Raw genomic sequence first — 115343 nt, forward strand, 5'->3', positions numbered from 1 at the left:
GGTGTAATCCTCTGGAGTTAATGGTGTATTCGTAACTGGGGTTTCGATACCTTTAACTGGTGTTACATTAACCGGAATATCAACAGTAATTGTTTTGCCATTTGGTAATTCTACCGTTACTTTAACAGGATCTTTCTTACCTGGGGTTGTTAAGTCTGGAATGTTCTCAACATTCGTAACTTTTCCACCTTCTGGAATGGTAATTCCCTTAGTGTAATCATCTGGGATTAGTGGAGTCTTCGTAACTGGTGTTTCAATGCCTTTAACTGGAGTTACATTAACTGGAACCTCTACTGTCGTTGTTTTACCATTTGGTAAGGTAACAGTTACTTTAACAGGAGTTTTCTTACCTGGGGTTATTAAGTCTGGAACGTTTTCTACATTCGTAACTTTTCCACCTTCTGGGACTTTGACATATTTAGCAATATCATCCTTTGTTAAAGGTGTATTTGTCACTGGTGTTTCAATTGGTGTTGGTTTAGCTTCTACCACCTTAATCGTTGCCGGAACTTCTACTAATACATTTCCATTTTTATCTTTTACAACAACCGTTACTGGTTTATCTCCAACAGTTGTTGCATCAAATGGTTCTGTTTGTCCTTCTGGAACTTTGTATTCAAATGTTGAACCTTCTGGATAATCACTTGGAGTAATACTATCTCTGGCTTGTGGTTTTTCAGTTGGATTTACAGGAATTAATTGTTCTTTACCTTCCACTACTTTAACCTTAGCTGGAACTTCTACAAGTTTATCTTCTCCGTCTTTTGCTTCTACAATAACATCTTTTTCGCCTGGTGTTGTTGTATCTACTGGAGTCTTATATTTGAATGTTACTCCATCTGGATATTGTTCAGGGTCAATACTCTTAGATGCATCTGGTTGTTTATTATCTTTATCGACTGGCACATATTGTGTCTTAGGTTCTACAACCATTACTTTTGCAGGGACTTTTGCAATGACCTTATCTCCAATTTTTGCTACTACAATAACGTCTTTTTCTCCTGGTGTTGTTGTATCTACTGGGCTTTCATAAGTAAACTCTGTATCTTTAGGGAATGCTTTAGGGTCAATACTTCCTTCAACACTTGGTTGTTTTTTCTCCTTAGCGACTGGCACAAATTGTGGGTAGCTTTCTACAACACGTACAGTTGCAGGTACTTCTGAAATCGGATTTCCCTCTTTATCTTTTACAATGACATTGACAGTGTAATCACCAGGAGTTGTAGTATCTACAGGAGATTTTGGATCATATTCAAAAGTTGAACCTTCTGGATATTCTGTTTTATCAATACTGTTTTCTGGATTTGGTTGTTTATTATTTTCATCCACTGGAACAATTTGTGGAACTCCCTCTACTACAGTTACAGGCACTTTAACAACCGTTGTTTTTTCTTTCCCATCAACAGTGTACTTCACAGTTACATTCACATCTGTATCATCTGATAAATCTGGACTTGCCACATTTTCATCAATACTTACATTTGTAACATTTTCTGGAAGTTTTCCTTTAAATGTGCCATCCGCAATAGCTTCTTTGGCTTTAGCAAGAGCTTTTTCTTTTGCTTTTTCCTTATCGCTATCTTTTGCAACGAAAATTCCTTTTGGTGTTGGTTTTGGTAAAACTGTTACTTTAACTTTTACTGATTCTGTTAAAGTTTCTCCATTTTGATTTGTATAAGTCACCGGCACAGTAACTTCTTTCACACCTGGCTTAGCAGTAATATCTTTTGCTAAATCTTTAGGTTCACCTTTCATTCCATTTTTCCCTGGAGTAACCGCATCAGTGATATCCTTAGCAGTCAATTCATCTCCTTCAAAGACAACTTTAGAGGTTGGGGTTGAACCAACTACATTTACCGGAACGTCCACATTCACAGAAATATCATCAATGACTTTTCCAGTAGCGTTATCTCTATATTTAACTGTAACAGTAACTGGAGTTTGTTGACCATTTTGATCCGTTTTTGGAGTAACAATCGCATCATCTGTTACAAAAGGAGTTACACCTTCAGGAACATTTGTTAATCCATCAATTGCTTTTTTAACATTTGCTCGAATAGCATCGATTAATTGCTCGTTTGGTGTACCGTTTAAGACTGTAACACCTTTTGCTGTTGGTTTTGGAAGAACTTTAACAGTCACTTCAACCGGTTCATCACGTTTAAATTTATCTGCTCCATAAGTTACAGTTACTGGAACTTTAATCTCTTGACCTGCTTTTCCATCAGTAGAAATATTGCTTACATCAGGATTTGTAACTTTACCGTCTTTACCAGGTGTAACAGCTCCTCCAACTTTTTCTGCAGATGGCTTATCCCCTTCCACTACATATACAGTTTTTGCAGTTGATACACGTGGTTGAACTTTAATGGTAAATTCTTGAGTGATAGTTTCATTTGTATCTTTCTTCGTATCAAATACTGGGTCTTTATCAAATGGATTATCAACAATATCATATCCCATTGATTTCAACACATCGATATGAGCCTGTACATTGCTTTCAGGAATTATTTCGCCTGATTTACCAGTTAGCGTCAACGCATGGTCAGTTAACTCTGTTTCTGTTTGAGTTTTTGGATCTACTGAAACAAATTTAACTTTTGCTTTTTGATCATCTTTTTCATAAGTAATTTTAATATTAGCTTTTGGATCTGTGATTTTTGGCGGATGATATCCTTTATCTAAATGTTCTGGATCGATTGGTGTTAATGAATTTCCACTTCCATCTTTTGGAGTATAGCCATCTTTATGAGGAATAATTTCTGTAATTTCCCCAGTTTTTGTTGGGTCTGTTGGATCATTAGGGAATGGAATTGGAGTTTCTTCTAATCCTGTTGTCGGATTAATTGGAGTCCAACTTCCAATCTTCGTATAAGTAACCTTATCCGTTTCATCAGGGATTACTTTTGTATCTTTTTCAGGGGTTACTGCTTCTTTGGCTGGAATTTCTTTTTTATCAGCAATATATCCTACTAATGTTTTAACTTCTACTTTTTCCCATGTTTGATTTGATGATTCCCAATCTGTATATTCGACAGTTTTATCAACTAGATTTACTTTTGCTTTTCTTGTGAATGACACAGTTTGAACAGTATCATCTAAAGCTTTTTCTTCAGCTGCTGTATTAGAATCTTTCTTCACATAAGAAATCACACGTTTAGCAGTCGTATTCAAATCAGACTCTTTTAATCCATCAGGCCATTTCAAATCTGGATTTTCTCCATTAGGATCTACTGGACTGTCTTTTTCATGTGGCGTTGACGAAGGAACTTCAACAATTCTTGGTTTTAAAGTAATTTCAAATGTTTGAGATGGTTTTGAAACACCAGCTTCTATATCTTCTTGCTCATCAAAATTAGGATGAACACCATTCATATTGTAAGTATCACTTTCAACTTCGTAGCCTTTACCTTTTAATTCTTTAACTTTATTAATAATTTCCTCACTATTTGGTAATGCTGTTCCAGCTTCACCTTCTAACTCTACTGTTGTAGAATGTTTATCATCAGTCGTTTTAATAACAACATTTGCTTTTTGATTTTTAGCTACGTATTTATAAACAACTTCTATAGGATTCTCTGATAATACTCCAGTAGCATTATTTGGTAAATCAGTTTGGACAAGTTTATAAACAACTCCATTTTCAGTAATCTCCTCATCTGGAGTAACTGAATAATTATTACCAACAATATTTTCTAATTTTGCTGTACCATCTTTTAAGACTGTTTCTCTAATCACAGAAGAGGTATTATTAGATTTCACATATTTTACGGTAACTTTTCCATATTTAGCTTCTTCATATGCAGCTACAATATTTGATACAGCATCATAAACTATTCCGCTAGTTGACGTTCTATTATAAGGACTATTTTTAGTCACATATTCTTTGAAAATATAATACTTATTATCTGTTCCTTTAATGATATACGGAGCTGTAGCAGTCGTTGTTTTGATATTTCCATTTTGAACTTCTTCTTTTTTTGTTGTGTTATTTGTTTCTGTGGCAACATTGGTTTCTGTAAAATCCTTTGTTGGAATTACTGTGGAAAATTTATCTACTTCTGCTTTACCATCTTTTACGATAGATTTCGCCTTTAATATCGGATGATTATTGGCTGCGTTAATATAACGAATTGCAACATTTCCTAATTCTAAATATTCTGTTAGCCACGTTCCAGATGTATCAAATTCATTTTTCTTAGGATATTTCCAGTCAAACGTCATTGTTGGTGTAAATTGTTCATTTAAATTTCCTTCTTTACCATCTTTAGTAACCGTCAATTTTTCTTCAGTAGGGCCAAATGTTTTATTATTCTTATTGTATAATTTTAAAGTATCTTTTACAGGTTCACGAGAAACTCCCAATGCTCCCCAATCCACTCTATATAAAATACCTTTACTGGCTGTTCCTTTTACAATCTTTAATGTTACTTCATCCTCAGATAGCTTAGTAACTTGAAAATAAACATCCCCTCTAGGTTCCTTTAAAATAACACCATTTTCATTTATCTTTGAATTTGCCGTTGTGATATCATTTTGTAAATTTGCTTTAACAACATTAAAATTACCAATTTTTGCAAATTTATTTAAGGTTTTATTATTTAACTTAATTTTTATTGTAGTTCCTGCTTCGTACTCATACTTGTTCGTTCTAAATTGTAATTCTTCATTATGAGATGATAATTCTCCATTTTCACTAATATCCATAGTACCTGTAGTAGAAATTCTTGAAGGAGCAGTTTGATTATCATCTTGTTTAATATCTGTTTTATTCATTATATATTTCTTTTCTACAATCGGTTGATCATCGACAAGAATCTTACTCGTTACTTCTTTCTCTTTACTAATTTGCGGATAACGTAAACTATAATTATTAATCGAACCTTTAAATGAAACATCCGTCAAGCTTTCAATTGCCGAAGTAAACTCATAAGTAAAGCGTGTTTTTGTACCTCTATTTTTAATATGTGCATCTTCTTTTTCTTTTAGTGATACACTATCATCCCTTTGTGCCCAGTAAGGAGTTTTATTTCGTGATCCATTAGCTCCATAAGTTTCAGAATATAATTCTTCTGTTTTTATCAAGTTAGCAAAAATTTTTCCATCTTTACTTAATGTTTTTGGTAAACTATCACCATTTCCTAACTCTTCAAATGTAATGCTAAATTGATCTCCTTTTTTATATGCATTATCTTTAAATTTCAAATGATAACTAATATTATTTACACCCGAAAAACTTCCCATCCTTGGTTCAGTAGAAATTGAACCATTTGCAGTGATTTTTCCACCATCAATTGATACATCATTATTTGCTTTTGTTTCAGGAGCTCTTAAACTACTTTCCCCTCTACCAGGAATCTCTTTTCCATTTCGTGGATCTTGATTTTTGTTTTCTTTTTCTAATTTCTTTTCAATTGATGCTTTTGGTATACTTTTAAGAATAAAATCTATATTATTAAGAGAACTTAATTCTTTGTCGATATCTCCCTGTATTACTTTATCATTAGATAATAAGTCTTTCGCTTTAGCTAATTCTTCATTCGCACTTTTGATTACTTCTTCTGTTTTTTCATTCACTTCAGTTTTTTCAAGTAATGCTTGAACACGAGCAACAGCTAATTCTAATTTACTTGTATCAGCTTTAATAAACTGTTTTTCCTCTTGTCTACTCTCATTATTAAAAGATTCAGTTGAAGAAATAACATCTTTAGATCCTGTATTTTCAGAAGTTGCTTCTGATACCTTAAGATTAGAAGTATTAACTCTATCCTCATTATCTGTTTTCTTATCATATTCCTTTGGTTGATGATTTGAAGATACTGAGGCAGCACTACTATCATTACTTTGAATAGCATCTGCCTGAACAGTACCTCCACCAATAAACATCATAAAAGCAGCAATCACGACTGAAGCTGCTCCAAAACTTACTTTGCGAATAGAAAAACGTAATTGTTTTTCACGATCATGTTTACCTTTATAAAACATCTGATTCCCTCCGTTATAAATATCTTATTATATTCTATGATACTCTTTTTATCTAATAAATCAATAGAGTTTTTCTCAAAGTTTTATATCACAAAACGAGCAATATCCGTATATATATATATATATATATACGGATATTGCTCGTTATTCTTTATAAATATTACATTCTACGGAACGTGATGTTTATTGTCTGAAAAATTACGTTTTTATAACATTTTAAATTACATAAATATTTAGCCTATTTATTTTCCAATCAACTACTAGTTTCTAGCGCTAATTATTTATCATCAAGTAGTACAACCAGTTTCGAATCAGGTTGATAAATGGCTTCCATTTACTTCCTTCTTTCCTAGTTAATCTATTTACACTTCAATCCTACCAAATATTCCTTGAAAGAAGTATCACAATCATTACAAAACATATCTACAATAAATAAGTAAAACATTTATATTAGTTAAAAACTTTATAAAAAGTAAGTACTAATAAATCTTCCCATAAAAAAACGCATAGTATCAGACTTTTTTAAGTTACTGATACTATACGTTCCTGTGATCCTGATATTTTTTCAGCATCAACAATCTTTATATTATTATCCAAATAATATTTCGTAAAGTTTTTATATAGGTCTGGATTTAATATTACACAAGATAAATAATCGACAAATCTTTAGTCTTCTTTTTTCTTACGAGCTACAAGTCCGAATGCACTCAACATTCCAAGAAGTCCAAGACTAGCTAGACCAGCCTTATCTTCTGTACCAGTATTTGGTAATTCCTTCTTGTCATTGGCTACGGTTGTTTCAACGGCTACTTGTTTAGAATCTGTAGAACTTGTCTGAACTGGAGTAGCTACTGGTTTTTCTGGACTTGTAGGAGTCTCTTGATTGATTGGTTTTTTCACTTTCTTATAGTGATGTAGGGTATTTCCTTTAGTATCCGTTGTTGAATGACTAAATTCATATCCTTCCAACTCTATTGGATTGTGTTTTCCTTCTTTATCTGAAGTAATTCGGTTACCATTTTCATCAAGATATTCCGTTACAATCTGAACAGTTGAATCGCCATTTTGAGAAATCACTCCTCCACCATTTTGTGATTTAGGTGTTACTGTTACAGGAACTTCCACTGTAATAATACGACCATCAGGTAATTTAACTTTTACCTTAACAACTGGTTTTGCTCCAGGTGTTTCAGTTGTTGGAATTTCTCCGACTTCAACAATTTCCCATCCTTCTGGTAAACCTACTTTCTTAATAACATCCTCTTTCGTAATTGGTGTTCCAACTTCCACTACAATAGGAGTTACTTTCGGTGTTACGATGATTGGTACTTCTACTTCAACAATTTCTCCAGTTGGAACTTTAATCTTCACTTTAACGCTTGGTTTCACTCCAGCAGGAATTGTTGTTGGGATTTCTCCTACTTCGACAATTTCCCATCCTGGTTCTTTTGGAAGATCGATATGTCCTTTCACATCGTCTGGTGTGATTGGTGTTCCTTGTGGTACAACAATTTGTCTTACGGTTGGCGTAACGATGACTGGTACATCGACAGTAATTTTACGTCCATCTGGTAATTCGATTTCCACTTTAACAACTGGTTTTGTTCCTGGTGTTGATGTTGTTGGGATTTCTCCTACTTTTGTTACCTTCCATCCATTTGGTAATTCAATATGTTTCTTAACATCTTCTGGCGTAACTGGTGTTCCAACTTTAACTACCACAGGCGTAACTTTTGGTGTTACGATAACTGGTACATTTACAGTTACTCGAATTCCATTTGGTAACTCAATCACAACTGGAATACTTGGTCTTTCCCCTGGAACATCTGTTGTAGGTTTGTCACCAATTGAGATAACTTTTGCTCCTTTTGGAATGTGTTTTTCAACATCCTCAGTAGTAATTGGATCACCTTGTTTTTTAACAATATCTTCAATAGGTGTTACAGTTACTGGAATTTCTACAGTCACAACTTTACCATTTGGTAATGTGATTGTTACTTTAACTGGATCTTTCTTACCTGGTGTTGTTAAGTCTGGAAGATCTCCTACCTGAACTGTTGCCCCGTCTGGTACTTTGATTTGTTTTAAGATATCCTCTGGAGTCAATTTGTCTTTTGTGACTGGGGTTTCAATTGGTGTAATTGGCGTTACATTCACTGGTACTTCTACCGTAACTACTTTGCCATTTGGTAATGTGATTGTTACTTTAACTGGATCCTTCTTACCTGGCGTTGTCAAGTCTGGAATGTTTTCAACATTTGTGACCATGCCACCTTCTGGAATCTTGATGACTTTAGTGTAATCCTCTGGAGTTAATTTATCTTTTGTGACTGGGGTTTCGATTTCCTTAACTGGCGTTACAGTTACAGGAACGTCCACTGTAATCACTTTACCATTTGGCAATTCAATTGTTACCTTAACTGGATCTTTCTTACCTGGAGTTGTCAAGTCTGGAATATTTTCAACCTTAGTAACCTTACCACCCTCTGGAATCGTAATTCCTTTAGTATAATCGTCCGGTGTTAATGGTGTGGTTGTGACTGGAGTCTCGATCTCCTTAACTGGCGTTACAGTTACTGGAACGTCTACTGTAACTACTTTGCCATTTGGTAATGTTACAGTAACCTTAACCGGATCTTTCTTACCTGGTGTTGTTAAGTCTGGAATATTTTCAACCTTAGTAGTTGCTCCTTCTGGTACTTTAATTTGTTTTAAAATATCTTCTGGAGTCAATTTACCTGTTGTAACTGGGGTTTCAATTTCCTTAACTGGCGTTACAGTTACAGGAACGTCCACTGTGATAACTTTACCATTTGGCAATTCAATCGTTACCTTAACTGGATCTTTCTTACCTGGTGTTGTCAAATCTGGAATATTTTCTACATTAGTAATCTTACCACCTTCTGGAATCGTAATTCCTTTAGTGTAATCATCCGGTGTTAATGGTGTGGTTGTTACTGGGGTTTCGATTTCCTTAACTGGCGTTACGTTTACCGGAACGTCCACTGTAACTACTTTGCCATTTGGTAATGTTACCGTTACTTTAACTGGATCTTTCTTACCTGGTGTTGTTAAGTCTGGAATATTTTCAACCTTAGTAGTTGCTCCTTCTGGTACTTTAATTTGTTTTAAGATATCTTCTGGAGTCAATTTACCTGTTGTAACTGGGGTTTCAATTTCCTTAACTGGTGTCACTGTTACCGGAACATCCACAGTATAAGATTTACCGTTTGGCAATGTGATTGTTACTTTTACAGGAGTTTTTTCACCTGGTGTTGTTAAATCTGGAAGATCGCCGACCTTAACAGTTGCTCCTTCTGGAATCTTCATTCCTTTTGTATAATCGTCTTTAGTTAAAGGAGTGTTTGTTACTGGTGTTTCAATCGGTGTTGGTTTTGTTTCAACTACTTTAATAGTAGCTGGAACTTCTACTAACACTTTTCCATCTTTATCTTTTACAACTACTGTAACTGGTTTATCCCCTGGTGTTGTTCCATCATATGGAGTTGTTTGTCCTTCTGGAACTTTGTATTCGAATGTTGAACCTTCTGGATAATCACCTGGTGTGATACTATCTTCAGCTTTTGGTTTATCCTTATCTTCAGCATTCACTGGAGTTAATTGTTCTTTTCCTTGAACAACTTTGATTTTCGCAGGTACTTCTACAATTGGATCACCATCTGAATCTTTCACAACTACAGTTACATCTTTTTCTCCCGGTGTTGAACCATCATATGGAGTTGTTTGTCCTTCTGGCGTCTTGTACTCAAATGTTGAACCTTCTGGATAATCATCTGGTGTAATGCTATCTTGTGGTTTTGGTTTCTTATCACCTTCAGCATTCACTGGAACATACTGTGTCTTAGGTTCTACAACAACAATCTTAGCTGGAATTTCTGTAATTGGTTGTCCATTTAACTTCGCTACAACTGTTACATCTTTTTCTCCCGGAGTTGTTGTATCTACTGGTGTATTGTCTTTGTATTCAAATGTTGTTCCAGTTGGGAAGTCATTCGGATTAATGTTATCTTTCGGATCTGGTTGTTTCTTAGCTGGATCTACTGGTACATATTTAGGATAACTTTCCACTACACGTACTGTAGACGGTACTTCAACTAATACCTTATCCCCTTGTTTCACAACCACAGTAACTTTCTTATCTCCTGGTTTAGATGTATCTACTTCTTCTTTATACTCAAATGTTGCATCATCTGGGTAATCATTCGGATCAATACTATCTTCAGGAGATGGTTGTTTCTTACCTTCATCCACTGGAACGATTTGTGGATTTCCTTGAACAACCTTCACTTTTGTTGGTACTTCAACAAGTTTATCTTCTCCATTTTTGGCAACAACAACCACATCTTTTTCACCTGGAGTAGTTGTGTCTACTGGAGTCTTGTACTCAAATGTTGTTCCATCTGGATATTGTTCTGGATCAATGCTCTTAGATGCATCTGGTTGTGGTTTGCTTGGATCTGCTACTACGTATTGTGTCTTAGGATCTACAACTACTACTTTTGCAGGAACTTCTGCAATTGGTTGACCATTTAGCTTAGCTACAACTGTCACATCTTTTTCACCTGCAGTTGTTGTATCTACTGGTGTTTTGTACTCAAACGTTGTACCGTCTGGATATTCTCCTGGTGTAACACTGTCTTTCGCTTCTGGTTGTTTCTTAGCTGGATCAGCTACTACAAATTGTGGTGTGCTACCTACAACACGTACAGTTGCTGGAACTTCAACAATTGTGTTTCCTTGTGGATCAAGTACTTCAACAACCACATTCTTATCTCCAGTTGTTGTTACATCGATTGGAGATGTTTGTCCATCTGGAGTCTTATATCTAAATGTAGATCCTTCTGGATAATCTGTTTTATCGATGCTCTTCTCTGGATCTGGTTGTTTGTTGTTTTCATCCACTGGGACAATTTGTGGTACACCTTCAACTACTGTAACTGGTACTTTAACAGTTGTTGTTTTCACTTCACCATCTACAGTGTATTTAACAGTCACATCCACTTCAGTATCATCTGTTAAGTCAGGAACTGTTACTGTAGCTGTTTTATCAATCTCAACTTTAGCACCTTGTGGTAGTTTACCTGTAAATGTTCCATCAGCAATCGCTTTTTCAGCTTGAGCAAGTACTTTTTCTTTTGCTTTTTCTTTGTCGCCATTTTTAGGAACAAGAATTTCATCTGCTTCTGGTTTTGGTAAAACTGTTACTGGAACTTTCACTGTTTCAGTTAACTTACCATTATCATATGTTACTGGCACATCAACTTTTACATCTTTTGCTCCTGCTTTACCTGTTGTTTCTGGCAACGTTGTTGGTTCACCTTTTGTTCCGTCTGTACCTTCAGTTACAGCACCTTTCACATCGTCTTTTGTTACTGTATCACCTTCAAATACAACTAATTTCTTAGCTGTTGAACCTACTACTGTTACTGGGACTCTTACTTCTCTAGATGCAACTACTTTACCATCTTTTACATACTCTACAACTGCTGTTGCTGGAGTTTGTACTCCAGTTGCTGTTGTTGCCGGTACTGTTCCTGCTTTAACTTCTTTAACTCTTACAGTTACGCCATCTGGTAATTTGTTAGTTGGAACTGCGTTAGCTGCTTCAACCGCTTTAGCTTTAACAGCTTCATCTAAACCAGTACTGTCTTTAAGAACTGTTACTCCTTTCGGTTCTACTTTTGGTAAAACAACTACATCTACTTTAGTTTCTACAGGGATTGTTTCAGTTCCTTTTGTATAAGTTACTGTTGCTGGCACTTCTAATGTTTGACCTGCTTTTTTAGCTGTTGTTGGAATATCTGCAATATCATTTTTAGTTGCAGTGAATCCATCTACTTCAGTAGGAACAACTTTTTCTTTTAACTGATTATTTGTTACTGTATCACCTTCAACTGTATACAATTTATTCGCTTCTTGATCTTTTACAGTAATTGTATAAGTTGTTGAATTCACAGCAGTTTCAGCACCTTTATTTGTTCCAGTATCCGTTTCAGTATCCGCAATAACGATATTTCCATTACTATCTTTTACTTCAACTTTAACTGTATAAGTACCTACTTCTGATAATTTAACAGTTGCTGCTTCTGCTGCACTACTATATTCTGTTACTGTTCCTGAAGGAGATGTTAATGTTACTTTTGTAACTGTTGTTTCCTTTTTATTTGGAGCAGTTGTCGCATCATCTTCTATATCTGTAATTGTTACTGCAGCTGATTTTTGTTTTACTAAATCTACTGTAGCACCTTTTACAGTAGTATAAGAAGTGGAGCTAATAGATGGAGCATCATTTAAAACAGATGCTTTATCTGAAGAACTTGCTGTTTCCACTGCATCGATGGTTCCACTAAACCCTGATGTCGTAGAAATCGTCCATTTATCTCCAGTTTTTGTTGCTGTTACAGTAGAGTTATCATCAGCAGTCCATTTGTTTAGTCCTTTATCGTATCTAACCGTTACAACCATTCCTTTATTAGTATCAGTTGCTGAATCTGCTGAACTATTCGCTGCATTTTCTTTATTATAAGTTGTTAGTGTACGAGATACATTATTAACTGCTGTAACTTTTCCTGCTGCATTTAATGTACGAGTATATTCGTAAACATTAAAAATCGTTTCGCCATCTTTATTCACATCAACATATAGGTCACGTTTTAACCAAGTTGTTGTTCCATCGCTGTTAAGAGTTTTCTTCTCAGCAGTCTCACCAGATAATTCCCATCGTCCAGTAACTTTATTGAATGTTGCTGCTACATTCTCTCCAAGTCTAGTTTTTAAGGCTACTTCTGCTCTTGTAAATGTTGCTGTTATATTTTCACTATTTGCAGTTACGTTAATCGTATCTGTTGCGGCATTTGCTGTTGCTGTTGGAAGAACTTTTAAATTGAAAGTTTCACCAACTGTACCGATTTCATCATTGACATTTACAGCAGTATTAGTCGTTTCCGATACAACCCACTTACCATCTTTAGCAACAACTTTTGTATTTGTTCCATCTGGTAATGTAATCGTCGCTTCTGAAGCCCCTCTAGAAATCGTAATAGGAACTTCTGTATCATAAGCATGTACATTTTTTACAGATACTTCAGGTGCAATTTTAAATGTTGCATGTGCATATGCTTCATTGGCATTTGTCTCTTTATAATCTCTTGCATAGATTGAAACTCTGTAAATCCCAGCTTCTGTTGGTGTTCCTTTAAATCCATTTGGATTATTCTCAGTCATATCAGCTGATGCAATTGTAAATCCTACTCCTGGAATTTTTGTCTCATTTCCTGTCAATTCTGTAGGAGTATCAGCACCGGTACCTGTCGTTCCTGTAATCTTCGCTCCAGAAACCCCAAGAATTGCACGTCCTACAGTTTCTGTAATTGTAGTTGTACGTCCGATTGGGTCTCCATTTTCATTCGTTAAAGTATAAGAAACTCTTCTATCATTTGGTACTCCAGCATGTGAAGCTCCAGCATCTCTATATTCTACTGGAACAGTTAGTGCTTCTCCTACTTTACCTTCTTTAACAGCATTATTGATTTCTAGGGTAGGTGGTGTTCCATCTTTCCATGCTGTTCCACCAAATCTATGATCATCTAATGGAATTGTAACACTTTTACCAGTAATAGTATTTTTAAATGTTACTCGAGCTTTTACTTGTTGATAGTTAAACGGGCTTCTATGTGTTACAACCCCTTGCACGCTGTCAGTTGCTTTATCATAGAATAATCCATTTGGAAAATTGAAGACATTGAAATCTGAAACAGTCCAACCAGCCTTTTTAGCAGCTTCTGTTACTTCAATACGTTTACTTACATCTTTAATGTATACTTTATCAATCCCTTGTTCATATCCAAGTTTATAAATACTAGAAAGTAAATATTCATAAGGCCCATTTCCATAGTAGGTCGCTGGGACTTGGCTTGAAATCGTTGTACCATTATATCTTTGTTTTCCGCGCCATAGAGGAGCTTCTTCGATAATCTTCTGAACTTCCTCAGCTGGTAACTTTAACCCATAGTCAATACGAGCCTTTACATCACTCTCTTTACCATCATAAGTATAGTTAGATGGTCCAGGACTAGGTCTTGTACCAGCTCTTTGATCAGAGAACACTCTAAACTCTAAGTCAGCAGCATCTGCTTTTTTCTCAGGCGTATTCACACCTAAATCACCTTGACCTGGATGGTAACTTCCGAACGGCATTGTATAGGTATCCCAACCAGTAAAGTTTTCTCGTGATACTGTACTTGTACTTCCGATAATATCTTTCGCAGTTGGTTGCGCTGGATTTGTTGGTGTGATTGTATCACTTGTTCCTGTGGTTGTTGTAGCAGTAGTTGCAGCGTCGTTAGTTCTAAACCCACTTTCTCCTTTACCTGGGATAGCTTGTCCATTTCTTGGATCTTGGTTTTTATTTACTTTTTCTTCTTCTGTTGCATCAGATTTGATACTGTTTAGAACGCTAAGGCTACTTGAAAGTTGTTTAGCAAGTGCATCAACTTTTGCCTGTGTTTTTGTATCATCATTTAAAAGCTCTTTTGCTTTATTAACCAAAATTTTAGTATCATCGATGAATGATTTTGTTCTCTTACTTTCAGTTAATTGACTCAATCGACTTTCAGCTTTAGCAACTAAATCTTCTAACGATGCTGTATTAATAGCAACTTTTTCCGTCACTACATTTGGAGTTTCAACTGCACTTGCTTGTGTGTCAGTAACAGAGTCTTTAACAGAATTAGTTTTTTGTCCATCGGTTGCTTTATCGGTAGCAGATGCTTGTCCAGTAACTTCCTTAGAGGGCTCCGAGGACTTATCATTTAGATTTTGAATTTCTGTAGATTCTGGATTAATTACTGGTTCGGCCGCTTGGACGCTTCCTCCACCAAGGAAAAACAATCCAGTAGCTACAGCCACACTAGCCGCACCAAAACTAACCTTACGAATACTGTAACGAGTGAATTTCTCCACTTGCGATTGGCGAACATGACGCCCTTTAGGTTTAAACATTTACTTACTCCTTTTCTGATAATTATCAGTTAATATATTTAAGAAAGCTAACCAAAAAGCCCCCCCCCCCTAAAATATCTTTGTATATTTTAAGGGGGTTACACATCATTATACTATTTTTTTTATTATAATTCAAGCATTTTGAGGTTTAATCGCCAAAGTAATTTCACAAACTCCATCTTCTAGTAAGCCCTTACAAAAATATAATTTATATTAATTCACATGTTTTCTATATTATTTGATTACTCATATGATTTGATTACAAAAACGAATTTTCTGATATTTTTATCACGCATTCATTAAGTTTTAGCAATAGATAAGGGATTACAGAATTAAGCTAGATGCACAAGATCTGTCCAAAATGGCTGAAATATCTAGAAGTTGCTCCAGCTTTATAAAATAAAGTCTATAAAAAACAAAGCCCAGTTTTAAAGACAAAACTAGGCTTCTTATCTATTTTCCTTCTCTCACTTCTTTTGTTGCCACATCTTCTCCAAACCATTTATGGCTAATCTCTTGGAACTTCCCTTCTTGGTAAAGTTGAACAAAAGCTTGGTTTAAAGCTTGTAGTAATCTTTTATCAGCTGGTCTAACTCCGACCGCAAAGGATTCACTTTCAAATCCTGCTGAAAAGACATTATAGTCATTTAATATTCCTTCAGACTGGAGGTAGTAATTAGCATACACTCGGTCAATCAACAAGGCATCGATTCGATCATTTTTCAAATCAATCAAGGCCTCATTAAAACTCTGGTATTGATTGGCCTTCTGGTCCTTAACACGATTTTTTAGTAAGTCTGGCTGGGCTTCAAAGTCTAGATAACCAGAGGACCCGGCTTGGGCTCCCAAGGTCTTATCCTTCATATCCTCTACTGAACGAATTTGCTGGCTTTTCTTAGCAACCAGAACCTGCTGATTTTCCATATATGGAATGCTAAAAGCAACCTTTTCTCGGCGTTCATCAGTCGCAGAATAGCCATTCCAAATGGCATCTATGGTTCCATTTTGCAGTTCCGTCTCCTTCATATCCCAGTCGATTGGCTGAAATTGAACTTTAAAGCCTAATTTTTCAGAGACAGCTTGTGCCAAATCAATATCAAAGCCTGTATATTGACCATTCTTTTCTTCAAAACCCATGGGAACAAAGGTATTGTCAAAACCAATAGTAATGGTTCCCTGCTCTTGATACTTATCCCAGTTATCCTGCTTTGGATCACTAGCCTTCTGAGTACAGGCTGTTAAAAAGAGAGTCAGGAGCGCAACCAATACCAAAGCAATTTTCTTATTAGTCATCGGCACCTCCTACTTGGGCTCAACCTTGAGAATCTGATCTGCAATATTTTCAGCGAATTGTAAATCGTGGGTAACCACAATCTGCGTCATCCCTAATTCCCTATTTTGCAAGATCAGTTTTTCCACTTCCAAGCGCAATTCTGGATCCAGAGCAGAAGTTGGTTCATCGTAGCCAATGATTTCTGGGTCAATCATCATAGCACGCGCCAAGGCCACCCGTTGCTTTTGCCCACCAGATAGTGAGAAAGGATAGGCTTCTGCATGGCCAGCCAGTCCTAACTGTTCCAGGAGCCCACGCGCTTTCTTCTCAGCCTCTTCCTGCTTCATTCCCATGGTTTTTACGGGCGATAAGGTCAAATTATCTAGAACTGATAAATGAGGGAACAGTTGAAAATCTTGGAATACAAATCCCAGTAGATTCCTCTTCTCCAGTTCATCCAGTTCTAAAGGTTCTTCATTATAAAAGATTTGCCCTGAATCAATGGTTTCAAGACCTGCAAGCATACGTAAGAGGGTTGTCTTACCTCCACCAGAAGGCCCAACGATTGCCAGGATTTGCTTTTCAGGAATTTTTAGACTGAAATTAGATAAAATTTGCTTTTCACCAAAGCCCTTATTGATATTTCGTAATTCTAACATGGCAGCCTCCTATCTATAGTAACTGTACTTCTTCTCAACTTTTTTGGCAAGGATGGTCACAATCCCAATCAAAATCAAGTAAATGGCTCCTGCCAAGAACATAGGAACTAGGCTAGCATCACGGTTGGCAGCTGTTCGACTAGCCAAGATAAGATCTGAAATTCCAAGTGCATAGACCAAAGAAGTATCCTTGACCAAACTCATAACTTCGTTAAATACACTAGGAAGAACAATCTTGGTCACTTGTGGCAAGATAATATAGCGAACTGTGTCAAAAGGACTGAACTTCAAAACCTTAGCAGCTTCATATTGACCTTTAGGAATGGTATCAATCCCCCCACGGAAGATTTCAGCAAAGTAAGCCGCATAATTTAACACAAAGGCAATGATAGCCGCAGGAAGACGGTCCAAACGAATCCCAATACTTGGCAGCACATAATAGATAAAAATCAATTGCAAGAGCAAGGGTGTGCCCCGCATAATCCAGATATAAATATTAATCAGATGATGGAGGAGCTTCCAATGGACTTGCAAGGCAAAGGCAATCAAAACGCCCAAGGGAATAGAAAAAATCAAGACCAGTGCAAAAACCTGCAAAGTCATGCTTGCACCGCTCAATAAACTCGGTAATATCTCAAACAAATAAGACATACTGCACCTCCTAAAAATAATTGTTCCTATTATAGCATAAATAAACAAAATAACCAAGAAATTTTGTAAAAAAATTCTCTTTAAAAAAGAAAAACTATATCTATCAAAAATGATTAGATACAGTTTTTAAAAATATATTCTTACAATCTCTCAATCAGTTCTTGCATTTGCACATCATCTGGAACCAGTTTTAAGTAAGCTTGAGCATTGACTTTTGCTTCCTCAAAGTAGCCCAATTCACGCAAGAGATAGATATAGTGTTCCAGAAATTCGGGATTGTCCTTCAAATCTCCTGCCAACTCTTGGTAAAGGTCGTAGGCAGTATCCAAATCGTCCATTTCTTGATAAGAACGAGCAATTATCCACTTGGTCAAAAGATTTTCTGGCTCCTCACTTTGTAAATCTAGAATGTCTTCATAACGCTCCTGCTCTAGATAGATAGTGGCTAGACGGAGTAAGATTTCTTCCGTATCCTCAGCGTCATCTTTTGCAGTAAGGAGATAATTTTCTGCACCACTAGCATCATGCAATTCATAAGAAAATTGTGAAGCTGCTAACAAGAGTCTTGTTTCAAAAGGATTTTTCTCCAAGCCTTGCTTAGCGATACGCAGGGCTTCTTGAACTTGATGTTCCTTATGCAAGGCCTGACTATAGCCATACTCATAGCCTTCAAAGTCAGGAGAAATGGTATCAAGCTGCTTAAAGTAGAGGACGGCCTTTTGGTATTCTTCTCGGTCAAAGTAAAGACTAGCCAATTCAAAAGCTGTTAGGTCATCGTATTCTAACTCCAGGGCTTTTTCTAAAAACTCTGTAGCTGTTTCAAATTTCCCTAACTGGGCATAGGCAAAGCCAATCCGTTGATAGGTAGAAATACCCGTTTGCTCATAAATAGTACGATTATCTAACTGAGCATAGCCTTGAATAGCCTCTTGGTAATTTTCCAACTCACTATCCAACTCTGCCAAGCCCAATATCAAGAGAGGATCCTCTGAATAACTCAATGCCTCCAGCAATTTTTCACGCGCTACATCTGTCAAACCTTCCATCTGGTAAAGGTCTGCCTTAAGAGCCAAAGCTGAAACATACCAGTCACTGTCAGTTTGTATTTCCTCTAGATAGGCAAAGGCTTCTTCGATTTGACCATCTTCGCTAGCAATAGCTGCCAGATTAAGATTTACCTCTGGAAAGTCCTCTACGATTTTCAGGTAAATGTCCTTAGCCTGAGGATAAAAACCAATCCCTTCAAGATAAGTAGCTAACTCATACAGAAGGTCACTTGGATCATTTTCTAAAGCTTTAGCGAAATAATGCTCAGCCTTGGTTAAATCTTGCTCTTCCAAAGCCTGTAACATCTGTTGACTATTGTTCACTCTTTACTTCCTCTCCTTCTAGTTCATATAAACCACTAACTACCTTATACCATTCGAAAATAGCTGAAATGACAACCTTAGCAGAAGCATAAACAGGAATACCGAGCAAGACTCCCCAGATACCAAACATGGATCCTGAAGTTAACAAAACAAAGAGAACATTAATCGGATGGATGTTTAATTGACTTCCCAAAATCAATGGAGAGACAAAACGGCCTTCAATAGTTTGTTCTACGATAAAGACAATCACTACTTTCAAAAGCATGACTGGCCCAGCAATCAAGCCCAATACTAGGGCAGGAAGCATGGCTAGGAAACTACCAAGATAAGGAACCAGATTTAAGATACCAGCAGTAACACCCAGCGTAACCGCATAGCGTAAACCGATAATCTTGAAGAAGATGATAAACATTACTGCTACAATAATAGCTACTGTTACTTGCCCTCGAACATAGTTGGACAACTGCTGATTCACATCTGATAAAACTTGTCCTACAGGTTCCTTCAATTTCGTTGGCATAAATTGAGTCAAATAGTTACGCAATCCTTTTCCATCACGTAAGAGATAAAAGAGCATGAAAGGAACGATAATCAAGGCAACAATCACTTGAGAAGCACCGCTAATAAAGGCACTTACCCAGTTAACTGCCTGAGAAGAAACTTTACTTGCCCAAACTGTAGCCTGACTTGAAAAGTTTGTCAAAACTTGCTCTAACTGAGGTCTAAAATCATCTGGCAAACGCTTGGTGACCAAATCATCAATAACACGATCAGCATCTTCAAGGTAGATTGGTACATTTCTTGCAAATGTTAAAACTTGACGTTGTAGATTTGGAATAGCTACTGCCAAGCCCCAAATGATAAAAAGAGCGATGATGACAAAGACAATACTGATGGCTATGACCCGATTAATCTTATGCTTCTCCATCCAATCAACTATAGGATTTAATAAATAGTATAGTAAACCAGATAGAATGACTGGCAACATCACAACTGCCAAAAAGTCTAAAACAGGTGAAAATAGAAAACTAATCTTGCTTAAAATAAAAAGATTTAAGCCAAGTAACAAGGTTACCAAAAATACCGTAATGGCCTTGTTATCCAAAAACCACTTAAAAAACCAAGACAGGCTAAAATGTTTCTCTTTTTGCTCCATAAATACTTCCTTTCTGTTATTCTCTCATTATACCATTTTTAAATCAAAATAACTCTTTTTTAAAGTGCTTACATAGAGACAGCGACATAAAAAATCCCCTCAAAAGAGGAGATTCGATTAGTCTTGGATATGACGGTCTAAGTTCTTCTGATAATCAGCATTGGATTTGGCTTTTTCATCAGCAAATTTCTTGCGGAACTCATCCATTTCTTTAGTAGTGACAATCTTATCTTGGATTTTCAGATACTTGTAGCTATTTTCACTAGTCTTGTCACCTACCCAGCCACCGGCACCACTTCCAGGAACCATTTTCGTAACTAGCATTTGAGCACCATCAGAGTATACTGGAGTAACAAGTGCACTATCTGACAACCAAGCTTGGGCCTTAGCATATTTGGAATAACGTTTTTGAAGGTCTGTTTTCTCACTACTTGCATCATCAATCAGTTCTTTGTATTTATCCAATCCAACTGTTTTAATAACTGGATTGTCTGTTCCTGGTGCCACACCAAGAGCACTTAGGAGACTTGGACCTGAAGTTGGATCAAATACATCTAGATAAGTCGATGGATCTGCAAAGTCTGGAGTCCAACCACTGACTGCATTAATATCCCAGTCAGTATTTGCATTGGAAGTAGCTAGAGTAGTCATACTTCCCAATTCGTCATCAGAAACTTGTTGAATATCAACAACTACATTTTCAGAGCCTAAGGCTTCCTCAATGGATTGTTTATAAGACTGAACCTGACGAATAAAATCTGGATTTGATGAAGAAATTGGCAAATCTAAATGAATTGGGAACTGTACTCCATCAGCTTGAAGAGTTTTCTTAGCAGATTCAAACTTAGCCTTAGCCTTGTCTACATTATGAAGTGAATCTTGGGCATCATCAAGACTAACATCTTTCCAGACGTTATCCAATTTATCCAATTCTGTCTTAGTAACTTGACCAAATGTTTGATCTCCTACTTGAACAAATGTTGGAGGAGTGAAACTTGTCCGTAACTTACGAGGTCCTACTTCGTCCCCAAATACTTGAGAGATTCCTGCTTTACGATCTACCGCAAAAGCCAAGGCTTGACGGAAATCTTTGTTTAACAAGGCTTTCTTAGTAGATGATTTTTCTGCATCACTTGTTTTAGCAGTATGATTATATGACACACGATCAATATTAGTAGACATATAGAATACGCCACCTCTTTGTTGACCATATACAATATTATCCTTGTATTTTTCTTTTAGACGTTCATAGTTGGCAGAATTTTTAAAGAGTGGAGCAGCTGGATAATGTCCCTCATCAAAACCGCGTCCTAGAGAATCTGCATCTTGACCATCAAAGAATGATAACTTGATATCATCAATAAAGACATTTTGCTTATCCCAATAATTTTGATTTTTGGTCATTTCGATAGAAGACTTAGATGTAAGACCCTTGAGGAGATAAGGACCGTTGTAGAGAATGCTCGTAACATCAGTGGCCTTACCAAAATCATCTCCTTTAGAAGCTAAAAAGTCTTCGCTAATAGGAGCAAGAACTCCCATTGTTGTCTTCGAATTCCAGAAAGATTCTGGATGATTCAAGGTATAAACAAGAGTATAATCATCCGTTGCTTTGACACCAACAGTAGAAAAATCTGTTGTTTTCCCATTTACATAGTCATCCAATCCTTTGATAGAATCCTGTACCAAATAGAGGGCCTGTGATTTCTTATCAGCTGCATGCTTCAGACCTGCTACAAAGTCCTGAGCCTTAACTTCACCATACTCCTCTCCCTCATTGGTATACCACTTGACACCCTGACGGATTTTATAGGTATAGGTCAAGCCATCTTTAGAAACAGTCCAATCTTCTGCAACCGATGGAACTAAATTTCCATATTGATCATTTTCTAGTAATCCATCAATAACATTACCTGTAATCTGTTTAGTGCTGACATTACCAGAAACTGTATAATCCAAAGTAACAGGATCTGATGTAAACACATAAGCATAATTCACTGGTCTAGTAGCATCTTTATTATCATTACCAGATGAACACGCTGCTAGAACAGCTACTGATAAAACAGTAAATCCTGTTGCTAAGAAAACACGTTTTTTCATAGTTAAACTCCTTTAATAGTTTTCTAAGATTATTATAGCACTTTTAAAAAGTAAATCAACTAAATTTACTAGGTTATCATGTTTTGTTTTATCTATACCAAGTACTGCTTCAACTCCTTTTTTGTGATATAATAGTCATATCTTTATTATAGAGGTAAAGTTATGAAAGAAACTGTTTATTTTGGAACTTATACACGTCGGACTTCCCAAGGGATTTACAAGGCAGACTTTGATACAGAAACTGGTCAGCTTTCAAATCTAGAACTTTTTGCTACTGAGCCAAGTCCAACCTACCTTGCCTTTGACCAGCATCAACATTTATACACTGTTGGTAGTCAAGACGATAAGGGTGGAATTGCAGCCTATCAAACTAATGGTACCTTATTAAATCACGTCGTTGAAGAGGGAGCCCCCCACTGTTATGTTGCCGTTGATGAAGAGCGTGATTTGGTTTACGCGGCAAACTACCACAAGGGACAGGTCCTTGTTTATAAACGTCAGGAAGATGGTTGTCTTCTACTTAGTGATGTTGATCAACACAGTGGCCAAGGTCCACATGAAAATCAAGCTTCTCCACATGTTCACTATACAGATTTAACACCTGACCACTATCTAGTGACCTGCGACTTGGGTACTGACCAAGTAATTACTTACGATCTTGATTCAGAAGGAAAATTATCTAAGCTCTATACCTATCATAGCCAGCCAGGAGCAGGCTCACGCCATATTATTTTCCATAACCATTATAAAATCGCTTATCTCATTTGTGAACTCAATAGCACTATCGAAGTTCTAATCTACGATGGTGTTGGCGAATTTGAACGCATGCAAGTCATTTCAACTCTACCAGACGGTTATGAAGGCTTTAATGGTACTGCTGCTATTCGTCTCTCTAAAGATGGTAAATACCTCTACGCCTCTAACCGTGGTCATGATTCTATCGCAGTATATACAATTCTTGCGGACGGTAGCTTAGAGTTGTTAGAAATCGTTCCGACACATGGTCAGACTCCACGTGATTTTGATTTGACACCGGATCAAGAATTTGTCATTGCTGTCCATCAGGACTCTGACAATGCAACTGTCTTTAAACGCAATTCTGAAACTGGACGTCTAGCAGAACTTTCTAATGACTTCCATGTCCCAGAAGCAGTCTGCATCAGTTTTGCCCCTTAAGAAAACATAAAAAATGAACTTGGTAACTCAAGTTCATTTTTTTCTTATAGTCTATTTCCGACATTAATACGGTTAATGGCACGTTGCAGTGCAATCTTCGCACGACGTTCTTGGTCAATCAAGTGTTTGTCTTGTGCTTCTTCAATTTCACGCTCTGCTCGAAGTTTGGCACGTTCTGCACGACTAACGTCGATATCACGAGCCCGTTCTGCAGAGTCAGCAACGATTGTGATAACACCATTGGCAACTTCGATAACACCTCCGTTCACTGCAATCCAGTTCACGTGATTTTCATCATCTACACGTTTAACCTTAACCTCATCAACTGCTAAAACTGCAATCATATTTTCATGTCGTGGCAAGATTCCCATCTCACCATCCAGAGTTCGAACTGATACAAAGCTGGCATGGTGATCATAGACGAGACCATCTGGTGTCACGATCTGGACAGTTAACTGAGCCATAGATCACCTCTTAAAATCCCATTTTTTCAGCTTTTGCAATCACATCTTCGATAGAACCTACACCACGGAAGGCATCTTCTGGCAAGTGGTCGTGTTTACCATCAAGGATTTCCTTAAAGCCACGAACAGTTTCAGCAACTGGAACATAAGAACCTGGCTGACCAGTGAATTGTTCCGCAACGTTGAAGTTTTGTGACAAGAAGAACTGGATACGACGGGCACGAGCAACCAAGGTCTTTTCTTCATCAGAAAGCTCATCCATACCAAGGATAGCAATGATATCTTGCAATTCATGGTAACGTTGAAGAACGCGTTTTACTTCAGCAGCAACTGCATAGTGCTCTTCTCCAACGATTTCAGGTGCCAAGGCACGTGAGCTTGAAGCAAGTGGGTCAACGGCTGGGTAGATACCCAATTGTACCAACTTACGTTCCAAGTTAGTTGTTGAGTCCAAATGAGCGAAGGCTGTTGCTGGCGCTGGGTCAGTATAGTCATCCGCTGGCACATAGATAGCCTGGATAGAGGTTACAGAACCCTTCTTGGTTGATGTGATACGCTCTTGCAATTGACCCATTTCCGTAGCAAGTGTTGGTTGGTAACCAACGGCTGATGGCATACGACCCAAAAGGGCAGATACTTCAGAACCAGCCTGAGTGAAACGGAAGATATTATCGATAAAGAGAAGCACGTCTTGTCCTTCTACATCACGGAAGTATTCGGCGATTGTCAAACCAGTTAGGGCAACACGCATACGTGCTCCTGGCGGCTCATTCATCTGACCAAATACCATGGCTGTTTTCTCGATAACACCTGATTCTTTCATTTCCCAGTAAAGGTCATTACCCTCACGAGTACGTTCCCCAACACCGGTAAATACTGAAATACCACCGTGTTCTTGGGCAATGTTGTGAATCAATTCTTGGATTAAGACGGTTTTACCAACTCCGGCACCACCGAAAAGTCCAACCTTTCCACCTTTAAGGTAAGGGGCAAGAAGGTCGATAACCTTAATCCCTGTTTCAAGGATTTCAGAAGAGGTAGACAATTCATCAAAAGTTGGAGCTTTTTTATGAATTGGCTGACGCTCTGCATCTTCTGTAAAAGGAACTTCCAAGTCAATGGTATCTCCCAAAACATTGAAGACACGTCCCAAAGTTTCTTTACCTACTGGTACAGAGATTGGACGACCTGTGTCCAATACTTCCATTCCACGAGTCAAACCATCTGTTGATTCCATGGCGATAGTACGGACCATACCATCTCCCAACTCCAAGGCTACTTCAAGGACGATTTTTGTTTTTCTTTCGTCATTTTTGTAGACGACAAGTGCATTGTTAATCTCAGGAAGTTTTTCCCCTGCTGCAAACAAGACGTCTACAACGGGACCGATAACCTGAGCAATTTTACCTGAACTCATCTCCTTCTCCTATTCTATATAAGATACTGTCGGTCCTAGCTTAACTAGGTCCTAAGTTCATTTTCATACGAGCTGGACTAGTGCCTATTCTAAGGCACTAGCTCCTGCTACGATTTCTGTAATTTCTTGTGTAATCGCCGCCTGTCTGGCACGGTTATACTGAATTGTCAAATCATTAATGACTTTCTTAGCATTATCTGTCGCTGTTTGCATGGCTGTCATACCAGCAGCATTTTCAGCTGTCTTAGCATCGATAATAGCACCATAAATCATACTTTCTGCAAATTGAGGCAACAACTGCTCCAAAATTTCTTCTCGACTAGTTTCCAACTCAAAGGTCAAACTGTAACTGTCATCCGCTTCATTTGGATCCAAGTCAACAATCGGAAGCATTTGCTCCACACGCATTTGACTGGTTAGCGTATTGACATGGTGGTTATAGCAGACATAGAGTTCATCAAAAAGTTCATTTTGGTACATTTCAACAGTTTTTGAAATAATCTTACGAACTTCATCAAAGCTTGGTTGATCTGCCAAGCCACGTAGTTCATAAAGTGGTTGAATACCACGAGCTTTAAAGAAATCAGCTCCCATTCCACCAATACAGATCATTTCAAAACCTTTACCGTCTGGATGGTATTCTTCTTTCAGCTCCATAACGGCTTTCAAAATAGAAGAATTATAACCTCCAACCAAACCTCGGTCTGATGTAATGACGATATAGCCTGTCTTCTTAACTGGACGGCTAATCAACATCGGATTGGTTGAACTACCAGCTCCATTCCCATGAAGAATATCCGTCAAAAGTTTACGAACTTTCTGAGCATAAACTTGGAAGTTGCGAGCAGCTTCTTCAGAACGACCTAGCTTAGCAGCTGATACCATCTGCATGGCATTTGTGATTTGACTAGTATTTTTTGTTGAGGCGATTTTTGTTTTAATATCATTTAGAGATACTGCCATCTGACACCTCTATTCTTATTGGAAGCTGGTTTGATTGAGAAACTCTGTAATCGCAGCATCCAAGACTGCTTCTTCTGGCAAGTCTTTTGTATCACGAATGGTTTCCAAAATCTCTGGATGTTGAGCATCAAAGAAGGCATGGAACTCTTCCTCGAAACGAACAATATCATCTACTGGAACAGTATCCAAGAAACCATGTGTCAAAGCATAGAGAATGGTTACTTGTTTCTCAACAGGTAATGGTTTGTGAACAGGTTGTTTCAAGACTTCAACTGTACGACGTCCACGGTTCAACTTAGCCTGTGTTGCCGCATCCAAGTCAGAACCAAACTTAGTGAAGGCTTCCAACTCACGGTATGAAGCAAGGTCGATACGAAGTGTACCAGCAACCTTTTTCATGGCTTTGATTTGTGCAGAACCACCTACACGAGATACAGATGAACCCGCGTCAATGGCTGGACGAATACCCGCATTGAAGAGACCATCACCAAGGAAGATTTGTCCATCAGTGATTGAAATCACGTTGGTTGCGATATAGGCAGAGATATCTCCTGCTTGTGTCTCGATAAACGGTAGGGCTGTAATAGATCCACCACCAAGTTCATCAGAAACTTTAGCTGAGCGCTCAAGCAAACGGCTGTGAAGGTAGAAAACATCCCCTGGGAATGCTTCACGACCTGGAGGACGACGAAGCAAGAGAGACAGTTCACGATAAGCTACCGCTTGTTTTGAAAGATCATCATAAACGATCAAAACATGCTTACCTTGGTACATAAATTCTTCTGCCATGGCAACCCCAGCATAAGGAGCTAGGAAAAGCAATGGAGATGGTTGTGAAGCAGAGGCTGTCACAACGATTGTGTAGTCCAAGGCACCGTACTGACGTAGTGTTTCTACTTGCGTACGAACTGTTGATTCTTTTTGTCCAATCGCAACATAGATACAGATCATATCTTGACCTTTTTGGTTCAAGATTGTATCAATCGCAATGGTTGTTTTCCCTGTCTGACGGTCACCGATAATCAACTCACGTTGACCACGACCAATCGGTACAAGGGCGTCAATAGCTTTCAAACCAGTTTGCAATGGTTCTGATACAGACTTACGTTGCATAACACCAGGAGCTGGTGCTTCTACTGGACGAGTTTTATCAGTGTGGATTTCTCCAAGACCATCAACTGGACGACCAAGCGGATCCACAACACGACCAATCAGACTTTCACCTACTGGGACTTCCATGATTTTCCCTGTACGGCGGATTGTATCGCCTTCACGGATATCTGTAAAGTCACCTAGGATGATAATACCAACATCTGTTGACTCCAAGTTTTGAGCCATACCATAAGAGCCGTTTTCAAAAATCAACAACTCTCCACTCATGGCATTTTCAAGTCCGTGAGCACGCGCGATACCGTCCCCGATATAGGTTACAACACCTGTTTCAGTCACATCAAAATTGGGTTTGAAATTTTCAATTTGTTGCTTAATTAAAGCGCTGATTTCTTGTGCGTTAATTGCCAAAAGAACACCACTTTCTATTTCAAATTTTCTTTAACAACTTTAAGTTGTTGTTTAATACTCACATCAATTGTCTTGTGATTGGCAAAAATGACAAAACCACCAATAAGACTTTCATCGATTTGTTCTTTTACACTCCTTACTTTAAGAGACATTTTTTTCTCAATCAAAGGGAGCAAGCGACTCTTCTGTTCATCAGTTAAAGGATGAGCTGACGTAATCGTCACTTCAAATCGATTTGTTTCTTTTTCAAGTCGGTTCAAGCAATCTTCAAGAATATCATAAAAAAGATTTGCTCTGTGATTGTAGATAAGAACCTGGATAAAGTTTTGCAATAAAGGTGACACAGAGTCTTGGAAGAAAGCAATTGTTTTTTCCTTATCAGACTCGTCTACTGCCACTTTTTTTAAAAAAGAAGGTAAACCTGTTTCTTCAGCAACTTGCTTGATTTGAGCTAAGTCTGAAAAGATACGGTCTTCTTCTCCTTTTTCTAAAACCAATTGGACAAAAGGCATGCTGTATTTTTCAATTACCTTTACTGTTTTCTTGTCCATTAAGCTTCTCCTAACTGATCGATATACTGATCAATGAGTTCTTTATGGGCATGACCGTCAAGGTTTTGTGAGATGATTTTACCAGCCAGGCTGATTGTCAAATCTGCTACCTCACCCTTAACGCTTTGTAAAGCTTCAGCTTTATTTTGAGCAATTTCTTGGTTCGCTTTTTCTTTCAAGCGTCCTGCTTCTAGCTTAGCATCTGCTAAAATACTAGCTTTGCTTTTCTCAGCTGTTTCTTTCGCATTCTCAATGATTGTCTTAGCTTCTTTACGGCTACCAGCCAATTCATCTTCGCGTTTTTGAGCCAATACTTCTGCTTTTTGACGTGCTTGTTCAGCTCCGTCAATATCTGCTGCAATTTTTTCTGCTCTTTGTTCGAAAATACTAGTCAAATTTGACCAAGCATATTTCTTAACCAAGACTAGCAAGAGAATAAAGGAACCAGCGATTAGTATAAAATCACCAAGTAATTCACCTACTGTTACATTCATAAACTACTCCTTTCTATTCTTCATCATTAATTTTATTTCCTAGGTACATTGAAGATAACAATGTAAATACATATGCTTGTACACAAGAAATAAAAACAGAAAATGCAGTCCAGATTAGATTTGTTCCAAAAGCAATAGGATACCAATAGAAGGCCTGATGAGAAAGTAGGACTAACATACTTGCCATCACTTCCCCTGCAAAGATATTACCAAATACCCGCAATGCAAGTGAAAGGAGATTGGTAACTTCTTCCAAGAGATTCATTGGTGTCATAAAACCTGGTGTTACAAATGCTTTTAAATACTTTTTGATTCCACGACGACGAATTCCTTCTACGTGTGTCATTAAGATAATTGTAAAAGACAAGACCAAGTCAAATGACAAATTTGCTGTTGGTGAGGTCCAAAGATTTACACCATCTGTAGTCTGAATTCTAGCCATTAAGCCAATATTATTTGCAATGGCCATAAATAGGAATAAACAGAAATAAAAGAGAGAATAATCCTTTATCATTGGACCAAGGTTTGATTTTGTAAATCCAACAACAAAATCAAATAAATACTCTAATACATTTTGTTTTCCTGTGGGTCTCAAAGTCATATTTCGAGTTGCCCAATAAATAAAGCCAAAAATAAGTGCTACAGTCAACAAAGTCAAAACTACTATGGTTAAATTAAAGGTAACAGGACCAATATTGATGGTTGGATTAATACTTTCTTCCATCTAAAATCCTCCCTTTTTCAATTTATACTTCTTTTATTTGATGATAAATGAAAAGACAAGAGTAACGAAGAAAGTACCTTCAATAAAGGCAACCCCTAGGATCATCAAACTACGTAGTTCTGAGATGATATCTGGTTGGCGAGCAACTGATTTCAACAAACCGTTCATCAACATACCCTCACCAAGAGATACACCCATACAGGCAAGACATAGACCGAAAAATGTTAAATTCATGACGAATTCTCCTTTTAATTAAAATTTACTTACTTAGTTTAGTCCTAAAAATTGGATTTGTCAACTTTTTACCAACATTGAAAGCGCTTAACGGAAATTATTTACAATTTTACTATTTTTGAGTCTATTATATAGAAAACTTTGGAAAAAAATTGTAATAAATCCGTCCATTATCTAGACCTTTCTGAAAAATAATGAAAAAATCCGAGATGAAATCTCGGATGGAAATTAATATATTTTCTTTAACCTAAGGTTCTTTAGTAAGTAGGATTAAAGGGAAAGCAACTAGAAAGCTTTCGTCTCCTACATGTTTATTAAGCACGCACTGTGACGCTAGTTCCATCTTCCTTATAAAGATTGATGAGACCTTCTTTAAGAGCTCGAACCATGTCTCCAGCTTGAACAGGTTGTGGGACTTTGATTGTCAAGAGTTCCATTGGATTTGGAGCGCGGTCTATTTTATTGCCTTTGGCATCATGTAAATTTTCGATATACGTTTCAAAATGACGGAAACCTGGGCCATAAAACTCAACTTGGTCTCCTTCGTTAATAACGTTCCGTTGACGAATAGTTGCTGTTTGTGTCGCATCATCATAAGAAACCACTTCAGCAACAAACTTATACTCAGGAATTTTACGACGAGCACCAAACAACTGCTCATTTTCCGATGGTGTACCGTAGTAGAAACCTGTTGCTAATTCACGTTGGGCAACCTTCCACATCTCATCAATCAAGTCTTGCTTGATAGCTTCAAACTTCTCTGGACTCTCTAGATAAGCATCAACAGCCGCCTTGTAGCAGTTGGTTACAGTTGAAACATAGTGAATAGACTTCATACGTCCTTCGATTTTTAGACTGTCCACACCGTTTTCAATCATATCTGGGATATGGTCAATCATAGACATATCAACGGCAGACATCGAAAATTCTTCTGGAATTTCACCTTTAAGGCTCTTACGTTCTTGACCAAATGGCATGTCGTAAAGATCGTATTTCCAGCGACAAGACTGTGAACAACCACCACGGTTGGCATCACGCATACTCATATGGTTTGAAAGAGTACAACGACCAGAGTAAGAAATACACATGGCTCCGTGGACAAAGGCTTCAATCTCAACATCTGTACGTTTGCGAATTTCAGCTAATTCTTCCATCGAAACCTCACGCGCCAAAACGACACGAGTTAAGCCCAGTTCTTTCCAGAACTCAAGGGTTTCATAGTTAGTGGCACTTGCTTGGGTAGAGAGGTGGATTTCAAGACCTGGTGCTTCAGTCGCTGCAATCATAATCAAGGCTGGGTCAGATACGATAACTGCTGCAATCCCGATATCACGCAGTTTACGGAACCACTCACCAGCACCAGCTTCATTTCCTTCGTGCATAACCATGTTGGCAGCCACATAAACCTTAGCACCATACTTGGCCGCAAACTGGACACCTTCTTCCATCTGTTCAAAGGTAAAGTTTCCTGCACGGCTACGAAGACCATAGGCCTGACCACCGATAAAGACAGCATCTGCACCATACTGAACAGCCACTTTTAGCTTCTCTAAAGTCCCTGCCGGTGATAAAACCTCAGGACGTTTTAATGTTTTTGTCATGATTTCTCCTATTTGCAATATAAAAGTTTGACGTTTTTCCTTCTCATTTTATAGTAAATAAGCCATAAAATCAAGCCTAGACAGATTGTTTTGACAATTCTAATCTTTTAATACTCTTCGAAAATCTCTTCAAACCACATCAGCTTCCATCTGCAACCTCAAAACACTGTTTTGAGCAACCTGCGGCTAGCTTCCTAGTTTGCTTTTTGATTTTCATTGAGTATAAGATTTTCATAATGACTGATAAATTGTCGAAAATTAACCTAGTTTTAACAAGTGGTCAAAAATCCAGATAAAGTAAAAACCAGTATCCAATGATACTGGCTCATTAAACTACATAAATTAGTCCTTAGATGACTACTCCCACTCTACTGTTGCAGGTGGTTTACTTGTAATATCGTAGACGATACGGTTAACATGATCCACTTCGTTTACGATACGTACTGAGATTTTTTGAAGGACATCCCATGGAATTTTGGCAAAATCAGCAGTCATACCATCGATAGAGGTAATAGCACGGATTGCAATAGTGTAGTCGTACGTACGACCGTCACCCATAACCCCAACTGAACGAACACCTGTATTAACTGTGAAGTATTGCCAGATATCGCGGTCAAGACCAGCTTTAGCGATTTCTTCACGAAGGATAGCATCTGATTCACGAACGGTTTCAAGTTTCTCTTCAGTAATTTCTCCCATGACACGGATCGCAAGTCCTGGTCCTGGGAATGGTTGGCGCCATACGATATGGTCTGGCATACCAAGCTCTGTACCAAGGGCACGAACTTCGTCTTTATAAAGAGTGTTGAGCGGTTCGATCAATTCAAACTGCATGTCTTCTGGAAGACCACCAACGTTGTGGTGTGACTTGATCGTCTGAGCTGTGTCTGTGCCAGACTCGATAACGTCTGTATAAAGAGTTCCTTGAGCAAGGAATTTTACATCTTTGAGCTTGCTTGCTTCGTCATCAAAGACATATACAAACTCGTTACCGATGATTTTACGTTTTTGTTCAGGGTCAGAAACACCAGCAAGTTTGTCAAGGAAACGCTTAGCTGCGTCTGCTTTGACGATATTCAAACCAAACTTACCACCAAGCATGTCCATAACTTGATCCGCTTCTCCTTTACGAAGAAGACCGTGGTCCACGAAGATACAGATCAATTGATCGCCAATTGCTTTTTGGAGAAGAACACCAACAACTGAAGAGTCAACTCCACCTGAAAGGCCAAGAAGGACACGTTTATCACCGACGGTTTCACGGATTTTTTGGATCTGCATGTCAATGAAGTTATCCATTGACCAGTCGCCTTTAGCCTTACAAATGTTAAGGGAAAAGTTACGAAGGATATCATTTCCGTATACAGAATGACGAACTTCTGGGTGGAATTGGATACCGTAAATGTGTTTATCTGGGTTTTCGATGGCTGCGTATGGGCAGTCAGCTGATGTACCTGTACGAACAAAGTCAGAAGGAATCTCAGTAACCGCATCACCATGGCTCATCAAAACAGTCTGCTCATCTGGGGTTGATTCAAAAAGAGCTGATGGGGTGTGAGTAAGAGTTGATTGACCGTATTCACGATTTCCAGCATCGCCTGCAGGAACAACTTTTCCTCCAAGTTTATGGGTCAACAACTGCATACCGTAACAGATTCCCAAAATAGGAATTCCGAGTTCGAAGATTTCTGGGTCAATATCGAATGAACCATCTTCGTATACAGAGTTTGGACCACCTGAAAGGATGATTCCTACAGGGTTGATTTCACGAACTTCAGCAGCTGAAATTTTATGGCTCTTTAGTTCTGAAAAAACACCAATCTCACGGATACGGCGTGAAATCAGCTGGTTGTACTGGCTACCATAGTCCAAAACGATGATTTTTTCTACATCTTGCAAATCAGTTGAAATGTTGCTCATCTTTTTCCTTTCTCAAAAGAAATATCTTTTTCCAATATTCTATCACAAATAAGGGTGAATTACCAACTAAACAAGGCGAAGATTGACTTTTTCTAGTTTATTGGGGTACAATAGAGAAAAGATAGAAATGAAGTGAAAATATGCTACCAGCTTATATGAAAATCCATGATCAGATAAAAAAGGATATTGACGAGCACCGTTGGTCCATTGGTGAGAGGCTGCCGAGTGAAAGAGATTTGGCTGAACAATTCGAGGTCAGTCGGATGACCCTCCGCCAAGCCGTATCTCTATTAGTTGAAGAAGGCGTCTTAGAACGCCGTGTAGGAAGTGGCACCTTTGTTTCCAGTACTCGAGTACAAGAAAAGATGCGAGGGACAACCAGTTTTACTGAAATTGTTAAGTCCCAAGGTAAAGTACCCTCTAGCCAGCTCATTTCCTACAGAAAAACTATTCCCAATGAGCAGGAAGTTGCCAAGCTAAGAATTTCTCCTACCGAAAATATTATCCGAATGGAACGTGTTCGCTATGCCGACCAAGTCCCTCTGGTTTATGAAGTTGCTTCTATTCCTGAAAAATTCATTAAGGATTTTAAGAAAGAAGAAATCACCAGTCATTTCTTCCAAACCTTGCAAAAACATGGCTACCGTATCGGCAAATCACAGCAGACCATCTATGCTCGTCTCGCTAAGGAAAAAATTGCCCACTATTTGGAAGTTGAAAAAGGACATGCTATTCTTGGACTGACTCAGGTTTCTTACCTAGAAGATGGGACAGCTTTTGAATACGTAAAAAGCCAATATGTAGGCGAACGCTTTGAATTTTATCTTGAGAATAACTAGATTTCTAAGCAAAAACTCTCTGTCACGGACAAAGAGTTTTTTTATTTTTCTAAGAGTAAATCTTTCAGAGAAATCAGAGTTACAGCAAACAATATCATTGCCATGCCAAGAAAATCAATGGGATAAAATTGTTCATTCATGATCAGGAAGGCAAAGAAAACTGCCGAAATCGGCTCAATCGAAGCCAACAAACTTGACTTGACCGGTCCTATCAGACTGGCTCCTTTTAGAAAGGCTGTATAGGCAAAAACAGTCCCGATAAGAATAATGCCCGCAAAAGCGAGAAGAAAATCAAGACTAGTTGGGATAACAGTCTGTAGAACTCCTGTAAAAGGAAGGGCGACCAAACCAGCTATGACCATTCCCACACCAATGACCAAACTGCTCCCCCACTTCTTAATCAAGGATATGGGCAAAATGATATAAAGTGCGTAAGTCAGAGCAGAAAAGAGACCCCAGAACAGGCCTGCAGGTGTCATGGATAACTGGTCCAACTGCCCATGAGTTGCGATCAAGAAGGTCCCTCCAATGGCTAATATGATGGAAACAATCTCTCCCAGTGTCGGCGCCACCTTATCCTTGATACAGCTATAAATCAAAATCCCGACAGGACAAACATACTGAAGTACCGTCGCGGTTCCTGCATTGGTTTCCTGAATAGCAGTTAGATAGGCAAATTGATTGAGAAAAAGTCCAATCAAAGCAAAAATGAGAAGAGACAGCAAACTCTTTCTATCCTTTAAAAAGGTCAGCATTTTATCCTTTGCAGTAGCATAAGCCAAGAGCATGAGAATTCCACCAGCGATTAAAAGACGCAAGTTGGTCAAGACTAGAGCCGAAATTCCGTGTGCCATCAGGTATTGGCCACTCGTTCCAGACAAGCCCCAAGCAATACCAGCCACAACTGTTAATAGAGTCCCTTTTAAACTGTTTGACATGTCTCTCCTTACTCTTCTTTACGAATCAAGTCCATCACTTGATTGCGATCTAAAATCCATTGAGCCCGCTCATCCTTTTCATAGGTACGATTCGATAGGAAAATAGCCGCTTCTTGCTTCTGACGATTCCACATGATAAAGGTACCTGTATAGCCCGTATGGTCTAGCCAATCTCCTTCCAAATTCCATGCCAAAGAACGTTCCTTGTCATTCAAAGGAGAAAAATTTTGACTCAAATTTCTTGCAAAATCATCTGCTAAATAGTGTTCTAAAAAGATTTGTAAGTCCTTTACAGTCGAAAATAAACCAGCACTACCTGCATGTCTGCCCAAGAGGCGAGCCTTGGGATCATGTACCATACCGGCCTCTACACCTCTGACTGTTGGAATAGCAAGCTCAACAGGACCAAACTGAGTTTCCTTCATTTCCCAAGGTTTAAAAACTTGTTCTTGTAAAATCACATCCAGGTTTTGATTAAAGATTCTTTCCAAAATAAAACCTAACAGCAAAAAATGGACATCTGAATAAAGAAAGGCTGGCTGACTTCGTCTGTTGAGATGAAACATCGCTTTCTTTAATTCTGAGGCAGTTAAAAGATCACGATTGGGAATAAAAGGATCAAGGTCTGTAGCATGAGTTAAGAGCTGACGAATAGTAATATCTGGATAATCACTCTCAGCTAAAAAATCGGTTACTGGTCTGTCAATATCTAATTGACTTCTTTCCCACAAGAAGGTAAAAACAGTACCTACCCCAACAACCTTGCTGACACTGGCTAGGTCATAAAGCAGTCCTGTCTCAGTATCCAAGCCATGCTCTGGATCACTCTGGCCTAAATAGAACTCCGTCCATTGATTGTCCTTAAAATACGCAAAAGAGGCTCCGGGATAAATCCCTGCCTCGATTTGTTCTTCTATTTTTTTAATAATCTTGGTCCACTTCATACTTCTTCAAACCACAATTCAACATTATTTCTATCTTTACCAAGGAAGAATTTTTCAGACTTAGGAATAAAATACTCGGTAGACTCAAACCTCTCGCGAAGACTTGCTAGGTCTAATTCATTGACCAAGAACTTGAGCATAGATAAGTCCCAAGTAACCGTATTGTCCACAGTCAAATCCTGCCCCTGAGCTGGGATAAAATCAAGTGATGCCCCCATTTCAGATGATTCCAAGAAACTTTCAATATCAGTTGGAAGATGTAATTCCATAGAAATCTCAAATTTACTCAAAGAAATTGATTCCAAATCTGTTTGAAATTCAGGCTTTTCTTCTACTTCTACTAGACTTGCTCTATCATCTTCCGCGTGAATCAAAATCAAATCATCTTCTGGTGAGAAAATTTCAAAAGCATAGCCATTTTGACCTTTATATAATTGATGAATCGAATCTGTTTTAGATAAGAGTCCTTCTATTTCTAAGGGATTTTCCACCTTGACAATCAGTTTAGCCAGCTTTTTTCTTCCCTCTACCTTACGAGTACGCATACTTGGAGCTTCTTCTAAAACCAGCTTTTCAAGACCTGTTTGGTCGCCTAGTGACAGAAAGGCCGACTCTTCTAACAAGGCCTTCATACCAAGGGTTTCAATATAAAATGTTTCATTTAATTTTCTATTATTAACTTTTAAAGTAGGAATAATCCGTACAATTTGATTTACATTCATAAATTCCTCCAACTCTTTTATTTTAAAGGATTTTAGAATTTTTTACAAGATATTATGCTCAAATTTACCGATTTTTCGTAAAAATTTCATCTAAAAAACCGAGGATTTCCTCGGTTTCAATTTCTTATAGGTAAAGGAATTTGAAGATAGCTACTGCCGCAATTGCTGCTGCGATCGGTGCTACTACTGGTACCCAAGAGTACCACCATTTTGAATCACCTTTGTGCTCACCAAGAACTGATTTTGGAAGGAAAGCATGAAGGAGACGTGGTCCCAAGTCACGGGCTGGGTTCAAGGCAGGTCCTGTAGGTCCACCAAGTGAAGTTACCAAGGCCATAACAAGGAATCCAAGTGCCAAGTGAGCAATTCCAAGACCAGATGTCATAAATGGTGCCACTTGTTCTTTAGCTTGGTCAAGTGCTGCTGTTACTTGCTCTTGAGGAATTGTTTGACCTTGAGTAGTTGCTTGAGCAACTTGAGCATTGATAGCGGCTTGTGCTTTTGATACTAGTTCAGCACCAAAGAAGTTTTTAGTCATGCCAAGAGCTGCAAAGAAAAGAACAAATGAACCAACAAACTCGTTTACAAAACCGTTAACAGTTGCTGCGAAACGTGCTTCTTTTGTACCATTATCCAAACTTGAAATGGTTGAGAAAGTACCCAAGATATTGTTTGGATTTTCAGTTTTCAAGTAATATGGGCGGTGTGTTGCCACAACCAAAGCTTGACCAAAGATAGCACCCAAAACTTGTGCAAGGATATAAGGCGCTACTTGTGCCCAAGGGAAAAGACCGCTAATCGCAAGTCCAAGAGTGAAGGCTGGGTTGATGTGGTTACCTGATACGTTACCAAACATCAAGGCTGGAATCATAACCCCCATACCATAACCAACAGCGATAACGATCCAGCCACTTTGATGACCTTTCGTACCTTTAAGTTCAACGTTGGCAACTGCACCATTTCCAAGAATGATCAAAATAGCAGTGGCCAAAAATTCAGTGGCATATTTAATTGCCCATGTGAAATCCATTTGATAGATTCTCCTTAAAATTTTTTAGACAATCCTTATTCTATCAATTTTTATATCTTTTAGCAATATGTTTTCTAAAAGATTAACTGGGAAAACGCTTTTATTCAGGGAATTTAAAAAGACTTAACAAATAAAGCTTGTTAAGTCTTCATATCCTATTATTGACGTTGTCCGAAATCAGCAATCATTTGCTCCATTTCTTGTCGACTCGGAGTTGTCAGCATATAAAGGTAATCTCCTTGAAGTTCCGCAAAGGCCGCTGGCATGATTTTCTTAACCTTGAACTGCTGGCTGTATTTAGCAAGCAAGTCCTCCTCAGAATAGACATAATGAGCATTTGCACGGCGAGACGTAGCCAAACAATACTGAGGTTCAAAGTCTGTTACTGGGAACTCTTCTCCTGCGACTATAGATGCATAGCCACGATAAAGATCCAAGGAATGAGCAAAATTATAAACATCAATAGTGAAACCACCTGCAGGGCGGTTATTGTACTCAATGGCGATGTAATCATCCCCTTCACGGAAGAACTCAATATGGAAGAACCGTTCTTTCATACCAAATTCCTTGACAATCGCTTCACCATACTTGCGAAGTTTAGGATCCATGTCCTTAAGAACATAGTAGGAATTGTCCATCTTGTAAATCATAAGATCCAGAGGTGTATAGGCGTAATCAAAGGTTGTTGAGAAGACAATTTTACCATCCTTGTCCACAAGACCATCAAAGGTACAAATTTCGCTAGAGGTGACAAATTTCTCAAAGAAATAAACAGTTGAATGATCCCACTCAGTCTTGAAGTGATTGATATCGTCTTCTGTCTCAAGCTTAAATGTTGCGGCTGCTCCCACTCCATTATCAGGTTTGGCAATCATTGGCAGGCCGATTTCGTTCACTGCTTGATCAACATCTGCTTCCGTCTTGATAACAGCTCCAGGGACCACAGGAACACCTGCTTTTTTGAAAAGCTTCTTCATTTCAGACTTAAATTTCGTCTTTTTGAGATCCTCTGGTTTGGCACCAAAGACATTGAATTGTTCTCTGAGTGTTGCATCCAGCTCAAGCCAGTATTCATTATGAGACTCGATGCGGTCAATTGGGCCATGTTTATAAAAGAGAAAAGCAACTGCACGTTTGACTTCATCTACATTTTCAAGATTGTCAACACGGAAGTACTCGGTCAGGCTATTGCGTAAAGGTTCATCCAATTGCTCGTATGGTTCTTGACCGATTCCCAAGACTGTGATGCCTTTATTAGCTAGCTCAATTGTAAACTGTTGAAAATTTTGCGGATAGTAGGGAGAAATAACAAGGTAATTCATAGATAACTCCTTTTATAAATAGAGATTTCCAAGGAAATAAGGCATTTGTTTGCGCCACCATTCCCAGTCATGGGCGACATCGTGTCCCCATTCAGCAAACCAGGCTGGAATTTGTTTCTGGTCAAAGGCTTCTTTGAGCTTGTAGAAAGATGGTAGACCGTCTTGTTCCCAGGCTCCAAGCCCCGTACACAGCACAATCTCTGCCTGACGGTAACGGTCAATAAACCAGCCGTCGTTTTGGTTCCAAATATAATCTACTGGCGAGTTTTGGTAAATAGCATCGTCATTGTAGTAATCGCCGACAAAGAAACGTGCATCGTAAACACCACTAAGAGCAATCACCTTTGTAAAAACATCTGGATGTTGGAGAAAAAAGTTGACTGCATGGTAGGCGCCCATCGAGCAACCTGTCGTCATCATACCATCAAACCAACCTGTCTTGTGCTTGATAAAAGGAATAGCCTCCTCAATCACATAGCGTTCATAGGCACGATGCATTTCCGCTTGGTCGTGACCATTCTTCCAAGTGGCCAACCAGCTCTCACTGTCAACACTGGATAGGGTAAAGAACTGGACACGGCCTTCCTCGATAAAGGAAGCACAGGCCTCAATCATGCCAAAATCATAGTATTCGTTGTGACTACCACCTGATGAAGCAAAGACCACAACTGGAATCCCAGCATGTCCATAACGATTAAGGTACATTTCACGGTTGAGGTGACCACTCCAGTGGCTAAGATGTTCAATATGCATATTTTCTCCTTTCTTACTTTACCAGTTTTCTGCAAAAAATCTCAGACAGTCTGGTAAATTCTCCGACCATGGAATCTCACTATGGATGGCACCAGACTGAACTTTCAAGAAAAGATTATCTAAGTGTACCCCACCTGATATCAAATCATGGTAATAGCGTAGCGACGAATCGATATAGGCCTGTTTGATATTACCAGCCATCAAGGTCTTGTCTGTATCATCTGCTTCTTCTGTTCCTACATAGATGAAAATGCGCTGGTCAGGCGATAGTTTCTTGCGCTCAATATAGCGGTTAAAAGCTTCTTGATGAAGCCAGTTAGCAGATGAAAAAACCCCTAGACAGCCAATTTGGTCTTGGTATTCCAAACCGATAAATTGGGTAATATTTCCTCCTAGTGAGGAACCAATCATAGCCGTATGCTGGCGGTCAGCTTTGGTACGATAGTTCTCATCGATAAAAGGCTTGACCACATCCATGACAAACTCGGCATACTCCACTCCCTTACCACCAAACTGCTGCCCCGGAATAGGAGATTCTTGGAACTTCCAAGCCGCATACTCATTCATCCGACCCATACCATCATTGTCAATGGCAACAACAATCATGCGACTGATATCGGGATTTCGCTTAATAGCTGGAATGATTTTCCAAGAGTGACCGATAAAGGACTCCTTACTATAAAAGACATTTTGCCCGTCATGAAAGTAAACAACAGGATAGGAACGATCAGTATCTTTCTCATAATCTTTAGGTAGAAGAACACGTACACGACGTTCCTTACCTGTATAAGGAACCTTGAGTTTGTGTTCTTTCATTTTTAAATAAAAGTAGGATTGATTCATTGTCAGAAAACTCTCTATATTCAAAATTTTATTTTATTATATCACAGTTTAAGAAAAAAAGTCAGTTTTTCTTCCATTTTTGGATTAAAAACTAACTTTTTCATTTAATTTTCTAAATTCTTCTGGATTTTCTAATTAGAGCAAATTGTCAATCAAGTCATCAACTTCATCTTTTTCAGCTTGAGGTGTAATCTCAGTAATCATGATTCCAGCCACTGCTCGCTCTACTAATCCTTCAACATCCATACGAGCTTCGTACTGCTCCGCATTCTTAATCTTAGGATTGGTCTTTGGACGATCTGGCGCAAAAATAGTACAACAGTCTTCAAAAGGCTGGATAGAAATTTCAAAGGTATCAATTTCCTGAGCAATATCAATGATTTCCAACTTATCCATGGTCACAACTGGACGAATGATGGGAGTGTTGGTCACAGCGTTAATAGCCTGCATGCTTTCCAAGGTTTGGCTGGCTACTTGACCTAGGCTTTCCCCGTTGATGATAACTAAACCATTTCGTACCTCACGAATACGGTCAGTAATACGCATCATAAAACGACGAGTTAGAGTCATCAAATAAGCCTCTGGCGCTTTAGCCTTGATTTCCTCTTGAATCTCTGTGAAAGGCACCTCGATAAACTGGATATTTCCGCCAAACTTGGTCAATTTACGGGTCAAATCTTGGGCTTTTTTAAGAGCTCCAGGACTCGTGTAAGGTGGACTTGCAAAGTGAACGGCTTCGATATCCACTCCACGTTTCAAAGCAAGATAACCTGCTACAGGTGAATCAATCCCTCCTGACAACATAAGCATCCCTTTACCTGAAGTTCCAACTGGCAAACCACCAGCCCCACGAATGGTTTCATAAGAAAGATAGGCTGCCTCTTCACGGATTTCTACCTGAAGATTAATATCTGGATTTTTCATTTGAGCTTGCACATTTGGAATGGCTTCGAATACAGCCCCTCCAAGTGTTTGGTTGAGTTCACGACTATCCAACTCAAAGTTGTGGTCGCTACGCTTGCTAGAGATTTTGAAAGTCATCCCTTCTTTGTAAATATCTTTCATAATCTCTTGGACAGCAGACTTCAAAATTTCTACAGATTTTTCAACCTTATAAACAGGGGAAAAATTTTGAATTCCAAATACTTGTTTGAGTGATTCTGCTACTACTGTGTAATCAGCTCCATTGAGGTAAGCATGGGCACGGTCGCGATCTGCTGTTACCTTAACTTGGGGATAGATAGACAAAACGTCTGAAATATTATTGCGAAGTTTATTGATGAAACGCATACGGTTTTTACCCTTGGTTGACAGCTCACCGTAGCGAATCATAATTTCTGAATATTGCATGAATGCTCCTATCTTACTTTTCTAGTTTGATTGTAAATTAATTTTAGCTTGGTCAAGAACTGCTCGACCTGACTCATATCATTTTCAAGGTATAGGCTAAGACGCACAGCTGACTGGGCCTTATCCTTGTCCACTCCCATGGCAATCAAGGTGCCTGCAGGTTTCCCAGCCTTGGACGAACAAGCCGAGGTCGTTGAGATGAAAATATCATAGTCTTCAAAGGCGTGAACGATGACTTCACCACGAACACCCTTGATTCCAAAAGTCAGGATATGAGGGGCAAAGTCTTCCTCATCTGAAAAGACAAAAATATCCGGATAGTCCAGAAGGGCTTGGCGAATCACTGCCTTCATCTGCCCAGTCTTGCTCCTAAAGATATCCAGCTTCTCCATAGACAGACGGAGAGCCTTGGCTGTCGCTGCAATCCCTGCTACATTTTCAGTTGTCGAACGATAGTCGCGCTCCTGACCACCACCTGTTAAAAGAGGCGTAATCTTCTTGCCAGACTTGATATAGACAAATCCAACACCTCGAACTCCGTGAAACTTGTGACTAGAGAAAGTCGCAAAATCCACTCGTTCTGTCAAATATTTTTCAGTAGGAATCTTGGCAAGTGCCTGAACAGCATCAACATGGAAGGAAATAGTTGGCTTGTCTGCTAACAGTTCTGAAATAGCCTCAATGGGCTGAACAGAGCCAATTTCGTTGTTAACTGCCATGATGGAAACGAGGGTCGTATCAGGTCGTATCAAATCTGCTAGCGCCTCAACATCCACAAATCCTTTCTCATCAACTGGAGCAAAATCCACTTCAAATCCTTGACTTTTCAACCAGAGAGCTGACTCTTTGACTGCCGGATGTTCAATGGCTGATACGATGATGTGCTTGCCAAATTGAGCTTTTTCAAAGGCCACACCCTTGATGACCCAGTTATCTCCTTCTGTCCCACCAGAAGTAAAGAAGATTTCATCGCTTTTCTTACCAATTAAATCTGCAATCTGTTGGCGAGAAGAATCTAAGATTCGTGTTGCCTGGTCCCCTAAACGATGAAGACTAGATGGATTTCCTAAAATTTTTGAAGCCACCTGCATATAGGTTTCAAGGGCTTCAGGATAGGGCTTGGTCGTCGCCGAATTATCAAAGTAAATCATGTTTTCTCACGCTTTCTAAAATCACTCCTTCTATTGTATCATGAAACGGGGCTTGCGACAAGAAAGGGCAATTCCTCTTTTTTTAAGATTTTTTTAAAGAAATGAGGTATAATAAATTTTAATTAAAGGAGAGAATGCATGTCTAATTATCGTAGAACTTCAAAACCAAAAACAGAACACATCAAAAAAGGCTTTACGGTCTTTCAAAAAACCGTTGCTACTATCGGTAGTATCCTTGGCTTAATTACCGCAAGTATCACTATCATGAACGCCTTGGATAATAACAAAAATACTAAAAAAGAACCTACGACAACCCAGACCACAACAATTGTCAAAGAAATTCAAAAGGAATCCCCTCAGGAACACACTAGTCCTAATAAGGAAAATAACACTTCTCAAGAAAAAACACAACAAGAGGAAACACCAAAATCCAGCGTCAAAGAAGAGAAAAAAGAAGAGCAGAAAACAGCAACTCAGGACTCTACTACACCTGCTTCAAGTAAACCTGCTACTGAAAATGAAAAACAGTCCAATAGTCCAACTTCGGAAAATAAAACTAATCAATAATCACTAAAATAGCCTCCTTCCAAACTTGGAAAGAAGCTATTTTTTATTGTTGCAATACTTTTCGTGGTTTGGTTCCCTCAGCTGGACCGATGACACCTGCCATTTCAAGTTCTTCCATGAGACGGGTCGCACGATTAAATCCAACTGACAAACGACGCTGAATCATGGATGCGCTGGCTTTCTGAGTCTCAATGACCAAAGCCTTGGCTTCTTCAAAGAGCGGGTCACCACCAGATTCACCATCTGAAAATTCTCCTTCATTTTCAGAAACCTCACCTGGATCAAAACTCTCATCGTAGTCCGCATCTGCCTGAGCCTTGATAAAGTTTACGATGCGTTCAACATCATCATCCGAGATAAAGGATCCTTGGAGACGAACTGGATGATTTTCATCAATCGGTTTAAAGAGCATGTCCCCTCGGCCAAGTAGTTTCTCAGCTCCATTTTCATCCAAGATAGTACGGGAGTCTGTCCCTGATGAAACCGCAAAAGCCACTCGAGATGGGACATTGGCCTTGATCAGACCAGAAATGACATCAACCGATGGACGCTGGGTTGCAAGAATCATGTGGATACCTGCAGCCCGCGCCTTCTGCCCAAGACGAATGATGGCATCTTCCACTTCCTTGCTGGCCACCATCATAAGGTCAGCCAACTCATCCACAATCACGACAATAAGCGGTAGCGGAATTTGCTTGTACTCAGACTGGGCATTGAACTCTTCTACCTTGGCATTAAAGCCTGCAATATTCCGAACTCCTACCTTGGCAAAGAGTTCATAACGATTTTCCATTTCATCCACAACCTTTTGCAGAGCCTTACTGGCTTTGCGTGGATTGGTCACAACTGGAATCAAGAGGTGGGGAATGTCATTGTAAACAGACAACTCAACCATCTTAGGATCGACCATCATAAATTTAACTTGGTCAGGTCTCGCCTTCATGAGGATGCTAGCGATAATGCCGTTAACAGCTACTGACTTCCCTGAACCCGTTGAACCTGCAACTAGCAAGTGGGGCATCTTGGAAAGGTCAAAAGCTCTTGCGGTGCCATTAACTGCCTTTCCTAGAGGAATTTCTAAGAGATTTTCTGCTTTCGTTTGAGATTGTTCCCATAGTTCGCGGAAGGATACCGTCGCAATCTCAGAGTTAGGAACCTCAATCCCGACTAAGGATTTACCAGGTATTGGAGCCTCAATCCGGACATCCTTGGCTGCCAAGGCTAGAGCGAGGTCATCTGCTAGATTGGAAATGCGGTTAACCCGTACACCGACTGCTGGCTTGACTTCATACTTGGTCACTGACGGCCCAATTTCAGCCCGTTCAACCGTTACCTTAATACCAAAACTAGCAAAAGTTTCTTCTAGGATTTTGATGTTTTCACGAACGATTTTCTTCTCTTTCGACTGGTCTTTTGGTTTATCTGGGGCAAAGAGTTGTAAGCTTGGAAGTTTGTATTCAAGAGCCTCCTTAGCTGAAAAATCGACCTGAACATCTTCGTCATCAGAGCTATCTTCCTGCTCAGGGAATTCAAGTTCAGCTTGAGGCAAGATGATTTCTGGTTCCACCCACTCTTCTTCCGGAACAGGTGGAACGTCAAGCACAACATCTTCTGTCAGAATTTCACCCGTTTCCATATCAACAGGAGGCAAATCGAGCAAGGCTTTCTCAGCCGCTTCTTTTTCTAATCTAGCTTCTTCCTCAGCTTTTTGACGAGCTTTTTCTTCTTGTTTGACAAAGCGTTCCTCTTTTCGACGCTCATGTCCTTCCCTCCATTTGGCAAATCCTCTACTGAAAAATTCAGCAATATCGTAAACAGACCAAGGACTGACTATGAGGGCTCCAGCTAAAATCAAGATAGCTCCAATAAAGTAAGTGCCGATATTTGAGAAGAGAAAGGCTGTTGGCACATAGAGTCCAACACCAATCAAGCCTCCACCAGCAAAACTGGTCGTTCGAAAACCAGTTAAATCCGTCACAACCTGAGCCATGGTTCCTTTTAAGACCGACTTATCCAAACCATATTTCCAAACTAAGTAGGCCTCAAAAATCAAGAGTAAGCCAGCAAATATGGTGAAAAAACCTGATAAGAGTCCTTCCTGTTTTCGTATCCACTTGAAGAAGAAGAGATAGAGCAGGATGCCAAATATTGCCAGATAAGCTAGGCTACCTACCAGCAAGCGAATTAGATTGTAAAGGGTGATACCTGCAGCCCCTAATTTGAAGGCTGCGAAAATCAATAAAATCGCGATTCCCAACGAAATCAACATTCGTTGAATCGCTTCTTTTCTTTCGAGTTCTGCTTTAGACGGTCTCCGTCTTGTTTTACTTGTATTCTTGTTTGCCATTCTTCTATTATACCATATTTCACAGGCATTTCGGAAAGAGAAAAAGACTGCACCAAACGGTCCAATCTTTTCATTTTATATCTAAGTTTTATGCTTGTGGTTTGCGTAGGTAACCATAGACTACACCACTTACGATTGCTCCTACCAAAACAGAAACGAGGTAAAGAAGAGCATTTGAAGTAAGGGCAATAACGAAGATTCCTCCGTGTGGCGCCATGAGTTTGATACCAGTAAGACCAACGAGGCCACCTGCTACTGCTGAACCAAGGATGAAACTTGGGATAGCACGAGCTGGGTCAGCGGCACCAAATGGAATCGCTCCCTCAGTGATAAATGACAAGCCCATGATGATGTTTGTCAAACCAGAGTTACGTTCTTCCTTAGTAAATTTATCTTTGAAAAGAAGAGTTGCGACAAAGATTGCAAGTGGTGGTACCATTCCTCCAGCCATAACTGCTGCCATAGCCACAGAACCACCTGAAGAAACAGTTGCTGCAAGCGTACCTGTACCAAAGACATAGGCTGCTTTGTTGACTGGTCCACCCATGTCAACAGCCATCATTCCACCAAGGACGATACCAAGAAGGACAGCTGAACCTCCTCCAAGACCGCCTAGGAAGTCATTCATAGCAGTGTTGATTGCAGCCATTGGGATGTTAACAGCTAGCATAACAAATCCAGTCAAGATTGTTCCAAGAAGTGGTAAGAGAAGGATTGATTTAGCACCTTCAAGTGAACGAGGAACTTTAACGTATTTCTTGATAGCAAGCACCAAAGCACCTGCGATAAATCCACCCACAAGGGCACCTAGGAAACCAGATGAGACACCTGCAAGAGTTGAAGTTGCTTCACCACCTGCGGCATAAGGAATTTTACCAAAGGCAAAACCTTCTTTGGCAATAGCACCAGCCACGAAACCTGCTACCAAACCTGGTTTTTCAGCGATAGAGTAGGCAACATAACCTGCAAAGACTGGGAGCATCAAGCCAAAGGCTGCACCACCAATTTTCATGAACATAGAAGCTAACTCATGGTAAGAACCAAGATTGCCAAGGTTTTCATTTGGAACACCCAAAGCACCGTCAATCAAGAAGGCAAGGGCAATCATGATACCACCACCAATAACGAATGGCAACATTTGCGATACACCACTCATCAAATGTTTGTAGAAGGCACCACCAAGGCTTTGTTTTTCGTTAGAGGCTGTTGCAGCTTTGGCTCCATTAGAAGCACGGTAGACTTCAGCATCTCCTGATAGAGCCAAGTTAATCAATTCTTCCGTTTTACGGATACCGTCAGCCACTGGACGATTGATCAAAGGTTTGCCATCAAAACGATCCAGCTCAACAGCCTTGTCTGCTGCGATGATAACAGCTTTAGCCTTGCGGATGTCTTCAGCAGTTAGTTGGTTTCCAACGCCGCTAGCACCGTTGGTTTCAACCTTGATCCCAACACCCATTTCAGCAGCCACTTTTTGAAGGGCTTCTTGGGCCATGTAAGTGTGGGCAATACCTGTCGTACAAGCTGTAACAGCTACGATAAAGTCACCCGAGTTATTAGCAGGTACTTGAACAGGCTCTTCAGTTTTTTCTGAAGCTTGGTTAAAAAGTTCGATAACTTGGTCAGCTGATATTGCTTGACGAAGTTTATCAGCAAAACCGTCTTTCATCAAGTATTGGGACAATTCTGCCAAGGCTGCCAAGTGAGTATCATTGGCACCTTCTGGAGCCGCAATCATGAAGAAGAGGTCTGTTGGTTGCCCATCCAAGCTCTCGTAGTCAACACCCTTGTTTGACTTAGCAAAGAGAACAGTCGCCTCTTTGACAGCAGCGTTTTTGCTGTGAGGCATAGCGATTCCGTCACCCAAGCCTGTAGAAGTCAAAGCTTCACGCGCCAAGATTCCTTCTTTAAAGGTTTCAAAATCTGTCACATAACCGTGGTCTGTCAAACTTTTAATCATCTCGTCGATGACAGCTGTTTTTTCAGTCTCCTGCAAATCCAGCAACATAACATCTTTTCTCAATAGGTCTTGAATTTTCATCTTTTTTCTACCTCAACTTTTTCATATGTTTCTTTAATAAATTCTGCCGTTGCCAAATCATCTGAGAAGGTAGTTGCTGTTCCACAAGCAACTCCCCATTTGAAGGCTTCTACTGCGTCTTTTGATTTGACAAATTCACCTGTGAATCCGGCAACCATAGAATCACCAGCACCAACTGAATTTTTGACTGTCCCTTTGATTGGTTGAGCAAAGTATGCTCCCTCAGATGTGACAAGAAGGGCACCATCACCAGCCATAGAGATAATGACGTTTTGAGCACCTTTAGCCAATAACTCACGAGCGTATTTCTCGATTTGATCCAAACTTTCGAGTTTCACTCCAAAGATAGCTCCAAGCTCGTGATTATTTGGTTTGACCAAAAGTGGTTGATAGTCCAAACTATCAATCAAGGTCTGTCCTTCAAAGTCACAAACGACTTGCGCACCAGTCTGGCGTGTCAAGGCAATTAGATCCTTGTAGATGGCATTGCCTAGATTTTTAGTACTTGAACCTGCAAAGACAACTATATCTTCTGCTGTCAGACTAAATAAAATAGCTTTCAATTCTTCTAGCTGATCCGGCTCAACAGTTGGACCAGTCCCATTGATTTCTGTCTCTTGGTCTGCTTTGATTTTAACATTGATACGAGTATCTTCTGATACTTGGACAAAACGTGTCTCGATTTCTTCCTCTGCTAAAGTATCTGTGATAAATTTACCAGTAAAGCCTCCGATAAATCCCGTCGCAGTATTGGGTATATCCAAACGTTTCAAAACACGACTGACATTGATTCCTTTCCCTCCAGCAAACTTATCATCACTGTCCATACGATTGACACTACCGACTTGGACTTGGTCCAAACGAACGATATAATCAATAGATGGATTGAGTGTGACTGTATAAATCATACTTCTATTACCTCCGTTTTCTCCTTAATAGCCTGCAAGAGCTCATGCCCTTGACTTGTGATAACAATAGCTCGTTTGAGTGGTGCTACTTTGGCAAAGCAAGTTTGTCCAATTTTTGACGAATCCACCAAGACATAGGTCTGTTTGGCATTCTCTAAAATAGCACGCTTAACAGCTCCCTCCTCCATATCAGGAGTCGTATAATAGCCATCGTCCACACCATTCATTCCGATAAAGGCACGGTCAAAGTGCAATTGGTTAATCTGGTTAAGAGCAACGCCCCCTATGCTAGCATCTGTCGCCATCTTGACACTTCCTCCAACCATGACAGTTGGAATCTGCTTTTCAACCAACTGTGCGGCATGGTGAATCGAGTTGGTCACGACTGTAACATTCTTATTGCCCAATTCATGAATCAAAAAGGCAGTTGTTGTTCCAGCATCGATAAAGATGACATCTTGTTCCTTGATGAGAGAGGCCGCCTTCTGAGCTAACAACTTCTTCTCTTGAAGGTTTTTGACAGATTTTTCTTGAAGGGTTTCTTCTTCTTGCAAGGAATGGGGCAATTCTGCTCCACCATGTACGCGACGAAGCTTGTTTTCCGCTTCCAACTCATCCAAATCTCTTCGAACCGTTGATTCTGACGTTTCTAACAAACTAACTAATTTTTCTAGAGAAACTACATGATGTTGATTTAACTCCTCTAAAATCAGTTGCTTCCGCTCTGTTTTTAACACTGAATCACCTCCTGTTATCGTTTACACTATTCATTCTATCACACTTTCTTTCAAAGTCAAGCGCTTTTTGTCATTTTCTTTCAAAATCTATCATTTTTCTTATTTCCAAAATTTTTATTGCAAGATAAGAGCCTTTATGGTAGACTATTTGAGTAAGTATTGGAAGATTACTCAAGAGGCTTAAGAGGCCGTGTTGGAAACGCGGTAGGCGTGTAACAGCGTGCGTGGGTTCGAATCCCATGTCTTCCGTTTATTTTAAAAAAGATACCCAAGAAATCTTGGGTATCTTTTTTCTTATATGCTTGTTTTATAACTCGGGTGAATTTCTTAGAAAATATCAAATAACAATTTCACATTGAGAATTGTTAAGATAATGGAAACGATATAGCCAAGGATGGTATTCCATTTGGCATTGGTAAATTCTCCCATCAGTGATTTCTTAGAAGTTAGATAAATCAGTGGGAAGATTGAAAATGGAAGAGCAATCGAAAGAAAGACTTGTGAATAAACCAATAACTGATCCAATGTTTTTTCCTGATGACCAAACAGAACCGCTACAATCATGACAGGCAACAAGGCAAAGAGACGAGTTGCCAAACGAATGAACCATTGAGGTAATCTCATATGCAAGAAACCTTCCATAACGATTTGTCCAGTCAAGGTACCCGTAATTGTCGAATTTTGACCACTGGCTAATAAAGCCAAGGCAAACAAGGTTGATAAGGTCGAGCTAGCTATAGCTCCTGCAATAGTAGAATCCTGCAAGGCATTATACATTTGAGAGAAGGCAGAAATCTCAGATGCATGGCCGAAAAAGAGAGCCGCCCCGAGAATTAATAGAAGGGAGTTAACCACAAAGGCCAAGGATAATTGGAGATTTGAATCCCAGGTCATAAAGCGCACGGCTTTTCGAACATCATTCTTGTCCTTGTGATTGATTTTCCGAGTTTGAGACAAGGAAGAATGCAAATAGAGGTTATGGGGCATAACCGTTGCTCCCACGATCCCTAGTGCCAAGGTTAATTGACTTTCATGCCCTGGCAAGGGACTTTCAAATAAGGTTGCATTCGGTAGATAACCCTCAACGATTCCTTGGAAGCTTGGATGTGACAAAGCTACCAGATAGGTAAAAATTGCTAGAATGGTTAAAATCAGTGTTGTCACAATAGCTTCAATCTTCTTAAAGCCAAATTTCATCAGAAGCAATAAGAGAAAAACATCCAACACGGTCAAGAGAATTGCTATCATAATCGGAATCTTAAAGAGAAGATTGAGAGCAATCGCTGAACCTAGAACTTCTGCCAGATCTGTCGCCATCAAGGCTAATTCTAAAATCACCCATAGACTATAACGAAGCCATTTAGGTGAATGATGAGCCGTTGCTTGAGCCAGGTCCATCTGGGTTACAATACCAAGCTTTCCTGCCATCTGCTGAAGTTGCATGGCAATGAGAGATGAAATCAAGATAACAAACAAGAGACTATACTTATAGGAAGCACCACCGACTACACTGGTAATCCAGTTTCCTGGATCCATATAACCAACTGCGACAAGAGCACCCGGACCTAAAAAGGCATTTAAATTTTGCCAGAAATGATTGTTATTTGGAGTATCGATAGATTGATTAATCTCAGAGAGTGACACTTTTTTATGAGAAGACATAGATACTTACCTCTTTCTAAACCTACTTTTTCATTATTTTCTATTAGAGAAAAATAAGATTGACTTTAAACTATTAAAACAATGAAAACTATATGAAAAACATTTAGTTTTTTCATTATTTTTCTTAAGGCACCTTAATATTTTTCTTAAGGCACCTTAATATTTTTCTTAAGGCACCTTAATTATAACACAAAAAATGAAAACTATATGAAAAACATTTAGTTTTTTCATTATTTTTCTTAAGGCACCTTAATTATAACAGAAAATATGATAAAAACTTAAGAAAATTCAGGACTTGATTTAATATTTAGGATACAACAAAATGTTGTATTCTTTTTTTGCAAAAGAATACCAAAGAATAAAATAAAAAACGTTGTAAAAACAACGTTTTAGAAAGATTTACAAAACAATGTAAATTATCAATGGAGCCGGTGGGAGTCGAACCCACGTCCAAACATCTGCTAACATATTTGTCTACAACCATAGGTTATGTATTCGTTTAACAGTCCCTCGACACATAACTCAAGCCTAGAAACCGCGAGTCTATCAATCTCTTATCAAGCCGCTAGACAAGGCTTGATCGTATCTCGCTAATAATAAGACCTGTCATTGAACACGAGCAATCCAAATCGGGTCACGCCTGCTGGTTTTTAGGCAGCTAGAGCGTAAGAAGTGTTATTTTTTGCAGTTATATTTAACTGAGCGTTTACGTCGCCACACGAGTCGCAAAATATGCCTCATAATGCCTGTCGAATCCGTAACGACCCCAAAAGACAATAAAACCATTATACCTTATCTAAGTCAAAAATGCAAAAAGGAAAGCAATTAACTACAAAAGATAGTCTTTCAAAGATTTTGTCAAAACCTGATAACCAGCAACACTAAGGTGCAACCCATCAGTTGTATAATCTTTTTTGAGTTGGCCTGCCTGGTCTGTCAAACTATCAAAAACTGGCGCAAATTCTACCTGCATATAGGCAGAGGAAAGTTCTTTATAGGCTTGATTCCATTTCTGAATTTTTTCATTCGTGCGGATATAGACTGTCTGCTTGTACTCCTCGCCCTCATTGACTGGCAAAATGGAAAGCAATTTTATCTCTGTCAGTGGATAATCGCGAGCAATGGATTGTATGATAGATTCGAGATTATTGAGAGCCTCATTCACAGGCACATCTTTTCCGATATCGTTCGTCCCAATTAAAAGGACAATTTTATCTACCGCCCCACCGTACAGATGCGCATCCAGATTCTCTAATAACAGCCCTGTCTGATAACCTCGAATGCCTCGATTGACAATCGTCTTTGCAGTCCCAAATAGTTCCTGCAGAGGATAATATTCGACAATGGAATCCCCAATAAAAAGAATGTCTGGCTCTACAACAGAAACCTGATTTAAGTGACGATACTTGGTTTGGATTTTTTCTTGTTCCTTTAGGAGCCAATTTTCTAATAACTGTACTGCCACTTCATTCTCCTTTTTCTAACCAGTTCTCCAAGACTTGATAAACTCCTCCTTGGCTATTGGCTGGCGCTAGAGCAGTCGCCACAGCTTTGGCTTTATCATCAGCATTTTCCATCGCATAGGCAATTCCAGCCATTTCAAGCATTTCAACATCATTTTCACTGTCACCAAAAGCCATGATTTGTTGGGAGGTCAAGTCCCAGCGCTTGAGTAATTCTTCCAAGCCCCATGCTTTATGAATTCCAGCTTGAAGGATATCAATGCAACCATAGCCACTCGATACAGCACGAACACGGCCATCAAAGAGGTCATTGATTTCTTCCAAGACCGAACTCAAACGTTCCTCACCAACAACCATACTCATCTTGAGCACACCACCAAAGAGGTCAGAGGTTAATTCGTCCACAAATTGCATCCGTTGGTAGAATTTTTCAATCATTTCTGGAGTCATAAAACTTTCAAGGTCTGTAAAAATCGTACCTTCTTTGACGAAACCACCCTTCATAGACGTTACAACAAACTGATCCTGACACGCTCGACCCTTAAAATGAGCCAAAGCCTTATCGACAATGGCATCATCCCAAGTCTGAGCCTGAATCAGTTCATTGTTTTCAAAAATACGAGCACCGTTTGCAACAACCAGAACCACCCGATCGACCAAGTGCTCCAGTAGTTGCCTCATGCGGTGAATTTCATTCCCAGTCGCAATGACAAAACGAATACCCCTTTGATCCAACTGATCTAAAATCTTTTCCAAACGTGGGAGATCAAGCTGGCCTCTAGCATCCAGCAAGGTCCCATCCATATCTGTTGCAATTACCTTAATCGTCATTTAATTCCCTCTGAATTCAAGCTAATCCCACTTCAATCCTACATGTTCGTTCATTTCTTTATAAGCTGTATCAATTCGTTCCTTAGTCGCTTCATCCAACTGGTCACGATGACTACCACCCTCAATAAAATCTTCTAAGATATAAGTTTGGTATAGGAATAGTGGATAACCTTCTGGAGAATAGGTTCCTTTCGGTGTACGATTTACCCAAGAAGGATGCGCTTTAGCAGTTTCGATTGTCGTCTTGCCATCCTTTTTCTTAATGGTCACATCCATAAGAACACCACGCTCTGTCCACTTAGCATTCTCTTCATCTTGCATGGTTTCAATTCGTTGATTAGAAATAAAGTTCCCCATTGAATAGATAATGAGTTTCTTGTCTCCATCTTTTTCAACCGTTTCAGATGGTTCTACAACGTGAGGATGCCCTCCAAAGATAATATCCGCTCCCCAATCGATCATCTTTTGATAAAGAACCTTTTGTTCCTCAGTTGGTTCCAAGCGATACTCAACACCCATCTGAGGCATGATAATTGTGATATCCGCTTCCTTTTCTGCTCGTTCAATTTCAGCCTTCATCTTGTCTTCATTTAGGTCCGAAAGATAGCGGTTATAGTCTTCTTGGGAAATACTTTGCTCAATTCCATTAAATCCATAAGAATAGGCCAAAAGTGCAACCTTGATGCCGTTCACTTCCTTAATTACTAGAGGAGCTTGATCACGCGACTCATGCGTATACACTCCAATAGGTGTCATTCCTGCCTTCTCAATAGCATCTGCTGTTGAAACCACACCTTCTATTTGTGAATCTAGGATATGGTTATGCGCCAAGTCTAATACTTGATAACCGGCATCCTTGATGGCATCCATGACTTCACCAGGTGCATTAAATAGCGGATAACCAGCCAAATAGTGGTCCTTATTCACAGTACCTTCAAAATCACCTAAAATCAAGTCTGCTTGTTTGAGCCATGGTTTTACATATTCAAAATTTTCATGGAAATCATAGGTCCCATCTTCTTTTAAAGCAGAACGATAGATGGGAATGTGATAGAGGAGGTCCCCGTTGGCCATAATTCTAGCAGTTTTCTCCTCGTCCTGATCTTTAGCATTTTGGTTCGTCTTATTTGCTTCTTGAGAAATGGCATCCTTTTTTTGACTGGTTAAAGGGATTCCTTGGAAGCTTTCAAACAACAAGACCAAGCCCATTGATAAAGCAACTGCTAGCAAGAGTATGGCCACAAATCCTTTATTACTCCACTTGCGATAACTCCTAAAAAAGTTTACCAAACCCCTCATAAAACGAAAAGCTGAACCACGCTGATTTCGATCTTGTCTTCTTTGCATCTTCATTCTCCCTACTTTCTAATGCAAGCCTTTTCTTTTTATTATATCACAGATAAGTAATTCTTTCACAATTGAATCGAACCTACTAGGCATTTTCTATAAAAGCTCAATGCCGTAATGCTTTCAATCCTTGTCATTTTGTGATATCATGTAGAGGTAATGAAAGGAGAGAAAATGTCTGCAATAGAACGTATTACAAAAGCTGCTCATTTAATTGATATGAACGATATTATCCGCGAGGGAAACCCAACTCTACGCGCGGTTGCTGAGGAAGTTACTTTCCCCTTGTCTGACCAGGAAATCATTCTTGGCGAAAAGATGATGCAATTCCTGAAACATTCCCAAGATCCTGTCATGGCTGAGAAAATGGGGCTCCGAGGTGGGGTTGGACTTGCTGCTCCTCAATTAGATATCTCAAAACGTATTATCGCTGTTTTGGTGCCAAACATTGTCGAAGAAGGCGAAACCCCACAGGAAGCTTACGACTTGCAAGCTATTATGTACAATCCAAAAATCGTCTCTCACTCAGTTCAAGACGCTGCTCTTGGTGAAGGAGAAGGTTGTCTGTCTGTTGATCGCAACGTACCTGGCTATGTAGTCCGCCATGCTCGCGTTACGGTTGACTACTTTGACAAGGATGGAGAAAAACACCGTATCAAGCTCAAAGGCTACAACTCCATCGTTGTTCAGCATGAAATTGACCACATTAACGGTATCATGTTTTACGATCGTATCAATGAAAAAGACCCATTTGCAGTTAAAGATGGTTTACTAATTCTAGAATAAAGAAAATCCCGTTGCAAGACGGGGTTTTGTGTTATAATAGAGGCATGAAAACAAATGATATTGTCTATGGCATCCACGCCGTTACCGAAGCCCTCCTTGCAAATACTGGAAACAAACTCTACCTCCAAGAAGACCTACGAGGTAAGAATGTTGAAAAAGTCAAGGAACTAGCTACAGAAAAAAAGGTATCCATTTCTTGGACCTCAAAAAAATCCCTCTCTGAGATGACTGAAGGTGCTGTCCACCAAGGTTTTGTTCTACGAGTGTCCGAATTTGCCTATAGTGAGCTGGACCAAATCCTTGCCAAAACACGCCAAGAAGAAAATCCTTTGCTATTGATTCTGGACGGGTTAACTGATCCTCACAACTTAGGCTCCATCTTAAGAACCGCTGATGCGACCAATGTTTCAGGAGTCATCATTCCCAAGCACCGTGCTGTCGGAGTTACTCCTGTCGTTGCTAAAACAGCCACAGGTGCTATTGAGCATGTTCCAATTGCCCGAGTAACCAATCTAAGCCAAACTCTAGACAAACTCAAGGATGAAGGCTTCTGGACCTTTGGAACAGATATGAATGGGACTCCTTGCCACAAGTGGAATACAAAAGGGAAAATCGCCCTCATCATCGGAAATGAAGGAAAAGGCATCTCTAGCAACATCAAAAAACAAGTTGATGAGATGATTACCATTCCTATGAATGGACATGTTCAAAGTCTCAATGCCAGTGTTGCTGCAGCCATCCTCATGTACGAAGTTTTTCGAAATAGACTATAAAAAAGTTTCCAGACATCTGATTGGAAACTTTTTATGATTATACTCAATGAAAATCAAAGAGCAAACTAGGAAGCTAGCTGTAGACAGCTCAAAGCACTGCTTTGAGGTTGTAGATAAGACTGACGAAGTCAGCTCAAAACACTGTTTTGAAGTTGTGGATAGAACTGACGAAGTCAGTACCCATACCTACGGTAAAGCGAAGCTAACGTGGTTTGAAGAGATTTTAGAAGTGTATTAACTATGTTCTGTGATAAATTTATAAGCTTCTTGACCAGCGATAGCTCCATCTCCAACTGCTGTTGTCACTTGACGAAGGTCTTTCTGGCGAACATCTCCAACTGCAAAGATACCGTCAACTGCAGTTTTCATGTGGTTATCTGTCACAATCCAACCTGCCTGATCTTGGATATTCAATTCTTTAACAAAATCGCTAAGAGGATCCAATCCAACATAGATAAAGACACCACCGAAGGCTTGTTCTGTCACTTGACCTGTTTTCACATTTTCAAAAACGACAGATTCTACTCTGTTTTCACCCTTGATTTCCTTCACTACAGAATCCCAGATAAAGCTGATTTTCTCATTCGCAAAGGCGCGGTCTTGTAAAACCTTTTGGGCACGAAGTTGGTCACGACGGTGAACAATGGTAACAGTCTTAGCAAAACGAGTCAAGAAGAGGGCTTCTTCGACAGCTGAATCTCCGCCACCAACTACCAACAAATCTTGGTCACGGAAGAAAGCACCATCACACACGGCACAGTAAGAAACACCACGACTGTTCAGTTCTTCTTCTCCAGGTACTCCCAAAGGACGGTGTTTAGAGCCAGTCGCTACGATAACGGTACGAGTTTCATATGTTTGGTCATCAGTCATCACTTTCTTAAAATCACCATGGTCTTCGACATTTTCAACATAACCATAAATGTGCTCAACACCAAGATTTTCAAGCGGTTCAAACATCTTTTCTGCCAATTCTGGCCCACTAATATTAGCGTATCCAGGGTAATTTTCAATATCAGATGTATTATTCATCTGACCACCTGGCAGACCACCTTCAATCAAGGCTACTTTCAGATTGCTTCGAGCAGCATACAAGGCTGCAGTCATACCTGCAGGTCCAGCACCGATAATAATAGTATCGTACATATAGTTTCCTTCTTTCTTGTTGTAACTATCTTTATTCTAACTCTTTCTTGTCAATCACGCAAGGATTATGCCTTGAAAACAAGAATTAAACTCATAACCGCAAAGGATAATACTGGAACAACCAAAACACCAATCATAATCATATCATAGAGATGGGCTTGGCGAGCCTTGGCTGTCTTATCAACTCCCGACATGGCTCTCAGTCCAATCCAAATCCCTAAAAAAATCAGGACGAGGATGGTGGTCAAGATCAAACTCTCGAAATATAAAGAAAATAGTTGCAGTAGCATGATTTCTCTCATTTCTATCTTTTTTAAAGAGTAAACTCAGCTAGTCCAGCTAACTGAGTTTTTCTTTATCTATTATATCAAATATAAGTCCGTTTGTAACTAGCGAAGAATTCTTTTGTTCGCTCTTCTTTAGGATGGTGGATAATCTCATCCGGTGTTCCAGACTCAATGATTTTCCCCTTATCTAAGAAGAGAATCTTATCCGCAACTTGAGCTACAAAGGACATGTCATGACTAACCAAAATCATGGTCTGACCTGACTTAGCAGCATCTGCGATAGATTTTTCTACTTCTCCGACCAATTCTGGGTCAAGGGCTGAAGTTGGTTCGTCTAACAGCAATACATCTGGTTTCATGGCAAGGGCACGCGCTAAGGCAACCCGTTGCTTTTGTCCACCTGATAAATGTCGAGGGTAATGGTTTTCACGGTCAGAAAGCCCAACCTTAGCCAACTCTTCCTTGGCAATCTTAGTCGCTTCTTGATCAGATAATTTCTTGACAACAACTAAGCCTTCTTTCACATTATCAAGTGCTGTACGTCGTTCAAACAAATTAAACTGTTGGAAAACCATGGACAGCTTGCGGCGTAGGGCCAGGATTTCTTCCTGAGTGATTTTAGAAAAATCAACTGAGAAATCATCAATCTGAATTGATCCACTGTCAGGTGTTTCAAGATAATTGAGACTACGAAGGAAGGTTGATTTTCCAGCTCCTGAAGAACCAATCAAGGCTACTACTTCCCCTTTTTGAATATCCAAGTTCAGATGATCCAAGACAGTCTGTCCTGAAAAGGATTTGCTTAAATTCGAAATCTTAATCATTAACGAAGGTCTCCTTTCACATCTGTTTGCACTGTATCGGGTGCAGAAATAGCCATTTTTCTCTCGATGAAACGACCGAGGCTTTCAATTCCGATATTGACTACCCAATAAACAAGGGCAACGGAAATAAAGCGTTCAAAATAGCGGTAATCAGCTCCGCCTAGAATCTGAGCTTGGGCAAAGACTTCCACAACACCCGCACTGAAGGCTAGAGAAGTCCCTTTGGTCAAGCCGATTAGGGAATTGATTAAAGTTGGAGTCGCCACAACGGCTGCATTTGGAATAATCACGCGACGATAAACTTGTGCTCGGGTCATCCCCAGACTGCGTGCCGCCTCAATCTCACCAGGATTGACTGAGAGAATGGCTGCACGAATGGTTTCACTAGCATAAGCTGCTTCATTAAAGGCAAAGGCGACAATTGCAAAAGCAGCGGCTGGAATCGCATTGATATTGAAACCAGTTCCCCATTGCTGATTGAGAGCTTTCAAAGCCAAAGGAATTCCGTAGTAGGTCAACATGAGTTGCACCAAAATCGGTGTCCCTTTTAAGAAGCTAACAAAGAAGGCCTGCAAGGGGTATAAAATTTTGACACGATTGATCTTCACAATGGCAAAAAGAAGCGCCAAAACCAAGCCAAAAAGAGCACCACCAATGGTCAACATAATCGTTATTGGAAGTTGTTGGACAATTCTCGGGATTCCATCAAAGACCGAACGCAAGCTAAAAAGCTTGCCATCCGGAATCAATTGCATCAAGTTTTGGTACCAATCTGATGCTAAAATCGTTGTAACATTCATAAAAACATCCTCTCCTGATAATGATTCATTCTACCATACTTCTGCCGTCAATGAAATTATTTGCTACGGTCAGATACAGACTTTGTCTACCTACTAGTTTATCATACTTTGAAACAGGGAGGTTATATATTTTATCTATCAAAGAGATAGATAAAAACTATTTCAATCCCAATTCTTCATAAGGTTTTCGATAACCGATTTGCTTAACAGTTCCATTTTCTACTAAAATGGGCCGTTTTAACAACATACCGTCGCTTGCTAGCAACTCAGCTGCTTCTTGGTTTGACAGACTTCCTACCTTATCTTTCAGTCCTAATTCACGGTATTTGATTCCACTGGTGTTGAAAAATTGCTTCAACTCGAAACCTGAGGTCTCTAGCCAGTTTAAAATGACTTCTTGACCAGGTGTTTCTTCCACGATGTGAACAGCTTTATAGTCTACACCGAGTTGGTTTAATTCTTGTTTTGCTTTTTTACAAGTTGAACATTTTGGGTATTCGATAAATTCTAACATGTGTTTCACTTTCTATTGTTTATATCTTTAAAATCTGCGTCTTCATGCTCCAAGAGCCAAGCTTTCTTTTCCACTCCTGCAGCATAACCTGTCAGACGCTTGCATGCTCCCAGCACACGATGACAAGGTACTAGGATAGACCAAGGATTGCGTCCTACCGCTCCGCCAATTGCTTGAGCAGAAGCCACTTGCAGATCTTGGGCTATTTGTCCATAGGTCACTGTCTGACCATAAGGAATTCTCTGTAAATAGGACCAAACTCGCTTTTCAAAATCCGTTCCGATTGGAGCCAAGGGCAAGTTGGATAAATCCTGAGACTTACCTTTAAAGTAAGCATCTAAGCAAGTAATAACTGGGTCTAAAATGGGATGACTAACAACTGCTTCTATCGTCTCATCTCCTAGTCCCCTCTCAAAATGCTTCTGCTCCTGCACCCAAATGCCATACAGATATTGCTCGTCAGCAACCAAAGACAAGGTTCCTATTGGCGAAAAGTAGAGCATTTTTACGTACTTCTTTTGCATTATTTCTTCAATTTTTGATAGGCCAAGCGTTCGCCATCAACAGGCACTTTACCAACCTGTTTAAAACCAAGTTTTTCAAAAATATGCTGCATGACCTTGTTTGCAACATGCGTATCTGAGCGAAAATCTAGGTAATCAAATCCTTCAATCAAGCCTTCTAGGAAAGTCTGAGCAACGCCCTGTCCCTGCACATCTGCTGCCACAGCAATACGGTGAAAGACTAGGTACTCTGACTCTCCAGATTGCCATTTTCCTTCATAAATGGCTTCATAGGTTGCCTCTGGACTCTTGGTCACGGCTGCATAAGCTAGTAATTCTCCCTCTTCCAAGGCTACGTAGGCTTGACCTGAGATAATATCCTCAGTAATAATATCAGCATTTGGATAACCATTTTGCCACTGGTCACTACCAACATCTGCTAAACATTTTTTAGCATCTTCCATCACCTGCATGATGGCATCTACTTCATTTGGAAAAGCTAAACGAATCTCCATCTTTTCTCCTCATTTCTGACTAGTTTCTCCCATCATAGCATAATTTAAGTCTTTCTACAAGCAGTTAAAACTTGACTTTCTATTTCTATTATTTTATAATCTAGTTATTAAAACTAGATAAAAAGGAGTTGAAAATGAAAACTACCTTTTCCTACCCAAAATGGGCAGAAATCCCAAATATTGACCTCTATCTGGACCAGGTTTTGCTCTATGTCAATCAGGTCTGCTCCCCTATCTCTCCTGATAAAGACAAGGGCCTGACAGCATCCATGGTCAATAATTATGTGAAACATGGTTACCTGACAAAACCTGATAAGAAAAAATACCAACGCCAACAGATTGCCCGTTTGATTGCTATCACAACCCTCAAGTCTGTCTTTTCTATTCAAGAAATAGCTCAGACACTTAATACTCTACAAAGTCAAGCAAGTTCAGACCAACTCTACGATGCTTTTGTGGACTACATGAACCAAGGAATTGACCCAGCTAACCCCATTATCCAAAGTAGCTGCCAAACCGTTAAACTCTATCATCAAACCCTAGCCTTAATCCATCATACTCAAGAGGAGGTAATCCAATGAACACTAGTCTTAAACTCAGCAAACAACTCAGTTTCGGAGAAGAGATTGCTAATAGTGTGACCCATGCCGTAGGTGCAGTCATCATGCTCATCTTACTGCCTATTTCATCAACCTATAGTTATGAGACACACGGATTTTTATCCTCTATCGGCGTTTCCATTTTCGTTATTAGTCTCTTTCTCATGTTCCTATCATCCACCATTTATCACTCTATGGCCTATGGTTCGACCCACAAATATGTCTTGCGAATCATTGACCATTCTATGATTTATGTTGCTATTGCTGGCTCTTATACACCTGTCGTACTGACTTTGATGAATAACTGGTTTGGCTATCTGATTATTGCTATCCAGTGGGGAACGACCATCTTTGGTATTCTCTATAAAATCTTTGCTAAAAAAGTCAATGAGAAATTTAGCCTTGCTCTTTACCTGATTATGGGCTGGTTGGTTCTGGCTATCATTCCTGCCATTATCAGTCAAACAACGCCAATTTTCTGGAGTCTCATGGTAACTGGCGGACTCTGTTATACAGTTGGAGCTGGATTTTACGCCAAGAAAAAACCTTATTTCCACATGATTTGGCATCTCTTTATCCTAGCAGCATCTGCCCTCCAATACATTGCCATTGTTTATTATATGTAAAAAAGTTGAGAATTTTTTCTCAACTTTTTTCTTTACACATATTGATAAAGTACTGGTGCAAGCTTACATCATCAGTCAATTCTGGATGAAAGGAAGTTACCAGCATATTTTTTTCTTGGGCTGCAACGATTTGATTGTCAACTGTTGCTAGAATTTCTACATCTTCTCCAACACTACTGATAATCGGCCCGCGAATAAAGGTCATCGGAATCTTGCCAACTCCCTTACATTCTGCTTCCGTATAGAAACTTCCTAGTTGGCGCCCATAGGCATTGCGCTCGACTACCATATCCATAGTTCCTAGATGACTCTCTTCCTGAGAAGTAATTTCCTTAGCCAGCAAAATTAAACCTGCACAGGTCCCAAACACTGGTAAGCCAGATAGAATGGCTTCTCGAATGGGAATCAGCATGTCCTGCTCACGTAAGAGCTTGCCCATGGTTGTAGATTCTCCACCAGGTAATATCAATCCCGACAAATCACTCTGATGTTTCTGAAAATCATCTAGATTTCTGATTTCAACACTCTCGACACCTAATTGATCTAGCACTTTTGCATGTTCTGCAAAGGCACCTTGCAAGGCCAATATTCCAATTTTCATCTATTTCCCTCGCTCAGCCATGAGAATTTGGATTTCATTTTCATTAATACCCACCATGGCTTCTCCTAGATCTTCAGAGATTTGAGCTAGGATCTGAGGATTTCGGAAATTGGTTACCGCTTTGACAATGGCACTCGCTCGTTTAACAGGATCTCCTGACTTGAAAATACCTGAACCGACAAATACACCTTCTGCCCCTAATTGCATCATCAGCGCGGCATCTGCTGGTGTTGCAACACCTCCAGCAGCAAAGTTTACAACTGGCAATTTTCCATGCTCATGGACGTATTGAACCAATTCTACAGGGACTTGTAAGTCCTTAGCAGCAACATAAAGTTCGTCCTCACGTAGGTTTTGAATACGGCGAATTTCCTGATTCATCATACGCATATGACGAACAGCTTGGACGATATCCCCCGTACCCGGTTCTCCTTTGGTACGAATCATAGAAGCACCTTCAGCGATACGACGCAAGGCTTCGCCCAAATCCTTAGCTCCACAGACAAAAGGAACTTGGAATTCTTTCTTATCCACATGGAAACGGTCGTCAGCTGGAGATAAAACTTCACTCTCATCGATATAGTCAATTTCAATAGCCTCTAAAATCTGAGCTTCAACAAAGTGCCCGATTCTGACCTTGGCCATTACTGGAATGCTAACCGCTTCTTGGATTTCCTTAATCATCTTTGGATCACTCATACGGGAAACCCCACCAGCCGCACGGATATCAGCCGGAATTCGTTCCAAGGCCATCACAGCTGCCGCACCAGCAGCCTCTGCAATACGGGCTTGTTCAGGGTTCTGAACGTCCATGATAACCCCACCCTTGAGCATCTGCGCCAAGTTTTTATTTAGTTCATAACGATTTTCAGTCATTTCTTTATCCTCATCATTTGTATTGGTAGCTACCATTTCATTTTAAGTTAGATTAGAAGGAATCACAAGATAAAAATAATGTAATTGTATGGGTACACATTGATTAAAAAACTATCTGACCTTAACTTAAGGACAGATAGTTCATCAAATTTTATTTTTCAGCTGTAAGTGCAGCCATTGTGATGTAGTTATATGGTTTGTTAAAGTGTGGCAAGAAGAATAGGTCTGTCAATGCCAATTTATCAATTGTTACATGCTCTTGGATAGCAAGTGAGAACATGTGGATTCCCATGCTGATTGCAGAATCGTGTGAAACCATTTGTGCACCAAGAATTTCACGGCTATCTTTGTCAAAGACAATCTTGATGGCAACTTCATGGTTGTCATGCTTCATAAATTCTGGTTTTTGAAGATCGTTAAAGCCTGTTTCAGTTGCGTTGTAACCAGCAGCTTTAGCTTTTTCAAGAGTCAAACCAGTTGAAACCATGTGAAGACCGTAGATTGAGATACCATTTGAACCTTGAACACCAATTCCTTCCAATTCATGTCCACAAGCGTTGTATGCACCAACGATACCAGTACGAACAGCATTTGAAGCAAGAGCGATGTAGCTAGTGTCTTTACGAGCGTTGTCATAAACAGTCGCACAGTCACCTACTGCGTAAACGCCTGGGATAGATGTTTCTTGTTTCTTGTCTACAAGGAAGGCACCGTTACGGAAGAGTTCAATTTTTCCATCAGCAAGGGCTGTGTTTGGACGGAAACCAACTGCAAGGATAACCATATCCACATCGAAAGTTTCTTTATCAGTAATCAAGCGTTCAACTTTACCGTCACCCTCAATTGCTTTAACAGTTTGACCAAGCGCCAAGCGGATGTTGTGGTCTTCCAAGTTCTTCGCCATCATTTGAGTGAAGTCTTTGTCGTAGTATCCGTTCAAGACAGTATCTACGATGTCAACAAGGACAACTTCTTTTCCAAGACGCTCAAAAGCTTCAGCAAGTTCAACACCGATGTATCCACCACCAACAACGGCGATACGGTCAAGGTGTTGGCTCTTGTCAGCCAATTTATGAATCACTTCTTCAGCGTTTTGGTACAATTTAACGAATTGTACATTTTCAAGAGTTGCTTTAAATTCACGGTTTCCTTTAACAATTTCAACACCTTCGATTGGTGGCAAGATTGGTGTAGAACCTGTAGCGAAAATCAATTTATCGTATGATTCTTTGTGCTCTTTCCCTTCAACTTCTGCTGTAACTACTTTGTTATCATAGTCGATTGAAAGAACTGGTGAATTCATGTATACCTTAGCACCTTTAGCTTCCAATTTTTCTTTATCAGAATAGAACAAGCCTTCAGCACCGTCAATTTGTTCACCAATCCAAAGAGCCATTCCACATCCTAGGAAAGAGATGTTAGAGTTCTGGTCAAATACAACGATTTCGTTCTCATTTCCAAAATTATCCAACATAGTATTAATACATGCTGTACCAGCGTGGTTAGCACCAACTACAACGATTTTACTCATAGAAAAATTCCTACCTTCAATTTTAAATTTACCTTTCTAGTATAACATTTACTGTTAGCGTTTACAAGAGTTTAGCTAATTTTCCCGTTTTTTTTGTAAAAAAATGTAAATAATCTGTATTTTATCAGTCTTTCTTACAATTACTCTTTATTTTCTGAGCATATTTCTTGACAAGTTTACAAATTTTATTTGTGAAAACGCTGACTTTATGGTATGCTAGTATCATGAAAAGAAAATGTAAGGGGTTAAATTTAATATAAATTTACTATATTTCAGTCTTCTTTTCATAAAAGAAAGGAGTTGGTAGCTTGCCTCTTAGTTCACATTCCGAACGGCTAATGGGGACTACTATCACTATTTCATTAGTAGATGAGCGAGCCGATAGCTTGATCCAGAAATCCTTTGATTTACTCAGAGAGCTCGAATACCGCTTCAATGCCAATAGCCAAGAATCTGAGTTGATGGAAATCAATCATCAAGCTGGAATAGCCCCCGTCAAGGTTCATCCAGACCTGTTCGAACTGATTTCACTTGGATTAGAGCATAGCCTCGCGCCATCTAGCCATCTCAATATCAGCATTGGTCCCTTGATTCAAACCTGGCGTATCGGTTTTTCAGATGCCAAAGTTGCCCAGCCTCAAGAAATCGAATCAATTCTCCCTTTAATCAATCCTCATTATATCGAGTTAGATTCTTCTACTTCTACTGTGTTTCTAAAACAGAAAGGAATGAAGATAGACCTAGGTTGTTTAGCCAAGGGTTATAGTGCGGATAAAGTTGCTCAATTTCTGAGAAAAGAGGGAGTGACATCTGCCTTGATCAATCTGGGAGGGAATATCCTGACTATTGGAAAAAATCAGGCAAGAGGGGATCAGCCTTGGCGAATTGGGATTCAAGACCCAGCCAATCCGAGGGGAAATCACTTAATGACCATCCCTGTTGTCAATAAATCTGTCGTGACTTCAGGCATTTATGAACGTCACCTGACTGTCGATGGAAAAGATTACCATCATATTTTTGACAGCCAAACAGGTTATCCTGTTGAAACGGAACTAGCGAGTCTAACAATCATCTCTGATAAATCAGTTGATGGTGAAATCTGGACAACTCGTCTATTTGGAGAAAGACCTGCTTCTATCCTCTGGCAAGTCGAAAGTTTGGAGGGCATCGAAGCTATCCTCATCGATAAGGAAGGTCACCTAAGCTGTTCTTCAGGAATTCCTACTCTATAGAAACAAATGTTTCAATGGAGTTTTAAAATTGTATTATGTAAAAAGAGAAAGGAAATCTCATGTTAAAACTTATTGCTATTGTTGGAACAAATTCAAAACGTTCTACAAACCGCCAATTGCTTCAATACATGCAAAAACACTTTGCTGAAAAAGCTGAAATTGAACTTGTTGAAATTAAAGACATTCCTGTCTTCAACAAACCAGCTGACAAGCAAGTACCTGCTGAAATTTTAGAAATTGCTGCTAAAATTGAAGAGGCAGATGGCGTTATTATTGGTACTCCTGAGTATGACCACTCTATCCCAGCTGTTTTGATGAGCGCTCTTGCTTGGTTGTCTTATGGTATCTATCCACTTTTGAACAAACCAATCATGATTACAGGTGCTTCATATGGTACGCTTGGTTCATCACGTGCCCAATTACAACTTCGCCAAATCTTGAATGCCCCAGAAATCAAAGCAAGTGTCCTTCCAGATGAATTCTTGCTTTCACATTCTCTTCAAGCCTTCAATCCAAGTGGAGATCTAGTGGATCTTGATGTTATCAAAAAATTAGATGCCACTTTTGACGACTTCCGTATCTTTGTAAAAATTACAGAAAAATTGCGCAACGCACAAGCCCTACTTCGCAAAGATGCTGAAGACTTTGACTGGGAAAATTTGTAAGATAGGAGACCAAAAAGAATGAAATTTGTTGGACTTGTAGGATCAAACTACGATCAATCATATAACCGTAAACTCTTGGAATTCATCCGTCGTCACTTCAAACTCAAATTTGAATTAGAAGTTCTCGAAATTGATGAAGTTCCAATGTTTAACCAAGACGAAAAATGGGACGAAAGCTTCCAATTGCGTCTCTTGTATAACAGAATTACGCGTGCTGATGGTGTCATTATTGCTACTCCTGAGCACAACCACACAATCTCAGCTTCTCTTAAATCAGTTCTTGAATGGCTTTCATACGAGGTTCATCCATTTGAAAACAAACCAGTCATGATTGTGGGAGCTTCTTACTACGACCAAGGTACTTCTCGTGCCCAAGTTCACCTTCGTAAGATTCTTGACGCTCCAGGTGTCAATGCCTACACTCTTCCAGGAAATGAATTCCTTCTTGGTAAAGCTAAAGAAGCTTTTGATGTTAATGGAAATATCACGAATGAAGGAACTGTTAATTTCCTTGAAACATGCTTGGACAACTTTGTAAAATATGTGGGAGTCGTTTCAAAATTGAAAAAACCAAAACCAATTGAGCCAGAAGATTTATATTGTACAAATTCAATTGCAACTACTATCCAAGGTGTTGATCCAGATGATCCTGAATGGGTAGAAAAAGCTGCTGAACTTGTTGGAGCTGTTTCTGGAGATACTTACGTTAAATTAGACCACGGTATCTTGACAGTTAACCAACTTGACATGTTCTTGAAAGCAATGCCATTTGAATTGACATTTGCAGATGATAATAATCAATTCTTGTACTTTAATAACGCACACCAAGACCCAGATACAATGTTTGGTAAACGTGTCCGTGCTCAATCAGGAAATAGATTAGGAACAGTACACGGTACATTGCCAGATTCTAGAATGAAAAACGTTGAATGGGTTGTCGGCGTATTGCGTAATGGGGACCAAGAATATGTCCGTACAATTGTACCAGGAACACCTGAAGGTGTTATTAATACCCATAATTACCAAGCAATGTACTATCCAGATGGTTCATATGCTGGAATCAATGAAATCATCTTTAATTTCCAACCATGGCTTGACTGGTACCTTAATACAACTGGTCAACGTCTAGTTGGTGGAAATGCTGCAGCTCCTGCTGGCGGACATGGTCACGGCGATGCAGATGCTACATCTGGAGCTTCTGATGCAGGTGATGCTGGAGGCCACGGTGGTGGCGCAGACGCTACATCTGGCGCAAGTAACTAATAATAGTTTTGGGAACCATATTGGTTCCTTTTTTAGCGAAAAAAGACTAGCAGACAAAAACTGCTAGTCTTTTGGTTATTATTTTATCTATCCTTATTAAAAGAAAGAATACTTATTATGAATTTGGATCATCGAGACTACGGCCATGTAAACCTTTTTCACGTTGTACCTGACGTAGTTTCTCTGGTGTAACATCATTTCCTTCTTCATCCACAATTTTTATTCCCTCGATGTGGTGACGAACAGTGCGACGATAACCTTCGATGTACTCCTCACGTAGTTTGGCTTGTTCTACTTTTTCTTCTGGGGTCAAGCCTTCTATTTTTTTCTTTTTGGCAAGCTCGTTGATACGATCAATTTTTTTAGGATCCATGTTTCTCTCCTTTATGATAGGATTTAATCCGTTTAACAGATTTTATTTGGTATTGATTTGGTTAAAACGTGCAAGTTTAGCTGCTTTTTGAGTTAAATGAGACAAGATAGCCAAACGATTTTGACGGACTGCTTCATTTTCAGCCATAACCATGGTATTCTCAAAGAATGCATCAATGACTGGGCTAAGAGCAAAGAGTTGTTTCAATTGCTGACTGGCAGTACCTGATAAAACGAGTGATTCTACTGTTTCTGCCAATGCTTTCTCTTCTTCATTCTCAAAGAGAGCAGGATCAACCGTGTCATTGCCTTCTGCTTTCTCAGCCAAGTTGAAAGCACGTGAGAGGGATTCAACAGATGGTTTAAAGTCTTCTCCCTTGCTTGCTTCTACAAGAGCACTTGCTGCTTCCAACATATCTGCCACAACAAAGTTCGAACTTGCAAGTACTGCTTCCTTAATATCTTTTGGAGTAGAGCCCATCATCTTATCAACACGAGCCTTGATAAAGTCCATAACCTCTGTCTTATTTTCATAAGTCAAGCTGTCAAATTTCAAAGCATAAAGGCTATCAATCAACTCATCCATAGCAATGTGCCAACCAAAGGCATCCAAGATACGAACCACACCTTGGGTCGCACGACGAAGGGCATAAGGGTCATTAGAACCTGATGGAATCAAGCCTACTGAGAAGAAACTCAAAATCGTATCCAATTTGTCTGCAATGGCTAGAATGGCTCCAACCTTGCTCTCTGGAAGTTCTCCTTCAGCTGAAGTAGGCATGTAGTGTTCACGAATAGCAGCTGCCACCGCTGGAGTTTCACCAGCAAGAAGGGCATATTTCTCACCCATAATTCCTTGGAGTTCGTCAAACTCACCAACCATACCTGTCAACAAGTCAAACTTGTAAATGGCTGCTGCACGAGCTAAGTCAATCGTTTCATCCACTGACAAACCAGCTTTTTCTGCCAAAAGTACAGCGATTTGACCCGTACGAATCATGTGTTCACGAAGGGAACCAATCTTCTCATGGAAGGTGACATTGTTTAATTTTTCAACAAGGTCAGAAATAACCAATTTTTGGTCTTCACGCCAGAAGAATTCACCGTCTTCCAAGCGGGCTACTAAGACTTTTTCATTTCCTTTAATGACATTTTCCAAATACTCTGCATTTCCGTTACGAACAGAAATGAAGTTTGGCAAGAGCTTGCCATCTTGATCACGAACAACAAAGTAACGTTGGTGTTCTTTCATCGAAGTTACCAAGACTTCTTCTGGAACCTCAAGGTATTTGGCATCAAAACTTCCCATAAAGGCAGTTGGGTATTCAACCAAGTTCAAGACTTCATTAAGCAAGTCAGCATCAATTTCGATACGTACACCATGCTCAGCTTCGATTGCCTTGATTTGGTCAACAATCATTTGCTCACGTTCACGTGGATCTGCGATTACAAACTGCTTACGAAGGTCTTCTTCATAGCTCAATGCTGACTGAATCTTAGTTTCTTGTCCCAAGAAACGATGACCACGGCTCACACGACCTCCCTTGATATCAAGGAAATCCAAATCAAACTCTTCTTCGTCTAAAAGAACAGTTAAAGTGTGAACAGGACGGATGTATTCAAAGGCATTGTTAGCCCAGTGCATGCTGACAGGGAAAGTCAAGGACTTCAAGACATCTACAACACCAGGAACAATGGCTTCAACTGCTTGACCAATTTCTTCCTTGGTAACATAGACATATTCTTCACCCTTGATTTCACGGAATTCGATATCTTCAACAGTCAATCCTTTTCCACGAACAAATCCTTGAGCTGCTTTGGTGAAGTTTCCATCACTATCCAAGGCAATTTTCTTTGCTGGCCCCTTAAAATCTTCTGTCAAATCAGACTGTTTGTCTGCAAGACCAGTTACACGAACAGCTAAACGACGTGGTGTTGAGAAGGTTTGAATGGCTTCAAAAGACAGGCGGTTTTCCTTAAGGAAGGCTGCCATTTTTTCGCCTAGTTGTTTTTCACTTGGTGTGACAACATAGGCTGGTAATTCTTCAAGACCGAGTTCTACTAATAAGTTTTTTGTCATGTTTTTTCCTTTACATTTTCTTCAATCTTTTTTGATATGCACCTTAGGTACTGGGGACGTCGCTAACTAACTTTGTGAGTCTGTATGGAAATCTAATACTAAATTGATCAAGATTTCCAACAGTCTCATCAAAGTGGATTTAGCTGACTAATTTTTGAACCTAAGGTTTCAAAAATCCCCACATAACAGTACGGCGGTGCATATCCCTCTAGCAAGTCTTCGACTTGCCTCTAACGATTTTAGAGCACAATATTACTCACTATTCTGCGTCTTCTGCTAAGAGTTTAGCTCGTGTTGCTTCATCCAAAAGTGGGTAGCCTAGGCGTTTTCGTTCTGCGACAAAGGTTTTGGCTACGACACGGGCCAAGTTACGGATACGGGCGATATAGCCTGCGCGTTCGGTTACAGATACGGCGCCACGCGCATCAAGCAGGTTAAAGGTGTGTGAACATTTGAGAACATAGTCATAGGCAGGGTGAACCAAACCTTCTTCCAAGGCACGACCAGCTTCTTTTTCAAACTTATCAAAGTTTTCAAGCAACATTTCTTGATCAGAAATTTCAAATGAATATTTTGAGTGCTCATACTCAGGCTGGATGAAGATTTCTCCGTATTTTACACCATCAGCCCACTCGATATCATAGACAGAGTCTACTTCTTGAATGTAAGAAGCCAAACGCTCCAAACCATAAGTAACTTCTGCAGTCACAGGGCCAGTTGCCAATCCACCGACTTGTTGGAAATAAGTGAACTGAGTAATTTCCATCCCATCAAGCCAAACTTCCCAACCAAGACCAGCTGAACCAGTTGATGGGTTTTCCCAGTTATCCTCAACAAAACGGATGTCGTGCTCCAAAGGATTGATTCCCAATTTTTCCAAAGACTCAAGGTAAAGTTCTTGGATGTTTGATGGAGATGGCTTCATGACCACCTGGAATTGGTGGTGTTGGTAGAGACGGTTAGGATTTTCTCCGTAACGACCGTCAGCAGGACGACGTGATGGCTCTACATAAGCTGCATTCCATGGCTCAGGTCCGATAGCACGAAGGAAAGTGTAAGGACTCATTGTCCCCGCACCTTTCTCATTATCATAAGCCTGCATAAGCATACAACCTTGGTCATTCCAAAATTGTTGCAAAGTCAAAATAATTTCTTGAAATGTTAATTTCTTAGACATTGTTTACTCCTTTTTATATAAATTACTTGCGACACGAGTCTGCCTCGTCGATCATACGAGGCAAGACGAGTTAGTACTGCGTCTAGCTCAGGCACTCTAGTGCCGAGCGTGGGGCAGTCCGACTATAAGGAGGTTTCTGCCACTGACGCAGTGGAAAGTCAATTTTTTAGACATTGTTTACTCCTTTAATTTATATTATCTTCTTAGATTTATTTTTCAAGCAACCAAGAAAAAGCTGGGTCCTGAAAAATATGACGTTTAGGAACAGTTTGTAAATTCTGATCGCATTCATCTATTGTACCTAATTTCAAAGCACAGACTTCTGGTATATTTTCTTGAACAGTGAAAATTTGACTATGACAGTTCTGGCAGTAATAACGCTGTTTTCCTGGAGAAGAACTATAAGAAACAAGCTTTTCTTTTCCATGCAATACTAGCTTTTCACTGCTAACTTTGGCATTAACTGTATAGGCAGACGCAGTTGCTTTCCGACAAAATGAGCAATGACAAAAAACTAATTCCGATAATTCCTCATCTAGAGTGTAGGTCACTGCTTTACATAAACAAGATCCTTTAAGCATTATGCTCCTTTCTACTTAGGCATTAGACGAATTCAAAAAGAACCGAATTTCAACACCCAAGCCTTGCGACTAGGGGCGTCAGAAACGCGGTTCCACCCTAATTTATTACTTCATTGTTTTTAAAAATATTACAGAAAGCGCCAGTTCTTTATTTTGCCCTACTTGGCTCCCACTATCCCAAGTTCGCTTGAAGAACGCCATAAGACTTTCTTTCCTGCTGACTATTATATCAAAAATTAGCACAATGTACAATTCTTTTTATGATTTTCTAGAAATCCATATCATCAACTCGTGGAGCACCCGACTGAACAGCAATCACTTTTAAGGTTTCCCTTTCTTCATGACTCAATTCAATTCCAAAACAATCAAGATTAGCCTGAATCCGCGATGCTGTGACAGATTTCGGAAGTGGTAAAAATCCTTCTGCTAAGCTCCAGGCCAAGGCTATTTGAGCAACAGACTTTCCGTGATTTGCCGCAATTTCTTGCACTTGCTTGCTATCAAACAGTTCTCCCTGACCAAAAGGCCCCCAAGCTTCCAATAAAATTCCTTTTTCTCGACAGTAATCTACTACTTCCCCTTGATACACACCTGGTGCCAAACGAACTTGATTGACCGCTGGAAGAATTTTTGCTGTTTCAAGCAAGGCATCCAAATGATGGGGAAGAAAATTACTAACACCGATAGCACGGATTTTGCCTTCTAGGTAAAGATCCTCCATCGCTCTCCAAACTTCCGCATTTCGGATTTTCCATTCCTCATTTTCTCTGAGCGATTTTGGATTTGGCCAATGAATCAAATACAAATCCAAATATTCCAAGCCCAGCTTCTCTAAAGACTCTTCAAAAGCCTGACGAGTTTGCTCATAGTTGTGATTTGTATTCCAGAGTTTGCTGGTTACAAAAATTTCCTCACGCGGAATGCCACTATCTTGAATAGCACGACCAACGCTTTCTTCATTTTTATAAATCGTTGCCGTATCGATATGGCGATATCCTGCTTTTAAAGCCTCTAAAACTGCTTGGTAGGCAATCTCTCCATTTTCAGCTTTCCAGGTTCCAAATCCCAGAACTGGAATCGTAACGCCGTTATTTAAAGTATAAGATTTCATTTTTTCCCTTTCTAAATTAGAAGAAAATCCAAAGATCTAAATTTTCAAGAAAAACTTATCTCTTTAGATTTTGTATATTATTGGTCACGGTCGTAGTAGAGCTGGTGAGCTTTAAGACGAGTATCTAACAAATCTGGAATTGTCACAAAGTCATAACCTTGCCCTTTCAAGTAGTCAATAACCTTAGGTAGAGCATGTACCGTCTCAGCATGAATATCATGCATAAGGATAATAGAACCATTCTTGACTTCACGCTGAATTTCTGTCAGAATAGATGCTTCATTTTTATTCTTCCAGTCAAGACTATCCACATCCCACATAATAAAGCTTAAATCGAGGCTATTGCGAATGTCGTCTGTAATGGCTCCATAAGGCGGACGCATAAGTTTAGAACTAGAGCCCAGCACCTTAGTTAGAGCATCCTCAGTATCAGTAATCTGTTTTTTAGCTTCATCAAGAGAAAGTTTTGAAAGTACTGGATGGCTCCAACTATGGTTTCCAATGACATGACCATCTGCTTTCATTCGCTTCAAAATCTCCTCATTGCCAGAAACATTCTTACCTAAAACAAAGAAAGTTGCCTTAATACCATACTTAGAAAGAGTGTCTAATGCTTGATTTGTCGTTGCAGGATTCGGGCCATCATCAAAAGTCAAGGCTACTACTTTACGATTTTTCTTTTCATAATAAGCCTTATAAAGTTCTGCATCCTTATCTAATAGATAAGAGGACTGAATAACCTCAAAGAAACTAGATACTGGCAAGGCAATTTCATCTATATTTTCCACTGCCTGGCTTGGGTAAAGGATAATTTGACTATCCTTGTAATCAAAATTCCATGCAGATAAGTCTTGGTCAGAGAAACCTTTAACAAGCTGATCAATCTTTTCTTGCTCCAATTTCTTATCCTGTAAGAAAGAGGTCATTTCTTTTATCAGCTGCTCTTTGGCTTTACTAGCATCTGAAAATAATTGATCAAGTGTAAAAGGTTTGCCATCTTCTGTCAAATGTACTTTTGCAAGACTAGTTTTTTCAGTCTCTTCAACTTTTGACCAAGTTAAATCATAGACTTGTTTCATCACACTTCGGTTGACAATCCCTTTTAAAGTCGAATCCTGTTTCTCCGTATAATAGAAAACCAGATTCTCCTTGTCTTCCAGATTTTCCTTAATATCCTGTGTCATGATTTCCTTTACAGATGAAATCACATGCTCCCCTTGGAGAGGATAATAGGCAATTACTTCTGCTTGTCCCTTACGAAAATGATCCTTCTTATTTCCCTCACTTAATTGATCATCTTTCTCTTTTTTAAGAGATTCAATCCTTTGTTCAAAACTTTGCTTTGTATATATTTTATACCCAATAATTGAACCAAGGACACATATACTTACCGAAAAGATAGCTACCAGGGCTATCAAGCCGATTCTCTTTTTATCGTGCACAACACGTTTTGCTCTACTTTTATCCATAGAAATATGATATCAGATTCAGGCTATAATTTCAATGATTTTAGAAGAAACAGTATATTAAAAAGAGAGGAAGTCCCCCTCTTAAAAATTTATTTAACTGCTTCTTTCAAAGCATCTACCTTATCCAAACGGTCCCATGGAAGGTCAATATCTGTACGTCCCATGTGACCATAAGCCGCTGTTTGACGGTAAATTGGACGTTTAAGATCCAGCATTTGGATAATTCCTGCCGGGCGAAGGTCAAAGATTTGACGAGCCGCTTTTTCAAGTTTGCTTTCAGCTACTGTTCCTGTACCAAAGGTATCGATACGAACAGAAACAGGTTGGGCAACACCGATTGCGTATGCCAATTGCACTTCTGCCTTCTTAGCCAACCCAGCTGCAACGATATTCTTGGCAATATAGCGAGCTGCATAAGAGGCTGAACGGTCAACCTTAGTCGCATCTTTACCAGAGAAGGCACCACCACCATGACGAGAGTAGCCACCATACGTATCCACAATAATCTTACGACCGGTCAAACCTGAGTCCCCTTGAGGTCCACCGATTACAAAACGACCAGTAGGATTGATGAAGAATTTTGTTTGCTCATCCAAGTAGGAAGCTGGAATAACCTCTTTGATAACCTTGTTAATGACATCATTGTGAATTTGTTCGTTGCTGACTTCTGGATCGTGCTGAGTTGAAATCACGACTGTGTCCACACGTACTGGACGGTCATTTTCATCATACTCAACTGTAACTTGTGACTTGGCATCTGGGCGAAGATAGCTAATTTCACCAGACTTACGAAGTTCTGCCAGACGACGAACCAATTTATGGCTGAGTGAAATTGGCAATGGCATGAGCTCTTCTGTTTCATCTACCGCAAATCCAAACATAAGCCCTTGGTCTCCAGCACCAATCAAGTCCAGTGGATCCTGGTCTGCATTTCCACGAACCTCTAAGGCTTCGTTAACACCTTGAGCAATGTCAGGAGATTGTTCCACCAAAGATGGGTGTACTCCCACTGTCTCAGCAGAAAAACCGTATTCTGTATTGGTATAGCCAATCTCTGCAATGGTATCACGAACCACACGGTTAATATCCACATAGGCATTTGTAGAAATTTCACCAAAAACATGGACTGAACCAGTATATACAGCTGTCTCAGCAGCAACGTGCGCCTCTGGATCTTTAGCTAAAATAGCATCCAAAATCGCATCTGAAATTTGGTCTGCAATCTTATCTGGATGCCCCTCAGATACAGATTCAGACGTGAATAATTTACGTTCTGACATAAAAATGTCCCCCCTTAAAAATAGTGTTATAGAGTTACAAAGTACTGATAGGTATTTTCATTTTCTAAGAGTTACAACGCGTAAGAAATAAAAACGATACTTTTTTATTTCTGAAGCTAGTAAGGCGCATAGGGTGACCTCATTATAGCGGCAACCGTAGAATGACGAACGACTTTTGAGCCGTCATTCTTTGCGAATTACAAAGTACTGATAGGAAAACTCTTAGTGATAAATACCTACCATCTTATCGGGACTATATAACTTTACTATTATACCATTTTTAGGCGCAATTTGCAGTCTTTAATGTAGTGTTTCAATGTAGATATTTTGTTCTCATAAATAAAAAAAGTTGGAGCTCAGCACTCCAACAATTGCTATTAAAATGTTTGACGTTTAGCTTTACGCTCTGCACGACCACGAGCACGATTTTCAGCGCGCTTGGTTTTGCGGCGTTTTTCATCCACTGCCCATTGAATTTTCTTCTTATAACCCGGTTTGACTTTTTTCTTTTTCTTTTTGACCAAACCAATCATTTCGATATCAAGCTTGTCTTGTTTTTTCTCACGGTTGACACGACGATCACGGTCATAAGTATCTTGAAATTCCCCGTCTTTGACCATCTTAGGAGTAAACTTGATTCCCAATTTCTCCAACTCACGGATATCGGAGTCATCACTTGGCTGATAAAGGGTAATAGCTGTACCTGGTAGGCCATTTCTTCCAGTTCGACCAACACGGTGAACAAAGAAGGACAAATCTTGCGGAATGGCATCATTGATGACATGGCTGACACCTTCAATATCAATCCCACGCGCTGCCAAATCTGTTGCGACAATGTACTCAAAATCCAGATTTTTCACCTGATTCATGATACGTTTGCGCTCACGAGGGGCAATATCCCCATGGATTTTTGCCACCTTCAAGCCTTGAGCAGTCAGATATGAATGCAACTCATCAGCACGTGTCTTAGTGTTGACAAAAATCATTGCCAAATACGGTTGCATCAACTGAGTCAACTGGTAAATTTGAGCATTCTTATCTCGGCCCTTGGTCGAAATCAACCAATTATCAATGGTATCAGAAATGACCGTTTTGGTCTTGATTTTCTCCATAACAGGATTTGATAAGTATTTTTTCAAGAATGGTTGCAACTTTTGTGGGATAGTCGCTGAGAAGACCATGAATTGCAGGTCTTTTGGAAGGCTTCCAGCAATCTTATCAACAGTTTCTAAGAATCCCATATCCAAGGTCATATCTGCCTCATCGATCACAAAGGTCTTAGCCTTGTGAATAGCTAGATCACCAGACTTAACTAAGTCATAAATACGGCCAGGCGTTCCGATAACAATATGAGGCTGGTTACTTGCCAATTTCTCAATCTGGCGAGCCTTATCCGTACCACCCACATAATTAACCACACGAACTTCCACGTCTGAGTGAGTAGCAATCTGACGGGCTGCTTGGTAAATTTGAGTAGCTAATTCACGACTCGGTGCAGTAATCACGGCTTGTACACTATCGCTAGCTTCATCTAATTGCTGGAAAATCGGTAACAAGAAAGTGTGAGTTTTACCTGAACCTGTTTTTGATTCACCGACTAGGTCACGACCTGTCAAAACAATAGGAATCAACTTGTCTTGCACCTCTGTTGGAGTTGTAAATTTTAACTCCTCCAAGGCTTCTCTAATATAGTTTTTAAATTGAAATTTCGTAAATGACATAATATCCTCGATTCTATCTATCTGTTCAATTATACCACATTTTATTCCATTTCAGTAGCTTCACTTATTTAAGCTTTTTCCAGTAGCTTCTCTAGTCAGAAAAAGGCTGGAATTTCGTGATTCCAAGCTCTTTTCAGTTATTATTTCCAGTTTAACATAGCATTCAAACCATAGTGATCACTCACTTGTGGACTCTTGTTACCATCAAATACGACATGTAAATTTTCCACCGCTAACTCTTTGGTAGTAAAGACATAATCGATTCGAAGAGGTTCAGTGTTCCCCTTCCATCCATCAATTTCTGGTGGAACAGTATAACTACCACTTTTCTCTTGAGCAACTTCAAATGCATCTTGTAATCTTAACGGACTAGCTAAAATAGCTTGATAACCTTCCTGGCCAGCTGGGTTGTTAAAATCTCCAGCTAGTAAAAGTGGCTTGTTCAATTCTTTCAAAACTGCCTCAAATCGTGCCCATTCTTCTTGGAACCCTTTATCCCACCAAGAAAGGTGGACACTGGCAACTGCTAACTCCTTACCATCAACTACAGTTTCAGCCAGGGCAACACGGCGAGTATGATAGTCTGTTGGATCATCCACATCTGAAACCAAAATTTCTCTGGCTTTAATAGGTGTTTTAGACAAGATAGCCACACCTTCATGGTAGCGGTCATAACCGATATGGTTATAGGCCCAGGTCCAATAGTAATTTTTTCCTTGCTCTGACAACTTTTCAACCAAAAGTCTAACATAGTGGTCTTGATGAATAGGCTCAGCTGCTGGCAAAGCTTGATAGAGATCATTAACTTCTACCTCTGGCGAGGTAATCTCCTGATTGATTTCTTGGAAACAAATCAAATCATAATCTTTTTCAAGAATATCTTCAAGCAAGAGCTGTAATTTTTTTTCAGCTTCTTTTTCCATCCAGCTATGAGTATTGAGTGTTAAAAATTTCATGTTTTTCTCCTAAAACAAGAGGTTGGAAAACAGCTTCCAACCTCAAGTATATTACAATTCTACTTTAGCAACTGCTGTTTTAGCTGCAAGAGAACCTGTTTGTTCTAATTTAACTGATTTAATTGCATCACCATTTGTGAAGACAACTACTGTTGAAGTTTCACGTCCTGCTGCACGGATAGCATCCAAGTCAGCTGTAACAAGGAGATCACCTGCTGCAACTTTTTGTCCTTCAGCAACATGAACTGTAAATGGTTTACCTTCAAGACTTACTGTGTCCAAACCAATGTGAACCAATACTTCAAGACCTGGTTCAGTCACAAGACCAAGAGCATGTTTTGTTGGGAAGATGCTTGATACAGTACCTGAAACTGGAGATACAATGTTTCCATTTGCAGGTTCAACAGCAAATCCGTCACCCATCATTTTTTGAGCAAATACTGGATCTTTTACTTGTTCCAAAGCAACAACTTGACCATCAGCTACTGAGTATACTTCCTCAGTAAGACCTTTATAGTGAACTGTGTTTTGTTGTGCTTCTGTCATTTGACTTGGAAGAGTTTCAGGAATAACTTCACCTGAATCAAGGATATCTTGGATATCAGATTTCAATACGTCTGCTTTTGGACCGTAGATAGCTTGAACTCCTTGTCCTTTCATGACAAGACCCATAGCTCCTTCTGCTTTCCATTGTTCTGCATCACCGACTTTGTCAGCGTCTTTTACAGTTACACGAAGACGAGTCATACATGCGTCTACATCAACGATGTTTGCACGTCCACCAAGAAGGTTGATAATGTTTACAGCTTGAGAACCAGCTGCAACTTTCACTTCGCTGCTAGCTTCTTCTGAACCTTCAGCAGTTTCGTAGTTTCCGTTACGTCCTGGAGTTGCGTAGTTGAATTTTTGAATCATGAAGTTTGCGATAAAGTACATGATTACAGCAAAGAGAACAGTTACCCAAATGAAGTTAATGATATCCATACCGATACCAGCACTGATTGCAATAGGTGTACGAGTCAAGAACTCGATTGAACCGAATGAGTGCATACGTAGGTTTACGACGTCAGCCATAGCAAAGGCAGCACCTTGAACAAGTGAGTAAACAAGATACATAGGTGTTGCTACAAACATGAACATGTATTCGATTGGTTCAGTAACCCCTGTCAAGAATGTTGCAAGAGCTGTCGCAATCATCATACCTTTGTATTTGTGTTTCTTATCAGCATCAACATTACGGTAGATAGCTACAATCACACCCATCAAGATACCGAATGAACCGATCATTTGTCCAACTTTGAAACGAGCTGGGTGAACAGTATCTAACAATTGTTGGTAATGACTTGCATCTGTACCTTTAAGGTTAACAAGGTCTGTTACCCATGCAAGCCATAGTGGGTCTTGACCAAATACTTGAGTACCTTTAGCTGCACCTGTCAAAATCTCATAAGTACCACCAAGAGCTGTATAGTTCATTGGGATTGTCAACATGTGGTGAAGACCAAATGGCAAGAGCAAACGTTCCAAAGTACCATACAAGAATGGTGCAAGGATTGGAGCAGTTTCTTGTGAGTTAGCAATCCAGATACCAAAGCTATTGATACCTGTTTGAACTACTGGCCAGAATGCAGCAAGTAGAATTGCAGCGATTGCTGAACGAAGAATAACTACAAATGGTACGAAACGTTTCCCGTTGAAGAATGAAAGTGCATCAGGAAGTTTACGGAAATTGTAGTATTTGTTGTAAGCAGTTGCCCCTACAAAACCTGAGATAATCCCTACGAATACACCCATGTTCAAGGCTGGAGCTTCAAGAACACTGATAAAGTAATCAGCAACTTTGATTGAACCACCGAATAGAGTAGTTACCATAGCATCTGGATTTTTCAACATATCACCTGATACACCAAAGATTGTACCAGTAATACGGTTAATCAAGATGAAGGCAAGACCAGCGGCGAAAGCACCACCAGCACGTTCTTTAGCCCAGCTACCTCCAATGGCTAGGGCAAACAAAATGTGAAGGTTACCGATAACCCCCCAACCGATTTGCTCAAGAATTCCACCTGTGATTACAAGTGGTGCAAAGGTTGGGTTAATCATCACGATAGACTTACCGATTGAAATCATCAAACCAGCAGCCGGCATAACGGCGATAACCACCATCAAAGCCTTACCGAATTTTTGCCAAAATTCGAAAGACAAGACATTTTTGAATGTATCTTTCATCATTCAAATCTCCTTTATTTTTATTTAGGCAAACGTTTTACGAAAACGTTTGCACTTTCTATAATTCAATTATACCACTTTAATTTTTTTTGTAAAGGCTTTTATAAAAAAAAGTAGACTTTTTTCTAAAATTTTTGTAGTAAAAAAGGAGATATCAAAATCTCCTCAAATATAATTCTATTTTATTTTAGATTTTCAGGAATCGGCGCATTGAAATTCCTGATCCGATTGAACCGATAAAAATTCCAATCACAAATAATAGAGCAATCATAAGTGGACTGAATACCTCTGGTGATATCATTGAAAGGTTCTGACCAACCAATGACTTATTAACCGATTGGTAAACCATTTTATAGACAATAAATACCAAAACTGATGGAAGGGTTGCTCCAAGCAAACCGATGAAGGCACCTTCAAGCAAGAAAGGTCCGCGGATATAGCCGTTCTTAGCACCTACTAAACGCATGATTTGAATTTCACGGCTTCGTGAAATAATGGTGATACGAATAGTATTAGAAATCAAGAACACCGCAATGAAAATCAATAATCCCGCGATAACTAGTCCCCAGACACGAATAAATGAGGCTAACTTAAACAAGCGTTCTGTATTAGCACCACCATCTTGAACTTCTGATACACCTTCAATTTTCTTAGCCTCTTCTGCTACTGTCTTTACATCGCTTGGCGTGTTGGTGTCAACAATATATGCATCATAGAGAGGATTGGCATCTCCTTCAAAGATTTTCCAGTTGTCCCCCATTGTTTCGGTCAACTTTTCATATTGTTCTTCTTTACTTGAAAAGGTAACACTTTTAACAGTTGACATACCTTTCAAAGCATCGTATACCTTATGGTAGTCATTATTTGTAACAGTTTGACCTTCTTTTTCAATGGTCTCACTATTGTCAGCTACGTCCTTACGAATATATACCATTACTCGGACATTGTTTTCAATATCTGTAGCGAGTTTAGCCGTATTAAAGATAACAGATGCAAATATTGCAACTAAAGTCAAAGTAATCATAACCGAACTGACAGCTGCTACTGTCATCCAGCCATTTCGTTTCAAACTTTTTAATGATTCAAATAAATGACGAAAAAATCTACTAATCATCGTATCCATATTCTCCTTTAGCTTCGTCACGAACGACACGGCCATTTTCAATGGCAATGACACGGTGGCGCAAGGTATTTACAATCTGACTGTTGTGGGTCGCCATCAAGACAGTTGTACCTTGGAGATTGATGCGTTCCAACAAATTCATAATTTCCCATGAATTATCTGGGTCCAAGTTTCCTGTTGGTTCGTCCGCAATCAATACTTTTGGATTATTTACAATAGCACGCGCTATCGCAATACGCTGTTGTTCTCCCCCCGAAAGTTCATTTGGGAAAGAACGAACCTTATGCTTCAATCCAACCAAGTCTAAAACTTCCATAACACGTTTTTTGATATTACGGCGACTTTCTCCAATTACCTCCATTGCATAAGCAATATTTTCATAAACGGTTTTCTTTGGTAACAGTTTATAATCTTGGAAGACAACCCCAACACTACGACGTAGGAGAGGAACATCTTTCTTTTTAATTTTAACCAGATTAAAACCAGCAACAGATAAGCTTCCTTTTTCGATTTTTACTTCGCGATACAAAGAACGAATAAAGGTTGATTTCCCAGCTCCTGAAGGTCCTACGATGTAAACAAATTCCCCTGGTTGAACGCTTACCGAAACACCACGTAGGGCAGTCGTTCCGTTATCATACTTTTTGACGACATCTCTCATTTCAATAATTGACATGTGAGTTCCTTTCTATCTTAGCTGATTCTCCACTTGAGATAGGCATCAATAAAACCATCTAGGTCTCCATCCATAACCTTATCTACTTGTGCAACTTCAAAGCTAGTTCGGTGATCTTTTACCATAGTATATGGCGTAAAAACATATGAACGGATTTGGCTTCCCCATGTGATTTCCTTTTTCTCACCCTTGAGGGAATCAACTTCCGCTGCTTTCTTTTCTTGCTCCATTTGATAGAGCTTAGCCTGCAACATCTTCATGGCACGATCTCTATTTCCATACTGGGTACGATCGACCGTTGACTGGACAACAGTCCCAGTTGGAATGTGTGTTAAACGTACACCTGTTGAAACCTTATTGACGTTTTGTCCACCAGCACCACCTGAACGGAAGGTGTCCATCTTGATATCATCTTCACGGATTTCCACTTCAATAGTATCATCCAGCTCAGGCATCACTTCTACAGATGTGAAAGAGGTATGGCGACGTTTAGCAGAGTCAAATGGTGAAATTCGCACCAAACGGTGTACCCCCATTTCTGACTTGAGAAGACCATAGGCATTAGGTCCTTCAAATGATAAGGTTACTGACTTGATACCAGCTTCATCTCCTGCTTGGTAATCCAAGACTTCTACTTTAAAGCCTTTAGCATTTCCATAGCGAGTGTACATACGAAGCAACATATCACCCCAGTCTTGAGCCTCTGTACCACCGGATCCTGGATGGATTTCCAAGATGGCATTATTATGGTCATAAGGTTCTGACAAGAGAAGGGTCATTTCGTAACTGGTCATCATCTTATCCAGCTCTGACAACTGTTCAACCAATTCTTCATGCACAGACTCATCTTCAGCTAAAAAGTCCAATAAAATTTCGACTTCATCCTGCAACTCTTCCATTTTGTGGAAAGTGTTGTAGGTGTTTTTTAATTCATTTAATTCTTGCGACGTTTTTTGGGCCGCGATATTATCGTTCCAAAAATCAGGTTCTGTCATCTTGTTTTCCAAGATGGCAATCTCTTCCTCTAAACCTTCGAGGTCAAAGAGACCCCCTGAAAGAAGCTAATTTTTCACGATTGGCGTCAATTTTCTGACGAATTTCTGAAATGTCCATAAATACTCCTTTGTTGTATCGTTTTATTATACCATAATCTATCATTTCTTTCCATCTTTTGCTCTAATCCCTTATTGCACGTAAAAAGAAGCCTTTCGGCTTCCCTTCTTACAAGACTTTTGCTGAAGTACGAGTGATTTCTTCTACTTGAATATTCTCTGATTCAAATTTTTCTTTCAAGGCTGGTAAATCGATTGATCCATCGATTTGAACTTCGATAATGACCTTACCATCCTTACGCGGAATATTGACTGTATGAGAGATATTCAAATTTTCTTCTACAATCAAAGAAACAATTTTTCCAAGAACACCAACTTCATTTTCCGTAACAAAGCGCACACGAATTCCTTCTTCACCGTAACCAGCAATTTCAAGAAAGGCTTGGAAAACGTCACGGTCCGTAATAACACCATAGACTTGATGGTTATCAACAACAGGAAGAATACCAATCTTGTTTTTCAGCATCAGATAAGTTGCATCTTCTAGACTAGCATAGCCTGAGACAGTAACAACATCTCGAATCATTACATCTTTTACTTTGGTCTTATTCAGAAGATAGTTCATCTCATAGATAGAAAGACTTGTTGCTTTTGAGGGGCTAGCTTGCGCAATGGTTCCCTCAGTTACCAAACCAACTAATTGATCATTTTCGATAACAGGCAAGCGGTGCAAACCTTGCTCTCTCATCAAATCTGCTGCATGAGATACTGTTGTATCTGGACTAATATAAACTACCTTGCGGGTCATAAAATCTTTAACTGCCATGAGACTTCTCCTTTTCTATTCTTATCCCTATTATACAATCTTTTTGTAAATCTATCAAACGCTTACATTTCTTTTTCAAAATTCAGAAAAGTATGAATAAGCTAGCAAAAAGAGCTCTGAAATCGAGCTCTATGAATGAAGGTAAGATACCTTTCATTCGATTTTTCAATTATTAGAAATTCATCTTTCAGTGTAGATGTAGATTTGTTTGCAATCTAAATATGTCAACTAAAAAGGTCCCCCGGACTATTAATGAGGATTACTTCGCAATCTTCATCTGCCGACTAAAACAATCCACTGGATTGTTTTAGCCACCTAGATATGCTTTTCTGACTTCTTCTGATGAAGCGAGTTCTTTTCCTGTTCCTGATAGGACGATTTTTCCTGTTTCCAGTACATAGCCTCGGTCAGAGATTGCGAGTGCCTTATTGGCATTTTGTTCAATCAAGAGGACGGTTGTACCTTGTTTCTGGATATCTTGAATGATATCAAAAATTTCTTGGATAAATATTGGAGCAAGTCCCATTGATGGTTCATCTAAAAGAAGAAGTTTTGGTGTTGACATAAGAGCGCGTCCCATGGCAAGCATTTGTTGTTCCCCTCCTGAAAGAGTGGCTGCATCTTGGTTCTTTCGTTCTTCAAGACGTGGGAAGCGTGAGAAAACTTTCTTCAAGTTAGCTTGATTTTCTTCACGATTTTTCTTTAAGAAAGCCCCCATTTCAAGATTTTCCATCACAGTCAAGCCAGGGAAGACATGGCGTCCTTCTGGAACTTGTGAAAGTCCACCAGCTACGATTTTCTGAGCTGGCATTTTTTGGATTTCTTGACCTAAAAATTCAATTTTTCCTGAACTTGGTCTAACCAAACCAGACAAGGTACGGAGAATAGTTGTCTTACCTGCACCATTGGCACCGATAAGGGAAACAACTTCTCCTTCATTAACTTCAAAGCTTACATCACGGACTGCTTGGATCATACCGTAATGCACAGAAAGATTTTCAACTTTTAACATAGACATTAGGCTTCACCTCCTAGATAAGCTTCGATAACGCGTTTATTGGTCTTAATTTCGTCTGGAGTTCCTTGAGCGATTAAACGACCGTATTCAAGTACATAGATGCGTTCTGTTACTTCCATGACCAGATTCATATCGTGTTCAATCAGCATGATCGTAATCTTAAATTCATCTTTGATACGACGAATTAACTCAGTCAATTCCGCTGTTTCCTGTGGGTTCATACCTGCTGCTGGTTCATCTAAAAAGAGAATTTTAGGTTCCGTAGCAAGGGCACGAACAATTTCCAAACGACGTTGTTGTCCGTAGGCGAGGTTTTTAGCAAGAGTCTCTGCATCACCATCTAAATCAAAGATTTTCAATAATTCCAAAGCTTTAGCTTTTAATTCTTTTTCACTCTTGTAAAAAGTTGGTAAGCGTAAGAAACTAGCAAAAACATGTTGTTTGTGATGGTTGCCAAAAGCAATCAAAACATTGTCCAAAACTGTTAAATCTTTAAAGAGACGGATATTTTGGAAAGTACGTCCAAGTCCCAAAGAAGCAATCTTATAAGGTGCCTTCCCATTCAAAAGGTGACCATCTAGTGTTACTGTTCCCTCACTTGGTTCATAGACACCCGTCAAGAGGTTGAAAAGGGTGGTTTTCCCAGCTCCGTTTGGACCGATTAGTCCAACCAATTCCCCTTCGTTCAATTCAAGAGTCACATCTCCAACAGCTGTTAGACCGCCAAAATGTTTGGTTAACTGTTTTACTTCAAGTAATGCCATTAGTTTTGTTCCTCCTTCTTAGATTTTTTAAAGAAACGTGATAGGCTCAATTCCCATGTTCCAAGGAGTCCACCTGGTCTGAAAATCATTACCAATACCAGAGCCAAAGCGTAGATAATCATACGCACGCTAGCAACATCTTGGAGAAGCATATTCAAAATTCCAAGGACAATAGCTGAAACGATTGCACCTGTAATGGAACCAAGTCCACCAAATACAACAATAATCAAAACATTGATTGAGTTGATGAAAGTGTAATCTTTCGGTACAACTGAACCGATAAATCCTGCCTGAAGTGACCCTGCAATACTTGCAGTAATGGCACCAAAGACAAAGGCGATGATTTTAATTTTAGTCGTATTAACCCCAACTGACTCAGCAGCGATTTCATCCTCACGAACAGAAAGGGTTGAACGACCAATTGGACTACGCAAGAAGTTCAAGGTTGCAATAGTTGTAATCACGACAAAGAAGTAAACCATTTGCCAAGTTGTAAAGTTAGGAATTCCCAAGATACCTGCCGCACCATTTGTAAGGCTTCCGCCATTGATGATAAAGATACGGATAATTTCAGAAACACCTAGAGTCGCTACCGCAAGATAGTCCCCCTTCAAGCGCAAGGTTGGAATTCCGACAAGCAAGGCAACTGCTCCTGAAAGCAAAGCCCCTACAAGCATAGCTCCAAAGAAGGCACCGTAGGTTGGTGATTTAGAACCAATAATAGCTGCTGCATAGGCACCAATCGCCATGAAACCAGCATGACCAAGTGAAAATTGGCCTGAAAAACCAACGATTAAGTTGAGACCAACAGCCAGAATAATATTAATTCCAATTTGTTGTAAAATCTGTACATAGAATAGGTTTAGTACTCCAACTGAAACCAATACACTAATCAAGCCATAGCCAGCTAACAAAAGGAGTAACCATAGAATATTAACTTTTAAATTTTCTTTCATCGTTTACACCTTCTCTTTCACATTTTTACCAAGAATACCTGCTGGGCGGACAATCAAGATCAACAACAGGATTCCATAAACAATGGCATCACGGAAGTCTGACATTCCAAAGGCTGTCGCAAAGGTTTCCAATAGACCAATCACAAAGCCACCAAGAGCCGCACCAGGAATAATTCCGATACCACCAAGTACTGCGGCAACGAAAGACTTAAGACCTGGAGTAACCCCCATCAAAGGCTCAAGAGAGTTATAATAAAGGGCAATCAGAACACCAGCCGCACCCGCAAGAGCTGACCCCAAAGCGAAGGTAAAGCTGATAGTACGGTTTACATTGATCCCCATCAATTGCGCTGCATCGCTATCTACGGATACTGCACGCATGGCTTTCCCCATCTTAGTCTTTTGGACAATGACTTGTAACAAAATCATCAAAATCAAGGAAATGGCCAAAATCATTAACTGCACGTTTGTTAGGCTAACTGGTCCCAAATCATAGCGAACTGTTTGAATCGCTTGAGGGAAGGCACGGGTATTAGCACCAACCAGATAGACCATCCCATATTCCAATAGGAAAGAAACCCCAATAGCTGTAATCAAAACAGCAATACGAGTAGAGTGACGCAAAGGTCGGTAAGCAAGGAACTCAATCACGACACCAAGAATGGCTGTCGCTAACATAGCTACAATAAGAGCTACAAAGAAATTCATTTGGAAAGAATTAATCAAGAAATAACCGATAAAGGCTCCCATCATATAAATATCACCGTGGGCGAAGTTGATGAGCTTGATAATTCCGTAAACCATGGTATATCCTAGGGCTAACAGCGCATAAACACTACCTAGAATCAAACCATTTACTAGTTGTTGGAGCATAAGATTCACTCTTTCTATTTATAATTTTGAGGGTTTCCCCTCACTTTTTGATAGGTTCTTAAACACCGAAACAGGGAGTGAGTCAGAGGCTCATTCCCTATTTCAACATTTTTCTATTATGGTTTTACAACTTCTGCTGCTTCAACCTTACCATTGTTCATGGTCATCATGTAAGCAGTTTTGACTGTGTTGTGGTCTGCATCGAAGCTTGTTTGACCAGTTACACCTTCAAAATCTTTTGTTTTAGCAAGGTTATCCTTGATTTCACCTGAGTTTTTAGCACCTTTTGCTGCGTTTGCTACAAGGTGAACTGAGTCATAAGCCAAGGCTGCAAATGTTGAAGGCTCTTCGTTGTACTTAGCACGGTAAGCATCAAGGAAAGCTTTTGCTTTAGCTGAAACTTCTACAGTAGTTGAGAAGCCTGAGATAAAGTAGATGTTTGATGCTTTTTCAGCAGTTGCTTGTTGTACAAACTCTTCACCGTTGAATCCATCACCACCAACGATTGGTTTATCAATTCCCATACCACGCGCTTGGTTTACAATTTTACCAGCTTCAGTGTAGTAACCAGGGACGATGATAGCATCAAAGTCTTTCCCTTTCATTTTTGTAAGGGCTGCTTGGAAGTCTGTGTCACCTGCTACGAAAGTTTCATCTGCAACGATTTCACCTTTATAAGCTTCACGGAAGGCTTTGGCAATACCTTTAGCATAGTCGCTGGCATTGTCAGTGTAAAGAACAACTTTCTTAGCTTGCAATTTCTCAGTAACATAGTTTGAGATAATTTTTCCTTGGAAGCTATCTTGGAAAGTTCCGATAAAGAGGTAATCTTGACCTTTAGTCAATCCATCTTGAGTCGCACTTGGTGAAATCAATGGAACACCTGCTTTTGTAGCGTTCGCTACCGCAGCTGCAGTTGCACCAGATGTCGCAGGTCCTACGATTGCTGATACTTTAGATTGGGTTACAAGGTTAGTTGTTACTGAAGCAGCCTCTGCTGTTTCAGACTTGTTATCTTTATCGACTACTTCGATTTGTTTTCCATCAATACCACCTGCAGCATTGATTTCATCAACAGCAAGTTGGGCACCTTTTTGTTCAGATGTTCCGTAGGCTGCTACGGCACCAGTTTCTTCGAAGTTAAATCCGATTTTGATTGTCTTTTCATCTACTGAGTTACCAGCAGCGTTTGACGCTCCAGACTTCACTTCTCCACAGGCTGCAAGAAGTGCTACACTTGCAAGAGCCACAAACGATAGGGCAAATTTTTTCTTCATCTTTTTTGTCTCCTTATTTCTTAAATAAATAGCATGTTAAGAATATACCGAATTATCAGAAAATTGTCAACACTTTTCTTGAACTTTTTCAATGATAACGTTTTCCTCTCGATAAAGATTGCCCACAAAGGGTGTTTCCAGCTCTTGGATATGACAAACTCTCACTTTTTTGATAAATTTCTCCTTGCTCAAGTGTCCGACCAATTGCTCCACTTCTTGAGTTGGAACATAGAGTTGTAAGTAACGATGTTTCTTGGAATGATAGGTAATATCTCCATAATCCTGCAGTTTTTTGGCATCACGATTATAGTAAAGATAGATAATCAAGCCAGATCGATTGACTTTTTCAAACATGATAAATCCTCTTTCTAAGACATTTCTCCTTATTATACCAAAAAAAGCAAACCCAGTCGAGCTTGCCTTCTTTCATCATTAATTCAACGAATTGTTGGCCATGATTTCATCAATAAAGCCATATTCAAGTGTTTCTTGGGCACTCATCCAGTTATCACGTTCTGCATCTGCATGGACTTTTTCAATGGACTGACCTGAATTTTCAGCCAAGATTTTTTCCAAGGTGTTACGAGTTTTAAGCAAGTGTTCTGCAGCGATAGCCATATCAGTTTGTTGAGTACCACCACCTGTACCACCCATTGGTTGGTGGATCATGTATTCGGCATTTGGAAGCATGAAACGTTTGCCTTTTGCTCCACTTGATGCGATGACAGTACCCATAGATGCTGCCATCCCCATAACGATGGTTTGGACATCTGCCTTGATAAAGTTCATAGTATCAACGATTGCCAAACCTGCTGAAACGGAACCACCAGGTGTATTGACGTAAAGGTAAATATCTTTTGTACTATCTTGGGCATCCAAAAAAAGCAATTGGGCAATAACTGAGTTGGCCATGTTGTCTTCAACTGGGCCTGTCAGCATAATGATGCGGTCTTTGAGAAGACGTGAGTAAATATCGTAGGAACGTTCTCCACGGCTTGTTTGTTCAATAACTACAGGAATCATTCATTTCTCCTTTTGAGTTTTATTTTTGTTGGTCAAATGACTGAAGATAAGACTATTATAATATCTTGGTCAAAAAAGGTCAAATTTTTGCTCTGTTTTCATCAGACAGAAACAAAAATTCAACCTCCTTTCACGACTGGAAATACTTTTCCAAGTCAATCTCTTTTTAATTTATTTTGTACCGAACAAGCGGTCTCCAGCATCTCCAAGACCTGGAACGATATAACCGTGTTCGTTCAAACGTTCATCCAAGGCTGCTGTAAAGATTTCTACATCTGGATGAGCTTCTTGAAGGGCTTTTACACCTTCTGGAGCAGATACAAGGCAGACAAATTTGATATTTGATGCGCCACGTTTTTTAAGGGAATCAACAGCCAAGATTGCTGAACCACCTGTTGCCAACATTGGGTCTACTACAAAAATTTGACGTTGGTCAATGTCCTCAGGCAATTTCACCAAGTACTCAACTGGTTGAAGGGTTTCTTCATCACGGTACATACCGATGTGGCCAACTTTAGCAGCTGGAACCAAGCTCAAGAGACCATCAACCATCCCGATACCTGCACGTAAGATTGGAACGATGGCCAATTTCTTACCAGCCAATTGTTTTTGAACTGTTTTTGTAATTGGTGTTTCGATTTCCACATCTTCTAGTGGAAGATCACGAAGTACTTCATACCCCATCAACATTGCAATCTCATCTACTAGCTCACGGAAAGCTTTTGTAGAAGTATCTGTACGACGCAAGATCGACAATTTGTGTTGAATCAGTGGATGATTAATAACTTCAATTTTTCCCATTTTTGGAATTCCTTCTTTCAATTTATTCTTCTTATTATACCAAAAAACGGTTTAAAAATCTTTCTAAACCATTTATTTTTGATAATTTTTACATTAAATCTGCCTCTTTAAGAGCTGCCTGTACGGTCTCAAGTGGTAAATGGGTCAATTCTGTCCCTTTTTCTTGATAAAGGTATTGGGCATAGTCATCCATTCGGTACTGGTTGATATAAACCACGCGCTTGCAACCGACCTGAAGCAATTGTTTTGTACAGTTCAGACAAGGAAAATGGGTTACATAAGCTGTAAAGCCTTTGGGAACTCCACGTTCTGCACCTTGGAGAATGGCATTAACTTCAGCATGAAGGGTGCGAACACAGTGACCTTCAATGACCAGACATTCGTGGTCAATACAATGCTCAGTCCCTGACACCGAACCATTGTAACCAGTGGAAATTACCTTATTATCCTTTACCAGAATTGCGCCCACTTTGGCACGTTTACAAGTGGAACGATTGGCAATCAATAGGGCTTGGGCTGCAAAATACTCATCCCAGGCCAGTCTTTTTTCAGTCATCTCTTTTCTCCTTTTTCTCTATTTTTTAAAAAATGGTAAACCTAAATCCGCAATCTTTTCAGCAGGTACCTTCATGCCATCCTTGATCCATTTTAGTAGGACAGAGACGATGGCTGAGCTCCAGAAGGAATGAAGATAAGAGCTGACACCTTTTGATTTCCCATGGTATTTTTCTAGAAATTCCTGCATGGCTTGGACAAAGATTTTTTCCAGATGGTAATCCAAGGCCAATTGAATCACTCTGGCTTCCTTTCTGGCCTCCCGGAAAAGGTGAACCCAGACCAGATAAAGGTCTGTCTTTAAATCGTAATGATGCAGCTGTTCCATAATATTGTGGACAGTTCGTTTAAAGACACTTTCTAAAATCTCCTCTTTGGAATCATAATTTCGATAAAAGGCCGCACGAGAAACGCCTGCACGTTTGACCAATTCAGAAATACTAATCTTGGTCAAGTCCTTTTTTTCCAAGAGTTGCAAGAGGGCTGTTTCGATGGCTTCTCTAGTTAATAAATTGGATTCTTGGTTTGATTTTCTGAGATTTTCAAGAGATTTTTCAGAGATTCTACGTTCAGACATAACATTTTCTTTCTACTTGTCACAACAGACGGATGAGGCTTTTGTTTCAAGGGTTTTCATGATATAATTGTAAAAAAAGACAGAACCTTTGTCAATGTATAACTGACAAAGATGGAGAATTTCTATGACTTGGAAGATTATTGCTGACTCTGGTTGTGATTATCGTCAGCTGGCAACACCAGCTATTGACACGACTTTTGTGAGTGTTCCCTTAACCATTCAAGTAGCTGATCAGGTCTTTGTTGATGATTCCAGTCTTGACATTGACCAAATGATGGAAACCATGTATGCAACCGCAAAAGCTTCAAAATCAGCTTGTCCAAGCCCAGATGATTATTTGCGAGCATTTGAAGGAGCCAAAAACATTTTCCTAGTAACCGTCACTGGTACTCTTTCTGGTAGTCACAATAGTGCTCAACTGGCTAAGAATATTTATCTGGAAGACCATCCTGATACTAAGATTCATGTGATTGATAGTTTGTCTGCTGGTGGGGAAGTTGACTTACTCGTAGAAAAATTAAATGACTTGATTGACCAGGGCTTATCTTTTGAAGAAGTAGTTGAAGCTATCACTGCCTATCAAGAAAAAACCAAGTTGCTCTTTGTCCTAGCAAAAGTCGATAATTTGGTGAAAAACGGCCGTTTGAGCAAACTTATCGGTACGGTCGTTGGCCTTCTCAACATCCGTATGGTCGGAGAAGCTAGTGAAACTGGAACCCTTGAATTGCTACAAAAAGCAAGAGGAGCAAAGAAATCGATTCAGGCAGCCTATGAGGAGTTGATAAAAGCTGGATATGCTGGTGGCCGTATTGTCATGGCCCAACGCAATAACGAAAAATGTTGTCAGCAACTTTCAGAGCTAATCCGTGAAACCTTCCCACAAGCGGATATCAAGATTCTCCCAACCTCTGGTCTCTGCAGTTTCTATGCAGAAGATGGCGGTTTGCTGATGGGATATGAAATTGACTAATTACATTCTTGACAAGAGGTGACTTCATCTCTTGTTTTTTTGTGGTACAATAGAGCTATGAAACATTTTGATACTATTGTCATCGGTGGAGGTCCTGCTGGTATGATGGCTACGATTTCGAGTAGCTTTTATGGACAGAAAACCCTCCTCATCGAAAAAAATCGAAAACTTGGAAAAAAATTAGCTGGTACTGGTGGGGGACGCTGCAATGTAACTAACAACGGAACTCTAGATGACCTGCTAGCTGGTATTCCTGGGAACGGACGCTTTCTATACAGTGTTTTCTCTCAGTTTGATAACCATGATATCATCAACTTTTTTACGGAAAATGGTGTTAAACTTAAGGTTGAAGACCACGGACGCGTCTTTCCTGCTAGTGACAAGTCTCGCACTATTATCGAGGCCTTGGAAAAGAAAATTACTGAACTAGGTGGCCAAGTTGCTACTCAAACCGAAATTGTTTCGGTTAAAAAAATAGACGACCAGTTTGTCCTTAAGTCCGCAGACCAAACCTTCACTTGTGAGAAACTCATTGTCACAACTGGTGGAAAGTCCTATCCTTCGACTGGTTCAACTGGTTTTGGTCACGAGATTGCCCGCCACTTTAAGCACACTATTACCGAGCTTGAGGCAGCTGAAAGCCCTTTATTGACAGATTTTCCTCATAAGGCCTTGCAGGGGATTTCACTAGATGATGTGACCCTAAGCTATGGCAAGCATGTCATCACTCATGATTTACTCTTTACCCACTTTGGTTTGTCAGGTCCTGCTGCCCTGCGTATGTCCAGCTTTGTCAAGGGTGGGGAGCTTCTCTCACTGGATGTCTTACCTCAACTTTCTGAGAAGTACTTGGCTGCATTTCTAGAAGAGAATCGTGAAAAATCCTTGAAGAATGCTTTGAAAACTGTGCTTCCAGAACGCTTGGCTGAATTTTTTGTGAAAGGATATCCTGACAAAGTCAAACAGTTGACTGAAAAGGAACGAGCACAGCTCATTAAATCCATCAAGGAATTAAAAATCCCAGTAACAGGAAAAATGTCCTTAGCTAAATCTTTTGTTACCAAGGGTGGGGTCAGTCTCAAGGAAATCAACCCTAAAACCCTTGAAAGTAAGCTGGTCCCTGGCCTCCACTTCGCAGGCGAAGTCATGGATATCAATGCCCACACAGGGGGATTTAACATCACTTCAGCCCTCTGCACTGGCTGGGTGGCAGGCTCAAATCAAATATATAAATAATTGAATGACTAAAATACCAAATAAGAAAGGAAGTCCTTTGGAACATATTATTTTACTAAGAGGTGTTACTCCTAATGGAAAAAATGCTATCCCAAAAATGTCTTATTTAGTAGATATTTTAATAGAAGCTGGGTTTCAACAAGTTCGAACTTATATTCAAAGTGGAAATATCATTCTTGAAAGTGACTTGACCTTAGAGGAAATACGAGAACAGGTTCACGCTCTAATAAAGGAAAAAATTGGTGCTGACTTAAAAATGGTAATCAAGAACAAAAGTAATTTTACAAAAATTGTCCAAGAAAACCCGTTTGAAGAACACTATCTTTATGACCGTGTACACGTGATTTTTTATCAAGAACCTATTCAAAGCCTCCCTTTAGAAAAATTAAAAATTGATTACGGTGAAGAAGAAATTTGTATCGGTAACCATTGTCTTTACCTCTATCTCCCTAGAACTGCAAAACAAAAGAAACTCCATACCAACTATCTTGAAAAGCTTTTTAATGTAGATTTGACCATGCGAAAACTAAATGTAGTAGAAAAATTATTAAGCAAGTAGTGCTTGAATTTAGTAAAAATCGGAAGAATACTCCTCCGATTTTATTTTGTCTGAGTTTGGACATAGTGGGCAATTACATCTGATGTATACTGGGCTGTACCAGGTCCAAACTTATCAATATTTTCTTTAAACTCTGGGTTATATACGTAGCCTTTGCCGATATGACCGAATACCTCAACAGAACAATCAAATCCATAAGTACGGATGGCTTGCAAGAGCTTGACTGCTTGCTCTTGGTTTTCTATTGCTGTTGCAGGTAAACCAGCTTGAAGATTTTGTGCCAAGGTTCGAAAAACTTGGTTGAAGGCCGCCGTAGCCTCATCTTCGTGACCTTTTTGACGTTCGAGAGCTTGGTCCATGACTTCTTGTCCATACTTCTCTACCGCCTCTTGGTGGTATTTTTGATGGTCTTGATAGTTAAATCCTGCGAATTTCTCTTGAATGCTCATTTCTCTTTCTCCTTTTTGTTCTTGAATGGTTTTTTGCAAGGTGGAAATCAAGGTATCCAGATGTTCCCTCTCTCGAGTCAAATAGTCCAACTGCCTGGTCAAATGAGGCAATAAATCTGTCCTTTCTTCCTTTAACAGCTCTGCTATTTTTTCTAAAGAAAAGCCTAGATATTTGTAATAAAGAATAACCTGAAGACGTTCCAAATCCTCCTGACTGTAGGTTCGATAACCGTTTTCTAACTTTAAAGGAACTAAGAGTCCTATCTTGTCGTAGTGATGCAGGGTCTTGACAGAGACACCCGAAAGCTGGGCAGCTTCTTTTATATGGTACATGATTTCCTCCTTATACTCAATGAAAATCAAAGAGCAAACTAGGAAGCTAGCCGCAGGCTGTACTTGAGTACGGTAAGGCGACGCTGACGTGGTTTGAATTTGATTTTCGAAGAGTATTACATTGATAGTATAACCCCTCCCCCTAGGTCAGAGTCAAGTGTTTTTGTGAGATTTTTTAAACTGTTAGAGAAAGGTCTAAAATCCTGAAAATGGTTTTCTTGACAGACCTTAGAAAACATGATAGGATAGTCAAGTCTATCAATCAAAAGAAAGGCTCATTTTGAGCACTTATGAGGCTATTTGCCAAGGGCAGTAGCTTTTTCTTTTGTAACATTAATTTTAGGAGTTTAACTATGTCTGAAAAATCGCAATGGGGTTCTAAACTGGGCTTTATCCTAGCATCTGCTGGTTCAGCCATTGGACTTGGAGCCGTTTGGAAGTTTCCCTACATGACTGCTGCTAACGGTGGAGGAGGCTTTTTACTTGTCTTTCTCATCTCCACTATTTTAATCGGTTTCCCACTTCTCCTTGCTGAATTTGCCCTTGGCCGAAGCGCTGGTGTCTCTGGGATTAAAACCTTTGGAAAACTTGGTGAGAATAGCAAGTACAACTTTATCGGTTGGATTGGTGCCTTTGCCCTCTTTATCCTCTTATCTTTCTACAGTGTTATTGGAGGATGGATTCTAGTCTATCTAGGCATTGAGTTTGGGAAATTGTTCCAACATAGCGGAACAGGTGATTATGCTCAGTTATTTACTTCAATCATTTCAAATCCAGCCATTGCGCTTGGAGCTCAAGCAGCCTTTATCTTATTGAATATCTTTATTGTATCACGTGGAGTTCAAAAAGGGATTGAAAGAGCTTCAAAGGTCATGATGCCCCTGCTCTTTATCATCTTTGTTGTCATCATTGGGCGCTCTCTCAGTTTGCCAAATGCCATGGAAGGGGTTCTTTACTTCCTAAAACCAGACTTCTCTAAGCTGACAAGTGCTGGTCTCCTCTATGCTCTGGGACAATCTTTCTTTGCCCTCTCACTAGGGGTGACAGCCATGCTGACCTATGCTTCTTATTTGGATAAGAAAACCAATCTAGTCCAGTCAGGGATTTCCATCGTAGCCATGAATATCTCGGTATCCATCATGGCAGGTCTAGCCATTTTCCCAGCTATGTCAGCCTTCAATATCCAGTCTGAAGGGGGACCGAGCTTGCTCTTTATCGTCTTGCCTCAACTCTTTGACAAGATGCCTTTTGGAACCATTTTCTACATCCTTTTCCTCTTGCTCTTCCTCTTTGCGACGGTCACTTCTTCTGTCGTCATGCTGGAAATCAATGTGGGAAATATCACCAATCAGAATAACAGCAAACGTGCCAAATGGAGTGCCATTTTAGGAATCTTGACCTTCGTATTTGGAATTCCTTCAGCCCTATCTTACGGTGTCATGGCGGATGTTCACATCTTTGGGAAGACCTTCTTTGACGCTATGGACTTCTTGGTTTCCAATCTCCTCATGCCATTTGGAGCTCTCTGCCTTTCACTTTTTACAGGCTATATCTTTAAAAAGGCTCTTGCAATGGAGGAACTTCATCTCGATGAAAAAGCATGGAAACAGGGACTGTTCCAAATCTGGCTCTTCCTTCTTCGTTTCATCATTCCAATCATCATCATCGTGGTCTTTATCGCCCAATTTATGTAATCAAAAAGGACTTGAGTAATGAACTCAGGCCCTTTCTTTTTTATGGATGGCTAACAATCAATTCCAAATCTTGTCCTTCCAAGGTCCAAGCTTCAACATCACTTGGTAGGATAAAGTGGCTACCTTTTTGGATTGGATAGTTTTTTCCGTCAACAGTCAGTTGACCTTGACCAGCTAAGACACTAAACAAGCTGTAGTCAGCTGTCTTTTCGAAGTCAACTTTTCCAGTAATTTCCCACTTGTAAACTGCAAAGAAATCATTGGATACAAGGAGAGTGGAACGCAAATCATCTGCTTTAACAGTTACAGGACGGCTATTTGCAGGCTCACCAATGTTCAAGACATCAATGGATTTTTCAAGGTGAAGTTCACGCAAGTTACCATTATCATCCTTACGGTCAAAGTCATAGACACGATAGGTGGTGTCACTAGACTGCTGGGTTTCAAGAATCAAGATGCCCGCACCAATAGCATGCATAGTGCCACTTGGCACATAGAAGAAATCTCCAGCTTTAACTGGTACTTTTGTCAACAAGGCATCCCAATTCTTGTCCTCGATTTGCTGGCGGAGTTCTTCTTTTGACTTGGCATTGTGACCGTAGATAATCTCTGAACCTTCGTCTGCAGCGATAATATACCAGCATTCTGTTTTTCCAAGCTCGCCTTCATGCTCTAGTCCATAGGCATCGTCTGGGTGAACTTGTACACTGAGCCAGTCGTTGGCATCCAGAATCTTGGTCAACAGTGGAAATACAGGTTCTGGACGATTGCCAAACAATTCACGGTGTTCTGCATACAAAGTAGCTAGGTCTGTCCCCTCAAAACGACCATTGGAAACTTTAGAGACTCCATTTGGATGGGCTGAGATGGCCCAATATTCTCCGATTTTTTCACTTGGGATGTCGTAACCAAACTCATCACGTAGCTTGGTTCCACCCCAGATTTTTTCTTGCATAACTGATTGTAAAAATAATGGTTCTGACATGTCGATCTCCTGTCTGATTTTTCTCCCCTCATTATAGCAAAAAGCTCCATCTAATTGAACTCTTTTTCACATATTATAAAGTAGGGAGAAGATTTTATAAAAATAGTGAACAAATGTGCTCTACTCAATGCTTGCACCATTGCTGGCAATGACATCCTTGTACCAGTAGAAGGATTTCTTCTTGCTACGTTTGAGGCTTCCATGACCAGCATTATCTCGATCTACATAGATAAAGCCATAGCGCTTGTTCATTTCGCCTGTTCCAGCTGAAACCAGATCGATACAGCCCCAAGTCGTATAACCAAGCAAGTCAACGCCATCTTGGTAAATGGCATCTCGCATGGCCTTGATATGAGCCTCTAAGTAAGCAATCCGATAGTCATCTGCTACATGACCATTCTCATCCGGTGTATCCATAGCACCTAGACCGTTTTCCACGATGAACATTGGCTTTTGGTAACGATCCCAGATAGCATTGAGGGTGATACGAAGACCAAGTGGGTCAATCTGCCATCCCCATTCTGAGGATTCAAGATAAGGATTTTTGAGAGAGGCAAAGATATTTCCAGCAGTTAATTCTTTAACTTCTGGATCACCTGAGGCTACTAGACTTGCATAGTAAGAGAAGGAAACAAAGTCAACAGTATTGTCCTTCAACAACTCTAAATCTTCTGCAGTCATTTGAATCTCGATTCGCTCACGCTCCCACTGCTTCTTGGCGTAGTTTGGGTATTCCCCACGCGCTTGAACATCAATGAAGAAGTAACTCTTGCGGTCTTCCTCCATGGCTGCCCAGTAGTCTCTTGGATGGGCTGTGTTAGGATAGTATTGCCCTGCAGCCAACATACATCCCACCTTATTTTCTGGGTCAATTTCGTGGGCAATCTTTGTCGCAAGAGCTGAAGCTACCAACTCATAGTGTGCAGCCTGATATTTAACCAGTTCTTGATTTTCTCCTTCTTCAAAACAGAGCCCAGCTCCCATAAAGGGGGCATGGAGAATCATGTTGATTTCGTTGAAGGTAAGCCAATATTTGACCAAACCCTTATAGCGGGTAAAGAGTGTGCGACAAAGTTTTTCATAGAAGTCTAACATCCGACGATTGCGCCAACCACCGTACTCTGTAATCAAGTGCATAGGACAGTCGAAATGAGTGATAGTCACCAGAGGTTGGATACCATACTTGTGGCACTCCTTAAATAAATCCTCATAAAAGGCTAGACCAGCTTCATTTGGCACTGTTTCGTCGCCCTTAGGAAAAATCCGAGTCCAAGCAATGGATAGACGATAAGTCTTAAAGCCCATTTCCGCAAAAAGGGCAATATCTTCCTTGTAATGATGGTACATATCAATAGCTTGCTTGGCTGGGTAAAAATAGCCCTCCTCAAACGAAAACATCTTTTTCTGACCTGTGATAATGGCTTCACGATCTGGACCGATGGGGACGACATCCACATTCGCCAATCCACGACCTTCTAAATTATAAGCACCCTCACACTGGTTGGCAGCTGTCGCTCCGCCCCACAAGAAACCATCCGGAAAAGTCAGTTTTTCGGTCATAACTCTACTCACTTTCTTATTTGCTTGTTCATTTACTTATATTATAACTTATTCTGTAAACCTTTTCTTATAAAATACTGTGACATACTGATACTATTCTACTATTTAAGTTTATCAGATTGTTTTTTAAAAAATTATCCTCTAGAAAAAGTAAATAGCCTCCCCTGAAACAAAAAAGAAGACTGAAAACTAGTCTCCTCTGTTCCTTTTAAATCAAAGCTGTAATAACCGTCACTAGGCCAAAAATAATACCTGGTGCATTAGCTGCTGCAAGGGGGATATCTCTTTCTTTTTTGAAAAGACCGTAGTAAACCCAGAGACTACAGTTGATGGCAGCAACCAAGGGCTGGATGAAATTTCCTTTTTGACCAGCCAGATTGTTCATGATTTGTGGGAAGTAAGACACATACATCATAACAGACATAAAGGTCGCTACCCAACCTAAAATTTTCATTTGTTTTTCAGACATTTTCAAAACCTCTTTCATTTTTACTGAATCTTATTTTAAAATATTCTTTCAAAACAATCAAGTCTTTAAAACTTTTGTTATAAAGATATAAACTATCACAATCTTGTTATAAGAAAGAGGGAACAGAAAAAAGACCGAATTGCTCCGTTCTGTTTACTCAATCAAATATTAGAAAATGAATACTCCTTTTCAATGAATCGATTGATTGATGGTAAATAAGCCGTTAGAAATTATTGACAGTATCGAAATTTTCTAGTAAAATGAATTTTGTTAATACCTAAATGGTGTGTAGTTTTCTATCAACATAGTCAGGAGAAAAGGAACTTATGCTAAAAAAATTTAATGAATTGTCACTGAAAGATAAGGCTTATCTAATTGGCGGTTTGAGCTTATTAGTCATTGTGATCTCATTTGGTCTACTCAATCGTCAAACAGTAACTGTCAGTCTTGTCTTTACACAACTATCTGCTCCCTTGATTTTGGTGATTTTTACTTGTCTAGTAATCGGGATCATTGCTGGTAGTGCTATTGGTATTAGCTATCACCATAACAAGACTCAAGATCTGAGAAGCCGCATTGCTGAAGCAGAAGCGACTATCAATATAAAAGACAGGGAGCTTGTCCAGTACGAGGAACAGGTGCAACAATTAAAACAGGAAGCCAAACAATAAGTGTAGAAATCATAACCACCCGTGAAAACGGGTGGTTTTTTGTCTCGCACCTAACGGAGCGAGACGGACTGAAAGTCGCATAAATACAAAAAAGATCGAATTGCTCCGATCTTTTTAAGTTTCACTCCAAGAATGTTTAGATAAAAAATTTGATAATAGAATTACCTATTTCATACGATAAAAATCAAGCACTAGACCAGCAGGACCTTTAACTAATAAGGACTCTGTTCCCCAATCGGTTACAGTTGGACCGTTTAAAACCTGAATACCAAGCTCGTTCAACCGTTTGTAGTTCTGGTCTACATCCTCAACCTCGATATGAATAATGATTCCTGACTGAAAATCTTCCAAAGCAATCAAATGATTTTGGGACAACATCAGACAGTGACTGCCAATCGTAAACTGAGCAAAACTGTCATCAACATAATCGGACTTTTTATCTAAAATACGCTCCAAGTCAGCACAGACTTGGGGAACATCTGAAACGATAATATCTAATTGATTTAAATCCATTTACTCTCCTCCAGAAAAAGACCGGATTGCTCCGATCTTTTCAAGTTCCGCTCTATGAAAATCAAAGAATAAAGTCTACAAGCTTTACATTTGATTTTCGACGAGAAAAATTATTTAATTGCGCGTGATTGCAAACCTTCTTCTTCCAAGAATAGGCGGAATGGTACGAGTTCTTCTGCTTCGTATTTTTCTTTGAAGGCTTTAATTGCTTCTTCTGAGTGAAGTTTTGGATCCAATTCAAGTACTTCTACTGGAAGTGGACGGTGTTGACTGATGCGAGCATCGATAACAACAGTTTTACCTTCTTTGTTCAATTTAACAGCTTCTGCAACAACTGCATCGATATCTTCGATACGGTCTACAGTGAACCCTACAGCACCTTGCGCTTCAGCGATTTTCGAATAGTCAGCATTAGGGAAGTCACAACCAAACAAGTGTTTGTTTGTGTCTTCATATTTGTCCTTGATGAAGGCATATTTACCATTTGAGAAAACAACGTTGATAACTGGAAGGTCGTATTGAACGTTTGTGATAACGTCTGGGTAGCACATGTTGAATGCACCGTCACCCATGATGTTCCATACTTGGCGATCTGGATTGTCTTTCTTAGCAGCGATACCACCAGGAAGGGCAATACCCATTGTCGCAAAGAGTGGAGATGTACGCCACATGTTCTTAGGTGTCATGTGAAGGTGACGAGTAGATGTTTGAGTAGTATCACCTACGTCGATTGAGTAGATAGCGTCTTGATCAGCATGTTTGTTGATTGCATTGTAAACTTGATACAATTGCAATTCACCCTCAGTTTTACCTTCGAGTTTGTTCATGTAATCACGCCAGTTTTGGTTGTTCTTAACGTTTGCACGCCACCATGGAGTAGATTCAACTGGGTTCACTTTGTCAAGGATAGCTTTAGCTGCTTGACCTGCGTCACCAAGGATTGAAGCGTCAAGGGCGTGACGTTTACCAAGTTTGTAAGGGTCGATATCGACTTGGATGAATTTTTCAGTGTTCTTGAATGCTTCGTAAACTTCAGCAAATGGGAAGTTTGAACCAAGGAAAAGAACTGTGTCTGCTTCAAAGACCACTTCGTTGGCTGGTTTCCAACCAACACGGTAAGCAGAACCTGTCAAACCTTCATAGTTCCATTCGAAAGCTTCAAAGTTTTTACCAGTTGTGATGATTGGTGCTTTGATTTTACGTGACAATTCAGTGATCACTTCACCAGCTTTAACACCACCGTAACCAGCATAGATAACTGGACGTTCAGCATTATTCAAAATTTCAACAGCTTTGTCGATTTCAACTTCGTTCAAGGCAGGAGCGATGAATGAACGTTCGTATGAACCTGAACCGTAGTATGAGTTTTCGTCGATTTCTTGGAAACCGAAGTTTACTGGGATTTCAACAACAGCTGGACCTTTTTTAGAAACTGCAGCACGGCAAGCTTCGTCAATAACTTTTGGCAATTGCTCAGCATAAGCTACACGTTTGTTGTATACAGCGATACCGTTGTACATTGGGTTTTGGTTCAATTCTTGGAAAGCATCCATGTTGAGTTCGTTAACTGGACGTGATCCAAGGATTGCTAGGAATGGAGTGTTATCCATAGCTGCATCGTAAACACCGTTAATCAAGTGAGTCGCACCTGGACCACCTGAACCAACTGCAACCCCGATTGAGCCGCCGAATTTAGCTTGCATAACCGCTGCAAGAGCACCTGTTTCTTCATGGCGAACTTGCAAGAAGCGGATATCTTTGTCTTCAGCCAAAGCGTCCATCAATGAGCTGAGTGTTCCTGATGGGATACCGTAGATTGTGTCTACGCCCCATGTTTTCAATACATTAAGCATTGCTGCAGATGCAGTAATTTTCCCTTGAGTCATAATGATAACTCTCCTTCAAATATTTTTAAATCTACTAAAAAAGGTTTCATATAGTTTTTGAAAACGTTTCAGTAAATTTTTACAATACTAATTTATCACATTTATTTTGACTTTACTAAGAATCTGCTCAGAAGTTTTTATTCTCTATTACAGTACAGTTTGAAAACGTTTTTAGTTTCTGTTTTATAATACTCAATGAAAATCAAAGAACTAACTAGAAAGCTAGCCGCAGGTTGCTCAAAACACAGCTTTGAGGTTGCAGATAAAGCTGACGTGGTTTGAAGAGATTTTTGAAGAGTATAAAAAGCGAGCAAGCCCGCTTTTAATCTATTTTACTAAAGTTTAGTAAGAGTGAACTAGTCAGAACAGATACAGAACTAAAGGCCATGGCTAGACCAGCTAGTTCTGGATTGAGGGCCAGTCCAACACCAGAAAAGACTCCTGCTGCAATCGGAATTCCGGCGACATTGTAGATAAAGGCCCAGAAAAGATTGAGCAGAATTCGATTAAAGGTTTTCTTACTCATGTCAAAGGCACGAACCACGCCTAGGAGGTTATTGGTTGTCAACACCAAATCTGCTGACTCGATAGCGATATCCGTTCCAGCTCCCATAGCAATCCCCACATCTGCTACACTAAGGGCAGGAGCGTCATTGATACCGTCCCCAACAAAGGCTACTTTGCCAGCCGCTTGTAGTTTATGGATTTCATGAGCTTTTTCTTCTGGCAAGACACCTGCAATGACCTCTTCGATTCCGATTTGATCGGCAATAGCACGCGCCACACCAGCATTGTCTCCTGTCAGCATGACTGTTTTAAGACCTCGTTTTTTCAACTGACTGATGGCAAGCTTAGCATTTTCCTTAGGAATATCTTGCAGAGCAAGCAAGCCTTTGATTTCATTCTCAACAGCCAAGAACACAACTGTCTTAGCTTCTTTTTCCAGTTGTTCTAGTTTTTCCTGATAAGTGCTAGAAATATCCATGCCATCCAGCATTTTAGCATTTCCAAGCAAAACTTGTTTTCCATTGATTTGCCCTGAAACACCTTTTCCGTGCAAGGCTTGGAAATTTTCCACAGTGTGAAGCTCAAGTCCAGTTTCAGTCGCTCGCTTAACAATAGCCTCAGCCAATGGGTGTTGAGAAGCTTCTTCCAAGGAAGCTGCCAATCCAAGCACTTCTACTTCGTCGCCGATGATATCTGTGACCACAGGTTTCCCTTCCGTCAAAGTTCCTGTCTTATCAAAAACAATAGTTTGGACTTTCTGGATTTCCTGTAGAACCGTTCCATTTTTGAGGAGAACTCCCATCTTGGCACTGCGACCTGTCCCCACCATAAGGGCTGTCGGTGTTGCAAGTCCCAATGCACAAGGGCAGGCAATAATCAGAACTGCTACTCCATAGAGAAGCGAAGACACAAAGCTCGCTCCAAGCACAACTACACTATCCCTGAGCAAGACGAACCAAACCCAAAAGGTCACAATCCCTAAAATGACAACTGCTGGAACAAAAATCCCTGAAATTTTATCCGTCAAGTCCTGAATCGGCGCACGACTTGTCTGAGCTTTCTTCACAAAATCCACAATCTGAGCCAAAACAGTCTCTGAACCAACTTTTTCTGCTCTAAAAACAAGTGTTCCACTATTATTGATGGTTGAACCAATGACGGTATCTCCAACTGTCTTGTCCACAGGCAGACTCTCACCTGTCACCATAGACTCATCAATACTAGAGATACCTTCTACTACGACACCATCAACCGCAATCTTTTCACCGGGACGCACTCGAATCAGGTCACCTACCTTGACTTGCTCCAAAGGGACTTGAACATAGTTATCCTCACGCAATACTTCTGCTGTTTTAGCCTGCAAGTCAAGTAATTTCTCCACAGCTTGGGAAGTATTTTTCCGCATTTTCTCCTCAAAAACGGCCCCCATAAGAACGAAGAAGAAGATAAATGCAGCACTTTCAAAGTAAACGGGGAGACCAGCGAAGAGGGCAACTAAGCTATAGAAATAGGCCACTAGGGTTCCCAGAGCAACCAAGGTATCCATGTTGGCATTGTGCTTTTTAAAACTAGCCCAAGCACTTTGGATATAAGGACCACCTGCTACGAGCATAATCGGTGTTGTGGCTAAAAAGGTGCCCCAACGCATGACTTGGTGACTAATTCCTCCTGTCGACATCCCAATCATGAGAATCACAAGAGGCACAGTAAAGATACTAGTAATCCAAAAACGCTGTAAAAGTGATAGAGATTTTCGAGTCTTCTCAACAACTGTATAACTTCCCTTTTGCATCTTCATACCACAAGAAAATTCATGTTGACCTAATTCTTGAGGTGTAAAACGAATGACTTTCTCCTCATCTACGCCGATTGGTTCCAAGATGCCTTCTTCTTCAAACAGAATTTCCTTGTAACAGTTTGAAGGAGTAGCACGATGAAAGATGATCTCAGCAGGAACTCCTTTTTGCAGTTGAATGTGGGCTGGATGGTAACCTTTGTCTGCCGTGATACGAATTTTTTGAACACCATTTTCAAGACTTGCTTTTACAATTTCAGTCATATCATTCTCCTATTCTACAATCATCTTACCGTGCATCATATTCATGCCACAAGAGAAACCATACTCTCCAACCTGCTCAGGTGTGATTTCCACTACATACTCTTCACCCATAGGCAAGTCTGCATGTACACCAAAATCTGGAAAAACAATCTGATCCAAACAAGGTGAAGGATCCTTGCGATCAAAGACAATGCGGGCTGGCACTGATTTCTTGAGGATAATCAACTCAGGCGTATAGCCCCCCATGACCTCCACTCGAATCTCTTGGTAGCCGTTTTTTTGCTGGGCCTTTTGTCCAGATTTTTCAGGCTTTTTGAAAAACCAAAACAAGATAAACGCGATAAGGGCAATACAAATAATAGTTACAATGCTATTTAACATGACGTCTCCTTTACATACAATTACATTTTACTTCTGTTACAGCGCTTGATTTCTTCTCAGAAATCACAGCTTCCAAGTCTTCCAAGTCAGCCTGAGTAAAATCACATTCAGCAATCAAATCAGCCAACAAGTTCTTAATCCTACGAGAACAAACCTTGTCCTTTATATCTTGGACAAGTAAATCCCGACTTTGGTCCAAAGTTAAAAGGGCTGAATAAACAAAAGACTTGCCTTCTTTTTTCCGAGTCAAACACTCTTTCTCAACCAAACGAGCCAAAAGAGTTTGAATGGTCGACTTGGACCAGTCGAACCGCTCCGCCAGAACCCTGATCAAATCCGTACTAGTCTGCTCTCCTTGCATCCAAATAATCTTCATGACCTGCCATTCTGCATCTGAAATCTGCATTAGCATACCTCCAAAATCTACATTTGTCAATTACAGTTATTAGTATACTCTCAAAATCTACATTTGTCAACTATTAAATTAATCTTTTCTTTGAAAAATTAAATTTTAACCATATGATAAAGGATTTTTAATCAAATCTTACTATATAAATTATAAAAATATGCTATACTAAAGAAAAAAGAAAACAACCACTAGGGGTGCGTAAAGCTGAGATTAACAACTGTTAGACCCTTTGACTCAATCTAGGTAATGCTAGCTGATGGAAGTGGAAATGATAATGGGGACTAGCAGTCTTCTATTGCCTTTCTAAAACAGACTAGCTTGTTCTTAAGAATACAAACTTCAGTTGGTTGGGAGGTTTTAGATGACTTATTTACCCGTTGCTTTGACCATTGCAGGGACTGACCCTAGTGGTGGTGCTGGCATTATGGCTGATTTGAAATCATTCCAAGCTAGAGATGTCTATGGAATGGCCGTTGTGACCAGCCTTGTCGCTCAAAATACCAGAGGCGTTCAGCTAATCGAGCACGTTTCTCCTCAAATGTTGAAAGCCCAATTGGAGAGTGTCTTTTCGGATATCAAGCCTCAGGCTGTAAAAACTGGGATGTTGGCAACTACTGAAATCATGGAAATCATCCAGCCCTATCTTAAAAAGCTGGATTGTCCCTATGTCCTTGACCCTGTTATGGTCGCAACAAGCGGTGACACCCTGATTGATTCCAGTGCCAGAGACTACCTAAAAACAAATCTACTTCCCCTTGCAACCATTATCACGCCGAATCTTCCTGAGGCAGAAGAAATTGTTGGCTTTTCAATCCATGATCCTGAAGACATGCAACGTGCCGGTCGCCTGATTTTAAAAGAATTTGGTCCTCAGTCTGTGGTAATCAAAGGTGGGCATCTCGAAGGCGGTGCCAAGGATTTCCTCTTTACCAAGGAGGACCAATTTGTTTGGGAAAGTCCAAGAATTCAAACCTGTCACACCCATGGTACTGGGTGTACCTTTGCTGCAGTAATTACGGCTGAACTAGCCAAGGGCAAAAGTCTTTATCAGGCAGTCGATAAGGCCAAGGCCTTTATCACAAAAGCCATCCAAGATGCTCCTCAACTCGGTCATGGTTCTGGCCCAGTCAACCATACAAGCTTTAAAGATTAAAAAAACTCTCTAGTTCCCACTTTAAGGGAATTAGAGAGTTTTTGTACTTCTTCAAACTAGGTCAGTTTTATCTGCAACCCCAAAGCTGTGTTTTGAGCAACCTGCGAATAGCTTCCTAGTTTGCTCTCTGATTTTTATTGAGTATTAATTAGAAAATAATATCATCCAACTTTGTCAAAAAGGCTTGTGTTTTTGCCTCTATATCCTCTGCCTGCATCAAATCACGCACTACAGCTACTCCAGCTATGCCAATGCCAATAAGTTGGTCAATGTTCTCTGACGTCAAGCCACCAATAGCAACTACTGGAATGGTGACCCTTTGGCAAATTGTTTTCAAGGTTGAAATCAGGGTGATAGGCGCATTTTCCTTGGTCGTAGTCGGGAAAATGGCTCCTGTCCCCAAGTAATCTGCACCTCCTTCTTCTGCCTCGAGGGCTCTTTTTACTGTTTTAGCTGTGACACCGAGGATTTTGTCAGGGCCCAAGACTTGTCGGGCAACCGAAACTGGTAGTTCATCGTCTCCGATATGCAGACCTGCAGCATCAACTGCGAGACAAATATCCAAACGATCATCGATAATCAAGGGTACCTGATAGGCATCGGTTATTTCCTTGACTTGTTTTGCCAGTTGATAATATTGATTGGTTGTGAGATTTTTTTCTCGTAGCTGGATGATGGTAACACCTGAACGGCAGGCCGTCTCAACTTTTTTAAGAAAACTTTCCAAGGAATCTTGGTAGCGATTGGTTACTAGATATAGTCTAAGTGCTTCTCTATTCATAAATGTCTCCTTTGATGGCATCTAGCCAATTTTCGTCTCTTTTTAGGAGAGAAAGCTGATTGAGAACTTGATAACGAAATTCTTCCAATCCCATTCCTTGAACAACTATTCTCTCAGCAGAGATATTGAGATAAGAAACTGCTAGGCAAGAAGCTTCAAAGGCCGTTTTTCCTTGGCTGAGAAAAATGGTTGTGAAGGCTCCAACCAAGTCTCCCGTCCCTGTTATCCAGTCTAATTCTGCACAGCCATTTCCCAATACAGCAACTTGATTTTCTGAAACGATAAGGTCCTTGGGACCAGTGACTAAGAATGACATACCAGGATAAAGCTGGCACCAATCTTTCAAGACTTGAAGCAAATCCTCAGTTTCTTGATCTTTAGAACTAGCATCAACCCCAACACCGTGGTGTTTTAAGCCAACAAGACTTCGGATTTCCGACATATTTCCTTTAAGGACCGTAGGCCTATAGTCTAAAAGGTCTTTAACTAAGCTCTTACGAATGACTGAAGCCGTTACGCCAACCGCATCTACTACCATTGGAAGAGAAACTTGAGCTGCATAAGAAGCTGCTATACGGATTGCTTTTTCCTTCTCAGCTGACAAATGCCCCAAATTGATGAAGAGTGCCTGGCTTTGCTTAGTAAAATCAAGAACCTCACGGGGATCATCTGCCATAACTGGTTTACATCCCAGAGCCAAAATCCCATTTGCTAGCATCTCACAAGAAATCTCATTGGTAATACAGTGAATTAGGGAACTATAGCCTATAGGAAAAGGATTTGTCAATTCCTGCATCAGTCTATCCTTTCATCAAAGAAATATCCCTGCACTTTTTTAAAGAATTCCTGCTTGATTAAAAATCGAAAGGCAATAAAGGAAATCGCTGTACCAATCAAGGTTGCTCCGAAAAATCGAGGAGTGTAGATAAACCAGCTAAGCTTAGCGGCCGATCCTGTAAAGAGTACCATAACAGGATAGGAAACAATAGAACCAATAATACCTGTTCCCAAGATTTCTCCTAGGGCAGAATAGTGAAATTTTCGACCATACTTATAGAAGAGACCTGCAAGAAGGGCTCCAAAAGTCGCTCCTGTGAGAGCTAAAGGCGGAATCCCTTGAGTCGTCATACGGATAAAGGCTGTCACTGTAGCCATCACCAAAGCATAAACAGGCCCCATCATGATTCCTGCTAGAATATTGACTACACTGGACATCGGTGCCATTCCCTCAATCCGAAAGATAGGCGTAAGAACTACATCAAGGGCAATCATCATGGATAAAATGGTTAATTTGTGAACTTGTAATTGGTGCTTTCTCATGTTTCTATTCTTCTCCTGTGTCTAAAGACTGTAAATCGCTCTTCCATGTCTGGTGTTGGTAGGCCATTTCCCAAAACTTAGCTTCCATATGAACACTGATGTGGAAGGCATCTAGCATTTTTTTCCTGTCTGTCTCGTCACTTTCTCGATAGAGTTGATTGACCAGCGCTCCCTCCTCTCTGATCTGCTGCTCCAACTCATCCGTAATATAAGTTTCAATCCATTGTTGGTAGAGAGGATTTGGTGATGGTTTAAGATTGAGTTCCTTGCCTATATCATGGTACAACCATGGGCACGGAAGCAAGCTCGCAAAAGCAATGGCTAGATTTGCTTCTGCAAATTGCCGATAAATGTGAGAGATATAATGATAGCAGGTTGGAGCGATTGGATGTTGCTCCATTTCCTGGTCGCTGATTTCCAATTCCTTGAAAAATTGTTGGCGGATAAATAACTCACCCTCCACTAGACTCTGAGCATTTTGTTTCAAGAGTCTTTTCATCTCTTGGTTTGAAGTCTTATCAGCCAAGAGGTGATAGGCTTCTGAGAAGGCCTTCAAATAGTAGGCATCCTGAATCAAGTAATAGCGAAAGACGGACGGGTCTAAATTTCCCTCTTGTAACTGTAAAACAAAGGGGTGATGAAAGGAAGCCTGCCAAGCTTCCTTGGATAATTCCATCGCAATATCTGTAAATTCCATAATAACTCCTTTATAAAAATAGACTGATTTGAAGCAATAAAAAGAACAGCAGGTAGATGAATATTGTCCTTTGAGGAATATAAAAAGTCCGATAGCGATTCTCCACCTGTGCATGTTCGTCATATCCATGCGCCGACAGGGCTCTCAGGTAAAGATGGCGCCATCTAAAGACCGTCATCAGAACCTTGCTGTAAATCAAGGGAGACCAAAAATGCAGTTCTTGACCGCGTAATAAGCAAGCCTCCTTGAGGGACTTGATTTCTTGCTGAATAAGGGGGAAGGAATTGAATACCACAATCAAGGCATAGGCCCAAGAGCGTGATAACCCCTTTTGAGCCAAGTACAAGAGAAGCTCCTTTAAGGAAATAGAGGAAACAAAGACAAGGCCAATACAAACGGTCACAAAGGCCCTCGTTCCGAGCATGACTGCCTGCGAAGCATCTCCATGTAACTGAACTGCCCAGTAGTTAGCCAAGGATGGCAAAATGGCGAGCAGAATCATCCAAGCCAATACTTTAAATCTACGGTAATAGAGCATAAAGAGAATACAAAATGCGACTACCGAAAGATTCAGAGCAATCGAAGGAATAAAAGATGTTTCCAAGGATAAAATCAGCAAAAAGAGACTGATAATCGGTGTCTGGGTTGCTACTTTGACCATACTACTTCACCTCCCCTTGGGTATTGCTACTCTGAGATGTGAGTCGTTTGGTAATTGTCACTTCTTTCACATGACTGAGACCCTGACTAGTCATCTCAATCCAATAATCAACCACAGAGATTAAGGGATCTAAACGATGGCTAATGATCAGAAAACTTCTTCCTTGATTTCTCTCCTCCACAATCCACTGACAAAAATAGTTACAGGCTCTATCATCCAAACCAGCAAAAGGTTCATCTAGTAAAATCACAGAAGCCTTACTAGTCAAGATGGTCAAGAGCTGAAGAATCTTTTGCTGACCACCACTTAATTGATAGGGGCTCTTATCGAGTGCCTGCTCCAGATCAAAATACCGTAAAGCTTGGAGTATCCGCTGATTTCTTTCAGAATCAGGTCCATCTAATTGAAGCTCTTCTCGCAGACTAACTCGGATAAACTGTTTCTCAGCTTCCTGAACAACACCCGTCAGGTCACGATACAAACTCTTTTTCTTTTTCAGAACTGTCCCCTTCCAGGTAATGCGCCCCTTATACTTTTGAAATTGAAGAATAGACCGAAAGAGGGTTGATTTCCCGACACCATTATCACCCAAAATACAGGAGATTCCTTGGTAAAATGTGAAATCTGCAATCGAAAAGAGGGGACGCTTATCCAGCTCACAAGTTGTTTTATACATATGGAATAGTTCTGGGCTAGAAGCAATTTCCTTTGAAACAGCCTGTGTCATTTCAGAGGCAGGGATTTGAAACACTTCCCTTAGTTGTCCGTCTCTTAGCTCCACCATATGGTCGATATAGGCTTCATAATCAGATAAATCATGGTCGCACAAAATAACTGTCTTCCCATCAGAGACCAACTCTTTTAGAATCTCCAATATCTCGATTCTGCTCTTGCGGTCAATGGAAGCGAAGGGCTCATCCAAGAGATAGACCCTAGGATTCATAGCAAAGAGAACAGCCAAAGCAGCCTTTTGCTTTTCCCCACCTGATAAGTGATGAATGGGACGGTGCAAGATCTTCTCACAGCGACATTGCTGGACCACCTCTGCTATTTTAGAATCAATTTCCTGAACGGGATGGCCGATATTCTCCAAAGTAAAAATCAGCTCCTCAAATAAGTTCTCCATGGTAAATTGATGATTGGGATTTTGAAAGAGAATACCAACCGTCTGGACACGTTCGATGATAGAAAGCTGACTGACCTCGTTCCCATTTATCAGGACTTGACCGCTATAGGGAAGAGAACTGACTTGGGCAATCATTTGAAAGAGGCTGGATTTTCCTGAACCACTGCTCCCAACTAACAAGGTAAAGGCTTGCGCATGAAAAGTAAAATCAATCGGCTCAGAGAAGATTGGGGACTGAATCGCTCGTAGTTCCAGCCCCATCTATGCCTTGCCCCCAGCTGCAAACTGATGATAGAGTTTGACAATGGCACGAACCAAGATGGTACAGAAGAAAAAGACAGAAATAAAGCGCACCACAAGCAAAGAAAGGACAAAAGGAAGGGAGAAGGCATAGTAACCTAACTTAATGTATTCATAGACAAAGCTAACAAGCGTAATCCCAATACTATTGGCAGTTAGAGAGAGCCAACTTTCATAGCGATTCTTGGTTACGATAAAACCAAGTTCACTTCCCAAACCTTGAACCAAACCAGACAAAAGGGCACCTAGACCGAATTGGCTACCATAAAGGACTTCAGCAAGCGCAGCTAGCACTTCACCAATCGTTGCACTTCCCACTCTTGGAACAAAGATGGCCGCAATGGGCGCAGCCATACACCAGAGACCAAAGAGGATTTCATTGGCAAAGGCCTGTAAACCAAGAGGGGCTAAAATCAGAGTGAGGATATCAAATAGATAGCCGGATCCCACAAAAACGCCACCAAAAAAGATAGACAAGAAAGCAAGTAAGATAACATCTTTTAACTGCCATTTTTTCAACATAAAAAACTCCTTTTTTAAAGAAAAGTGGGGTATTCAAGGTGAGCTACCTAAATGCTTTGTATCATCTTCATCCAGTTTCGTAAAAGAAAAAACTCTAATTACAGATAGAAATTAGAGTTCAGCTTACAAGATTAGATGGTTAGTTTCTATAAATACAAAACCATTTCACATTTCCCTTCGCCAGTCTTAACTGTATCAGGTTCAATGGGTATCATCTCAGCCTAAAGCACCCCAAATGTCTTTATTATTTAATTACTGTGCTAGTATAACAGAAATTGAAAGCCCTAGCAAGATATTTGACTGGAAAATATATTTATATATTTTGTTTGTTAATTCTTTTAATCTACATAAAAAGATTAAATTTATCCTATAATTCATAACCAATATCAAAAAAGGCTAATTCTAAAGCAACCGCTTGATTCCAACGTTCCTGAAGTTCTGTCAAATCCTCTCTACCTTTCCCGACACGATTAAGTTCGTCAACCAGAAATTGAACCCACTCTGCAAAGAAAGGACCTCTGTGGAGATTAATCCATTCCGAATGAATGTAGGCTTCAGGTAGAGCCAAATCTTTAGAACCCCAGTCTAAATAGAGACCTTCTGCAATGACCAGCATGACCAAAAGATGGGCATAGTTTGATGAATCCACTGCCGAATACATTAGATCCTGAAAGGCTTTTGTTACAGGATGCAAGGTCACTTCCAGATAATCATTCTCAGATACTTTTAACTCTTTGAAAGCCTTCTGGAAATAACCGTCTTCATCTGCTTCAAGAAAGCCTAGTTGCTTGGCAAAACGAAGTTTGGATTCAAGCTGGTCTGCGTGGGCTACGCAGGCACCCAGCATGGATAAGAAGGCATCAAAGAAGTGATAATCTTGAATTAGGTAGTCTTTTAAGACCTTATTCTCAATTCTCCCCGCAAAAAGTTCCTTAACAAAACGATGATTGATTGCATCCTGCCAATCCTTCTGACTGCTTTTTAATAAT

General features: G+C 39.9%; 102 protein-coding genes, 1 tRNA gene, 1 other RNA gene and 2 riboswitches (1 of these 106 running past the window's edge). Of the genes, 17 read left to right on the forward strand and 87 right to left on the reverse strand.

Annotated elements, in window-relative coordinates:
* The 8 genes from OCF96_RS02625 to OCF96_RS02660 all read right to left on the reverse strand — a co-directional run.
* A partial coding sequence (locus OCF96_RS02625; RefSeq protein ID WP_261446007.1) for a Rib/alpha-like domain-containing protein occupies window positions 1-5985 on the reverse strand: 5985 nt, incomplete at its 3' end.
* 666 nt (window positions 5986-6651) lie between these two features.
* Window positions 6652-15006: a Rib/alpha-like domain-containing protein gene (locus OCF96_RS02630; RefSeq protein ID WP_261446009.1), complete on the reverse strand. Its 8355-nt coding sequence runs from the start codon at window positions 15004-15006 to the stop codon at window positions 6652-6654.
* A 453-nt stretch (window positions 15007-15459) separates the two neighbouring features.
* Window positions 15460-16299, reverse strand: coding sequence for an amino acid ABC transporter substrate-binding protein (locus tag OCF96_RS02635; protein ID WP_261446011.1), 840 nt, complete (start codon window positions 16297-16299; stop codon window positions 15460-15462).
* Between the two features lie 9 nt (window positions 16300-16308).
* The gene (locus OCF96_RS02640) at window positions 16309-16938 is read right to left on the reverse strand and encodes an amino acid ABC transporter ATP-binding protein (RefSeq protein ID WP_261446014.1); all 630 of its coding nucleotides are present in this window, start codon (window positions 16936-16938) and stop codon (window positions 16309-16311) included.
* Between the two features lie 9 nt (window positions 16939-16947).
* Window positions 16948-17589 carry an amino acid ABC transporter permease gene (locus OCF96_RS02645; RefSeq protein WP_000120835.1) on the reverse strand — a complete coding sequence of 214 codons (642 nt, stop codon included), beginning with the start codon at window positions 17587-17589 and terminating at the stop codon, window positions 16948-16950.
* A 140-nt stretch (window positions 17590-17729) separates the two neighbouring features.
* Window positions 17730-18959: a tetratricopeptide repeat protein gene (locus tag OCF96_RS02650; protein WP_261446016.1), complete on the reverse strand. Its 1230-nt coding sequence runs from the start codon at window positions 18957-18959 to the stop codon at window positions 17730-17732.
* On the reverse strand, window positions 18949-20115 hold the full coding sequence (locus tag OCF96_RS02655; protein WP_261446023.1) for an AI-2E family transporter: 1167 nt from the start codon (window positions 20113-20115) through the stop codon (window positions 18949-18951). Before OCF96_RS02655 ends, OCF96_RS02650 begins: the two co-directional genes overlap by 11 nt.
* 117 nt (window positions 20116-20232) lie before the next feature.
* Entirely contained in the window at window positions 20233-22215 is a 1983-nt protein-coding gene (locus OCF96_RS02660) for a peptide ABC transporter substrate-binding protein (RefSeq protein WP_261446031.1), read from the reverse strand.
* A gap of 162 nt (window positions 22216-22377) precedes the next feature.
* Here OCF96_RS02660 and OCF96_RS02665 point away from each other — a divergent pair, with 162 nt between their 5' ends.
* Window positions 22378-23391 carry a lactonase family protein gene (locus OCF96_RS02665; RefSeq protein WP_004256587.1) on the forward strand — a complete coding sequence of 338 codons (1014 nt, stop codon included), beginning with the start codon at window positions 22378-22380 and terminating at the stop codon, window positions 23389-23391.
* Window positions 23392-23435: 44 nt separating this feature from the next.
* Here OCF96_RS02665 and OCF96_RS02670 read toward each other — a convergent pair whose 3' ends face one another.
* The 10 genes from OCF96_RS02670 to guaA all read right to left on the reverse strand — a co-directional run bounded on the left by OCF96_RS02670 (window position 23436) and on the right by guaA (window position 33280).
* Window positions 23436-23855 carry a F0F1 ATP synthase subunit epsilon gene (locus OCF96_RS02670; protein WP_000068037.1) on the reverse strand — a complete coding sequence of 140 codons (420 nt, stop codon included), beginning with the start codon at window positions 23853-23855 and terminating at the stop codon, window positions 23436-23438.
* Window positions 23856-23865: 10 nt separating this feature from the next.
* The gene (atpD, locus tag OCF96_RS02675) at window positions 23866-25272 is read right to left on the reverse strand and encodes a F0F1 ATP synthase subunit beta (protein ID WP_049547270.1); all 1407 of its coding nucleotides are present in this window, start codon (window positions 25270-25272) and stop codon (window positions 23866-23868) included.
* Window positions 25273-25356: 84 nt separating this feature from the next.
* Window positions 25357-26235, reverse strand: a complete 879-nt coding sequence (locus OCF96_RS02680; RefSeq protein WP_000301224.1) for a F0F1 ATP synthase subunit gamma — start codon at window positions 26233-26235, stop codon at window positions 25357-25359.
* 15 nt (window positions 26236-26250) lie between these two features.
* A complete protein-coding gene (atpA, locus tag OCF96_RS02685) occupies window positions 26251-27756 on the reverse strand; it encodes a F0F1 ATP synthase subunit alpha (RefSeq protein ID WP_000996629.1) in 1506 nt (501 codons plus the stop codon).
* Window positions 27757-27770: 14 nt separating this feature from the next.
* Window positions 27771-28307 carry a F0F1 ATP synthase subunit delta gene (locus OCF96_RS02690; protein WP_261446050.1) on the reverse strand — a complete coding sequence of 179 codons (537 nt, stop codon included), beginning with the start codon at window positions 28305-28307 and terminating at the stop codon, window positions 27771-27773.
* Window positions 28307-28801: a F0F1 ATP synthase subunit B gene (atpF, locus tag OCF96_RS02695; protein WP_001103468.1), complete on the reverse strand. Its 495-nt coding sequence runs from the start codon at window positions 28799-28801 to the stop codon at window positions 28307-28309. Before atpF ends, OCF96_RS02690 begins: the two co-directional genes overlap by 1 nt.
* A 13-nt stretch (window positions 28802-28814) precedes the next feature.
* Window positions 28815-29525 carry a F0F1 ATP synthase subunit A gene (gene atpB, locus OCF96_RS02700; RefSeq protein WP_000392870.1) on the reverse strand — a complete coding sequence of 237 codons (711 nt, stop codon included), beginning with the start codon at window positions 29523-29525 and terminating at the stop codon, window positions 28815-28817.
* A 33-nt stretch (window positions 29526-29558) separates the two neighbouring features.
* A complete protein-coding gene (locus tag OCF96_RS02705; protein ID WP_001054560.1) occupies window positions 29559-29759 on the reverse strand; it encodes a F0F1 ATP synthase subunit C in 201 nt (66 codons plus the stop codon).
* 314 nt (window positions 29760-30073) lie between these two features.
* The gene (locus OCF96_RS02710; RefSeq protein ID WP_203180458.1) at window positions 30074-31360 is read right to left on the reverse strand and encodes a peptidase U32 family protein; all 1287 of its coding nucleotides are present in this window, start codon (window positions 31358-31360) and stop codon (window positions 30074-30076) included.
* A gap of 357 nt (window positions 31361-31717) precedes the next feature.
* Entirely contained in the window at window positions 31718-33280 is a 1563-nt protein-coding gene (guaA, locus tag OCF96_RS02715) for a glutamine-hydrolyzing GMP synthase (RefSeq protein ID WP_261446054.1), read from the reverse strand.
* A 140-nt stretch (window positions 33281-33420) separates the two neighbouring features.
* Here guaA and OCF96_RS02720 point away from each other — a divergent pair, with 140 nt between their 5' ends.
* On the forward strand, window positions 33421-34119 hold the full coding sequence (locus tag OCF96_RS02720; RefSeq protein WP_261446058.1) for a GntR family transcriptional regulator: 699 nt from the start codon (window positions 33421-33423) through the stop codon (window positions 34117-34119).
* A gap of 41 nt (window positions 34120-34160) precedes the next feature.
* On the opposite strand, the gene OCF96_RS02725 is transcribed toward OCF96_RS02720, so the two are convergent.
* The 9 genes from OCF96_RS02725 to OCF96_RS02765 form a co-directional block, all read right to left on the reverse strand.
* Window positions 34161-35057 carry a DMT family transporter gene (locus OCF96_RS02725; RefSeq protein ID WP_261446061.1) on the reverse strand — a complete coding sequence of 299 codons (897 nt, stop codon included), beginning with the start codon at window positions 35055-35057 and terminating at the stop codon, window positions 34161-34163.
* An 8-nt stretch (window positions 35058-35065) separates the two neighbouring features.
* Window positions 35066-36001 (reverse strand): serine hydrolase domain-containing protein, encoded by a 936-nt coding sequence (locus OCF96_RS02730; RefSeq protein WP_261446063.1) that lies wholly within the window; start codon window positions 35999-36001, stop codon window positions 35066-35068.
* Entirely contained in the window at window positions 35998-36723 is a 726-nt protein-coding gene (locus tag OCF96_RS02735; RefSeq protein WP_261446066.1) for a CppA family protein, read from the reverse strand. Before OCF96_RS02735 ends, OCF96_RS02730 begins: the two co-directional genes overlap by 4 nt.
* Before the next feature lie 124 nt (window positions 36724-36847).
* Complete coding sequence (gene gla, locus OCF96_RS02740) at window positions 36848-37753, reverse strand: aquaglyceroporin Gla (protein WP_049551099.1); 906 nt, start codon at window positions 37751-37753, stop codon at window positions 36848-36850.
* A 158-nt stretch (window positions 37754-37911) separates the two neighbouring features.
* Window positions 37912-39075 (reverse strand): ATP-grasp domain-containing protein, encoded by a 1164-nt coding sequence (locus tag OCF96_RS02745; protein ID WP_261446068.1) that lies wholly within the window; start codon window positions 39073-39075, stop codon window positions 37912-37914.
* 12 nt (window positions 39076-39087) lie between these two features.
* A complete protein-coding gene (locus OCF96_RS02750) occupies window positions 39088-39828 on the reverse strand; it encodes an esterase family protein (RefSeq protein ID WP_261446071.1) in 741 nt (246 codons plus the stop codon).
* An 18-nt stretch (window positions 39829-39846) separates the two neighbouring features.
* Window positions 39847-40671 carry an alpha/beta hydrolase gene (locus OCF96_RS02755; RefSeq protein WP_261446073.1) on the reverse strand — a complete coding sequence of 275 codons (825 nt, stop codon included), beginning with the start codon at window positions 40669-40671 and terminating at the stop codon, window positions 39847-39849.
* A 135-nt stretch (window positions 40672-40806) separates the two neighbouring features.
* A complete protein-coding gene (gene thiI / locus OCF96_RS02760; RefSeq protein ID WP_261446081.1) occupies window positions 40807-42021 on the reverse strand; it encodes a tRNA uracil 4-sulfurtransferase ThiI in 1215 nt (404 codons plus the stop codon).
* A gap of 8 nt (window positions 42022-42029) precedes the next feature.
* Window positions 42030-43172, reverse strand: coding sequence for a cysteine desulfurase family protein (locus OCF96_RS02765; RefSeq protein WP_261446087.1), 1143 nt, complete (start codon window positions 43170-43172; stop codon window positions 42030-42032).
* A gap of 138 nt (window positions 43173-43310) precedes the next feature.
* On the opposite strand from OCF96_RS02765, the gene OCF96_RS02770 reads away from it, so the two are divergent.
* Complete coding sequence (locus OCF96_RS02770) at window positions 43311-43739, forward strand: DUF6556 family protein (protein ID WP_261446088.1); 429 nt, start codon at window positions 43311-43313, stop codon at window positions 43737-43739.
* A 43-nt stretch (window positions 43740-43782) separates the two neighbouring features.
* Here OCF96_RS02770 and OCF96_RS02775 read toward each other — a convergent pair whose 3' ends face one another.
* From OCF96_RS02775 to OCF96_RS02790, 4 genes are all read right to left on the reverse strand, one after another.
* Window positions 43783-46086 (reverse strand): DNA translocase FtsK, encoded by a 2304-nt coding sequence (locus OCF96_RS02775; RefSeq protein WP_315898952.1) that lies wholly within the window; start codon window positions 46084-46086, stop codon window positions 43783-43785.
* Between the two features lie 88 nt (window positions 46087-46174).
* Window positions 46175-48127, reverse strand: a complete 1953-nt coding sequence (locus OCF96_RS02780) for a fructose-specific PTS transporter subunit EIIC (RefSeq protein ID WP_261446090.1) — start codon at window positions 48125-48127, stop codon at window positions 46175-46177.
* Window positions 48124-49035: a 1-phosphofructokinase gene (gene pfkB, locus OCF96_RS02785; RefSeq protein ID WP_120718851.1), complete on the reverse strand. Its 912-nt coding sequence runs from the start codon at window positions 49033-49035 to the stop codon at window positions 48124-48126. The genes OCF96_RS02780 and pfkB overlap by 4 nt, the downstream gene beginning before the upstream one ends.
* Window positions 49032-49772: a DeoR/GlpR family DNA-binding transcription regulator gene (locus OCF96_RS02790; protein WP_237446774.1), complete on the reverse strand. Its 741-nt coding sequence runs from the start codon at window positions 49770-49772 to the stop codon at window positions 49032-49034. The genes pfkB and OCF96_RS02790 overlap by 4 nt, the downstream gene beginning before the upstream one ends.
* 161 nt (window positions 49773-49933) lie before the next feature.
* Here OCF96_RS02790 and OCF96_RS02795 point away from each other — a divergent pair.
* Window positions 49934-50021, forward strand: a tRNA-Ser gene (locus OCF96_RS02795).
* A 78-nt stretch (window positions 50022-50099) separates the two neighbouring features.
* On the opposite strand, the gene OCF96_RS02800 is transcribed toward OCF96_RS02795, so the two are convergent.
* The 5 genes from OCF96_RS02800 to OCF96_RS02820 all read right to left on the reverse strand — a co-directional run bounded on the left by OCF96_RS02800 (window position 50100) and on the right by OCF96_RS02820 (window position 55075).
* Window positions 50100-51434 (reverse strand): Nramp family divalent metal transporter, encoded by a 1335-nt coding sequence (locus OCF96_RS02800; RefSeq protein ID WP_000094601.1) that lies wholly within the window; start codon window positions 51432-51434, stop codon window positions 50100-50102.
* Between the two features lie 420 nt (window positions 51435-51854).
* Window positions 51855-52202, reverse strand: a transfer-messenger RNA (tmRNA) gene (ssrA, locus tag OCF96_RS02805).
* 61 nt (window positions 52203-52263) lie between these two features.
* The gene (locus tag OCF96_RS02810) at window positions 52264-52899 is read right to left on the reverse strand and encodes an SGNH/GDSL hydrolase family protein (protein WP_261446098.1); all 636 of its coding nucleotides are present in this window, start codon (window positions 52897-52899) and stop codon (window positions 52264-52266) included.
* Window position 52900: 1 nt separating this feature from the next.
* Window positions 52901-53728, reverse strand: coding sequence for an HAD family hydrolase (locus OCF96_RS02815; protein WP_049491466.1), 828 nt, complete (start codon window positions 53726-53728; stop codon window positions 52901-52903).
* A 21-nt stretch (window positions 53729-53749) separates the two neighbouring features.
* Window positions 53750-55075 carry a CapA family protein gene (locus OCF96_RS02820; protein WP_315898953.1) on the reverse strand — a complete coding sequence of 442 codons (1326 nt, stop codon included), beginning with the start codon at window positions 55073-55075 and terminating at the stop codon, window positions 53750-53752.
* A gap of 174 nt (window positions 55076-55249) precedes the next feature.
* On the opposite strand from OCF96_RS02820, the gene def reads away from it, so the two are divergent.
* The gene (gene def / locus OCF96_RS02825) at window positions 55250-55861 is read left to right on the forward strand and encodes a peptide deformylase (RefSeq protein ID WP_001272956.1); all 612 of its coding nucleotides are present in this window, start codon (window positions 55250-55252) and stop codon (window positions 55859-55861) included.
* Window positions 55862-55905: 44 nt separating this feature from the next.
* Entirely contained in the window at window positions 55906-56634 is a 729-nt protein-coding gene (gene rlmB / locus OCF96_RS02830; protein ID WP_000855720.1) for a 23S rRNA (guanosine(2251)-2'-O)-methyltransferase RlmB, read from the forward strand.
* A 234-nt stretch (window positions 56635-56868) separates the two neighbouring features.
* On the opposite strand, the gene trxB is transcribed toward rlmB, so the two are convergent.
* The 7 genes from trxB to OCF96_RS02865 form a co-directional block, all read right to left on the reverse strand.
* Window positions 56869-57780 carry a thioredoxin-disulfide reductase gene (gene trxB, locus OCF96_RS02835; protein WP_000272299.1) on the reverse strand — a complete coding sequence of 304 codons (912 nt, stop codon included), beginning with the start codon at window positions 57778-57780 and terminating at the stop codon, window positions 56869-56871.
* Between the two features lie 65 nt (window positions 57781-57845).
* Window positions 57846-58070 carry a DUF4059 family protein gene (locus OCF96_RS02840; protein ID WP_000926599.1) on the reverse strand — a complete coding sequence of 75 codons (225 nt, stop codon included), beginning with the start codon at window positions 58068-58070 and terminating at the stop codon, window positions 57846-57848.
* Window positions 58071-58147: 77 nt separating this feature from the next.
* Window positions 58148-58891 carry an amino acid ABC transporter ATP-binding protein gene (locus tag OCF96_RS02845; RefSeq protein ID WP_000590982.1) on the reverse strand — a complete coding sequence of 248 codons (744 nt, stop codon included), beginning with the start codon at window positions 58889-58891 and terminating at the stop codon, window positions 58148-58150.
* Window positions 58891-59691 (reverse strand): amino acid ABC transporter permease, encoded by an 801-nt coding sequence (locus OCF96_RS02850; RefSeq protein WP_001103445.1) that lies wholly within the window; start codon window positions 59689-59691, stop codon window positions 58891-58893. The genes OCF96_RS02845 and OCF96_RS02850 overlap by 1 nt, the downstream gene beginning before the upstream one ends.
* A 157-nt stretch (window positions 59692-59848) precedes the next feature.
* Entirely contained in the window at window positions 59849-60205 is a 357-nt protein-coding gene (locus tag OCF96_RS02855) for an arsenate reductase family protein (protein ID WP_020901892.1), read from the reverse strand.
* Window positions 60206-60210: 5 nt separating this feature from the next.
* On the reverse strand, window positions 60211-60729 hold the full coding sequence (locus OCF96_RS02860; RefSeq protein WP_020901893.1) for a methylated-DNA--[protein]-cysteine S-methyltransferase: 519 nt from the start codon (window positions 60727-60729) through the stop codon (window positions 60211-60213).
* Window positions 60729-61223 (reverse strand): GNAT family N-acetyltransferase, encoded by a 495-nt coding sequence (locus OCF96_RS02865; protein ID WP_261446107.1) that lies wholly within the window; start codon window positions 61221-61223, stop codon window positions 60729-60731. The genes OCF96_RS02860 and OCF96_RS02865 overlap by 1 nt, the downstream gene beginning before the upstream one ends.
* Before the next feature lie 134 nt (window positions 61224-61357).
* On the opposite strand from OCF96_RS02865, the gene OCF96_RS02870 reads away from it, so the two are divergent.
* Both OCF96_RS02870 and trhA read left to right on the forward strand, forming a co-directional pair.
* Window positions 61358-61804, forward strand: coding sequence for a DUF1836 domain-containing protein (locus OCF96_RS02870; protein ID WP_261446109.1), 447 nt, complete (start codon window positions 61358-61360; stop codon window positions 61802-61804).
* Window positions 61801-62448, forward strand: a complete 648-nt coding sequence (gene trhA / locus OCF96_RS02875) for a PAQR family membrane homeostasis protein TrhA (RefSeq protein WP_001098000.1) — start codon at window positions 61801-61803, stop codon at window positions 62446-62448. The genes OCF96_RS02870 and trhA overlap by 4 nt, the downstream gene beginning before the upstream one ends.
* Window positions 62449-62467: 19 nt before the next feature.
* Here trhA and pdxT read toward each other — a convergent pair whose 3' ends face one another.
* The 3 genes from pdxT to nox form a co-directional block, all read right to left on the reverse strand.
* Window positions 62468-63049, reverse strand: coding sequence for a pyridoxal 5'-phosphate synthase glutaminase subunit PdxT (pdxT, locus tag OCF96_RS02880; RefSeq protein ID WP_023948274.1), 582 nt, complete (start codon window positions 63047-63049; stop codon window positions 62468-62470).
* Entirely contained in the window at window positions 63050-63925 is an 876-nt protein-coding gene (gene pdxS / locus OCF96_RS02885) for a pyridoxal 5'-phosphate synthase lyase subunit PdxS (protein ID WP_000138517.1), read from the reverse strand.
* 151 nt (window positions 63926-64076) lie between these two features.
* A complete protein-coding gene (nox, locus tag OCF96_RS02890) occupies window positions 64077-65456 on the reverse strand; it encodes a H2O-forming NADH oxidase (RefSeq protein WP_143951900.1) in 1380 nt (459 codons plus the stop codon).
* A 308-nt stretch (window positions 65457-65764) separates the two neighbouring features.
* Between nox and OCF96_RS02895 the strand changes: the two genes are divergently transcribed.
* The 3 genes from OCF96_RS02895 to OCF96_RS02905 are packed head-to-tail and all read left to right on the forward strand — an operon-like array spanning window position 65765 to window position 68616.
* The gene (locus tag OCF96_RS02895) at window positions 65765-66688 is read left to right on the forward strand and encodes an FAD:protein FMN transferase (RefSeq protein WP_070527952.1); all 924 of its coding nucleotides are present in this window, start codon (window positions 65765-65767) and stop codon (window positions 66686-66688) included.
* Window positions 66689-66747: 59 nt separating this feature from the next.
* The gene (locus OCF96_RS02900; RefSeq protein ID WP_000915951.1) at window positions 66748-67353 is read left to right on the forward strand and encodes an NADPH-dependent FMN reductase; all 606 of its coding nucleotides are present in this window, start codon (window positions 66748-66750) and stop codon (window positions 67351-67353) included.
* 18 nt (window positions 67354-67371) lie between these two features.
* Complete coding sequence (locus OCF96_RS02905) at window positions 67372-68616, forward strand: NAD(P)H-dependent oxidoreductase (RefSeq protein WP_020903506.1); 1245 nt, start codon at window positions 67372-67374, stop codon at window positions 68614-68616.
* Between the two features lie 115 nt (window positions 68617-68731).
* Here the strand turns inward: OCF96_RS02905 and OCF96_RS02910 are convergent, their stop codons facing one another.
* From OCF96_RS02910 to OCF96_RS03025, 24 genes are all read right to left on the reverse strand, one after another.
* The gene (locus OCF96_RS02910) at window positions 68732-68989 is read right to left on the reverse strand and encodes a DUF896 family protein (protein WP_020903505.1); all 258 of its coding nucleotides are present in this window, start codon (window positions 68987-68989) and stop codon (window positions 68732-68734) included.
* Window positions 68990-69031: 42 nt separating this feature from the next.
* The gene (glyS, locus tag OCF96_RS02915; protein WP_261446126.1) at window positions 69032-71068 is read right to left on the reverse strand and encodes a glycine--tRNA ligase subunit beta; all 2037 of its coding nucleotides are present in this window, start codon (window positions 71066-71068) and stop codon (window positions 69032-69034) included.
* A gap of 259 nt (window positions 71069-71327) precedes the next feature.
* On the reverse strand, window positions 71328-72245 hold the full coding sequence (glyQ, locus tag OCF96_RS02920) for a glycine--tRNA ligase subunit alpha (protein ID WP_000038733.1): 918 nt from the start codon (window positions 72243-72245) through the stop codon (window positions 71328-71330).
* Window positions 72246-72454: 209 nt separating this feature from the next.
* Window positions 72455-72826, reverse strand: a complete 372-nt coding sequence (locus OCF96_RS02925; protein WP_084865263.1) for a GFA family protein — start codon at window positions 72824-72826, stop codon at window positions 72455-72457.
* 268 nt (window positions 72827-73094) lie between these two features.
* Entirely contained in the window at window positions 73095-73937 is an 843-nt protein-coding gene (locus OCF96_RS02930; RefSeq protein WP_261446134.1) for an aldo/keto reductase, read from the reverse strand.
* A 77-nt stretch (window positions 73938-74014) separates the two neighbouring features.
* The gene (gene pgdA, locus OCF96_RS02935; protein ID WP_261446149.1) at window positions 74015-75406 is read right to left on the reverse strand and encodes a peptidoglycan-N-acetylglucosamine deacetylase PgdA; all 1392 of its coding nucleotides are present in this window, start codon (window positions 75404-75406) and stop codon (window positions 74015-74017) included.
* An 89-nt stretch (window positions 75407-75495) separates the two neighbouring features.
* Complete coding sequence (gene metK, locus OCF96_RS02940) at window positions 75496-76686, reverse strand: methionine adenosyltransferase (RefSeq protein ID WP_261446168.1); 1191 nt, start codon at window positions 76684-76686, stop codon at window positions 75496-75498.
* A 377-nt stretch (window positions 76687-77063) separates the two neighbouring features.
* Window positions 77064-78407, reverse strand: a complete 1344-nt coding sequence (locus tag OCF96_RS02945) for a DEAD/DEAH box helicase (protein ID WP_261446170.1) — start codon at window positions 78405-78407, stop codon at window positions 77064-77066.
* A 140-nt stretch (window positions 78408-78547) separates the two neighbouring features.
* On the reverse strand, window positions 78548-79363 hold the full coding sequence (locus tag OCF96_RS02950; RefSeq protein ID WP_261446171.1) for an endonuclease/exonuclease/phosphatase family protein: 816 nt from the start codon (window positions 79361-79363) through the stop codon (window positions 78548-78550).
* A 51-nt stretch (window positions 79364-79414) separates the two neighbouring features.
* Window positions 79415-81595, reverse strand: a complete 2181-nt coding sequence (locus OCF96_RS02955; protein ID WP_261446173.1) for a PTS transporter subunit IIBC — start codon at window positions 81593-81595, stop codon at window positions 79415-79417.
* Between the two features lie 184 nt (window positions 81596-81779).
* Window positions 81780-82706, reverse strand: coding sequence for a permease-like cell division protein FtsX (ftsX, locus tag OCF96_RS02960; RefSeq protein WP_000625545.1), 927 nt, complete (start codon window positions 82704-82706; stop codon window positions 81780-81782).
* The gene (gene ftsE / locus OCF96_RS02965) at window positions 82699-83391 is read right to left on the reverse strand and encodes a cell division ATP-binding protein FtsE (RefSeq protein ID WP_000022269.1); all 693 of its coding nucleotides are present in this window, start codon (window positions 83389-83391) and stop codon (window positions 82699-82701) included. Before ftsE ends, ftsX begins: the two co-directional genes overlap by 8 nt.
* Window positions 83392-83408: 17 nt before the next feature.
* Window positions 83409-84504, reverse strand: a protein-coding gene (gene prfB / locus OCF96_RS02970; protein WP_100198837.1) for a peptide chain release factor 2 whose coding sequence is annotated in 2 segments (ribosomal slippage) — window positions 83409-84431 and window positions 84433-84504 — 1095 coding nt in all. Because the reading frame shifts where the segments join, the coding sequence is not laid out codon by codon here.
* A 108-nt stretch (window positions 84505-84612) separates the two neighbouring features.
* Window positions 84613-85269 (reverse strand): CBS domain-containing protein, encoded by a 657-nt coding sequence (locus OCF96_RS02975; protein WP_004256822.1) that lies wholly within the window; start codon window positions 85267-85269, stop codon window positions 84613-84615.
* Window positions 85270-85576: 307 nt separating this feature from the next.
* Window positions 85577-86287, reverse strand: coding sequence for an ABC transporter ATP-binding protein (locus OCF96_RS02980; protein WP_000062219.1), 711 nt, complete (start codon window positions 86285-86287; stop codon window positions 85577-85579).
* A complete protein-coding gene (locus OCF96_RS02985; protein WP_261446195.1) occupies window positions 86287-87051 on the reverse strand; it encodes an ABC transporter ATP-binding protein in 765 nt (254 codons plus the stop codon). Before OCF96_RS02985 ends, OCF96_RS02980 begins: the two co-directional genes overlap by 1 nt.
* Window positions 87051-88007: a branched-chain amino acid ABC transporter permease gene (locus OCF96_RS02990; protein WP_000662290.1), complete on the reverse strand. Its 957-nt coding sequence runs from the start codon at window positions 88005-88007 to the stop codon at window positions 87051-87053. Before OCF96_RS02990 ends, OCF96_RS02985 begins: the two co-directional genes overlap by 1 nt.
* A gap of 3 nt (window positions 88008-88010) precedes the next feature.
* On the reverse strand, window positions 88011-88880 hold the full coding sequence (locus tag OCF96_RS02995) for a branched-chain amino acid ABC transporter permease (protein WP_000941427.1): 870 nt from the start codon (window positions 88878-88880) through the stop codon (window positions 88011-88013).
* A gap of 116 nt (window positions 88881-88996) precedes the next feature.
* On the reverse strand, window positions 88997-90157 hold the full coding sequence (locus OCF96_RS03000; RefSeq protein WP_261024371.1) for an ABC transporter substrate-binding protein: 1161 nt from the start codon (window positions 90155-90157) through the stop codon (window positions 88997-88999).
* 66 nt (window positions 90158-90223) lie between these two features.
* Window positions 90224-90511 (reverse strand): YlbG family protein, encoded by a 288-nt coding sequence (locus OCF96_RS03005; protein WP_049492230.1) that lies wholly within the window; start codon window positions 90509-90511, stop codon window positions 90224-90226.
* Window positions 90512-90589: 78 nt separating this feature from the next.
* The gene (clpP, locus tag OCF96_RS03010) at window positions 90590-91180 is read right to left on the reverse strand and encodes an ATP-dependent Clp protease proteolytic subunit ClpP (RefSeq protein WP_000613475.1); all 591 of its coding nucleotides are present in this window, start codon (window positions 91178-91180) and stop codon (window positions 90590-90592) included.
* A 171-nt stretch (window positions 91181-91351) separates the two neighbouring features.
* Complete coding sequence (gene upp, locus OCF96_RS03015; RefSeq protein WP_000515974.1) at window positions 91352-91981, reverse strand: uracil phosphoribosyltransferase; 630 nt, start codon at window positions 91979-91981, stop codon at window positions 91352-91354.
* Window positions 91982-92069: 88 nt separating this feature from the next.
* On the reverse strand, window positions 92070-92537 hold the full coding sequence (locus OCF96_RS03020) for a deoxycytidylate deaminase (protein WP_000136973.1): 468 nt from the start codon (window positions 92535-92537) through the stop codon (window positions 92070-92072).
* Window positions 92538-92555: 18 nt separating this feature from the next.
* The gene (locus OCF96_RS03025; RefSeq protein ID WP_000004135.1) at window positions 92556-93113 is read right to left on the reverse strand and encodes a TetR/AcrR family transcriptional regulator; all 558 of its coding nucleotides are present in this window, start codon (window positions 93111-93113) and stop codon (window positions 92556-92558) included.
* A gap of 124 nt (window positions 93114-93237) precedes the next feature.
* On the opposite strand from OCF96_RS03025, the gene OCF96_RS03030 reads away from it, so the two are divergent.
* From OCF96_RS03030 to OCF96_RS03040, 3 genes are read left to right on the forward strand one after another with little or no spacing between them, the layout of a single operon-like run.
* Window positions 93238-94083, forward strand: coding sequence for a DegV family protein (locus OCF96_RS03030; protein ID WP_261446205.1), 846 nt, complete (start codon window positions 93238-93240; stop codon window positions 94081-94083).
* A 57-nt stretch (window positions 94084-94140) separates the two neighbouring features.
* The gene (gene aao / locus OCF96_RS03035) at window positions 94141-95319 is read left to right on the forward strand and encodes an aminoacetone oxidase (RefSeq protein ID WP_261446207.1); all 1179 of its coding nucleotides are present in this window, start codon (window positions 94141-94143) and stop codon (window positions 95317-95319) included.
* A 37-nt stretch (window positions 95320-95356) separates the two neighbouring features.
* Complete coding sequence (locus tag OCF96_RS03040) at window positions 95357-95878, forward strand: DUF1697 domain-containing protein (RefSeq protein ID WP_261446210.1); 522 nt, start codon at window positions 95357-95359, stop codon at window positions 95876-95878.
* A 41-nt stretch (window positions 95879-95919) separates the two neighbouring features.
* Here the strand turns inward: OCF96_RS03040 and OCF96_RS03045 are convergent, their stop codons facing one another.
* Window positions 95920-96660, reverse strand: a complete 741-nt coding sequence (locus tag OCF96_RS03045; protein WP_261446212.1) for a MerR family transcriptional regulator — start codon at window positions 96658-96660, stop codon at window positions 95920-95922.
* Window positions 96661-97013: 353 nt separating this feature from the next.
* On the opposite strand from OCF96_RS03045, the gene OCF96_RS03050 reads away from it, so the two are divergent.
* Window positions 97014-98354 (forward strand): sodium-dependent transporter, encoded by a 1341-nt coding sequence (locus tag OCF96_RS03050; protein ID WP_261446214.1) that lies wholly within the window; start codon window positions 97014-97016, stop codon window positions 98352-98354.
* A 40-nt stretch (window positions 98355-98394) separates the two neighbouring features.
* Here the strand turns inward: OCF96_RS03050 and manA are convergent, their stop codons facing one another.
* The 3 genes from manA to OCF96_RS03065 form a co-directional block, all read right to left on the reverse strand.
* Window positions 98395-99339, reverse strand: a complete 945-nt coding sequence (gene manA / locus OCF96_RS03055; RefSeq protein ID WP_033685221.1) for a mannose-6-phosphate isomerase, class I — start codon at window positions 99337-99339, stop codon at window positions 98395-98397.
* Between the two features lie 120 nt (window positions 99340-99459).
* Window positions 99460-100899, reverse strand: a complete 1440-nt coding sequence (locus OCF96_RS03060) for a 6-phospho-beta-glucosidase (protein ID WP_000136868.1) — start codon at window positions 100897-100899, stop codon at window positions 99460-99462.
* 208 nt (window positions 100900-101107) lie between these two features.
* The gene (locus tag OCF96_RS03065) at window positions 101108-101368 is read right to left on the reverse strand and encodes a SemiSWEET family transporter (RefSeq protein WP_001291472.1); all 261 of its coding nucleotides are present in this window, start codon (window positions 101366-101368) and stop codon (window positions 101108-101110) included.
* A gap of 326 nt (window positions 101369-101694) precedes the next feature.
* On the opposite strand from OCF96_RS03065, the gene OCF96_RS03070 reads away from it, so the two are divergent.
* Complete coding sequence (locus OCF96_RS03070) at window positions 101695-102039, forward strand: lipopolysaccharide assembly protein LapA domain-containing protein (protein ID WP_000913393.1); 345 nt, start codon at window positions 101695-101697, stop codon at window positions 102037-102039.
* A 165-nt stretch (window positions 102040-102204) separates the two neighbouring features.
* Here the strand turns inward: OCF96_RS03070 and OCF96_RS03075 are convergent, their stop codons facing one another.
* The 5 genes from OCF96_RS03075 to OCF96_RS03095 form a co-directional block, all read right to left on the reverse strand.
* Window positions 102205-102552, reverse strand: coding sequence for a VOC family protein (locus OCF96_RS03075; RefSeq protein WP_261446234.1), 348 nt, complete (start codon window positions 102550-102552; stop codon window positions 102205-102207).
* A 110-nt stretch (window positions 102553-102662) separates the two neighbouring features.
* The gene (spxB, locus tag OCF96_RS03080) at window positions 102663-104438 is read right to left on the reverse strand and encodes a pyruvate oxidase (RefSeq protein WP_261446236.1); all 1776 of its coding nucleotides are present in this window, start codon (window positions 104436-104438) and stop codon (window positions 102663-102665) included.
* 322 nt (window positions 104439-104760) lie between these two features.
* Complete coding sequence (locus tag OCF96_RS03085; RefSeq protein WP_261446238.1) at window positions 104761-107004, reverse strand: heavy metal translocating P-type ATPase; 2244 nt, start codon at window positions 107002-107004, stop codon at window positions 104761-104763.
* 9 nt (window positions 107005-107013) lie between these two features.
* Window positions 107014-107385 carry a cupredoxin domain-containing protein gene (locus tag OCF96_RS03090; RefSeq protein WP_261203719.1) on the reverse strand — a complete coding sequence of 124 codons (372 nt, stop codon included), beginning with the start codon at window positions 107383-107385 and terminating at the stop codon, window positions 107014-107016.
* 10 nt (window positions 107386-107395) lie between these two features.
* The gene (locus OCF96_RS03095; RefSeq protein ID WP_001167204.1) at window positions 107396-107791 is read right to left on the reverse strand and encodes a CopY/TcrY family copper transport repressor; all 396 of its coding nucleotides are present in this window, start codon (window positions 107789-107791) and stop codon (window positions 107396-107398) included.
* 183 nt (window positions 107792-107974) lie between these two features.
* Window positions 107975-108072: riboswitch (TPP riboswitch) on the forward strand.
* An 83-nt stretch (window positions 108073-108155) separates the two neighbouring features.
* Here OCF96_RS03095 and thiD point away from each other — a divergent pair.
* The gene (gene thiD / locus OCF96_RS03100) at window positions 108156-108947 is read left to right on the forward strand and encodes a bifunctional hydroxymethylpyrimidine kinase/phosphomethylpyrimidine kinase (protein WP_261446250.1); all 792 of its coding nucleotides are present in this window, start codon (window positions 108156-108158) and stop codon (window positions 108945-108947) included.
* A 148-nt stretch (window positions 108948-109095) separates the two neighbouring features.
* Here thiD and thiE read toward each other — a convergent pair whose 3' ends face one another.
* The 8 genes from thiE to OCF96_RS03140 form a co-directional block, all read right to left on the reverse strand.
* The gene (gene thiE / locus OCF96_RS03105; RefSeq protein ID WP_261446255.1) at window positions 109096-109728 is read right to left on the reverse strand and encodes a thiamine phosphate synthase; all 633 of its coding nucleotides are present in this window, start codon (window positions 109726-109728) and stop codon (window positions 109096-109098) included.
* Window positions 109721-110524 (reverse strand): hydroxyethylthiazole kinase, encoded by an 804-nt coding sequence (gene thiM / locus OCF96_RS03110; RefSeq protein WP_070478629.1) that lies wholly within the window; start codon window positions 110522-110524, stop codon window positions 109721-109723. The genes thiE and thiM overlap by 8 nt, the downstream gene beginning before the upstream one ends.
* Window positions 110524-111048 carry an energy coupling factor transporter S component ThiW gene (thiW, locus tag OCF96_RS03115; protein WP_070478627.1) on the reverse strand — a complete coding sequence of 175 codons (525 nt, stop codon included), beginning with the start codon at window positions 111046-111048 and terminating at the stop codon, window positions 110524-110526. Before thiW ends, thiM begins: the two co-directional genes overlap by 1 nt.
* A gap of 4 nt (window positions 111049-111052) precedes the next feature.
* Window positions 111053-111745 (reverse strand): thiaminase II, encoded by a 693-nt coding sequence (gene tenA, locus OCF96_RS03120; protein ID WP_125443034.1) that lies wholly within the window; start codon window positions 111743-111745, stop codon window positions 111053-111055.
* A gap of 10 nt (window positions 111746-111755) precedes the next feature.
* Complete coding sequence (locus OCF96_RS03125; protein WP_125328088.1) at window positions 111756-112406, reverse strand: energy-coupling factor transporter transmembrane component T; 651 nt, start codon at window positions 112404-112406, stop codon at window positions 111756-111758.
* A 1-nt stretch (window position 112407) separates the two neighbouring features.
* A complete protein-coding gene (locus tag OCF96_RS03130) occupies window positions 112408-113793 on the reverse strand; it encodes an ATP-binding cassette domain-containing protein (RefSeq protein WP_261446292.1) in 1386 nt (461 codons plus the stop codon).
* The gene (locus tag OCF96_RS03135) at window positions 113794-114354 is read right to left on the reverse strand and encodes an ECF transporter S component (protein ID WP_000915275.1); all 561 of its coding nucleotides are present in this window, start codon (window positions 114352-114354) and stop codon (window positions 113794-113796) included.
* Between the two features lie 155 nt (window positions 114355-114509).
* Window positions 114510-114598: riboswitch (TPP riboswitch) on the reverse strand.
* Between the two features lie 123 nt (window positions 114599-114721).
* On the reverse strand, window positions 114722-115343 hold the 3' portion of the coding sequence (locus OCF96_RS03140) for a TenA family protein (protein ID WP_261446293.1). It continues 47 nt past the right edge of the window; 622 of the gene's 669 nt are visible here — the last part of the coding sequence; its start codon lies off the right edge, out of view; the stop codon is at window positions 114722-114724.

It is taken from the genome of Streptococcus mitis (assembly GCF_946190065.1).
In the GTDB taxonomy this organism is placed as follows: domain Bacteria; phylum Bacillota; class Bacilli; order Lactobacillales; family Streptococcaceae; genus Streptococcus; species Streptococcus mitis_DE.

Coding starts and splice junctions, on each gene's coding strand:
- clpP (WP_000613475.1), bottom strand. CDS start 91,180: ATGATTCCTGTAGTTATTGAACAAACAAGCCGTGGAGAACGTTCCTAC.
- OCF96_RS02720 (WP_261446058.1), top strand. CDS start 33,421: ATGCTACCAGCTTATATGAAAATCCATGATCAGATAAAAAAGGATATT.
- rlmB (WP_000855720.1), top strand. CDS start 55,906: ATGAAAACAAATGATATTGTCTATGGCATCCACGCCGTTACCGAAGCC.
- thiI (WP_261446081.1), bottom strand. CDS start 42,021: ATGCAATATTCAGAAATTATGATTCGCTACGGTGAGCTGTCAACCAAG.
- OCF96_RS03025 (WP_000004135.1), bottom strand. CDS start 93,113: ATGTCTGAACGTAGAATCTCTGAAAAATCTCTTGAAAATCTCAGAAAA.
- OCF96_RS02950 (WP_261446171.1), bottom strand. CDS start 79,363: ATGAAATTTTTAACACTCAATACTCATAGCTGGATGGAAAAAGAAGCT.
- tenA (WP_125443034.1), bottom strand. CDS start 111,745: ATGGAATTTACAGATATTGCGATGGAATTATCCAAGGAAGCTTGGCAG.
- OCF96_RS02640 (WP_261446014.1), bottom strand. CDS start 16,938: ATGTTAGAATTACGAAATATCAATAAGGGCTTTGGTGAAAAGCAAATT.
- OCF96_RS03050 (WP_261446214.1), top strand. CDS start 97,014: ATGTCTGAAAAATCGCAATGGGGTTCTAAACTGGGCTTTATCCTAGCA.
- OCF96_RS02660 (WP_261446031.1), bottom strand. CDS start 22,215: ATGAAAAAACGTGTTTTCTTAGCAACAGGATTTACTGTTTTATCAGTA.
- OCF96_RS03085 (WP_261446238.1), bottom strand. CDS start 107,004: ATGACTGAAATTGTAAAAGCAAGTCTTGAAAATGGTGTTCAAAAAATT.
- guaA (WP_261446054.1), bottom strand. CDS start 33,280: ATGAGCAACATTTCAACTGATTTGCAAGATGTAGAAAAAATCATCGTT.
- OCF96_RS02995 (WP_000941427.1), bottom strand. CDS start 88,880: ATGCTCCAACAACTAGTAAATGGTTTGATTCTAGGTAGTGTTTATGCG.
- OCF96_RS02725 (WP_261446061.1), bottom strand. CDS start 35,057: ATGTCAAACAGTTTAAAAGGGACTCTATTAACAGTTGTGGCTGGTATT.
- trxB (WP_000272299.1), bottom strand. CDS start 57,780: ATGTACGATACTATTATTATCGGTGCTGGACCTGCAGGTATGACTGCA.
- upp (WP_000515974.1), bottom strand. CDS start 91,981: ATGGGAAAAATTGAAGTTATTAATCATCCACTGATTCAACACAAATTG.
- OCF96_RS02955 (WP_261446173.1), bottom strand. CDS start 81,595: ATGATGAAAGATACATTCAAAAATGTCTTGTCTTTCGAATTTTGGCAA.
- OCF96_RS02680 (WP_000301224.1), bottom strand. CDS start 26,235: ATGGCAGTATCTCTAAATGATATTAAAACAAAAATCGCCTCAACAAAA.
- OCF96_RS02900 (WP_000915951.1), top strand. CDS start 66,748: ATGTTAAAACTTATTGCTATTGTTGGAACAAATTCAAAACGTTCTACA.
- OCF96_RS02930 (WP_261446134.1), bottom strand. CDS start 73,937: ATGAAATCTTATACTTTAAATAACGGCGTTACGATTCCAGTTCTGGGA.
- OCF96_RS02820 (WP_315898953.1), bottom strand. CDS start 55,075: ATGCAAAGAAGACAAGATCGAAATCAGCGTGGTTCAGCTTTTCGTTTT.
- OCF96_RS02780 (WP_261446090.1), bottom strand. CDS start 48,127: ATGAAAATTCAAGACCTATTGAGAAAAGATGTTATGTTGCTGGATTTG.
- ftsE (WP_000022269.1), bottom strand. CDS start 83,391: ATGTCAATTATTGAAATGAGAGATGTCGTCAAAAAGTATGATAACGGA.
- pgdA (WP_261446149.1), bottom strand. CDS start 75,406: ATGGATAAAAGTAGAGCAAAACGTGTTGTGCACGATAAAAAGAGAATC.
- pdxS (WP_000138517.1), bottom strand. CDS start 63,925: ATGACTGAAAATCGTTATGAACTAAATAAAAACTTGGCGCAGATGCTC.
- nox (WP_143951900.1), bottom strand. CDS start 65,456: ATGAGTAAAATCGTTGTAGTTGGTGCTAACCACGCTGGTACAGCATGT.
- atpD (WP_049547270.1), bottom strand. CDS start 25,272: ATGAGTTCAGGTAAAATTGCTCAGGTTATCGGTCCCGTTGTAGACGTC.
- OCF96_RS02925 (WP_084865263.1), bottom strand. CDS start 72,826: ATGCTTAAAGGATCTTGTTTATGTAAAGCAGTGACCTACACTCTAGAT.
- OCF96_RS02630 (WP_261446009.1), bottom strand. CDS start 15,006: ATGTTTAAACCTAAAGGGCGTCATGTTCGCCAATCGCAAGTGGAGAAA.
- OCF96_RS02815 (WP_049491466.1), bottom strand. CDS start 53,728: ATGACGATTAAGGTAATTGCAACAGATATGGATGGGACCTTGCTGGAT.
- OCF96_RS03020 (WP_000136973.1), bottom strand. CDS start 92,537: ATGACTGAAAAAAGACTGGCCTGGGATGAGTATTTTGCAGCCCAAGCC.
- OCF96_RS02905 (WP_020903506.1), top strand. CDS start 67,372: ATGAAATTTGTTGGACTTGTAGGATCAAACTACGATCAATCATATAAC.
- OCF96_RS03000 (WP_261024371.1), bottom strand. CDS start 90,157: ATGAAGAAAAAATTTGCCCTATCGTTTGTGGCTCTTGCAAGTGTAGCA.
- OCF96_RS03060 (WP_000136868.1), bottom strand. CDS start 100,899: ATGACCGAAAAACTGACTTTTCCGGATGGTTTCTTGTGGGGCGGAGCG.
- OCF96_RS02985 (WP_261446195.1), bottom strand. CDS start 87,051: ATGGCATTACTTGAAGTAAAACAGTTAACCAAACATTTTGGCGGTCTA.
- OCF96_RS02665 (WP_004256587.1), top strand. CDS start 22,378: ATGAAAGAAACTGTTTATTTTGGAACTTATACACGTCGGACTTCCCAA.
- pdxT (WP_023948274.1), bottom strand. CDS start 63,049: ATGAAAATTGGAATATTGGCCTTGCAAGGTGCCTTTGCAGAACATGCA.
- OCF96_RS03065 (WP_001291472.1), bottom strand. CDS start 101,368: ATGTCTGAAAAACAAATGAAAATTTTAGGTTGGGTAGCGACCTTTATG.
- OCF96_RS03045 (WP_261446212.1), bottom strand. CDS start 96,660: ATGTACCATATAAAAGAAGCTGCCCAGCTTTCGGGTGTCTCTGTCAAG.
- OCF96_RS02690 (WP_261446050.1), bottom strand. CDS start 28,307: ATGGACAAGAAAACAGTAAAGGTAATTGAAAAATACAGCATGCCTTTT.
- OCF96_RS02980 (WP_000062219.1), bottom strand. CDS start 86,287: ATGTCTATGTTAAAAGTTGAAAATCTTTCTGTGCATTACGGTATGATC.
- OCF96_RS03070 (WP_000913393.1), top strand. CDS start 101,695: ATGCTAAAAAAATTTAATGAATTGTCACTGAAAGATAAGGCTTATCTA.
- OCF96_RS02745 (WP_261446068.1), bottom strand. CDS start 39,075: ATGAATTACCTTGTTATTTCTCCCTACTATCCGCAAAATTTTCAACAG.
- glyS (WP_261446126.1), bottom strand. CDS start 71,068: ATGACAAAAAACTTATTAGTAGAACTCGGTCTTGAAGAATTACCAGCC.
- OCF96_RS02670 (WP_000068037.1), bottom strand. CDS start 23,855: ATGGCTCAGTTAACTGTCCAGATCGTGACACCAGATGGTCTCGTCTAT.
- OCF96_RS02755 (WP_261446073.1), bottom strand. CDS start 40,671: ATGAATCAATCCTACTTTTATTTAAAAATGAAAGAACACAAACTCAAG.
- thiM (WP_070478629.1), bottom strand. CDS start 110,524: ATGCAGGAATTGACAAATCCTTTTCCTATAGGCTATAGTTCCCTAATT.
- OCF96_RS02750 (WP_261446071.1), bottom strand. CDS start 39,828: ATGCATATTGAACATCTTAGCCACTGGAGTGGTCACCTCAACCGTGAA.
- thiW (WP_070478627.1), bottom strand. CDS start 111,048: ATGAGAAAGCACCAATTACAAGTTCACAAATTAACCATTTTATCCATG.
- OCF96_RS03095 (WP_001167204.1), bottom strand. CDS start 107,791: ATGCAGATTTCAGATGCAGAATGGCAGGTCATGAAGATTATTTGGATG.
- OCF96_RS03135 (WP_000915275.1), bottom strand. CDS start 114,354: ATGTTGAAAAAATGGCAGTTAAAAGATGTTATCTTACTTGCTTTCTTG.
- OCF96_RS02840 (WP_000926599.1), bottom strand. CDS start 58,070: ATGCTACTGCAACTATTTTCTTTATATTTCGAGAGTTTGATCTTGACC.
- OCF96_RS03005 (WP_049492230.1), bottom strand. CDS start 90,511: ATGTTTGAAAAAGTCAATCGATCTGGCTTGATTATCTATCTTTACTAT.
- gla (WP_049551099.1), bottom strand. CDS start 37,753: ATGGATTTCACATGGGCAATTAAATATGCCACTGAATTTTTGGCCACT.
- metK (WP_261446168.1), bottom strand. CDS start 76,686: ATGTCAGAACGTAAATTATTCACGTCTGAATCTGTATCTGAGGGGCAT.
- def (WP_001272956.1), top strand. CDS start 55,250: ATGTCTGCAATAGAACGTATTACAAAAGCTGCTCATTTAATTGATATG.
- OCF96_RS02855 (WP_020901892.1), bottom strand. CDS start 60,205: ATGTTAGAATTTATCGAATACCCAAAATGTTCAACTTGTAAAAAAGCA.
- OCF96_RS03075 (WP_261446234.1), bottom strand. CDS start 102,552: ATGGATTTAAATCAATTAGATATTATCGTTTCAGATGTTCCCCAAGTC.
- aao (WP_261446207.1), top strand. CDS start 94,141: ATGAAACATTTTGATACTATTGTCATCGGTGGAGGTCCTGCTGGTATG.
- OCF96_RS02730 (WP_261446063.1), bottom strand. CDS start 36,001: ATGAAGTGGACCAAGATTATTAAAAAAATAGAAGAACAAATCGAGGCA.
- OCF96_RS02645 (WP_000120835.1), bottom strand. CDS start 17,589: ATGTCTTATTTGTTTGAGATATTACCGAGTTTATTGAGCGGTGCAAGC.
- thiD (WP_261446250.1), top strand. CDS start 108,156: ATGACTTATTTACCCGTTGCTTTGACCATTGCAGGGACTGACCCTAGT.
- OCF96_RS02865 (WP_261446107.1), bottom strand. CDS start 61,223: ATGGAGATTCGTTTAGCTTTTCCAAATGAAGTAGATGCCATCATGCAG.
- OCF96_RS02705 (WP_001054560.1), bottom strand. CDS start 29,759: ATGAATTTAACATTTTTCGGTCTATGTCTTGCCTGTATGGGTGTATCT.
- OCF96_RS02860 (WP_020901893.1), bottom strand. CDS start 60,729: ATGCAAAAGAAGTACGTAAAAATGCTCTACTTTTCGCCAATAGGAACC.
- manA (WP_033685221.1), bottom strand. CDS start 99,339: ATGTCAGAACCATTATTTTTACAATCAGTTATGCAAGAAAAAATCTGG.
- OCF96_RS02845 (WP_000590982.1), bottom strand. CDS start 58,891: ATGATTAAGATTTCGAATTTAAGCAAATCCTTTTCAGGACAGACTGTC.
- glyQ (WP_000038733.1), bottom strand. CDS start 72,245: ATGTCTAAGAAATTAACATTTCAAGAAATTATTTTGACTTTGCAACAA.
- OCF96_RS03090 (WP_261203719.1), bottom strand. CDS start 107,385: ATGTTAAATAGCATTGTAACTATTATTTGTATTGCCCTTATCGCGTTT.
- OCF96_RS02800 (WP_000094601.1), bottom strand. CDS start 51,434: ATGTCTTCTCATAAAAAAGTGTCACTCTCTGAGATTAATCAATCTATC.
- trhA (WP_001098000.1), top strand. CDS start 61,801: ATGAACACTAGTCTTAAACTCAGCAAACAACTCAGTTTCGGAGAAGAG.
- OCF96_RS02870 (WP_261446109.1), top strand. CDS start 61,358: ATGAAAACTACCTTTTCCTACCCAAAATGGGCAGAAATCCCAAATATT.
- OCF96_RS03030 (WP_261446205.1), top strand. CDS start 93,238: ATGACTTGGAAGATTATTGCTGACTCTGGTTGTGATTATCGTCAGCTG.
- thiE (WP_261446255.1), bottom strand. CDS start 109,728: ATGAATAGAGAAGCACTTAGACTATATCTAGTAACCAATCGCTACCAA.
- pfkB (WP_120718851.1), bottom strand. CDS start 49,035: ATGATTTATACAGTCACACTCAATCCATCTATTGATTATATCGTTCGT.
- OCF96_RS02770 (WP_261446088.1), top strand. CDS start 43,311: ATGTCTAATTATCGTAGAACTTCAAAACCAAAAACAGAACACATCAAA.
- OCF96_RS02910 (WP_020903505.1), bottom strand. CDS start 68,989: ATGGATCCTAAAAAAATTGATCGTATCAACGAGCTTGCCAAAAAGAAA.
- OCF96_RS02775 (WP_315898952.1), bottom strand. CDS start 46,086: ATGGCAAACAAGAATACAAGTAAAACAAGACGGAGACCGTCTAAAGCA.
- OCF96_RS02765 (WP_261446087.1), bottom strand. CDS start 43,172: ATGATTTACTTTGATAATTCGGCGACGACCAAGCCCTATCCTGAAGCC.
- spxB (WP_261446236.1), bottom strand. CDS start 104,438: ATGACTCAAGGGAAAATTACTGCATCTGCAGCAATGCTTAATGTATTG.
- atpB (WP_000392870.1), bottom strand. CDS start 29,525: ATGGAAGAAAGTATTAATCCAACCATCAATATTGGTCCTGTTACCTTT.
- OCF96_RS02850 (WP_001103445.1), bottom strand. CDS start 59,691: ATGAATGTTACAACGATTTTAGCATCAGATTGGTACCAAAACTTGATG.
- OCF96_RS02655 (WP_261446023.1), bottom strand. CDS start 20,115: ATGGAGCAAAAAGAGAAACATTTTAGCCTGTCTTGGTTTTTTAAGTGG.
- OCF96_RS03130 (WP_261446292.1), bottom strand. CDS start 113,793: ATGGGGCTGGAACTACGAGCGATTCAGTCCCCAATCTTCTCTGAGCCG.
- OCF96_RS02975 (WP_004256822.1), bottom strand. CDS start 85,269: ATGGCAGTTAAAGATTTTATGACCCGCAAGGTAGTTTATATTAGTCCA.
- OCF96_RS03125 (WP_125328088.1), bottom strand. CDS start 112,406: ATGGTCAAAGTAGCAACCCAGACACCGATTATCAGTCTCTTTTTGCTG.
- atpF (WP_001103468.1), bottom strand. CDS start 28,801: ATGAATGTAACAGTAGGTGAATTACTTGGTGATTTTATACTAATCGCT.
- OCF96_RS02735 (WP_261446066.1), bottom strand. CDS start 36,723: ATGAATGTAAATCAAATTGTACGGATTATTCCTACTTTAAAAGTTAAT.
- ftsX (WP_000625545.1), bottom strand. CDS start 82,706: ATGATTAGTAGATTTTTTCGTCATTTATTTGAATCATTAAAAAGTTTG.
- OCF96_RS02710 (WP_203180458.1), bottom strand. CDS start 31,360: ATGACAAAAACATTAAAACGTCCTGAGGTTTTATCACCGGCAGGGACT.
- OCF96_RS02990 (WP_000662290.1), bottom strand. CDS start 88,007: ATGAAAGAAAATTTAAAAGTTAATATTCTATGGTTACTCCTTTTGTTA.
- OCF96_RS02635 (WP_261446011.1), bottom strand. CDS start 16,299: ATGACTAATAAGAAAATTGCTTTGGTATTGGTTGCGCTCCTGACTCTC.
- OCF96_RS02945 (WP_261446170.1), bottom strand. CDS start 78,407: ATGTCATTTACGAAATTTCAATTTAAAAACTATATTAGAGAAGCCTTG.